Genomic DNA, 112502 nt, shown 5'->3' with positions numbered 1-112502 from the left:
CAACGGCGGCGCGCCCGGCAGGACCCGCCGTCAGGAACGGGCGAGATCCGCGTTGACCCGCGAGGGCCAGGCCGGGCCACCGTAGACGAACCCGGTGTAGGACTGCACGAGCGTCGCCCCGGCCTCGAGGCGCCACCGGGCCTCGGCGGCGTCGTCGATCCCGCCGACCGAGACGATCGTCAGGCGGCCGCCGACGCGGGCGACGAGGCGCGCCAGGACCCGCCGGGCCGGCTCGAGCAGCGGGGCACCCGACAGGCCCCCGGCGCCGCACGCGTCGACCACGGCCGGGTCGGACGCCAGGCCGGTGCGGGCCACGGTCGTGTTCGTGGCAACGATCCCGTCCAGGCCCGCGCCGACGGCGAGGTCGGCTACCGCGTCCACCCCGTCGTCGTCGAGGTCCGCGGTGATCTTCACCAGCAGCGGCGTCGTCCCGAGCTCGTCGCGGACGGCCGCGAGCAGCGGCTCCAGCGCGTCCACGCCCTGCAGGTCGCGGAGGCCGGGGGTGTTCGGGGAGGACACGTTGACCACGACGTAGTCGGCGAGCGGGCCGAGGACGCGGGCGGAGTACCGGTAGTCGGCCACCGTCTGCTCCGGCCCGGTCGCGGCCTTGGAGCGGCCGATGTTCACGCCCAGGACGGTGCCGAGCGGGCCTCCGCGTCGCAGGGTCGCGAGCCGCTCGCCCACCGCGTCCGCGCCGGCGTTGTTGAAGCCCATCCGGTTGACCAGCGCGCGGTCGTCGGGCAGGCGGAAGAGTCGGGGTCGCGGGTTGCCGGGCTGCGGGCGCGCGGTGACCGTGCCGATCTCCACGGCGCCGAACCCGAGCCGGGCCAGCCCCCGCACGCCCTCGGCGTCCTTGTCGTACCCGGCGGCGACGCCCAGCGGGGACGGGAAGGTCAGGCCCATCGCGTGGACCGCGAGCGACGGGTCGGGCGTGCGATCCGGGAGGACCGGGGTCGCGGCCGCGAGGGCCCGCAGCCCGATCCGGTGGGTGCGCTCGGCCGGGACGCGGACGGCGACGTGCCGGAAGAGGCTCTCGTAGGGCGTCATGCGTACTGCGCGTGCAGGTCCCGGAGCCGCTTCACGCCGGCCACGGCGTGCTCCTTGTCGACCGCCTGGATGGCCGCGACGACCAGGTACTCGTCGTCCGGGAGGTCCAGACGCGCGAACTGCGCGCCGTCGGGGAAGCTGATCGCGACGACGTCGGCCCAGGCCACCCGCCGCGTCAGGAGCGTCGCCCGGACCTCGACACCCCCGGAGCCCGCCCGCAGCCGCGGCCGGGTGAACAGCAGCGCCCCGCCCGCGAGCAGCAACCCGAGCACGACCATCGCGACCTGGTCGGCGGGCCGGAAGTTGAACCCGGCCGACTCGACGTACACCAGGAGCGCGCCGGAGGCGAAGAACGCGAACAGCAGGACCGCGATGATCCAGGCGACCCAGCGGATGCGCCGCGGGCGGACCTCCAGCTCCACCGGGCCCAGGTCGAGCCCCTCGGGCGGGACGACGACCGGGCTGTCGGCACTCATCGCGCGAACCCCACCGGCGCCCGGCGCCCGCCCTCGCGCAGCTCGGCGAGGGTGAGGGCGGCGTCCAGCGCGGCGACGACGGCCTCGAAGCCCTTGTCCTCCGTCGACTCCGGCGTCCCGGCGCGCTCCCAGGCCTGGTCGAGGTCCTCCGTCGTCAGGACCCCGTTGCCGACCGGCGTGCGCTCGTCGAGCCCGACGCGCAGCAGCCCGGCGGTGACCGCGTCGCAGACGTAGTCGAAGTGCGGCGTCGCCCCGCGGATCACCACACCGAGCCCGACGACGGCGTCGTGCCCGGCCGCCAGCCCCTGGCACACCACCGGCAGCTCCATCGCCCCGGCGACCCGGACGATGGTCGGGGACTCCACGTTGCCGCGCTCGGCCGCGAGCAGCGCCCGCTCGAGCATGGTCTCGACGATCTCGGCGTTCCAGCGGGTGGCCGCGATCCCGAGGCGCAGGCCCGTGGCGTCCGGTACCGCGATCTCGGGACGTCCCTGCGTGCTCATGCGCCCGACTCGCTGTTGACCAGGCCGTCCTCGTAGGCGTCCAGGCCCTCGAGGTCGTGCCCCATGCGGTCCCGCTTGGTGCGCAGGTAGCGCAGGTTCTCCGGCGTGGCGCGCAGCGGGAGGGCGACCCGGTCGAGGATCTCCAGGCCGTAGCCCTCCAGCCCGGCGCGCTTCTCCGGGTTGTTGGTCAGCAGCCGCATGCTCCGCACGCCCAGGTCGGCGAGGATCTGGGCCCCGGTGCCGTAGTCGCGGGCGTCGGCGGGCATGCCGAGCGCGAGGTTGGCGTCGACGGTGTCCGCGCCGGCGTCCTGGAGCTGGTAGGCCTGCAGCTTGTGGATCAGGCCGATCCCCCGGCCCTCGTGGCCGCGCACATAGAGCACCACCCCGCGGCCCTCCGCCGCGACCGCGGCCATGGCGGCGTCGAGCTGCGGGCCGCAGTCGCAGCGCCGGGAGCGCAGCACGTCGCCGGTGAGGCACTCGGAGTGCACGCGGACGAGCACGTCCTCGCCGTCGCCGATGTCGCCGTAGACCAGGGCGACGTGCTCGATGCCGTCGAGCAGCGAGTCGTAGCCGTAGGCGACGAAGTCGCCGTGGTCGGTGGGGATGTTGGCGTGCGCGACCTGGGCCACCTGCTTCTCCGAGCGGCGCCGGTAGGCGATCAGGTCCTTGATCGTGATGAGCGTCAGGTCGTGCTCGTCGGCGAAGACCGCGAGCTCGTCGTAGCGCGCCATCTCCCCGTCGTCCTTCTGGGACACGATCTCGCAGATCGCGCCGGCCGGGACCAGGCCGGCGAGGCGCGCGAGGTCGACGGCCGCCTCGGTGTGGCCCGGGCGGCGCAGCACCCCGCCCTCGCGGGCGCGCAGCGGGACGATGTGGCCGGGCCGGGAGAGGTCGGCGGCGGTGCTGGCGGGGTCGGCGAGCACCCGGATCGTGCGGGCGCGGTCGGTGCCCGAGATGCCGGTGCCGATGCCCTCGCGGGCGTCGACCGAGACCGTGTAGGCGGTGCCGTGGCGGTCCTGGTTGATCGAGTGGGCGGGCGGCAGGTCCAGGACGTCGCACGCCTCCGCGGTGAGCGGGACGCAGATGTAGCCCGAGGTGTAGCGGACCATGAACGACACCAGTTCCGGCGTCGCCTTCTCGGCCGCGAAGATCAGGTCGCCCTCGTTCTCGCGGTCCTCGTCGTCGACGACCACCACCGCCTTGCCGTCGGCGATGTCGGCGATGGCCCGTTCGATGTGCTCGAAGCCGTCCACGTGATTCATGCTCCCGACTCCCGCGTCGTCCCGCTCGCCCCGAGCAGGCGCTCCACGTACTTGGCGACCACGTCGACCTCCAGGTTCACCGTCTCCCCCACGGCGCGCGACCCGAGGGTCGTGTCCGCGAGGGTCGTCGGGATCAGGCCGACGGAGAACCCGTCGTCGTCGACCTCGGTCACGGTCAGGCTGACGCCGTCCACGGCGATCGAGCCCTTCTCGACGACGTAGCGGGCGATCCCGACCCCGCCGTCGGTCGTGCGCGGCGTGGTGAACCGCACCGCCGTCCAGTGCTCGGAGGCCTCGACCGCGGCGACCGTCGCGGTGCCGTCGACGTGCCCCTGCACGATGTGCCCGCCCAGCCGGGCGCCGGCGGCCAGCGCGCGCTCGAGGTTGACCGGCGTGCCCGCGGCCGCGTCGGCCAGGCTGGAGCGGCGCAGGGTCTCCCCCATGACGTCCACCGCGAACGAGTCCGGCGCCGGGTCGACCACGGTCAGGCACACCCCGTTGACGGCGATCGAGTCGCCCGGGCGGGCGTCGGAGACCACCAGCGGGCCCCGGATCCGCAGGCGGGCGGAGTCCGCCAGCGGGGTGACGTCGACGATCTCGCCGACCTCCTCCACGATCCCCGTGAACACTCGCCGCTCCCTGCCCTCGTCACTCCGGTGGCCGTCCCGGTGCACCGTCGTTGCCTGCATCATCCTCGCGTGGTCCGCCGTCGCCGGGGGCGTCCCCGGTGAGACCGGCCACTGCTGAGGTTACTCGCCGGTAGTGTCCCGGCGGTGCGGCGAGACGCCCGCCGCCTGCTCGCGCAGGGCCCGGACCGCACGGGAGGGGTCGTCCGCGCCGTAGACCGCGCTGCCGGCGACGAAGCAGTCGACGCCCGCCTCGGCGGCCTGCTCCACCGTGTCGGCGCTGATGCCGCCGTCGATCTCCACGAGCACCTGCAGGTGCCCGGTGTCGACCAGGCGCCGCGCGGTGCGGACCTTGTCCAGCACCTCGGGCATGAAGCTCTGGCCGCCGAAGCCGGGCTCGACGCTCATGACGAGCAGGGTGTCGTAGTCGCGCAGGACCTCCACCCAGTCCTCGAGCGGCGTGCCCGGCTTCACCGACAGCCCGGCGAGGGCGCCCGCGGCCCGCAGGTCCTTCGCGATCTTGCGCGGGTCGTGCGCGGCCTCGGCGTGCACCGTCACGTTGTGCGCGCCGGCCTCGGCGTACGGCGGGGCCCAGCGGTCCGGGTCCTCGATCATCAGGTGGCAGTCGAGCGGGATGTCGGTGGCCCGCAGCAGGCTCTCCACCACCGGCAGGCCGAGCGTCAGGTTGGGCACGAAGTGCGCGTCCATGACGTCCACGTGCAGCCAGTCCGAGCCGGTGACGGCGGCCGCCTCGTCGGCGAGGTGGGCGAAGTCCGCGGAGAGGATGCTGGGTGCGATGAGCGGGGCGGGCACGGCCCCAGTCTGTCGCACCCGCGATCAGGTGACCCGGCGCAGGGTCGCGCAGTACATCGCGTCGGTGCCGTGCCGGTGCGGCCACAGCTGGATCCCCGGCCCGTCCCCGACGGTGGCCGCGTCCAGCTCGGGGAGGGCGGCCGCGGTGTCGAGCACCTCGGCGCCGGTCGCCTCCACGACCGCGCGGACCACCTCGACGGTCTCGGCCGGGTGCGGCGAGCAGGTGGCGTACGTGACGACCCCGCCGGGACGGACGCGCTCGAGGGCGTGGGTGAGCAGGTCGCGCTGCAGCGCGGTGAGCTCGGCGACGTCCTCGGGGCGGCGCCGCCAGCGGGCCTCCGGGCGGCGGCGCAGGGCGCCGAGCCCGGTGCAGGGAGCATCGACGAGCACCCGGTCGTAGGCGGCCTCGGGCAGGGCGATCTCGCGGGCGTCGCCGGTGTGCACCCGGACCGGCAGCCCCGCGGTGGCCTTCTCGACGAGCGCCGCGCGGTGCGGGGCGCGGTCGACGGCGTCGAGGGTCGCGCCCTCGATCGCGCCGAGCGCACCGAGCATCGCGGCCTTCCCGCCGGGGCCCGCGCAGAGGTCGAGCCACAGCTCGTCGCGCCCGGTCAGCGGGGCGCGGGCCGCCGCGAGGGCCACCAGCTGGCTGCCCTCGTCCTGGACGACGGCCAGCCCCTCGCGCACCGGCTCGAGGTCGCCCGGGTCGCCGCCCTCGGTGAGCAGCACGCCGTAGGGCGACCACGGGGCCTCGTCGCCGCCGGTGACCGCCGCGAGCTCCTCGGCACTGATCTCGCCGGGGCGGGCGGCGAGGTGCACGGCGGGGCGGGCGTCGTCGGCGGCGAGGGCGGCGTCGAGCTCCGTCCCGGGCAGCGCCGCCGCGAACACCTCCGCGATCCACCGCGGGTGCGCGTGCACGAACGCGACGTGGCCCACCGGGTCGGTGGCCGCGTCGGGGGCGAGCTCGGCGACCCAGGCGTCCTCGTCGCGCTCGGCGACCCGCCGCAGCACGGCGTTGACGAAGCCGGTGGGCTTGGACCCAGCGCGGGAACGCACCAGCTCGACGGTGGCGCCCACCGCGGCGTGGGCCGGGATCCGGGTGCGCAGCAGCTGCTGGGCACCCAGGCGCAGGGCGTCCAGGACGACGCCGTCGAGCCGGTCCAGCGGCCGGTCGACGCAGGCGCCGAGCACCGCGTCGAGCAGACCCCGCGCGCGGCAGGCCCCGTAGGCCAGGTCGGTGGCCAGGGCCGCGTCCCGCCCGGACACCCGGCGCTCGCGCAGCAGCCGCGGGAGGGTCAGGTTGGCGTACGCGTCGTCCTCCCGGACCGCGCGCAGCGTGTCGAGCGCCGCCTCCCGGGCGGGGTCGCCCTGCGGCGGGCGGTTCGGGCCCGACCGCCCCCGCGGCGGCCCGGAGCGGTGCGGCTTCGCGCCGGTGCGGCGCGGGCCGCGCCCCGAGCGGTGGCCGCCCGGCGGCACGGAGCTGTCGGTCATCGCCCGCCCCCGTCGCTCCGCTCGCCCAGGTCGAACCGCTCCCCCGCCGCGGGCTGCGCCCCCCGGGTCCAGTCGACCGCGGGCATCGCGGGCCTGCCCGCCGGCTGCACCGTACCGAGGGCCACGGGGGCGGCGGCGGTGCCCACCAGCACCCGCCTGCGCTCGACGACGATCTCGCCCGGCGGCAGGTCGTCGAAACCCGTCGTCGTGACCGGTCCGATCTTGACCCGGGCGCCCCGGAACTCCGTCCACGCCCCGGGCGCCGGGGTGACCGAGCGGACGTGCCGGTCGATCGCGAGCGGGGGGTCGGTCCAGCGCACGCGGGCGTCGTCCACCGTGACCTTGGGGGCGAGGGAGACGCCCTCGCCGGGTTGCGGCACGGGGTGCAGGGACCCGTCGGCGATGCCGTCGAGGGTCGCCGCGAGCAGGCCCGCGCCGCTGTCGGCGAGCCGTCCGAGCAGGGACCCCGCGGTGTCGTCGTCGGCGATCGGCTCGGTGACGGTGCCGAACACCGGCCCGGTGTCCATGCCCTCCTCGAGCCGGAACGTGCTCGCCCCGGTGATCGCGTCGCCGGCGCGGATCGCGGCCTGCACCGGGGCGGCGCCCCGCCACGCGGGCAGCAGCGAGAAGTGCAGGTTCACCCAGCCGTGGGGCGGGATCGCGAGCGCCGCGGGCCGCAGCAGGTTGCCGTAGGCGACGACGGGCGCGCAGTCGGGCGCGAGCGCGGCGAGCCGGGCGAGGAACTCCGGGTCGGAGGCCTTCACGGGGGTGAGGACCTCGACGCCCGCCGCGTCGGCCAACTGCCCGACCGGGGAGCGCTGCAGGCGGCGCTTCCGCCCGGCCGGGGCGTCCGGGCGGGTGAGCACCGCGACGACCTCGTGCCGGCCGTCGTCGAGCAGGCGGCGCAGCGCGGGCACGGCGGGCTCCGGCGTCCCGGCGAAGACGAGCCGCATCTACCGGACGCCCCCGAACAGCGGGTTGGTGGGCCCGGCGGTGTGCGGGTTCTGCTTGATCCGCGGCGGGGCGGTCGGGTCGAACCAGTCGGCCTGCCGGATCGCCGCCATCGCCTCCTTGCGGGTGGCCGCGTCGAGGCGGTCGAGGAAGAGCACGCCGTCGAGGTGGTCGGTCTCGTGCTGGATCGCCCGGGCGAGCATCGCGGTGCCCTCGACCCGCAGCGGCTCGCCGTGCATGTCCCACCCGGTCGCCACGACGTGGTCCCAGCGGGTGCAGTCCCACCGGAACCCGGGGATCGACAGGCAGCCCTCCGGCCCGGTCTGCTCGTCCTCGCCGAGGACCGTCCAGGTCGGGTTGACCAGGTGGCCGTGCATGTCCTCGCCCGCGCGGTAGGTGAACACCCGCAGCCCGACGCCGATCTGCGGCGCCGCGAGCCCGGCGCCGCCCTGCTCGCGCATGGTCTCGTCGAGGTCGGCGACGAGCTGGCGGAGCTCCTTGTCGAACGTGGTCACCTCGGACGCGCGTTCCCGCAGGACGGGGTCCCCGAAGTAGCGGACGGGCTGGACGGTCACGGTCGTCCAGTCTAGGCCCGCGGCCGATCACGGGGTCGGTGCGGCGATCTACAGCGGGTCGTGCGGATCGAGCAGGATGCGGACGGCCTCGCGCTCCTTGCGCGCCGCCCGCACCGACCGCGCGGACTGCAGCGCCCGGGCGAGGTCGCGCCCGGCCGGTCGGGGCACCCGGACCAGGACGCGTTCGGCGCGCTCGGTGCGCTCGTCGGCGCCCGGCAGCCGCGTGCCGGACGGCAGCTCGACCGGGCCGAGCACCTCGGCGCCCTCGGGGAGGCGGGCGGTGTCCAGGAGGTCCCGCAGGGCGTCCGGGTCGCCGTCGAGGGCTGCCATCCGGACGGCGGGCGGCAGGCCCAGCTCGGAGCGCCCCGCCAGCTCCGCGCCCGCGTGCCCGGCCGGGTCCCAGCGCACCAGCGCCTGGACCGCCGGGAGGTTCGACTCCGCGACGACCACCACCCGCCCGCCCGCCGGCCCCGGCCGCACCAGGCCCGCGGCGGAGAACCAGCGGCGGACCGTGTCCTCGGCGGCCCGCAGCTCGGGGCGGGCGAGCAGGGCGGCGCCGTCGAGCAGCAGGGCCGCGCCGTACCCGCCGTCGGCGACCGGCTCCGCCCCCGGGGTGGCGACGACGATCGCGGGCTCGGCCTCCACCGTGTCCAGCATCGTCGCGCCGCCGCCCGAGCTGCGCACCACCGTCTGCGGGAACGCCCGGCCGAGCTCCTCGGCGGTGCGCCCGGAGCCGACGACCGTCGCGCGCACCCGCGGGGACGCGCAGGCCGGGCAGCGGTGGTTCGTCGCGGGCCGCCCGCACCAGCGGCAGGTCGGCGGGGCGGGCGTGTCGTCCGTCCCGGTCCGGCCCGCGGGGATGCCGAGCGGCCCGTGGCAATGCCGGCAGCGGGCCGGTTCCCGGCACTGCGCGCACGCGATCGCCGGGAGGTAGCCGCGCCGCGGGACCTGGACCAGCACGGGCCGGCCCGCCCCCAGCGCCGCGCGGGTGGCCTCGAAGGCGACGGCGGGGACCCGCGCGGCCCGGGCGGTGGGGTCGCGCAGCAGTTGCCGCTCGTCCTCGCCGATCGCGGTGACCCGCGGCGCGCGCTCGCGCACGAGGGTGCGCTCGGCGACGACGGGGTGCGCCCACCCACTGCGCACCAGCACCTCCGCCTCGGCCGTGCGGGTGGCGCCCGCGACCAGCAGCGCCGCCCCGGTGGCGTGGGCGCGGGCCACCAGCACGTCGCGGGTGTGCGGGTAGGGCGCGCGGGGGTCGGCGTGCGAGTCGTCCCCGTCGTCCCAGACGGCGAGCAGCCCCGGGTCCCGGACGGGCGCGAACGCGGCCGCGCGGGTCCCGATGGCCAGCCGCTTCTCCCCGCGCGCGACGGCGAGCCAGCGGCGGTAGCGCTCGGCCGGTCCGAGGTCGGCGGCGAGGGCGGCCACGTGGTCGGCGCCGACGACGGCGAGGCAGGCGGCGAGCAGCCGGTCCAGGTCGCGCCGGTCGGGCACCACGACGACGGCGCCGCGCCCGGCGGCGAGCGCCGCGTGGGCGGCCTCGGCGAGCCGCGTCGCCCAGTCCTCGCCGGGCAGGGCCTGCCACACCCCGTGCGCGGGACGGTGCCCGGCGAGCGCCTCCAGGAAGGCCGGACCGCGGGGGTACGCGGCCCAGCCCGACCCGTCGTCGGGAACGGGGGGCAGCGGCGTGTCCGGCGGTGCGTGCGGCTCCGCCTCGACGCGCGCGTGCCGGGGCGGGACCGCGAGGCGCAGGACGTCGGCCAGGGTGCCGGCGTAGCGGTCGGCGACGGTGCGGCACAGCGCCGCCAGCTCCCCCGAGAGCACCGGTTCGGGCGAGACCACCTTGTCCAGCCAGCCGAGCCGGCCGTCGTGGTCGGTGTGGTCGGAACGGTCGAGGACGAAGCCGTCGACCATCCGCCCGGCGAAGCGCACCCGGACCCGAGCGCCCACCACGGCGGACTCGTCGAGCTGGACGGGGACGCGGTAGTCGAAGGTGCGGTCGAGGTGCGGCAGGGGGACGTCGACCGTGACGGTGGCGATCGAGTCCTGCTCGGCGGGCAGCCGCTCGTTGTGCTTCGGCGGGGTGCGGGCGGGCTTCGCGGGCGGCGCCGAGGGCATGCCGGGCAGCGCCAGCAGCGCCTCGTCGCCCGGTGATCCGCTCACGGCCGCCGGTCTACCAGAGGCCGCCGACGCCGCGGGCGGGAACACGGCGACGGCCCGGCCACCCCGGGCGGGGCGACCGGGCCGTGGGTCGCGGGACGCGTCAGCTGACGATCGACTTCAGCTGGTCGGCGCGGTCGGTGCGCTCCCAGGGCAGGTCGAGGTCGTCACGGCCGAAGTGGCCGTACGCCGCGGTCGGCTGGTAGATGGGGCGCAGCAGCTCGAGGTCGCGCACGATCGCGCCGGGACGCAGGTCGAACACCTCGTGGATGGCCTTCTCGATCGCGGCCGGGTCCACGTTGGCGGTGCCGAACGTCTCGAGGAACACCCCGACGGGCTCGGCCTTGCCGATGGCGTAGGCGAGCTGGACCTCGGCGCGCTTGGCCAGGCCCGCGGCGACGACGTTCTTGGCGACCCAGCGGCCGGCGTACGCGGCCGAGCGGTCGACCTTCGACGGGTCCTTGCCGGAGAAGGCGCCGCCGCCGTGGCGGGCGTAGCCGCCGTAGGTGTCGACGATGATCTTGCGGCCGGTCAGGCCGGCGTCGCCCATGGGGCCGCCGAGCACGAAGCGGCCGGTCGGGTTGATCAGGACGCGCGTGTTCGACGAGTCCAGGTCGATGCCCTCGAGCACCGGCTGGATCACCTTGGAGCGGATGTCGGGGGCGAGCATCTCGTCGAGGTCGATGTCCGCGGCGTGCTGGGTGGACAGGACCACGGTGTCGACGGCGACCGGCTTGTCCCCGTCGTAGGCGATGGTGACCTGGGTCTTGCCGTCGGGACGCAGGTAGGGCAGGACGCCCTCGCGCCGGACGCTGGTCAGCTTGCGCGCGAGCCGGTGGGCGAGCCCGATCGGCAGCGGCATCAGCTCGGGGGTGTCGGCGTCGGCGTAGCCGAACATCAGGCCCTGGTCGCCGGCGCCCTGCTTGGCGATCGCGTCCTCGGAGCCCTCGACGCGGGACTCGTAGCCCTCGTCGACGCCCTGCGCGATGTCGGCGGACTGCGCGCCGATCGAGATGGACACGCCGCAGGTCTCGCCGTCGAAGCCCTTGGCGGACGAGTCGTAGCCGATGTCGAGGATCGTCTTGCGGACGACGTCGACGTAGTTGACCCACGCGTTGGTCGTCACCTCGCCGGCGACGTGCACCTGGCCGGTGGTGACCATCGACTCGACCGCGACGCGGCTCTTCGGGTCCTGCGCCAGCAAGGCGTCCAGAATCCCGTCGGAGATGGCGTCACAGATCTTGTCCGGGTGGCCCTCGGTGACGGACTCGGAAGTGAACAAACGCCTAGCGGGCACAATTTCTCCCTGCCTCGACAGTGGGACCCGGCAACACTAACGGCATCCGGGCGAGCGCACAGGGCCCTGACCGGGCCTCCTGCGCAGCGCGTCACAGTGCGGTTGTGATGTGTGACGAGGTGTGGGAAAGGCATTCGGCGCCATTTCCCGCCACGGTGCGTGACCGTTCGCTCACGCCAGGCGGTCGGCCACCGCGTCCCACACCCGCGCCGCCAGCGCGGCCTTGGAGCCCATGGGCAGCTGCACCGACGACCCGTCGGCGCCGAGGAGCCAGCCCTCGTTGTCCGCGCTCTCGAAGGCATTGTGCCCGGTCCGGCCGCCGACGGCGTTGACGACCAGGAAGTCCGACCCCTTGCGCTCGAGCTTCGCCCGGCCGAACGACAGCACGTCGTTCTCGGCGTCCCCGGTCTCCGCGGCGAACCCCACGACCAGCCGCCCGGGGACCCGCTCGGCCACGAGCTCGGCGAGGATGTCGGGATTGCGTGTGAGACGGATCGCGTCCGGCTCGGTGTCGCCCTTCTTGATCTTGAAACCGGCGACCGACTGCGGCCGGAAATCGGCCACGGCGGCGGCCATCACCACCACGTCGGCGCCCTTCCCGGCGTCCAGGACCGCGGTGCGCATCTCCTCGGTGGTGCCGACGCGGACCACCTCGACGGCGGCCGGCGGGTCGAGGGCCGCGGTGGAGCCGGCCACGAGCGTCACGTGCGCCCCGCGCTGCGCGGCGACGCGGGCGAGGGCGTAGCCCTGCCGCCCGGACGAGCGGTTGCCCAGCGTGCGCACCGGGTCGAGCGGCTCGGCGGTGCCGCCGGCGGACACGACGACGCGGCGACCCTGCAGGTCGCGCGGCAGGGCGTCCGGCGCCTCGAGCAGCAGGCGGGCGAACTCCGCGATCTCGGCGGGTTCGGGGAGGCGGCCGGGCCCGGAGTCGGCGCCGGTGAGCCGGCCGGAGGCAGGCTCGAGGACGACGGTGCCGCGGCGGCGGAGGGTGGCGACGTTGTCGGTCGTCGCCGGGTGGTCCCACATCTCGGTGTGCATCGCCGGGGCGGCGAGGACCGGACATCGGGCCGTCAGCAGCGTCGAGGTCAGCAGGTCGTCCGCGCGGCCGGCGGCCATCCGCGCCAGCAGGTCGGCGGTGGCGGGCGCGCAGACGACCAGGTCGGCGCGACGCCCGAGCGCGACGTGGGTGACGTCGGGGACGTGCTCGAAGACCCCGGAGAGCACCTCGCGCCCGGACAGCGCCTCGAAGGTGGCCGTCCCGACGAACTCCAGGGCGTTCGGGGTGGCCACCACCTGCACGGCGTGGCCGGCCTCGCGCAGCCGCCGGAGCAGCTCGCAGGCCTTGTAGGCGGCGATGCCGCCGGCCACCCCGAGGACGATCTCAGCCATGGCGGCCGGATGCCCGATCCGCGCCCGGGACTACTCGCCCTCGGTGTGCTCGAGCAGGTGCGAGTGGATCTCGCGCATCGCGATCGACAGCGGCTTCTCGCGCGGACCCGGCTCCACCAGCGGGCCGACGTACTCGAGCAGGCCCTCGCCCAGCTGGGCGTAGTAGTCGTTGATCTGCCGCGCGCGCTTGGCCGCGTAGATCACCAGCGCGTACTTCGAGCTGACCGTCTCCAGCAGCTCGTCGATCGGCGGGTTGGTGATGCCCTCGGGCACGTCGTGGAAGCCACCGGTGACGCGACTGGTGGTGATGCTCATTCACTGGCTCCTGCGGATCGAGGTCCGACGGCTCCCGCGCGGGTGTCTCCGCAGGCAGGGGCGTCGGAGGGATGGGCCAAGTCTACCAAGCGCCGTGCGGTCTCCCGGACGTCGTGGTTCACGAGCCCGACGTCGAACTCCCGGCGGGCGTCCAGCTCGATCCGCGCGGTGGCGAGCCGGCGGTCGATCACGTCCTGCGGTTCGGTGCCGCGGCCGGTGAGGCGGTCCACCAGGACCTCCCACGACGGCGGCTCGAGGAACACCAGCAGCGCGTCCGGCCGCCGCGCGCGCACCGCCCGCGCCCCGGCGAGGTCGAGCTCGAGCAGCACCGGTTCGCCGGCCGCGAGGTGCTCCTCGACCGGCCCGGCGGGGGTACCCGACCGGTGCAGGCCCCGGTGGATCGAGGCCCACTCCAGCAGGGCGCCGTCGGCGACCATGCGGTCGAAGTCGGCGTCGGTGACGAAGTGGTACTCGCGCCCGTCGACCTCGCCGGGACGGGCCGCCCGGGTGGTCGCCGAGACGCTGAACCACAGCGGGGCGTCCGCCCGGCGCAGCTCGGCCACGACCGTGCTCTTGCCGACCCCGGACGGCCCGGCGAGGACGAGCAGACGTCCCCGCCCGCCCGTCGCTCCCGCGTCCGGGTTCACTCCCCGTCGAACTCCGCGAGCAGCGCCTTGCGCTGCCGCTCGCCGAGGCCGCGCAGGCGCCGGCTCGGCGCGATCTCGAGCCGCTCCATGATCTGCTGCGCCCGGACCTTGCCGACGCCCGGGAGCGCCTCGAGCAACGCCGAGACCTTCATCTTGCCGAGCACCTCGTCGGAGTCGGCCTGCTCGAGCACGTCACCGAGGCTGGTGCCGCCGCGCTTGAGCCGCTCCTTGAGCTCCGCCCGGGCGCGGCGGGCAGCGGCGGCCTTCTCCAGCGCGGCCGCCCGCTGCTCCTCGGTCAGCTCGGGAAGTGCCACGGTCTCCTCCGATATCAGGTTCTGTGATGGTCGTCGGGGGTCCGCCCTGCACAGCGGACCCGCCGTCGCTGGCGAACGTACCGTCTGGGGTGCGAGTCCACAGTGCTCGGGTGTCCGGCGTGTGAACGGCGTCGCGCCCCGGCCGCCGGCGCGTGCGCGGCCCCGGTGGTGCCCGGTGCCCGCCGCCGGTGGCCGCTACGCGCCGATCGGTCCGGCGGGCAGCGCCAGGGCGCGCAGGGAGCCGTTCAGCGCCCGACACGCGTCGCGCAGCGCCTCCGGGTCGGGGCCCACGGACAGGACCTCCCGCGAACTGGACGGGACGACGGGTCCGGACCCGTCGCCGAACGCGCGGGCCAGGTCGTCCGGCGTGGCGCCCTGGGCGCCCAGGCCCGGGACGAGCACCGGGGCGCCGAGACCGGCGAGGTCGAGCCCGTGGGCCCGGCCGGTGGTGCCCGCGGTGGCCCCCACGACGACGCCGGCCACGCCGACGCCCCGGGCCCGGTTCGCCGCCGCGCACGCGTCGACGACGCCCTGGGCCACCTCGCGCATGCCGGGCGAGGCGGGGTCGGAGAGCGGGGTCCACGACTGGGCGGACTGCACCGCGGGCGCCTCGGGGTTGGAGGTGCGGGCGAGGACGAGGACCCCGCGGCCGGTCTCCGCCGCCAGGTCGATCGCCGGGACGAGCGATCCCACGCCGAGGTACGGCGAGAGCGTGACCGCGTCCGCGGCGAGCGGGGAGGTGTCGGCCAGCCACGCCCGGGCGTAGGCGGTCATCGTCGAGCCGATGTCGCCGCGCTTCGCGTCCGCCACCGTGAGCAGGCCCGCGTCCCGGGCGTCGGCGAGGACCCGCTCCAGGGCGCGCACCCCCCCGCTGCCGTGCACCTCGAACAGCGCCACCTGCGGCTTGACGAGCGCGACGTGCCCGGCCAGGGCGGCGACCGCCTCCCGGCCGAAGCGCTCCACCCCGGCCGCGTCGTCCTCGTGGCCCCACCGGGCGAGCAGGCCGGGGTGCGGGTCGATGCCCACGCACAGCGGGCCGTGGGCGGCGACGGCGGCGGTCAGGCGGTCGACGAAGGCGCCCCGGGCCGGGCCCGGGACGCTCATGTCCGCCCCGTCGCTGCGCTCGCCCCGCTCATGTCCGCCCCGTCGCTGCGCTCGCCCCGCTCACGCGGTCTCCGACGCGCGCGCCTTCGCCAGCCGCTCGTGCAGCACCTGCAGCGGGGTGACCGTGATCTCGCCGCGGATCACCGCCTCGATGCCCTGCACGGCCGCGGACGCGCCCTGCACCGTCGTCACGCACGGGATCCCGACGTTCAGGGCGGCCGCGCGGATCTCGTAGCCGTCGATGCGGGGACCGGAGTGCCCGACGGGGGTGTTGATGATCAGGTCGACCTCCCCCGCCGCGATCGTGTCGACGACGTTGTCCGGGCCCTCGAAGTGCTTGCGCACCACCTGGCAGGCGATGCCGTTGCGCTCCAGGACGCTGGCGGTGCCCGCGGTCGCGAGGATCTCGAAGCCGAGGTCGGCGAGCCGCTTGACCGGGAAGATCAGCGCCCGCTTGTCGCGGTTGGCCACCGACACGAACACCCGGCCCGACGTCGGCAGGGGGCCGGACGCGGCCGCCTGCGCCTTCGCGAACGCCGTCGAGAAGGCCACGTCGATGCCCATCACCTCGCCGGTGGACTTCATCTCCGGGCCGAGCAGCGAGTCCACCCCGCGGCCGTCCGGGCGGCGGAAGCGGTGGAAGGGCAGCACGGCCTCCTTGACCGCCACCGGGTGGTGCGCGGGCAGGTGGCCGCCGTCCCCGGCGGCGGGCAGGACGCCCTCGGCGCGCAGCTGGGAGATCGTCGACCCGAGCATCACCCGCGAGGCGGCGCTCGCGAGCGGCACGCCGGTCGCCTTGGAGACGAACGGCACCGTCCGGCTCGCGCGCGGGTTGGCCTCCAGGACGTAGAGGACCTCGTCCTTGAGCGCGTACTGGACGTTCATCAGCCCGAGGACGCCCAGCCGGCGGGCCAGCGCGACCGTCGAGGCCCGCACGACCTCGAGGTCGGAGAGGCCCAGCGTGATCGGCGGCAGCGTGCACGAGGAGTCCCCGGAGTGCACGCCGGCCTCCTCGATGTGCTCCATGACCCCGCCGAGGTAGACCTCGCCGGTGACGTCGCAGAGCGCGTCGACGTCGATCTCGATGGCGTCGTCGAGGAAGCGGTCGACCAGCACCGGGTGGTCCGGGGTCACCTCGGTCGCCCGGGCGATGTAGTCCGCGAGGGTCTCGTCGTCGTAGACGATCTCCATCCCGCGGCCGCCGAGCACGTACGAGGGCCGGACGAGGACCGGGTAGCCGATCTGGGCGGCGATCGCGCGGGCGCCGTCGAAGCTCGTCGCGGTGCCGTAGGGCGGGGCCGGCAGGCCCGCGTCGTCGAGCACGTGGCCGAACGCGCCGCGCTCCTCGGCGAGGTCGATCGCGGCGGGCGGGGTGCCCACGATCGGCACGCCCGCGGTCTCGAGGGCGGCCGCGAGCTTGAGCGGGGTCTGCCCGCCCAGCTGCACGACCACGCCGGCCAGGCCCGCGGTCCACCGGCCGTCGGGGAGCCGGCGGGCGTCGCCGCCGCCGGACGCGCGCTCGGAGTGCACCACCTCGAGCACGTCCTCCTCGGTGAGGGGCTCGAAGTAGAGGCGGTCGGCGGTGTCGTAGTCGGTGGAGACGGTCTCCGGGTTGCAGTTGAGCATGACCGTCTCGAACCCGGCGGCGCGCAGGCTGGTCGCCGCGTGCACGCACGAGTAGTCGAACTCGATGCCCTGTCCGATGCGGTTCGGCCCGGACCCCAGGATGACGACCTTGGGCCGCTCGGTCTGCGCGGTGACCTCGGACTCGGCCGCGGGGTCGGACTCGTAGGCCGAGTAGTGGTACGGCGTGCGGGCCTCGAACTCGGCCGCGCAGGTGTCCACGGTCTTGTAGACCGGGCGCACCCCGAGGCGGTGGCGCAGCGCGCGCACGCCCGCCTCGCCGGCGAGCTCGGGGCGGACCGTCGCGATCTGCAGGTCGGACAGGCCCGCGCGCTTGGCGCGGCGCAGCAGCCCGGCGTCGAGCACCGGGGCCTCCGCGATCTCGCGGCGCAGCGCGACGATGCCCTCGATCTGCTCGACGAACCACGGGTCGATCCCGGAGGCGTCGCTGACCTCGGCGACCGTCGCGCCGAGCCGGAGCGCGCGCTCGACGGCGTAGAGACGGCCGTCGCGGGGCAGTGCGGCCTGCTTGAGCGCGTCGTCCTTGGACAGGCCCAGCGGGTCGGGGCGCGTCCCGAAGCTCGCGTCCGAGGTCTCGGTGGAGCGCAGGGCCTTGTTCAGCGCCTCGGGGAAGCTCCGGCCGAGCGCCATCGCCTCGCCGACCGACTTCATCGTCGTGGTGAGCGTGGGGTCGGCGCCGGGGAACTTCTCGAAGGCGAACCGCGGCACCTTGACCACGACGTAGTCCAGCGTGGGCTCGAAGCTCGCCGGGGTCTCGCCGGTGATGTCGTTGGTGATCTCGTCCAGGGTGTAGCCGACCGCCAGGCGCGCCGCGATCTTCGCGATCGGGAACCCGGTGGCCTTGGAGGCCAGCGCGCTCGAGCGCGACACGCGCGGGTTCATCTCGATGACGACGAGGCGCCCGGTGGCGGGCTCGACCGCGAACTGGATGTTGCAGCCGCCGGTCTCGACGCCGACCTCGCGCAGCACCGCGATACCGGTGTCGCGCATGACCTGGTACTCGCGGTCGGTGAGCGTCATCGCCGGGGCGACGGTCACCGAGTCCCCGGTGTGCACGCCCATCGGGTCGACGTTCTCGATCGAGCAGATCACGACGACGTTGTCCCGGCCGTCGCGCATCAGCTCGAGCTCGTACTCCTTCCAGCCGAGCACCGACTCCTCGATGAGCACCTCGTGCACCGGGCTGGCGGCCAGCCCCGTGCCGGCCAGGCGCTCGAGCTCGTCGTCGGTGTAGGCCAGGCCCGAGCCGAGGCCGCCCATGGTGAAGCTCGGCCGGATCACCACGGGGAGGCCGACCTCGGCGACCGTGGCCCGGACCTCCGCCATCGAGTGGCAGACCTCGGAGCGCGGGACGTCGCCGCCGATCGAGCGGACGATCTCCTTGAACTTCAGGCGGTCCTCGCCGCGCTGGATGGCCTCGACGTCGGCGCCGATCAGCTCGACGCCGTAGCGCTCCAGCACCCCGGCGTCGTGGAGGGCGATCGCGGTGTTCAGCGCGGTCTGCCCGCCGAGGGTCGCGAGCAGTGCGTCCGGGCGCTCGGCCTCGATGACCTTCGTGACGTGCTCGACGTCGATCGGCTCGACGTAGGTGGCGTCGGCGTACTCCGGGTCGGTCATGATCGTCGCCGGGTTGGAGTTCACGAGCGAGACCCGGAGGCCCTCCTCGCGCAGCACCCGGCACGCCTGCGTGCCCGAGTAGTCGAACTCGCAGGCCTGGCCGATCACGATCGGGCCCGAGCCGATGACCAGGACGTGGTGGATGTCCTCACGGCGCGGCATCTGTCAGCGCCCTCCCATCAGTGCTGTTCCATGAGCGCTGCGAAGCGGTCGAACAGATCCGCGGCGTCGTGCGGGCCGGCGGCGGCCTCCGGGTGGTACTGCACGGAGAACGCGGGGACCGAGGCGCAGGTCACGCCCTCGACGACGTCGTCGTTCGGACAGCCGTGCGAGAGGTGGACCCGACCGAAGGGCGAGTCGACGTGCTCGCCGGGCGTGCCGGCCAGCGCGAACCCGTGGTTCTGGCTGGTGATGGCCACGGTCCCGGTCGTGTGGTCGACCACCGGGACGTTGATGCCGCGGTGGCCGTAGCGCAGCTTGAAGGTGCCCATCCCCAGTGCGCGCCCGAGGATCTGGTTGCCGAAGCAGATCCCGAACAGCGGCACGCCGCGCTCGAGCACCTGCCGGGTCAGCGCCACGGCGTGCTCGGCCGTCGCCGGGTCGCCGGGGCCGTTGGATAGGAACACCCCGTCGGGTGAGCCGTCCAGCAGCTCGTCCAGCGTGGTGGTGCTGGGCAGGACGCGGGTCTCGATGCCGCGCTGCGCCAGCATCCGCGGGGTGTTGGCCTTGATGCCGAGGTCCAGGGCGGCCACGGAGAACCGCCGGGTGCCCTCGGCGCCCACGACGTAGGGCTCGGCGGTGGTGACCGCGCCCGCGAGGTCGGCGCCGGCCATCGGCGGGCTGTCGCGGACCGCGTCCAGCATCTCGCGCTCCCCCGCGAGCGCGTCGCCGGAGAACAGCCCGGCGCGCATCGAGCCGTGCTCGCGCAGCCGCCGGGTCACCGCGCGGGTGTCCACGCCCGCCAGGCCGACGACGCCCTGGGCCTCGAGCTCCTCGGCCAAGCCGCGCCGCGAGCGCCAGTTCGACGGCGTCCGGGTCGGGTCGCGGACCACGTAGCCCGCGACGTGGATGCGCGCGGACTCGTCGTCCTCGTCGTTCCAGCCGGTGTTGCCGATGTGCGGCGCGGTCGCGACGACGATCTGGCGGTGGTAGCTGGGGTCGGTCAGGGTCTCCTGGTAGCCGGTCATCCCCGTGGTGAACACGGCCTCGCCCAGGGTGCGGCCCCGTGCCCCGAAGGACTCGCCGCGATGCACGGTGCCGTCCTCGAGGACCAGCAGCGCTTCAGTACTCACACTCCGACCTTTCCGTCCCGCGCGGTCCATCGTCCTCGCAGCATCGTGTGGATCACCGAGGCGGGTAGTTCCATGCCCTCGTACGGGGTGTTGTCGGCGATGCTCGCCAGCTCGGCCCCGCGCACCGTCCAGCGGGCGTCGGGGTCGACCAGGACGAGGTTGGCCGGTTCTCCCGCCGCGAGCGGGCGTCCCTGGTCGGCCAGCCCCGCGATCGCGGCCGGGACCTCGCTGCAGACCCGCGCCACGCCGCGCCAGTCGAGCAGCCCCGTCGCGACCATGGTGCTCGCGACCACCGACAGCGCCGTCTGGAGGCCCAGCATGCCCGGACGGGCCTGGGGCCACTCGCAATCCTTCGCCTCGACGGCGTGCGGCGCATGGTCGGTCGCGACACAGTCGACGACCCCGTCCGCGAGCGCCCGGCGCAGCGCCAGGGTGTCCGCCTCGGGGCGCAGCGGCGGGTTCACCTTGTGCACCGGGTCGTAGTCCTCGGCCGCGGTGTCGGTGAGCAGCAGGTGGTGGGGGGTCACCTCCGCGCTGACCCTCGCCCCGGTGCCCGGCAGCAGCGTCTCCCGGGCCCAGCGCAGGACCGCCACCGAACCCGCCGTCGAGAGGTGGCAGACGTGCAGCCGGGCCCCGGCCGCGGCGGCCAGCATGGCGTCGCGGGCGACGATCGACTCCTCCGCGCTCGCCGGCCAGCCGGTGAGGCCGAGCCGCGCCGCGACCGGGCCCTCGTGGGCCTGGGCGCCGACCGTGAGCCGGTGGTCCTCGGCGTGCTGCGCGACGACCGCGTCCAGCGACCGCGCGTACTCCAGGGCGCGGCGCATGATCAGCGGGTCGTTCACGCACCGGCCGTCGTCGGAGAACATCCGCACGCCGGCCGCGGAGGCCGCCATCATCCCCATCTCGGCGAGCCGCTCCCCGCCGAGCCCGACGGTGACCGCGCCGACCGGGTGCACGTCGACCAGCCCGACCTCGCGCCCACGACGCCACACGTGCTCGACGACGACGGGCGAGTCCTGGGTGGGGTTCGTGTTCGGCATCGCGAACACCGCGGTGTAGCCCCCGAGCGCGGCCGCGGCCGAGCCGGTGGCGACCGTCTCGGCCTCCTCCCCGCCCGGTTCGCGCAGGTGGGTGTGCAGGTCGACCAGGCCCGGCAGGGCGATCAGACCGTCGCCGTCGACGACCTCGTCGGGGTCGTCGAGCCGCGCGACCAGACGGCCGTCGTCGTCCACGGCCAGGTCCGTCGGGTCCTCGCCGTAGGGGCGCACGTTCCGGATCAGGGTGGTCATCGGGAGTCCTCCCCGGCCAGCAGGTGGTAGAGCACGGCCATCCGCACGTGCACCCCGGCGGTGACCTGTTCGGCGATCGCGGCACGGTCGGAGTCGGCCACCGAGCTCGCGATCTCCATGCCGCGCACGGCGGGCCCCGGGTGCAGCACGACCGTGTGGTCGGGCAGGGTGTCGGCGCGGCGCTGGGACAGCCCGAAGCGCACCGCGTACTCGCGGGCGCTCGGGAAGAACCCGCCGTGCATGCGCTCGGCCTGGACCCGCAGCATCATCACCGCGTCCGGGCCGGTCGCGAGGTGCGCGTCGAGGTCGTGGGTGACCGTGACCGGCCACGCCTCGACGCCGGTGGGCAGCAACGTCGGCGGCGCGACGAGCGTGACCTCGGCGCCCAGGGTCGCGAGCAGGTGGGCGTTGGAGCGGGCGACCCGGCTGTGCAGGACGTCCCCGACGACCGCCACCCGCCGCCCGGTCAGGTCGGCCCCGAGCCGGCGGCGCAGCGTGGCCGCGTCCAGCAGCGCCTGCGTCGGGTGCTCGTGGGTCCCGTCGCCGGCGTTCACCACGGCCACGTGGCCGTCGGTGTGGGAGTGGCCCACGCGGTCCAGCCACCCCGCGATGCGGTGCGGGGCCCCGGAGGCCGGGTGCCGCACGACGATCGCGTCCGCGCCGGCCGCGGCCAGGGTGGCGGCGGTGTCGCGCAGGGACTCGCCCTTGCCGACGCTGGACCCGCTCGCGGAGACGTTGATGGTGTCCGCGCTCATCCACTTGCCGGCGACCTCGAACGACACCCGGGTGCGGGTGGAGTTCTCGTAGAACAGGGTCACGACGGTGCGTCCGCGCAGCGTGGGCAGCTTGCGCACGGCGCGGCCGGTCAGCGCCTGCTCCATGCTCGCGGCCGTGTCCAGCAGCGCCTCCGCCTGCTCGCGGCGCAGCCCCTCCGTGGACAGCAGGTGGCGCAGGCCGATCGACTCGTCGTCGCTCATCGGATCGCCACCCCGTCGACGCCGTCGGACTCGACGAGGCTCACGACGACGTCCTCCGCGCGGTTGGTCGGGACGTTCTTGCCGACGTAGTCGGCGCGGATCGGCAGCTCGCGGTGGCCGCGGTCGACCAGGACGGCGAGCTGCACCGCGCGCGGCCGGCCGTGGTCGCGCAGGGCGTCGAGCGCCGCGCGGACGGTGCGCCCGGACATCAGGACGTCGTCGACCAGCACCACCGTGACGTCGTCGACGCCGTCCGCCGGGATGTCGGTCTCGGCGAGCGGCCGGGTGGGCTGGCGCCGGAGGTCGTCGCGGTAGAGCGTCGGGTCGAGGGTGCCGACCGCCACCGTGGTGTCCGGGTCGATCGCCGCGATGCGCCCGGCGAGCCGGTGCGCCAGGTGGATGCCGCGGGTGGGGAGTCCGAGGAGCACGACGGGTGCTCCGGAGTCCGCGGTCTTCTCGAGGATCTCGTGGGCGATCCGCGCGACGGTGCGGGCGATGTCGGCCGACGAGAGCAGCTCGCGCTCACCCTCGGCGTTCGACGCACCGTTCGGTACGGGACCGCCCCGGCGCCGCGTGGGCACTCGGGGACCTCCTTCTCCGCCTCGCGGGACGGCTCTTGAAGGACGTCGGTCGTGGTCGTGGACGACACTATCAGCCACGTTCTGCGACCGATCGCGTCGCCCGCGGTCCCGATGACCCCCGGCCGCAGGCGCTGCGTCGCCGGTCGATCACGGGCGGCGTTCGGTGGCGCGCGAGCGGAACCACCCGGTCGGAACGGCGTGCCGCGGGACACACCGGACGGACACTCCGAGCGCCCCGGCTTGACCTCGTGATCGCCGAGGGCGCATCATCACTCTCCGTATCGACTTCAGCATGGCGTCGTCGGGGCAGTGCGAAGCGCTCGGCGCGAGGGAACGGGGTGCCGCCACATGGGCGACTACGCGAAGGCGCTGGGCGCCAAGCTCCGGGGGATCCGGCAGCAGCAGGGCCTGTCGCTGCACGGGGTCGAGCAGAAGTCCGGCGGACGGTGGAAGGCCGTCGTCGTCGGTTCCTACGAGCGCGGTGACCGCGCGGTGACGGTGCAGAAGCTCGCCGAGCTGGCGGACTTCTACGGCGTCCCGGTGGCCGAGCTGCTGCCGGAGGGCCGGATCCCGTCGGGCTCCGAGCCGGCCGCCAAGATCGTCATCAACCTGGAGCGGCTGCAGCAGCTGCCGGCCGACAAGGCCGGGCCGCTCGCGCGCTACGCCGCGGCCATCCAGAGCCAGCGCGGCGACTACAACGGCAAGGTCCTCTCGATCCGCAACGAGGACCTCCGCTCGCTCGCGATCATCTACGACATGACGCCGGGCGACCTGTCCGAGCAGCTGGTCGAGTGGGGCGTGCTGCCGCCCGAGGCGCGGCTGTCCCGCGAGGACTGAGCCTCCGGACTCGAGCGAAGGGCCCCTCCGGTCGATCTACTCGACCGGAGGGGCCCTTCGCTCATTCCGGGGTCGGGTCGGAGTCCGCATCGGGCTCGGCCGGCTCCGCGTCCGGCGGGAGCTCGACGCGCTCGCGGGCCGGGGCCGCCACCGGCACCCGCTCCCCCGCGGCCAACGCGGCGAGGACGCCGTTGACGAAGCGCGGCGAGTCGTCGGTGGAGAGCTCGCGGGCCAGCTGGATCGCCTCGTCGATGGCCACGGCGTCGTCCACGTCGTCGGTGAACAGGATCTCGAACGCGCCGATCCGCAGCACCGCCCGGTCGACCGCCGCCATCCGCTCCACGGACCACCCGCGCGCCAGCTCGCCGAGCGCGGCGTCGATGTGGTCACGGTGCGACACGACGCCCTCGACCAGGGTCGCCGCGAAGTCGGACACCGGTGGCGCGTCCGACCCGGCGACGCGGCGACGCAGCACGTCGATCGGGTCCTCGGCGCGGGCCTCGGACTCGAAGAGGATGTCCAGCGCCCGTTTCCGCGCCTTCGACCGCGACCCGCGCCGGGCCAGTTGAGCCACTAGTTCGACACGCGGCCGAGGTAGCGGCCGTCCCGGGTGTCGACCTTGACGACGGTGCCGGTCTCCAGGAACAGCGGGACCTGGATCTCCGCGCCGGTGGACACCGTGGCGGGCTTGGTGCCGCCGGTGGAGCGGTCGCCCTGCAGGCCCGGGTCGGTGTGCGTGATCTCCAGCTCCACCGAGGAGGGCAGCTCGATGAACAGCGGCACGCCGTCGTTGAAGGAGACCTGCACCTCCTGGTTCTCCAGCAGGAAGCGCGAGCCGTCGCCGACCGTGCCGGACGGGACCGGGATCTGCTCGTAGTCGCTCGCGTCCATGAAGACGAAGTCGTCGCCGTCGCGGTAGAGGAACGTCATGTCGCGACGGTCCACGTTGGCGGTCTCCACCTTGGTGCCCGCGTTGAACGTCTTGTCGACGACCTTGCCGGTCATGACGTTCTTCAGCGTCGTCCGGACGAAGGCGCCGCCCTTGCCCGGCTTGACGTGCTGGAACTCGGTGACGGACCAGAGGTTGCCGTCGATCCGCAGCACCATGCCGTTCTTCAGGTCGTTCGTCGTCGCCACTGCCGCGTCGTCTCCTGCGCTCGTGATGGTCGGGTCCGGGGCACCCGGTGGTCGACCGTCAACCCAGGACCACGAGGTCCCGCGTCGAGGCGGTCAGCGGGTCGGCGCCGGATTCGGTGACGACCAGCGTGTCCTCGATCCGCACACCGCCGCGCCCGGGGAGGTAGACGCCCGGCTCGACGGTGACCGTCATGCCCGCGTCCAGGGTAGCGGTCGCCGTCGCGGACATCGCCGGAGCCTCGTGGATGACGAGGCCCACCCCGTGCCCGACCGGGTGCACGAAGTGCTCCCCGTAGCCGGCCTCGGTGATGACGGCCCGGGCGGCGGCGTCGATCTCGCTGGTCGCGACGCCGGGTCGCAGGGCCGCGCGCCCGGCGGCCGCGGCGGCGTCGACCAGGGCGTAGATCTCCTCCTGCCACGGCGACGGCGGGCCGAGCAGCACGGTGCGGGTCATGTCCGAGTGGTAGCCGTCGACGAGCGCGCCGAAGTCCATCGTCACCAGGTCGCCCGCGGCGAGCGGCGCGTCCGACGGCCGGTGGTGCGGGATCGCGGAGTTGGCGCCGGCCGCGACGATCGTCTCGAAGCTCGGGCCGGTGGCCCCGGCCGCGACCATGCGCTCCTCCAACTCGCGGGCGACCTCCCGCTCGGAGCGCCCGGGCGCGAGGACGCCGTCCGCGACGGCCCCGGCCAGCGCCGCGTCCGCCGCCGCGCAGGCCAGGCGCAGCGCGTCGATCTCGGCCGCGTCCTTGACCGCCCGCAGCCGTTCGACGAGCCCCGGGGCGCGCACGAGCTCGACCGCCCCGGCGGCCTGCGCCAGCGCGTCGTGCGCGTCCACGGTGACCTGGGCGGAGTCGAACCCGACCCGACCCGCCGTCGTGATCGCGAGCAGTTCCGGGGCGCACCGCCGCTCGACGAGCAGGCGGAGCTCCGGGGCCTCCGCCCCGGCCTGCGTGGTGTAGCGGCCGTCGGTCGCGAGCACCGTGCCCTCCTCGCCGCGGGCGTCGAGCAGCACCGCGGCGTTGGAGCCGGTGAACCCGGTCAGGTAGCGGACGTTCACCAGGTCGGTGACCAGCAGCGCGTCCAGCCCGGCCTCGGCCAGCAGCGCCCGCAGGGCCGCACGACGGCGGGCCCCGACCGGGTGCGGGCGGGGGCGGGGCACGGCGTGCGGCGCGGTCACCGACCCGAGGGTAGTGAAGGCGGGTGACCCAGGGCACCGTACGGTGACCGTCGTGCGACCGCTGAATCCCTGGGTGCTGCGCGCACTGGTCATGACGCTGCTCCACGGCGTGGCGCAGACGGCGTTCGTCGCGCTCTCGTCGCGGTTCGTGTCGCTGTCGCTGCTCTGGACGCTGCTGCTGCTGGGCGGGCTGCTGCTCCTCGGGCTCGTCTGGGGCGGCGCCGAGGTGATCGCCGACCGGATGCCGCCGGAGTGGACGTGGCTCAAGGCCTCCCTCGCCGCCGGACCGGCCGCGGGGCTGCTCTCCTGGATCCTGCTCGGCCTGTTCGTCGACGCCACCGGGGTCGAGGACCTCGGGGCGGCGCTGGTCGGGCGGGCGTCGTTCACGGTCCTGCTGATCCTCGGGTCGGTCTCGCTCGGTGCGCGCTTCGGTTGGATGTCGCTGCGCCGGGCCGACGACCCGCGGGCCGACCAGGACCCGGGCGCCGACGTCGACCTCCCGGCCGAGGACGCGCCCGACTCCCCGTCCACGGCCGCCGGCGAGGCCTCCGGGCCCCCGGTGCTGCCGGAGTCGACCACCGAGAAGGTGGCCTCGCGACGGGCCCAGCGTGCGCGCCGGCGAGGCGAGCCGGTACCGGCCGCGGCCGCCTCGGCCCCGTCGGCCCCGGACCGGCAGCAACGCGGTGCCGACGAGCCCACTCGGCTCCCGTTCGGGACCGGCCCGTTCGCCGAGCGCTCGGGGACCTACTCCCCCGTGGTCGCCGTGCTGCCGCCGGTGACGCCGCTGCCCGAGGGTGTCGGGTCGTCGGCCGCCGACGACGAGCCGGCCGAGGAGGCGGACCGCCGCCCGGGTCGGCGCCGGTTCGGGCTCAAGCGTCCCGACGGCGAGTGACCCGGCGGGTCACCGCAGGGCCCGCAGCACCGCCGCCAGCGGCGGCCAGGAGCTGCGTCCCCGGCGTGTGACCGGTCGGCAGCGCAGGCGCACGGGCGGGTCCGGCAGGTCCAGCACGCGGACCCCGGGGCGCACCGGCCGGTCGTGCGGGAGCAGCCCGACCCCGAGGCCCGCGACCACGAGGTCGTCCACCAGGTCCAGGCTGTCCGCCTCGTGGGTCAGGCGCGGCTCGAAGCCCGCGACCGAGCCCAGCAGTCGCAACACGTCCTCGTCCGCGCTGTTGCGGGAGTTTCCGATCCAGTCCCGGTCGGCGTAGGCGGCGAGCACCTCGGCCGAGGTGGACGCGGTCGCCGCCGCCGGCACCGGGCCGTCGTCGGGGACGCCCAGCCCCCAGCGGGCCTCCCAGAGCACCTCGCCGACGGCCGCGGACGGCGGGATCGGGACCGCGGAGGGCGCGAGGTCGAACGCGTAGACCAGGGCGAGATCGACGGCGTCCGCCTCGAGCAGGCCGAGGGCCTCGGTGGGCTCGTGCTCGCGGAAGGTCAGCCGGACCCCCGGGTGCGTGGTGGCGAACTCCGCGACGACCGGCATCAGGGACCGGCGGATCGCGGTGGCGAAGCCCGCCACCCGGACGGTCCCGGCGGGTTCGGCGGCGGGGTCCAGGTCGTCGACGGCGGCGTCGATCGCGGCGAGGAGGTCGATGCCGTGGTCGGCCAGGCGCCGCCCGGCGGGGGTGAGCCGGACCCGGCGGCCGTCGGGCTCGACGAGGGTGGCGCCGACCTCGCGGGCCAGCGCCGCGATCTGCTGCGAGACCACCGAGGTGGAGGTGCCGGTCACGTCCGCGACCGCGCGCATCGATCCGAGCCGGGCGAGATCGACGAGGTAGGGCAGCCGACGGGTGTCCACCGTCGTGATTCTACGAACGGATCGTCCGCGATTGTCACGTGGACGCGGACGGCTGCCGGGGCGTTCACTCCGGAGCCGTGACCACTCCCAGCGCCCGCAGCGGCGCCCTGCTCGCCCTCGGGGCCATGTCCTGCGTGCAGCTGGGGCTCGCGGCGTCCGTCGGCCTGCTCCAGGTCCTCCCGCCGGCCGGCGTCGCGGCGCTGCGCCTGGTGTGGGCCGGGCTGCTGCTGCTCGTGATCGTCCGGCCGCGGCCGTCGTCGTTCACGCGCTCCTCCTTCGGCGCGGCGGTCGGCCTCGGGGTGGTGACGGCGGGCCTGACGATGCTGTTCATGGCGGCGGTGGCCCGTATCCCGCTGGGGACGGCGTCGGCGATCGAGTTCCTGGGGCCGCTCGGGGTGGCGGTCCTGCGGGGCCGGCGCGGCGCGCTGGCGTGGCCGGTCCTCGCGGGCGCCGGGGTGGTCCTGCTGACCGAGCCGTGGCACGGCGGCGCGGACCTCGTCGGCGTCGGGTTCGCGCTGGCGGCCGCCGGGTGCTGGGCGGGTTACATCCTGCTGACCCAGCGGGTCGGCGACAGCGTCACCGGGCTGCAGGGCCTGGCGGTGTCGATGCCGGTGGCGGGCCTGGTCTCGGCGGCAGCGGCCGGGCTGCTCGTGCCCGACCTCACCGCCGTGCTGACGTGGCCGGTGGCGCTCACCGGGCTCGGCCTCGCCCTCCTGCTGCCGGTGGTGCCGTTCACGCTGGAGATGCTCGCACTCCGCAGGCTCGCCGCGGGGGCCTTCGGGACGCTGATGGCCCTGGAGCCGGCGATCGCCCTGCTCGTCGGCGCCGTGGTGCTGGGGCAGCTGCCGACGTGGGTCGCCGTCGTCGGGATCGTGCTCGTGGTGACGGCCGGGATCGGCGCGGCGCGGAGCGGGGACCGCGGTCCGGACCGGCCGGCCGAGGCCCGCGAGCCGTCCCCGGTCTGACGGGCCGGCCCGCCGGTCAGCCGTTCAGCCGCCCGAGCCCACGGCGGCGACGACGTCGTCGACGCGTTCGGCGAGGGCGATGTCGAGCTCGGTGACCACCTGCATGCTCTCGGTGCGGGCGCGCAGCGTCACCGACCCCGGCGTGCGGGCCACGACCCGGGTCCGGTGCGCCAGCTCGTGCTCCACGTCGCGGACCCGCGCCAGGACCAGGTCCAGCCGCTCGGAGGGCAGTTCGATGGTGCGCTCGATGCCGGTGACGTCGCCGCTCCAGTCGGTCAGCCGGGTGAGCGCCCGCGCGACGGCGTCCGCGTCGACCGGCTGCGGCCGGCCCTCGCTGCCGGCGTCGGCCGCGTCCGGCGGGAGGGCGGGACCACCGGTGGGTCGCAGGTCGTCGGGCAGGACCCCGGCCACGCGCCCGCCGAGGTCCGGGTCCTCGGCCGCGAGCTGCTCGACGACGGCGGAGAGCACGTAGCGGGCACGCTCGGGCGACCACCCGGTCCGCCGCGCCACGGTCTCGACGAGGGCGCCCGGCTCGCCCCGCCCGGGCTCCGCGTCGAGCCCGGCCTCGTGCGTCAGCAGCGTCGGGAGGGCGCCGGCGAGGGCGTCACGGTCGTCGGCGGGCAGCACCTCGGCCAGGGTCGCGAGGGTGGCCGTGGTGCCCTCGCGGGCGTCGTCGGTGCGCTCGAGCCCGGCCCGGGTGGCCACGCCGCTGAGGAACTCCTGGTGTCGCATGGGCCGACCTACCCGTTCGCGGGCCGCCGTCACGCCCCGGGATCGGCGTAGACGGCGCCGATCGCCCGCTCCGGTGCCGGCGTCCCGTCCGGGCCGAGGCGGAACCGCACCACCCGGGCTTCGTCGCGGAGCGGGACCACCAGCAGGCCGCCCGGCCGCACCGCCCCGACCCAGGGGGCCGGGACCTCCGCCGAGACCGAGACGAAGGCGACGAGCCGGTCGACGGGCTCCCCGGTCGGCACGGCCCGGAGCCCGTCGCCGACGCTCACCGCGACGTTCGTCCGGCCGTCACGGGCGAGCAGGTCGCGGGCCCGCTCGGCGGTGACCGGGTCGAGCTCGACGGAGTGCACGTGGCCGTCCGGGCCGACGGCGCGCGACAGCACCGCGGCCGCGAAGCCCGACCCGGTGCCGACCTCGAGGACCCGGCCGCCCTGCGGCACGTCGAGCAGCCGCAGCATCGCGAGCACCACGTCGGGTGGGGTGCACCGGTCGGCGCCCGCCCCGCGCTGGTAGTGCTGCGGGTCGGTGCGGGCGTGCGCGCCCGCGACGTCCGCGCGCGGGCGCACCGTCTCAGGCGGCGAGCGCCGCGTAGGCGCCGGCGAGCTCCTCGGGCGACGGCCCCTCGAGCCGGCCGGGGCGGGCGAGCCCGTCGAGCACGACGAACCGCAGGGTCGCCCCGCGGCTCTTCTTGTCGACCTTCATGTGCTCGACCAGCTCCGGCAGCGCGTCCGCCGCGTAGGTCGTCGGCAGGCCGACCGACCCCAGGACCGCGCGGTGACGCTCGGCGGTGGCGTCGTCGAGGCGCCCGGCGCGGCGCGCCAGCTCGGCGACGAACACCAGCCCGACGCTCACCGCCTCGCCGTGTCGCCACCGGTAGTCCTCCCGGCGCTCCACCGCGTGCCCGAGGGTGTGCCCGTAGTTGAGGATCTCCCGCAGGTGCGACTCGCGCAGGTCCGCGGCCACCACCTCGGCCTTCACGCGGACCGACCGGGTGACCAGCTCCGCGAGCACGTCGCCGCCGGGGTCGACGGCCGCCGCCGGGTCGGCCTCCACGAGCTCGAGGATGCGGGGGTCGGCGATGAACCCGGTCTTGACCACCTCGGCCATCCCGGCGGCGATCTCCCCCGCGCCCACGGTGCGCAGGCTGTCCAGGTCGGCGACGACGGCGGCCGGCTCGTGGAAGGCCCCGACGAGGTTCTTCCCGGCGCCGGTGTTGATGCCGGTCTTCCCGCCGACGGCCGCGTCGACCATCGCGAGCAGCGTCGTCGGGACGTGGAGGATCCGCACCCCGCGCATCCAGCCCGCGGCGACGAACCCGGCGAGGTCGGTGGCCGCCCCGCCGCCCACCGCGACGACGGCGTCCGAACGGGTCAGCCCGATCCGGCCGAGCACCTCCCAGCAGAACCCGGCGGTCGCGAGGTTCTTGCCGTCCTCCGAGCCGGGCAGCTCGACGCGGTGCACGTCGACACCCGCCGCCTCCAGCCCCGCCGCGACGTCGAGGGCGACGCGGTCCACGGCCGGTTGGTGCAGGACCGCGACCCGCGCGGCGCCGGCGAGCGCCCCGCCGTCGCGGACCATGCCGGCCACGGCGTCGGTAACCCCCCGACCGATGACGACGTCGTAGGGGCTCCCGGAGGCCACGTGGACGATCTCGGTCTCAGCCACGGCGGACCACCTCCGGGCCGACGAGCGCGTGGACGGCGTCGGCGACGGCCTCCGGCGCCAGGTCGTCGGTGGCCACCTCGTGGGTCGCGACGGCGCGGTAGACCGGCAGCCGCTCGGCGAGCAGCGCGGCGAACGTGGCCCGGGGGTTGACGCCCGCCAGGAGCGGCCGCGCGGTGGACAGGCCGGTGCGGCGGACCCCCGCGGCGAGCCCCACCGAGAGCAGCACCACGGGGTGGCCGGCGAGCGCCTGCTGCGTGGCCTCGGCCAGGACCGCTCCCCCGCCGAGGGCGAGCACGCCGTCGTGGGCGGCCAGGGCCTCCGCCACGGTCTCCTGCTCCAGCGCCCGGAACACCGGCTCGCCGTCGGTGGTGAAGATGTCCGCGATGACCCGGCCGGCGCGGGACTCGACGAGGGCGTCCGTGTCGGCGAACGCGACCCCCCACCGGTGCGCGAGCAGGTGACCGACGGTGGACTTGCCGGCGCCGGGCGGCCCGACCAGGACGACGGCGGGGCTCATGGCTCCACGACCCGCAGCGGGTCGATGCCGGCCCGGTAGGCGGCGGCGTTGCGGGCGGTCTCGGCCAGCGAGTCGCCGCCGAACTTCTCCAGGGCGGCGTCGGCGAGCACCAGGGCGACCAGGGCCTCGGCGACGACGCCGGCGGCCGGGACGGCGCACACGTCGGAGCGCTGGTGGTGCGCGGTCGCGGCCTCGCCGGTGGCCAGGTCGACGGTGCGCAGCGCCCGCGGCACGGTGGAGATCGGCTTCATCGCCACCCGCGCGCGCAACGGCTCGCCGTTGGTCATGCCGCCCTCGATGCCGCCCGCGCGGTTCGTCGCCCGGTCGATGCCGGCGGTGTCGGCCCGGTCGATCTCGTCGTGCGCGGCCGAGCCCCGGCGCCGGGCGGTGGTGAACCCGTCGCCGATCTCGACGCCCTTCATGGCCTGGATGCCCATGAGCGCGGCGGCCAGCCGGGCGTCCAGGCGGCGGTCGGCCTGCACGTAGGAGCCCAGGCCCACCGGCAGCCCGTGCGCGACGACCTCGACGACCCCGCCGAGGGTGTCGCCGTCCTCCTTGGCCGCGTCGACCTCGGCCACCATCCGCTCCGTGGATGCCTCGTCGACCGCCCGCGTCGGGGAGGCGTCGATGCGCTCGCCGTCGCCGGGGAGCGGGATCGTGTCCGGGGTCGCGTCCGCGGTGCCCAGCGACACCACGTGGGAGAGCACCTCCACGCCGAGCGCCTGCGCCAGGAAGGCCTTCGCGACCGCGCCGAGCGCGACCTTCGCCGCGGTCTCGCGCGCCGAGGCCCGCTCCAGCACCGGCCGGGCCTCGTCGAAGCCGTACTTCGTCATCCCCGCCAGGTCCGCGTGCCCGGGGCGGGGGCGCGTGAGCGGGGCGTTGCGGGCGCGACCCTCGATGAGCTCGGGGTCCACGGGGTCGGCGGCCATGACCGTCTCCCACTTGGGCCACTCGCTGTTGCCGATGCGCAGCGCCACCGGGCCGCCCTGGGTCAGCCCGTGCCGGACCCCGCCGAGGATCTCCAGCTCGTCCGCCTCGAAGTTCATGCGAGCCCCGCGGCCGTAGCCGAGGCGGCGCCGCGCGAGCTCCGCCGTGATCTCCTTCGACGACACCGACACCCCGGCGACCATGCCCTCGAGCACCGCCATCAGGGCCGGACCGTGCGACTCACCCGCCGTCAACCACCGCAACACGCGTGCCATCGTTCCATGCCTCCGGGTGGTCGCTCAGTGCACGGCCAGCAGGACGACCCAGGTCACCCCGAGCAGCGGCGGCCCCAGCGGCAGCGACCGCCGGCGCAGCAGCAGGGCGACCCCCGCCAGGACGACGGCGGCGGCCACGGGCACGAGCGCGACCGCCCACCAGCCGGCCGCCGCCAGCGGTGCCCCGAGGGCGGCCGCGAGCTTGACGTCGCCCCCGCCCGTCGACCCCGGCGCGAGCACCGCCACCGCCGCGTGCACGCCGCCCAGGGCCACCGTCCCCGCGACCCCGGCGAGCACCGCCGCGCCGCCGAGCGGCACCAGGGCCGCCCAGCCGAGCGGGATCGCGGGCAGGGTCACCACGTCGGGCAGGCGGCCCGCCACGAGGTCGGTCGCCACGCCCGCGACCGCCACGACCGACACCACGAGCAGCACGGGCACCGCGGCCGGCGCGAGCCGGCCGAGCACCCCCGCCGTCGCCACCGCCGCCCACGCCAGGCCCACCCCGGCCTCGCACCAGCCCGCGGCGACGGGCACCGCCCGCCGCCCGCCCTCGAGACCCCGGCGCACGCCCGCCCCGACCACGGCCCCGACACCGAGGGGCGCGAGGACCCCGAGCACCACGGCCAGCCACATCGTCACGGGACGAGCGTGGGCCGCGCCGGGCCCGCCGTCACGCCCGGGACGCGGGCCTGTGGACAACCGCCCCGGGCGGTGCCGGTGGGGACGGACGACTACGGCGGACGGACGTCGAACCCGGTCGCGCGGACCAGCGCGCGGTGCATCGCCCGGCGGGGAGCGCTGCGCCCGGTGAACTGCTCGACCTGGCCGAACGCCTGGTGCAGCAGCATGTCCAGGCCGGTGGCGACCGCGAGCCCCCGACGCGCGGCCGCGGCTGCCAGCGGGGTGGGCCACGGGTGGTAGACCGCGTCCAGCACGACCGCGTCCGCCGGGAGCCCGTCGACCAGGCGGGCCGCGAGCGCCTCGTCCACCGCCCCGGCCGGGGTCGTGTTCACCAGGGCCTTCGCCCGGGAGGTGTCGACCGCGGCGACCTCGTCGAAGGTCCGCACCAGCCCGCGCATCCCGTAGGCGTCCACCACGGCGGCGGTCTCCCGGGCGCGGTCGGGGTCGCGCACCACCAGCTGCACGTCCTCGTTCCCCACCTCGTACAGGGCCCCGACCGCGGCCGACGCGGTCGCGCCCGCACCCAGCAGCACCACGTCGCGCAACCCGGCGGCCAGCGGCGCCGGCTGCGGGATGCCCGCGCCCAGCAGCGCGCCCGCCACGCCGTCGACGTCGGTGCAGTCCGCGACCCAGCCCGCGTCGGTCCGCACCAGGGTGTTCGCGACCCCGAGGCGTCGGGCGCGGGCCGACGCGGTCGTCGCGACGGCGAGGGCGGCCTTCTTGCCCGGCATCGTCACCGAGCACCCGACCCAGGCCGCGTCCAGGGCGCCGACGAGTGCCGGGAGCTGCTCGGCGGTGCACTCCAGGCGCTCGTAGGTCCACCCGCGCAGGCCGAGGGCCTCGTAGGCGGCACCGTGGAGCACCGGGGAGAGCGAGTGCGCGACCGGCGACCCCAGGACGGCGGCGCGGCGGGCGCCCGCCATCAGTACACCCCGCGCGCCTGGGCCAGCCGCCGGTTCGCGTCGTGCTCCTCGGGGGACACCGCGAAGCAGGACGCCCCGGAGTTCTCGCACTTCACGAAGTAGACCCACCCGCCCGTCTCCGGGCCGAGCGCCGCGGTGAGGGCCGGGCCGGAGACCGCGCCGATCGGCGTCGGCGGCAGCCCGAAGTTCAGGTACGTGTTGTAGGGGCCCGGCGCGGCCCGGTCGACCGGCGTGGTCAGCAGCGTCTGCCGGTCGAGCGGGTAGTTGATCGTCGAGTCCATCTGCAGCCGCATCGGGATCGGCAGCCGGTTGTAGACGACCCGCGTGATCTTCCCGAAGTCGGCCTCGATGCCCTCGCGCTCGGCGATCGAGGCGACCACGAGCGCCTGGTAGGGCGTCACGTCGTTGGCCGCGGCCTTCGTCACCAGCCCGCTGGACTCCAGCTGCTCCGCCGAGGCCCGGGTCACCGCGGTGAGGGCCTGCGCGGCGTCGGCGCCGGGCTGCACGTCGTAGGTGCCCGGGGCCACGAGGCCCTCCAGGCGACGCTCGGGCAGCGCCCGCCGGGCCCCGTCGAGGGCCCAGTCCGGGACCCCGAGCTGCGCCGGGTCGGTGGTCGCCATGGTGCGGCGCAGGTCGTCGACCGAGGTGCACCGGCGCTCGCCGGACTCCTCGATCACGCAGGTCGCCTCGGAGATCATGCTCAACACCCCGGGCACGCGGGTGGCGCCGACCCCGGCGGTGTCGTCCAGCTGGATCCCTCCGCGCACCTCGAGGCGGCCGAGGCGGGCGGCGGGGTCGAGCATGCGGGTCACGGCCTGCGCGGCGGGCATGCCCCGGGCCATGTCGTAGAACCCGGGCTGGATGCCGCGCCCGCGCGGGTCGTCCTCGGCGGCCTGCCCGAACCCGCGGGCGGACGCGACGACGCCGTCGGCCGCGAGGCTCTCCCCGATGTCGCGGGTGGAGTCGCCGTCGGCGACCTGCACCACCACGTGGCCGGTGCCGGGGCCGGCGAAGTCGGGCGGGAAGACCACGCCCCACAGGTCCCGGGCGAAGAACGCCCCGCCGGCCAGCGCCAGGACGAGGACGCCGGCAACGAGCGGCCACACGAGCCGTCGACGCCGGTCGGGGCGCTCCTGCTCCGGTCCGGACGGCGGGTCGCCCAGCCCGCCGAGCAGGTCCAGGTCGTCCCCGCCGTCCCCGCCGTTCCCGACGTCCGGGGGGCCGCCGGTGCGGGTCGGGGTCGTCGGTGCCGCTGCCGGGGCCGCCGCACGCTCCGGCTGCGGGGGTCCCTGCCGGTCCGGGCCCTGCCGGCGCTGCTGCGGCCGGGACGGGGCGGGCCGGGGCTCGCGCTGCGGCTCGTGCGACGCGGACGGCGGGCGCTGCCGCGCGGGGCGCGGCGGCGGGCCGGGGAGCACCACCCGGGACGGCACCTCCGGCGCCGGCTCGTGGCGGGTGAGGGTGTCGGTGACCGCGTCCGGCTCCTCGTCCGCGGGGCCCGACCGGGCGGACAGCGTGGTGGTGGGCGGTTCCGGTTCCCGACGCCGGGTCGTGTCCCGGCCGTCGCTCGCCTCGCCTGGGCGCCGCATCCCGCGGCCGCGCCGCGGGACCCGGACCTCCCGCCCCGCCGCGACCGCCGTCGGGTCCGCGGGGCGGCGGTGCTCGGCGCCGGTGCTGCTCGACATCGGGACCAGCCGCGGCGGGCGCGAGGAGTCGCGGCTCACGGGGCCGCCCGGCGGGCGTCGAGCCAGGTCTGCAGGATCTCGACCGCCGCCGCCTGGTCGATCACCCGCCGCTGCGCGCGGCCCTTCACTCCCCGGTCGGAGAGCATGCGCCCCGCCGTCACCGTGGAGAGCCGCTCGTCGGCCATCGTCACCGGAACCCCCGACACCCCGCGTTCGTCGAACACCTCGCGGAGGTCGTCGGCGTAGCCCAGGGCCGCCTGCGCGGCCGGACCCTCACGCCCGGCCAGGGTGCGGGGCAGGCCCACGACCACCTCCACGACCTCGTGCTCGGCGACGAGATCGGTCAGCCGGTCCAGGTCGGACCACGTCGTCTCGTCGCGATCGAGGGTAACGAGCGGCGTCGCGAGCACTCCGGCGGGATCGGAGAGGGCGACGCCGACGCGCACCGCGCCGACGTCGACCCCCAGCACCCGACCGGTCACCGTCAGTGGCCCGCCGCCACCTGCGCGCGGAGGGCGTCGATGGCGGCCCCGATCCCGGCGTCCATCCCGGCCGGTCCGCCCGACGGCGAGCCCCCGCCCTGGGCCAGGTCGGCCTTGCCGCCACCCCGTCCCCCGACGGCGGGGGCGAAGGCCTTGACCAGGTCACCGGCGGCCAGGCCGCGGTCGCGGGCGGCCGCCGTCGTCGCGACGACGAAGGCGAGCTTGTCCCCGTCCGGGGCGAACAGCGCCACCACCCCGGGACGGTCGCCGAGGCGGCCCCGGACGTCGGCGGCGAGGGTGCGCAGGTCGTTGCCCCCGACACCGTCCGGCGTGCGGGCGGCCACGAGCGCCACGCCGCCCACGTCGTCGGCGCCGTCGGCCAGGGAGCCCGCCGAGGACAGGACCTCCTTGGCCCGGACGGCCTCGAGCTCCTTCTCCGCGGCCCGCAGCCGGTCCACGAGCCCGGAGACCCGCTCGGGGAGGTCCTCGCTCGGCGTCTTGAGCTGCTCGGCGAGCTGGCTGACGAGCACGTGCTCCCGGTTGAGGTAGCGGAAGGCGTCGAGACCGACGAGGGCCTCGACGCGTCGCACGCCCGAGCCGACCGAGCCCTCGGCGATGACCTTGACCATCCCCAGCTCGCCGGTGCGGGCGACGTGCGTGCCACCGCAGAGCTCGCGGGAGTACTCCCCCATGTCGACCACCCGCACCTGGTCGCCGTACTTCTCGCCGAACAGGGCCATCGCCCCGAGCTCGCGGGCCCGGTCCATCGTCGTGACGTACCAGTCGACCGGGCGGTCCTCCTGCAGGATCGTGTTGACCTCGTCCTCGACCTCGAGCAGGACCGACGGCGGGATGGCGCCGGTCGGCGAGGTGAAGTCGAACCGGAGCCGGCCCGGGGCGTTGAGCGACCCGGCCTGGGCGGCGGCACTGCCGAGGGCGTTGCGGACGCCGGCGTGGATCAGGTGGGTCCCGGTATGGGCGCGGGCGATCGCGGACCGTCGGGAGATGTCGACCTCGGCGTCGGCGGCGGTGTCGACGGCGATCTCGCCCCCGGTCACCACGCCCCGGTGCACCCGCAGCCCCGGCACCGGCAGCTGCACGTCGTCGACGTGCACGGTGCCGCTCGCGGTGCGGATCGTCCCCGAATCGGCCTGCTGGCCGCCGGACTCGGCGTAGAAGGGCGTGTTGTCCAGGACGACCTCGACGGAGGCACCCTCCCGGGCCACGGGCACCGCGACGCCGTCGACGAGCAGCCCGACGACGCGGGCGGCCGCCTGCAGGTCGGTGTAGCCGAGGAACTCACCGGGCGGGTGCTCCTCGAGCAGGGTCCGGTAGACCGAGTGGTCCGCGCTGCCCTGCTTGCGCGAGGCGGCGTCGGCCTTCGCCCGGGCGCGCTGCTGGTCCATGAGGGACCGGAAGGCGCCCTCGTCGACCTCGAGCCCGGCCTCGGCGGCCATCTCGAGGGTGAGGTCGATCGGGAAGCCGTACGTGTCGTGGAGCAGGAACGCGTTCTCGCCCGAGAGCCGGGAACTGCCGCCGGCACGGGTCTCCGACACCGCGGTGTCGAACAGCCGCGAGCCGGTGGCGAGGGTGGCGAGGAAGGCCTCCTCCTCGTTCGCGGCGACGGCGGCGATGCGCGGGAAGTCCGAGACCAGCTCGGGGTACGAGGGGCCCATGGCGTCGCGGACGACGCCGAGCAGGTCGACCAGGACCGGCTCGGTGATCCCCAGCAGCCGGGCGTTGCGGATCACGCGGCGCAGCAGGCGGCGCAGCACGTAGCCGCGGCCCTCGTTGCCGGGCACCACGCCGTCGCCGATGATCATGGCCCCGGTGCGCACGTGGTCGGCGATGACGCGGAAGCGCACGCCGTCCTCGGGGGACCCGTCGTCGTACGAGCGGCCGGAGAGCTCCTGCACCCGGTCGATCACCGGGCGCACGAGGTCGGTCTCGTAGACGTTGTCCACGCCCTGCAGCAGGAACGCCACGCGCTCGACACCGAGGCCGGTGTCGATGTTCTTCTGCGGCAGCTCGCCGACCGGGGCGGCGCCGTACTTCGGGCTCTGCTCCCCCCGGACGTCCTGCATGAAGACGAGGTTCCAGATCTCCAGGTAGCGGTCCTCGTCGGCCACCGGCCCGCCCTCGACGCCGTACTCGGGGCCGCGGTCGTAGTAGATCTCCGAGCAGGGGCCGCCGGGACCGGGGATGCCCATGTCCCAGTAGTTGTCGAGGCCGTCGCGACGCTGGATGCGCTCCGACGGCAGCCCGATGACCTCGTGCCAGATGCGCTCGGCCTCGTCGTCGTTCTCGTAGACCGTGACCCAGATGCGCTCCGGGTCGAAGCCGTACCCGCCGTCGTCCTGGGAGCCGGTGACCAGCGCCCAGGCGTGGCGGATCGCGCCTTCCTTGAAGTAGTCGCCGAATGAGAAGTTGCCCGCCATCTGGAAGAACGTGTTGTGGCGGGTGGTGTGCCCGACGTTCTCGATGTCGCCGGTGCGCACGCACTTCTGGATGGAGGTGGCGGTCCGGTACGGCGGCGGGGCCTCGCCGAGGAAGTACGGCTTGAACTGCACCATCCCGGCGTTGACGAACAGCAGGGTGGGGTCGTCGAGGATCAGCGAGGCGCTGGGGACGGGGGTGTGGCCGGCGTCCTCGAAGTGGGCGAGGAAGCGTCGGCGGATCTCGTGGGTCTGCACGTGTGGTCCTGCTCGTGGGTGCGTGGACCGACCGGCTCACCGATCGGTTCCGGGAGGAACGGGCGCGACGGGCGGGGGCGCCGCGGGACGGGCGCTCAGCGCCCGGCGGCCCCCCGCCGGGACGCTCGCGCGTGCCGTCCGCTCGGCGTCGTCTCCACGAAGGGCTGGGGCCGCACCGGGATCTCGGTGGTGTCCTCGACCAGCGAGTACAGCTCCTGCTCCCGCTCGGTCATCCCGGCGCGGACCTCGGCGCCGAACGCCCCGAGGCCGGCCCCGAGCTCGCGCAGCCCCTCGCCGAGGCTCGCGCCGACCCCGGCCGGGGTGGCGCGCTGGGTCACCTGGTTCACCTTGCGGGTGGCGCCGACGCCGATGGCGACGCCGACGCCGACCCAGAACAGTCGCTTCATGCGCGGGCGCTCCGCTTGCTCTTGGTGTTCCGCTTCGTGGGCGGTGCGTTCTTCAGCTTGCGCGCCTGGCTCGCCTTGCGCAGCCCATATGACAGGGCTGCGGCCTTCACGAGCGGCCCACCGAGGGTCGCGGTGAACAGCGAGCTCAGCGCGCGGGTGTTCGCCGCGACGGCCTGCGCGCTCGCCGTCACGCCGTCGACGCGCTCGAGCTGGGTGTTGACGGTGGTCAGCGTGACCTGCGCGTCGTCCAGCAGCGGGGCGGACCCCTCGTGCGCCTTGCGGATGGCGATGGTCGCCTCGTCCAGCGTGCGACCCAGCTTGATCAAGGGAACGGCCAGCAGCAGCACCAGGATCACGAACGCCACCGCGGCGATGATCGCCGCGATCTGCCCGACCGACACGGTCATACCCCTTCGGCTGGTGGTCGTGGACCGGGACGGACCTCGCGGGCCGTCGACGGTGGCGGCAGGTTACCGGGTGACCATGATCGGTGTGTGGTGCGCCCACGGCGTCACCGGCGGGGACCGCCCGTGCGCGACGACCCGGTACCCGTCGTCGGGCGGGCTTCCGCGGGAGACTCGAACTCGTGTGGCGTGTCGCCGCTCTGCTTGCGCGTGTCGCCACTTGAGTTCGGAGTCCGACCGCGAGGTGCGCGGAACGCCCTCGGGATCGGCTCGCTCGTCGTTACCGTGTCGCCATGACCGAGCACGACCTCGTGCCCCGCGTCGACCGCCTGGAGATCCGCGTCGACGGGCTGGAGGAGGACCTCCGTGCCCTCGCGGACACCGTCGACGACATCAGGGTGACCGTCGACGGGCACACCGCGACGCTCGCCGAGCACACCGCGACCCTCGACGGGCACACGGCCACGCTCGACGGGCACACGGAGATGCTGACCGAGATCCTCCGGCGGCTGCCCCCGGTGGCCTAACGCCCGCGAACGACCTCCCGGAGGCGCGCGAGCCGCTCGGAGATCGCCCGCTCCTCGCCGCGGCCGGAGGGCGTGTAGTAGTCCCGGCCGACCAGCTCGTCCGGCGGGTACTGCTGGGTGACGACGGCGGCGCGCTCGTCGTGCGGATAGCGGTACCCCACCGCGTTGCCCAGCTTCTGCGCACCGGCGTAGTGCCCGTCGCGCAGGTGTGGCGGCACCGGGCCGGCGGCGCCGGTCCGCACGTCGGACATCGCGGCGTCGATCGCGCCGATCACCGCGTTCGACTTCGGCGCCGTCGCCAGGTGGATCGTCGCCTGGGCGAGGGCTATCCGGCACTCCGGCAGCCCGATCAGCTGCACCGCCTGGGCGGCGGCGGTCGCGGCCTGCAGCGCCGTCGGGTCGGCCAGCCCGACGTCCTCGCTCGCGTGCACCACGAGCCGCCGCGCGATGAACCGCGGATCCTCCCCCGCGACGATCATGCGGGCCAGGTAGTGCAGGGCGGCGTCCGGGTCGGACCCGCGGATCGACTTGATGAACGCCGAGATGACGTCGTAGTGCTGGTCGCCCGCGCGGTCGTAGCGCACGGCGACCTCGTCGACGACCTGCTCGACGACGGCCAGGTCGAGGACCCCGCCCTCCCCCACCGCGTCGGCCGCGGCCTCCAGCGCGGTCAACGAGCGCCGGCCGTCGCCCGCGGCCAGGCGCACGAGGTGCGCGCGGGCCTCGTCGGTCAGCGTGACGGTGCCCGCCAGCCCGCGCGGGTCGGCGACCGCGCGGTCGAGCAGCGTGCCGACGGCCTCGTCGTCGAGCGCGTGCAGACCGAGCACCAGGGAGCGGGACAGCAGTGGCGCGACCACCGAGAAGCTCGGGTTCTCCGTGGTGGCCCCGACCAGCAGCACGACCCGGTCCTCGACCGCGCCGAGCAACGCGTCCTGCTGGGTGCGGCTGAAGCGGTGGATCTCGTCGATGAACAGCACCGTGCGGCGGGGGTCCGAGGCCGCCAGGCGACGGCGCGCGACCTCGATGACCCCGCGGACCTCCTTGACCCCGGCCGAGAGCGCCGACAACGCCTCGAACGCCCGCCCGGTCGCCTGCGAGATCAGACGGGCGAGTGTGGTCTTGCCGGTGCCCGGCGGGCCGTGCAGCAGCACCGACGCGGGTGCGGCGCCCTCCACGAGCCGGCGCAGCGGGGCCCCGGGCGCCAGCAGGTGGTCCTGGCCGACGACCTCGTCGAGCGAGGCGGGCCGCATCCGGGTGGCGAGCGGCGGGCGCACGTCGTTCCCGGCCGGCGAAGGACGGTCCTCCACGACCCCGCGGGTGACCGGCCGGAGGTCGTCGGCCGCCGGTCGCTCGGGCTCCGGCGGCGCCACGTCGAACAGGCCCTCCTCGCTCACGGGCCCGACGCTACTGCCCGCCCCCGACAGCCCGGCCTCGAGAGTCACATGGCGCAGGTTCCGGGGGCACGGAACCTGCTTGGTGTAGCACTCGGGCAAGTGGCGGGCGCAGCTCGGCGGCCGCCCATTCGCGAGAGTCACATGGCGCAGGTTCCGGGGGCGCAGATCCTGCCTGCTGTAGCACTCGCGCGAGTGGGGCTCCAGGACAGCGAGCCCCTCGCGACGACGGGAGCACGGAGCACCTGCCACCTGCCCGCGACCGCCACCCGCGACGACCCCGCCCGCCCGGCTAGGGTCGATGACCATGCGGGAGATCCTCACCGTGCTGGAGTCCGACGCCCACGCGAGCTCCGAACGCATCGCGACGCTGACCGGGATCGACGAGGCGACCGTGCGCGAGCAGGTCGCCGCGTGGGAGGCGTCCGGGGTGATCCGGCGCTACAAGGCGGTCGTCGACTGGGACCGGTTCGGCGACGAGCGCGTGACGGCCTTCGTCGACGTCACCGTCGCGCCGGAACGCGGGCGGGGCTTCGACGACGTGGCCGAGCGGATCGCCCGCTTCCGCGAGATCCGGGCGGTGCACCTGGTCAGCGGGGCGCAGGACCTCCGCGTCGAGGTGGAGGGCGCGTCGATGAAGGAGGTCGCGGACTTCGTCGCCCAGAAGCTCTCCGGGATCGACCGCGTCACCGCGACCAGCACGCACTTCCTGCTGCGCCGCTACAAGGACGACGGCCAGCTGCTGACCGACCCCGAGCCCGACCAGCGGCTGTCGGTGACGCCGTGAGCGCCCCGCAGAAGCCGTTCTCCCGCACGGTCGAGGCCATCCCGCCGTCGGGAATCCGCAAGTTCTTCGACCTCGCGCAAAGCATGCAGGGCGTGATCTCCCTCGGCGTCGGCGAGCCGGACTTCCCGACGCCGTGGAGCGCCCGCGAGGCCGCGATCCACGCCCTGGAGCACGGTGCGACCACCTACACCTCGAACAGCGGTCTGCTCGAGCTGCGCGAGGCGGTCACCGACGACCTCGCCGACCGCTACGGCGTGCGCTACCGCGCCGAGGACGAGTGCCTGGTCACCAGCGGGGTCTCCGAGGGCCTGGACCTGACGCTGCGGGCGCTGCTCAATCCCGTCGACGAGGTGATCGTCCCGGAGCCCTGCTACGTCGCCTACCAGCCGTGCGTGGCCTTCGCCGGAGGCGTGCCGGTGCCGGTCGCGCTCGACCCGGGGGACGCGTACCGGCTGGACCCGGCGATCATCGGCGCCGCGATCACGGAGAACACGAAGGCGATCCTGTTCGGCTCGCCGTCGAACCCGACCGGCAGCGCCCAGAGCGCGGCCGACCTCGAGGCTCTCGCGGCACTGGCCCGCGAGCACGACCTCTGGCTGGTCTCCGACGAGATCTACGACCGGCTGACCTATCACGGCACCCACACCCCGGCCGCCGTGGCCGCCCCCGAGCGGACGGTCCTGCTCGGCGGGTTCTCGAAGTCCTACGCGATGACCGGCTGGCGGGTCGGCTACGTCTGCGCGCCCGAACCGCTCGCGCGGCTCATGCACCGCATCCACCAGTACACGATGCTCTGCGCCCCGCACATGTCGCAGATCGCCGCGCTCGAGGCGATGCGGACCGCCCAGGACGAGGTGGACGAGATGGTCGCCGACTACGACCGCCGCCGGCGGCTGTTCTCGAAGGGTCTCGACGAGCTAGGGCTCACCTGCCCCGTCCCCGGCGGCGCGTTCTACGTGTTCCCGTCGATCACCTCGACCGGCATGTCCTCCGAGGAGTTCGCCGAGGGCCTGCTGACGCAGGAGAAGGTGGCCGTGGTGCCGGGCAACGTCTTCGGCCCCTCCGGAGAGGGGCACGTGCGCTGCTCCTACGCCACGGCCCTCCCCCAGCTCGAGCAGGCGCTCGAGCGGATCGCCCGGTTCATCGGTTCCTGACGGTTCAGGCGCGCGCGAAGGCCGGGAACGGCGGCAGCGGCACGTCGCCGCCGTACGGGGCGAGCGCGCGCACGACCGCGTCGGCGAGGTCGACGACGGCCTGCTCGCGCTGGCGGACGGCGTCGGTCCGCAGCCGCTGCCAGTAGCCGGAGAGCACCGCGGCCGCCCGGTCGCGCGGCCGGCCGACCACGACCTGCTCCGGCCCCGACGACGCCCCCACGACGACGGGGAGCAGCGAGCGGGTGGTGACCCAGACCCACAGCGTGGTCGCCGCGAGGTGCCGGGGCCCGGCGATCGCCGGGTCGGCGAGCTCGGGCCACACCCCGGCGACCTCGGACTGCCAGGACGCGGTCATCGCCTCGGCCATGCCCGTCGGGAGCGAGTACGGCGCGGCCCAGCCCGGGAACGGCAGCCGGACCGACGACGCCGTGAACGCCACGTCGCGGAAGCAGCCCCACTCGAAGTCCAGGAAGCGGGCTCCGGCCCCGGTGAACAGGCAGTTCTCCGGTGAGACCTCGGAGGGGCTGAAGGCGCGGTAGGGCGTGCCGCCGAGCAGTCCCGCCGCCGCGCGGGCGTGCGCGACCGCGGCCGGGGCCGCCTCGACCCGCAGGCGCCCCGCCAGCAGGTCCGGGATCTCGGCGAGGGCGCTGCGGGCGTCGTCGGCCAGCGGGTCGCGCCAGTGCCGCACCCCCGAGCGGCGCAGCAGGGCGCCGAAGTCGCCCTCGCGGGCGGCGGTCGCGGCCTGCAGCCGGCCGAGCGCGCGGGTGGCGCCGAGCAGCGCCCGCTCCGCCGCCTTCGCGTCGTCGGTGTGGAGCTTGTCGGCGAGGGTGGCTCCGCGGCCGAGGTCCTCGAGCACGAGCAGGCGGCGCTGCGGGTCGTTCGCGTACAGGGTCGGCGTGGCACGGTCGTCCGCGGGCATCGCGGTGAAGAGCTGGCAGCTCGCGGCCTCGTAGGGGAACGGGTCGGCGCGGCCCGTCGTCCCGCTGGGGTCGACCGGGCCAAGGTAGTGCTTGACCACCAGCGAGCGGGGCAGCGAGAAGGGGTTCTCGGCCACGCGGACCCGGACGACCCGCGAGCGGTGACTACCGCCGAGGTCCTCGGCGTCGGCCAGCCGGACCCGGGCCCCGGTGCGCCGCGTGAGCACCTCCTCGGCGAGCGCGACCGTGTCGCCGAGCGATCGTTCGGTGGGCTCGGCGGGGGTCCCGCGGGAGTCGAGCGAGGACGGAGCGTCGGAATCGTCGGCCGTGAGCGGGGTCATCAGACGATGGACCCTACGCCCCGGCGCGTCTACTACTCGCGAGTAACACGGACTGAACCTTCTCGGAATCGATGCACGTGGGTGTTCACAGCACCACGAAACGGTTGCGCGACGTCACCGTGTGTGGCAATGACGGCGCACAACCGAACGCGCGATCGGCTAGCGGGAGGGCTGGTCGCCGGGGTCGTCGACCGGGCGTTCCTGCGGCTTCACCGGGTTCGCGGGAACCGGCTTCGCGTCCACACCCGCCTCCTTGCGCTGCAGCGCCGTGATGGGCGCGGGCGCGGCGGTCAGCGGGTCGTAGCCGCCACCGGTCTTGGGGAACGCGATGACGTCGCGGATCGAGTCGACGCCGGCCAGGAGCGCGCAGATCCGGTCCCAGCCGAACGCGATCCCGCCGTGCGGGGGCGGGCCGAACGAGAAGGCGTCGAGCAGGAAGCCGAACTTCTCCCGCTGCTCCTCGGCGGTGAGGCCCATGAGCGCGAACACCCGCTCCTGGACGTCCTGCCGGTGGATACGGATGGACCCGCCGCCGATCTCGTTGCCGTTGCAGACGAGGTCGTAGGCGTAGGCCAGCGCGTTCGCCGGGTCCTCCTCGAACCGGTCGATCCACTCCGGGGTCGGCGAGGTGAAGGCGTGGTGCACCGCGGTCCACTGCCCGGAGCCGACGGCGACGTCGCCGGCCGCGGTGGCCTCGTCGGCCGCCTCGAACAGCGGGGCGTCGACGACCCACACGAAGGACCAGGAGCCCGGCTCGATGAGGTCCTGACGACGGGCGATCTCGCCGCGCGCGGCGCCGAGCAGGGCCCGCGACGACGAGCGCGGTCCGGCGGCGAAGAAGATGCAGTCGCCGGGGTTGGCGCCCACGGCCTTCGCGAGCCCCTCGCGCTCGGTGTCCGACAGGTTCTTGGCGACGGGGCCGCCCATGCCGACCGCGCCGTCGTCCCCGACCAGCACGTAGGCCAGGCCGCGCGCGCCGCGCTGCTTGGCCCACTCCTGCCAGCCGTCGAACGTGCGGCGGGCCTGCGACGCGCCGCCGGGCATCACGATCGCGCCCACGTACGGCGCCCGGAACACCCGGAACGGCGTCTCGGCGAAGTACTCCGTGAGCTCGGTGAGCTCGAGGCCGAAGCGCAGGTCGGGCTTGTCCGAGCCGTAGCGCGCCATGGCGTCCGCGTAGGTGATCCGTGGTACCGGCGACGGCAGCTCGAAGCCCGCGAGCTCCGACCACAGCGCACCGATGACCGCCTCACCGAGGGCGATGACGTCGTCCTGGTCGACGAAGCTCGCCTCGATGTCGAGCTGGGTGAACTCGGGCTGGCGGTCCGCGCGGAAGTCCTCGTCGCGGTAGCAGCGCGCGATCTGGAAGTACCGCTCGAGCCCGCCGACCTGCAGCAGCTGCTTGAACAGCTGCGGCGACTGCGGGAGCGCGTACCAGCTGCCCGGGCGCAGGCGGGCCGGCACGAGGAAGTCGCGGGCCCCCTCGGGGGTCGACCGCGTCAGGGTCGGCGTCTCGACCTCGACGAAGTCGCGGTCGGACAGCACGTCGCGGGCGATCTTGTTGGCGCGCGAGCGCATCCGGATGGCGTGCGCCGGACCCTCGCGGCGCAGGTCGAGGTAGCGGTAGCGCAGCCGGACGTCCTCGCCCGGGGTCTCGTCCATCTGGAAGGGCAGCGGCGCGGACTCGGAGAGCACGGTCAGCTCGGTCGCGCTGATCTCGACCGACCCGGTCGCGAGCTCGGAGTTCTCGCTGCCCGCGGGCCGCGCCTCCACCGCACCGACCACCTGCACGCAGTACTCCGAGCGCAGTCGGTGGCTCGCCTCGGCCACCTCGCCGGAGCGGAACACGACCTGGACGATGCCGGACGCGTCGCGCAGGTCGATGAACACCACGCCGCCGTGATCGCGGCGGCGGGCCACCCATCCGGCGAGGGTGACGGTGGCGCCGACGTGCTCGGCGCGCAGCGTGCCGGCGGGGTGCGTGCGCATCATCTGCGGTGAATCTCCTGGTCGCGTCGGGTGGGAGGCACCCAGGCTATCTAGCCGCTCACGCTCGGCCCCGCCCGGTCGAGGTGGATCCGTACGGCGACCCGACGCTCGCGGCGCATCGCCTCGTCGAACTCGTCCCAGTCGTCGTGCTCGCCCCCGGAGACCTGTCGGTAGAGGGTCCGCAGCGGCTCGTGCGCGGCGGGCAGGTCGACGATCTCCACGTCGCCCTCCACCTGCGCCCACTCGCCGAAGAACCCGTCCGGGAACACGCAGACCCAGGCCCGCGGCGTCCGCCGGAGGTTCTTCGCCTTCATGGCGGTCTCCCGCGTGCTGATCACGGCCGCGCCCTCGTCGTCGATCCCGACGACGACGGGCGAGAGCTGCGGGGCCCCGTCGGAGCGGGTGGTGGCGAGGACGGCGTGGTGGTGCTCGCGGAGGTAGGCGCGCGCCTGGTCGAGGTCCATGCCGTGCGAGTACCCCGCGGGCGGTCAGCCGTCGTCGAACGCGCCCCGCCGCGTCGCGTCGGCGGCCGCGGCGGCAGACCCGGCGAGCAGTCCGCCGGCGAGCCAGAGCGCTCCGGCGGCCCCGGTCGTCCCGGCGACGAGGCCCGCCCCGGCCGGCACCGCCACCTGCCCGACGCGGTGGGCGAGCAGGCGCAGCGCGAGCGCGGTCGACCGGGCCGAGACCGGGGCCGAGCGCACGGTCAGCGTCATCGTCAGCGGCTGGCCGATGCCGAGGAAGAACCCGCACAGCGGCAGCGCGACGGCCATGACCGGCACGCCCGCCCCCGGCCACGCGGCGACGACCAGCGACACGGCCGACCCGCCCGCACTCGCGACGACGAGGGTGGAGCGCGCCCACCGGGCGGCGAGCCGCCCCAGCAGCAGCCGGGAGGCCAGCGAGGCGCCGGCCCGGGCGCCGAGCAGCACCCCGACGACCGACGGGGCGATCCCCCGCTCCTCGGCGAGCAGCGGCAGGTAGGCGGTGACGAGGTCGACGGTCGCCAGCAGGGCGAGGCTCACCAGCAGGCCCGGCCGCATGCCCGGGCGGCGCAGCAGGGCCGGGATGCCGGTGCGCTCGCCCACCGGCACCGGCCCGGCGTCGGGAAGGGGAATCGCCCGGCGCAGCCGACGCCAGGTCATGACGGCCGCGACCGGCAGCGCCGGGAGCACGCACGTGCCGGCGACGAGCAGCGCCGTCCGACTGGCCGGGAGCAGGGCGGCGCCGCTCGCGTCGCCGAGCAGGGCGCCGGCGAGCAGCGGGCCGGCGAGCTGCCCCGCGGAGGTGACGGCGGTGAAGAGCCCGAAGGCGCGGTCCAGCTCGCCGCTCGGGCTGCGGGCCGCGACGAGGCCCTGCGCGGCGATCATGAAGGCGAGGTGGCCGAACCCCAGGGCGGTCGAGGCGAGGGCCACCGACCACAGTGCGTCCGCGCTCGCGAGCAGCAGCGGTGCGGAGCCGAGCAGGACGACGCCGAGCAGCAGGACCTCGGCCGATCGCCCGAGCCGGTCGGTCGCGCGCCCGAGCGGCACCGCCACGACGATCGGCAGGAGCGCGTAGGCGGCCGTGACCAGCCCGACCGCGCCGGCGTCCGCGCCCAGCCCGATCGCGCGGTAGGAGACCAGCGGGCGCGCGAGGTTGAGGGCGGTCTGGGTGGCGAGCACGCACACCAGCAGGCCCAGGAACCAGGAGGGGACGCGCCGCACGCCACCGATGCTGGCCGATCACGGGCGCGACCAGAACGGCCGCCGCCGTGACCACTACGACCACTACGCGGTTCGCTTCCCCAACGTCGACCTCACGACGCGGCGGCCCGCACGGTGTCCCCCATCACGCCGGAGCGGTCGTGGTCGCACACCTGTGGAGGCATCGCCGTGCTCGTCATCCTCGGCTTCGTGATGATCGGGGTCTTCATGACCCTGATCATGACGAGGACACTCACCCCGGTCGTCGCGCTCGTGCTGGTGCCGACGATCTTCGGGCTCTTCGCGGGCGCCGGGCTCGGCCTGGGCGACATGGTCATCGACTCGGTGCAGGACCTGGCCCCGACCGCGGCCCTGCTGATGTTCGCGATCATCTACTTCGGGACGATGATCGACGTCGGGCTGTTCGACCCGATCGTGCGCGGCATCCTGCGGGTGGTCGGGGACGACCCGGCCAAGGTCGTGGTCGGCACCGCGGTGCTCGCGGCGGTCGTCTCCCTCGACGGCGACGGCTCCACCACGTTCATCATCACGGTGGCCGCGATGCTCCCGGTGTACCGCCGGCTCGGGCTCTCCCCCGTGATCCTCACCGCCGTCGCCGGCGTGGCGAACGGCGTCATAAACATCGTCCCGTGGGGCGGCCCGACCGCCCGTGCCGCGAGCGCGCTGAAGCTCTCGCCCTCCGAGGTGTTCGTGCCGATGATCCCGTCGCTGCTCGGCGGCATCGCCACGGTGATCGTGCTCGCCTATGTGCTGGGTCGCCGGGAGCGCACCCGCCTGGGTGCGGACGCGTTCGCCGAGGTCCGGGCGTCGGTCGGGGGCGAGCGGGTCGCCACGGGGACCGGGAGGTCGACGGCGGTCCTCACCCCGCCGTCGGGAACGCCCGCGGTCGGCGCCGGCGGCACCGGTGCCGGCGACGACCAGGGCGTCGAGGGTGCGCTCGACCCGGACCGCCCGACCCTGCGGCCGCGTCTCTACTGGTTCAACGCCGCGCTGACCGTGGCCATGCTCGGGCTGCTGATCCTCGACGTGCTCCCGATCGCCGTGCTGTTCATGATCGGGTGCGGGATCGCGCTCGTCGTGAACTTCCGGTCGGTCGACGAGCAGGCCGCGGAGCTCAAGGCGCACGCCGGCAGCGTCGTCTCCGTCGTCTCGATGGTGCTCGCGGCCGCCGTCCTGATCGGCGTCCTCGACGGGACCGGCATGGTCGACGCGATGGCCCGGTGGATGGTCTCGGTCATCCCGGCCTCGTTCGGCCCGTTCATGGGCGTGGTCACCGCGCTGATCTCGATGCCGCTGACCTTCCTGATGTCCAACGACGCGTTCTACTTCGGCGTGCTGCCCGTGCTGGCCGAGACCGCCGCGAACTACGGCATCTCCCCCGCCGAGATGGCGCGGGCCTCGATCGTCGGGCAGCCGGTGCACATGCAGAGCCCGCTGGTGCCCGCGATCCTGCTGCTGGTGGCGCTCGCCAAGGTCGACCTGGGCGACCACCACCGCAAGGCCCTGTGGATCGCGGGCCTGGCCTCGCTCGCGATGCTCGTCGTCGGCGTGCTGGTCGGGGCGATCCCGTTCCTGGCGTGACGGCCCTCAGCGGGCCCGGTAGCGGCGCTCGGGCCGGCCGGCGGTCCCGTACCGCAGCCGGACCTCGGCCCGCCCGGCGTCGGTGAAGAACTCCAGGTAGCGCCGGGCGCTCACCCGCGAGATCCCCACCCGCTCCGCGGTCTCCGCCGCCGACAGGTCGCCCTCGGCGTCCCGCAGCGCGGCGGCGACGAGGTCCGCGGTCTCCCCGGACAGGCCCTTGGGCAGCGACGCCCGGGGGCCCGTCCGCGTCCCCGGGGCCGACGCCGGGCCGGTGGGCCGGGCCGGGCCGCCGCCGAAGAGCTGGTCGACGGCGGACTGGTCGGCGTCCTGCTCGGCGGGCAGCGCCCGGCGGCCCGCCGCGTAGTGCAGGAGCCGGTCGCGGAGGTCCTCGAACCCGAACGGCTTGATCAGGTAGTGGACGACGCCGCCGCGGACCGCCGCCCGCACCGTCTCGGCGTCGCGCGCCGCGGTCACCATGAGGACGTCCAGGTCGGGCAGCGCGGCCCGCAGGTCGGCGAGGACGTCGAGCCCGCCGCGATCGGGCAGGTAGAGGTCGAGCAGCACGAGGTCCGGGCGCAGCTCCACCGCCCGGGCCAGGGCCTCCGCCCCGGTGTGGGCCACCCCGACCGGACGGAACCCCGGCGTCCGGGCCACGAAGCCGCCGTGGACCTTCGCGACCATGAAGTCGTCGTCGACGACCAGCACGCGCAGGGCGCCCTCAGTGCCCGGCCCCGACCCGTCGGTCATCGGTCGTCTCCCTCCTCGGCAGCCACGCGGTGAACACGGCACCCTCCCCCGGCCGCGAGCGCACCGCGACCTCGCCGCCGCGGCGGACGCACACGGCCCGGACGAGGGCGAGCCCGATGCCGCGGCCGTCGCCCTTGGTGGACACCCCGCGCCCGAAGACCGCGTCCGGCGGGTCCGTGCTGACCCCCGGCCCGGTGTCGGTGACCTCGACCCGCACCGGGCCCGCCGTGTCGTCCGCGGCCGGATCGGCCAGGTCGACGGTGACCGTGCCCCCGGTGAGGACGTCGAGGGCGTTGTCGACCAGGTTGCCGACGATCGTCACGAGGTCGGCCGACAGGTCGTCGGACACCCGCCCGAGCGACCCCGTGACCTCCAGGACGACCCCGCGCTCGCGCGCCAGGCGGGCCTTGGCCACGAGCAGCGCCGCCAGCGACGGGTCGCCGACCCGGCCGGTCACGGCCGCGTCGTCCTCCGCCGACCCCTGCAGCGTGCCGACGTAGCGCACGACCTCGTCGTACTCGCCGATCTCGATCAGCCCCGAGATGGTGTGCAGCCGGTTGGAGAACTCGTGGGCCTGCGCGCGCAGGGTCTCGGTGGTGCCGCGGGTGGTGCCCAGCTCGCGCTGGAGCGCGGCGAGCTCGGTGCGGTCGCGCAGGGTGGTCACCCATCCCCGCACGGTCCCGTCCACCAGGAACGGCCGGCGGTTGGCGACCACGACGGCGTCGGCGCGCGGGATGACCGCGTCCTCCGCCCGCTCCGGCCCGCCGAGCACGGCCCGGACCTCCGGGTCGATCCCGAGCTCGGCCAGCGTCCGCCCGGCCGCGGAGTCCGGCAGGCCCAGCAGCGCGCGGGCGGTGTCGTTGACCAGGACGATCCGGCCGTCGGCGTCCACGCCGAGCACGCCCTCCCGGATGCCGAGCAGCATGGCCTCGCGCTGCTGGACCAGGGCGGTGATCTCCCGCGGCTCGAGCCCCAGCGTCTGGCGCTTCACCCGGCGAGCGAGCAGCAGCGAGCCCACGACGCCGAGGGCGGTCGCGAGCCCGAGGTAGGTCAGCAGGTCCGGGGCGGACGCGGCGAGGCGGGTCAGCACGCCCGGCAGGTTGCTGGTCACCGCGACCGCCCCGAGCCGACGGCCGTCGGCGGCGACCACCGGCACCTGGGCGGCGACCGCGAGCGGGCCGTCCGGGGTGAGCCGCAGCGCGCCGGTCCAGCTGCGGCCGTCGGCGACCCGGCTGGGCTCCCCGCCGTCGGCGTCCGCCGTCGGGAGCGGGGTCCCGACGAGGGCGAGGTCGGTGGCGGTCACGACGGTCAGGTCGGCGTCCGCGACCACCACGACGGACACGCCCGACACGGCCCGCGCCCCGTCGGCGACGGCGGTGACCGGGTTGCGGGGCGACACCGTGGACGCGGCCAGGGCCTGGCGCACGACGCCGTCGACCGCGACGTCCTCGGCCACGGCGAGCACCCGGCGGCTCTCCGTGCGGGTGAACGCGGCCAGGGACTGCGTCACGCTCACGGCCGCGACCGCCACCAGCACGAGCGCGACCACCCCGAGCTGCAGCACGAGGGCCTGCCCGGCCAGCGTGCTGCGGCGACCGGCCCACGACCACCACCGGGTCGCGCGGGGCTGGGTCACGCCGAGCAGTCTGGCGGCTCCGGCCGCCGGTTTCACCCGCGCGCGTGGGACGGTGACCGTCGTGCGGTGCACGGGCCTCGTCCTCGGCGTGCTGGTGGCGCTCCTCGCGGGCTGCGGCACCGGCACCGGCGACCTGCGGCTCCTCGTCCCGACGGAGGTCGGCGGCGGGTACGACCTCACCGCCCGCACCCTCGCGGCCGCCGTGAGCGAGCGGGAGGGCGAGCCGGGTCCTGCGGTCGTCGTCGTGCCGGGCGAGGGCGGCCGGGCGGCGCTGGCCCGCCTCGCGGCGGAGCGGACCCGGCCGGACCTGCTGATGGTCATGGGTCTGGGGCTGCTCGGGGCCGTTCCCGACGACGGGTCCGGCCCGGGCGGGCTGTCGGCCACCCCCGTCGCACGGCTCATCACCGAGCCGGAGCTGGTCGCCGTCCCCGCGGGCTCGCCGTACCGCACCGTCGCCGAGTTCGTCGCGGCGTGGCGGGCCAACCCCGCCGGTGTGGTGGTCGGCGGGATCTCCGCTCGCGGCGGGCCGGACTGGCTCGTGGCCTCGCGACTCGCCGCGGCGGCCGGTCTGCCGCCCGGTGCGCTGCGCTACGCGTCGCTGCCCGGCGACGCCCTCCTGCCGGCCGTCCTGCGCGGCGACGTGGCGGTGGCGGTCACGGGGCTGGCCGAGACGGCCCCGCAGGTCGACCTGGGCACGGTCCGGACGCTCGCGGTCACCTCGGCGGCGCGCTCGCCGCGGGTCGACGCACCGACGCTGCGCGAGGCGGGGATCGACGTGGTCGTGGAGAACTGGCGGGGCCTGCTGGGTCCGCCCGACCTCGCCCCGGACGACCTCGCCCGGTTGACCGCGCTCGCCGACGGTGTCCGGGGCACGGCGGCCTGGCGGGCCGCGGTCGCCCGCAACGGTTGGACCGACGCGCCGCTCGCCGGACCGGAGTTCGCGGCGTTCCTCGACGCCGAGCGCGCCCGGGTCGGCGCCGCTCTCGCGGCGACGCCCTGAGCCCGCCGTGCCGTCGCGAGATGTACGTGAGGCATGCCGGCGGGCGCTCGGACCTGCCTGATGTCCACCTCGCGGGAGTGCTCAGCTCCCCGTCGGGACCGGCTCGCGCTCCTCCTCCGGGCTGGAGCGGCCGCGGGTGCGGATGAGGCTGGCGATGGTGGTGAGGGCGAGGACGCCGATGATGACGGTGAGGGAGAGTTCGATGCCGATCAGTGGGACGGGGAGCGGTTGTCCGTTGTTGAGGAGGGGCAGGGTGTTGGAGTGCAGGGCTTCGAGGACGAGTTTGACGCCGATGAAGGCGAGGATGACTCCGAGGCCGTACTGGAGGTAGACCAGGCGGGAGAGCAGTCCGCCGAGCAGGAAGTAGAGCTGGCGTAGTCCGAGCAGGGCGAAGGCGTTGGCGGTGAAGACGATGTAGGGGTCCTTGGTGAGTCCGAAGATCGCCGGGATGGAGTCGAGGGCGAAGAGCAGGTCGGTGAGTCCGATGGCGATCATGACCATGAGCATCGGGGTGATCATCCGGCGGCCGTGCTCGCGGACGGCGAGGGCGCTGCCCCGGTAGGTGTCGGTGACCGGGACGACCCGCCGCACGAGGCGCAACAGCGCGTTCTCCTCGAAGACCTCGTCGTCGTCCTGTTTCTCGAGGCAGACCTTGATGGCGGTGATGATGAGGAAGGCGCCGAAGAGGTAGAAGACCCAGGAGAAGCGGGTGATGACCGCGGCGCCGGCGAGGATGAATCCGCCGCGCATGATCAGGGCGATGACGATGCCGACGAGCAGGACGCGGTGCTGGAAGGCCTTCGGGACGGCGAAGGCGGTCATGATCAGCAGGAACACGAACAGGTTGTCCACCGAGAGCGAGTACTCGGTGACGTACCCCGCCACGAACGCGGTGCCCTGCTCGCGGCCGCCGAACCAGAAGACGCCGGCCGCGAAGACCGCCGCGAGGCCGACGTAGATCGCCACCCCCCGGGCGGCGTCGCGCATGCGCACCTCGCGCGCGTGCCGGCCGGCCCACAGGTCGACCGCGAAGATCACCGCCAGGCCGGCGATCGTCACCGCCCACACCCAGAACGGCTCACCGCCGGTCGGTGCGAGCGCGGGTGGTGCTGCTGCTGGCGACATGCTTCCTCCGGTGACGACGCATCACGTGCTCACCGGAGGTCTCTCCCGCCGCGGGGCCGTCGTGGCCCGCGCGCCGGGCGCCCCGGACCGCGTTTCCGCTGTCGTGCTGACGAGGCGCCCGCAGGCGATCCGGGGATACTCCCCTCCGCGCTCCGGGATGCTCCCGGCCCGCGGGGCGACCTGTCGCCGTTCGGGAGATTGACCGCGTTGTGGTCGTTGTGGTCTCAGAGCAGGGACAGCTGCTCCGCGGGCGCGTCCTCGACGATCGCCGTCGGCACGTTCGGCAGCGCACCGTCGGGCCAGGGCTCCGGGTTGTCCGGCGCCGCACCCTTCCCGCCGTCCAACCGGGTCGAGCTCCGCTCCGCTGCGTCTCCCGCCAGCCGCCCGCCCATGCGGTGGCCCCCGCCGTCGAGACCGTGCCGACGCAGGAGCACCGCGACCCGCCGCGCGAGGTCGTCCCGGTAGGCCTGCTGCACGTAGGCGCCGCGGCGGTAGAGCGCGGCGTACCGGTCCAGCAGGTGCGGGTGCTCCCGCGCGAGCCAGCCGTGGAACCACTCCCGGGTGCCGGGACGCAGGTGCAGGGCGAGGACGCTCGCGCCCGCCGCGCCGGCCGCCGCGATCTCGCCGAGCAGGGCGTCGAGCGCGGCGTCGGAGTCGGTGAGGCCCGGCAGCACCGGCGCCACGAACACGCCCACCGGCAGGCCCGCGTCCGCGATCCGCCGGACGAGGTCGAGCCGGGCCCGCGGCGACGGCGTCCCCGGCTCCACCGAGCGGTGCAGCTCGGGGTCGAGCAGGGCCAGCGAGACCCCGACCCCGACCGGGACGTCGCGGCCGGCCGCCACGATATCCGGCAGGTCGCGGGCGAGCAACGTCCCCTTGGTGAGGATCGACAGCGGGGTCCCCGACCCCCCGAGCGCGCGAATGATGCCCGGCATCAGCCGGTAGCGGCCCTCCGCGCGCTGATAGGGGTCCGTGTTCGTCCCCATCGCGACGTGCTCGCGGGTCCAGCGCGACGAGCGCACCTCCCGCGCGAGCACCTCCGGCGCGTTCAGCTTGACCACGACCTGCCGGTCGAAGTCCGCGCCCGCGTCCAGGTCGAGGTAGGTGTGGGTGTTGCGGGCGAAGCAGTTGTGGTGCACGAGTCCCTCGGCGACGTAGTCGCCGGTGGTGGTCGTGACGTCGTAGACGGTCTCCTCCCCCGCCGGCTCCACCGCGACCAGCGTGCGGTCCGCGCCGCGGGACTCGTCCAGGACGTCGCGGACGCCAGCCAGACCCGGGGCGGGCAGGGTCTCCGCGCCGACGAGGGCGTCCCCGGGAACCAGCCACGCCCCGCCGTGGCCGTCGGCCCCCGCCCTGGCCACGTGTCGCCACCCGGTGCGGGCGAGCAGCCGGTGGTCGGTGCCCACCACGACCGCGGTGCCGTCGGCCAGCCGTACCCGCACCACGGGGCGGCGGCTGGACCAGTGGGCGAGCACGTGGGTCCGCACGAGCCGCCGCGCCCCTCCCTCCACCACTGTCCCGACGACCGTGTCGCCCACCTGCAGGTCGGCCATCGGCACCGTCCCGCCGTCGGCGCGCAGCACCGGCGTGGACCCGACGGTGCAGTACGTGCAGGCGTGCGAGCAGCCGCGGTAGGGATTGACGGTCCACGAGAAGGGCATCGGCGAGCCGCCGGGCACGCGGTTGAGCACCGAGCGGGCACGGACCTCGTGGAAGGTGATGCCGGCGAACTCCGGGGTCTGCACGCTGCGTACGAGCCCCTTGAGGGCCGGCATCCCCGGCAGGGGCTCAGGGCCCTCCCCGTCGTCGTCCAGCTGCTGACCCGCCCACCGCATACCTCCGATCGAACACGTGTTCGGCATCGAACGCAAGTTCGATCGAACGAGCCGAGGTTTCGGTACCGCGGGTACGCGGTACTGCAGATCACACCGTCAGCGCACCGGAGGATCCATGAGCTTCACCCTCGAACTCACCCCGGCTCACCACGAGCTCGTGCGGCGGGCGCACACGTTCGCCGAGGAGGTGATCCGGCCGGCCGCCGCCAAGTACGACCAGCTGCAGGAGTGCCCCTGGGACATCGTCGACGCGGCCTCCCGCGAGGGCTTCTACAGCGCCCTGTTCTACGCGGACCTGATCGCCGACCCCACCGGGCTGTCGCTCCCGTTGTTCCTCGAGGAGATCTTCTGGGGCTGCGCGGGCATCGGCCTGACGGTGGTCCTGCCCGCCCTCGCGCTCTCCGCGCTGAACCAGGCCGGCACGCCCGAGCAGCTCGCGAAGTGGGCCCCGGAGATGTTCGGCGAGCCCGGCGACATCAAGCTCGCCGCGCTCGCGGTGTCCGAGCCGCAGGGCGGCAGCGACGTCGCGAACCTGCAGACCCGGGCGGTCAAGGACGGCGACGAGTGGGTGTTGAACGGCACCAAGATCTGGATCGGGAACGGCGGCATCGCCGACGTCACGATCGTCAACGCCGTCGTCGACCCCGAGCTCGGCACCAAGGGCCAGGCGATGTTCCTGGTGCCCAAGGGCACGCCCGGCATGGAGCAGGTCCGGCGCCTGGACAAGCTCGGCCACCGTGCCTCCCACACTGCCGAGCTCTCCTTCAGCGACTGCCGGATCCCCGCCGACCAGCTGCTCGGCGAGGAGGGCAAGCTCGAGCACAAGCTGGAGAAGGCCCGCCGCGGCGAGGGTGACTCGGCCGCGCTCGGCACCTTCGAGCAGACCCGGCCGATGGTGGCCGCGATGGCGCTGGGTGTCGCCCGCGCCTCGTTCGAGTACGCCTGCGACTACGCCTCGCGCCGGGAGGCGTTCGGGGCGCCGGTGATCGAGAACCAGGGCGTCGCGTTCCCGCTGGTCGACATCGCCGCCGAGATCGACGCCGCCCGCCTGCTGTGCTGGCGCGCCTCGTGGATGGCCGCCAACGGGGTGCCCTTCCACCTCGGCGAGGGCTCCATGTCGAAGCTGAAGGCCTCGGAGGTCGCGGTGCGCGCGGCCGAGCAGGCGATCCAGGTGTGCGGTGGGTGGGGCTACGTCAGCGACCTGCCGGTCGAGAAGTGGTACCGCGACGCCAAGCTCTACACGATCTTCGAGGGCACCAGCGAGATCCAGCGCATGGTGATCGGGCGGACGCTCGCCACCGAGGCCTCCCAGAGCCCGCAGCACCACCAGCTGCCCGGGGACCACGGCGGCCTGTCGCGGAAGTTCGGGCACGGGTCGCTCGCCCGGGCGCGGGCCGGCGAGGCGTTCCTCAAGCTCGCCCAGAAGGCGCCCGACAAGCTGCTCGACCTCGGCGGTCGGCTCGCCTCGCCCGGGCGGTGATCAAGGCGCCCCGGGGCTCGACCCTCTAGGGTTCCGTTCCACCACCCCGTCCCCCGGATGCCGTAGCGAGGGCCACCGATGACGCAGTCGACGCCGCCGGCACGCCGACCGGAGCCGGCCCCCGGCGTGCTCGACACGGTGTACGCCCTCGCCGCGGCGTCCGCGCGCACGGCCGTGGAGCTGACCCTGCGTGGGCCGTCCATCGTGCGGGGGCTCGCGGCCGCGGCGCACACCGTGACCGTCGAGGTCAGCCCACTCATCGGGGACGCCCTGCGTGCCCTGCCGCGCGCCGTGGCCGTGCTCGAGCAGCTCCTGCCGCTGGCCCAGGACCTGCAGCGCTCCCTCGACCGGCTCTCGGCGGCCGCGCCCGACATCCACGCCCTGGCCGAGGCGGTCCCGGCGCTGCAGCAGCTGGGCGGCGCGGCCGACGACATCCGCGCCCTGCGTGAGGCGGTGCCGGCGCTGCAGCAGCTGGGCGGCGCGGCCGACGACATCCACGCCCTGACCGCGGCGGTCCCGGCCCTGCAACAGCTCGGCGGGGCTGCGGACGACATCCACGCCCTCACCGCTGCGGTGCCGGCGCTGCAGCAGCTGGGCGGCGCGGCCGACGACATCCACGCCCTGCGCGAGGCCGTGCCGGCCCTGCAGCAGATCGGTGGTGCGGCGGACGACATCCACGAGCTCACGGGCGCGGTCGACTCGCTCGCCCGGCTCAGCGCCGCCGTCGAGGACCTCCACCGCATCGCAGCGGCGACCGACGACGTGGCCACCATCGCGCGCAGCGTCGAGGTCATCGAGCGGATCGCCGCCGCGGTCCCCACCGTCGAGCGCATCGCGGACGCCGTCGGCACGGTGGAGGCGATCGCGGCGGCCGTGCCCACCATCGAACGGATCGCCGAGGCCGTCGGCACCCTCGACGCCATCGCGGGCGCGGTGCCGACCATCGAGCGGATCGCCGGCGCCGTGCCGACCATCGAGACCATCGCCAGCGCCGTGCCCACCGTCGAGACGATCGCGGCCGCGACCGGCACCGTCGAGCGGATCGCCGACGCGGTCCCGACGGTGCGCGCGATCGCCGACGCGGTGCCCACCGCGCAGCAGATCGCCGACGCGGCCCCCGCGCTGCGGGCGCTCGCGGAGGCGGTGCCCGAGGTCGAGAAGCTGACGGCGGCCATCGACCACGTCGAGGTGCTGGCCCGGCACGCCGACACCACGTTCCCCGAGCTGCCGCCCCGCCTGCAGACCCTCGACTCGTCGCTGTCGACGGCCGCGTCCGAGCTGGTCCGGGTCGCGCCGGACCTGCGGACGGTCGCCGGGCGGATCGAGGACCTCGACGGCCAGATCAAGGTCCTCGCGGACGCCCTCGCCCCGCTGCAGGGCACCACGGAGCGCCTCGGCCGGCTCGTCGACCGCCTCCCGGCCGGGCGGCGGGGCCAGAAGGCCGTCGAGGGCTGACGGCAGGGGCCTCAGGGCAGCACGGCCGTCGCCTCCACCTCGACGAGCAGGTCGGGCTCGCCCAGGGCGGAGACCCCGATCAGCGTGATCGGCGGCGTCGCCGTGATGCCGGTGCGGCCCACGCCCGCGCCGAGGGCGGACATCTTGTCCGGGGTCCAGTCGACGACGTAGACCCGCAGCCGGGCCACGTCGGAGAACCCGGCCCCGACGGCGTCGAGGGCCGCGGCGACGTTGCGGTACGCCTGTTCGACCTGGGCGGCGAGATCGCCCTCGCCGACCCGGCCGCCGTCGGCGGTCCGGGCCACCTGGCCGGCGACGTGGACGGTGCGCGTCCCGGTCGCGACGGCCACCTGCCGGTAGACGTCGGCGGCGGGGAGGGTGGACGGGTTGTGCAGTTCGACGGGCACGGCGGCCTCCGGAGGATGAGATAGCATTGCTATGTCTCGTCATGTATAGCAGCGTTATATATCCTCGTCCAGTGCCGAAACCCGCCGATGTCGCCGTCCGAGCCGCCCTCATCGAGCAGGCGGCCGCGATGCTCGCCGCCCGGGAGCCGGTGACGCTGCGCGGGCTCGCCGGTCGGGCCGGGACGTCGACGATGGCCGTCTACACGCACTTCGGCGGCATGCCGGGCCTGTGGGGTGCGGTGCGCCAGGAGGGCTTCGTCCACCTGGCGGCACGGCTGGCGAGGGTGCAGCCGACCGACGACCCGGTGCACGACCTGGCCGCGCTCGGCGCCGCGTACGCCGACAACGCCGTCGCCCACCCCCTGCTCTACCGGGCCATGTTCGACACCGCCGTGGACCTGCCCGACCCGGAGGTCGCCGACGGCGGGTTCGCCCCGCTGGTCGGGGCCGCCGCCCGGGCGTGCGCCGACGGCCGGTTCGGCGCGGTCGACCCGGCGGACGTCGCGACGCGGCTGTGGGCCGCCGGGCACGGCCTGCTGCTGCTCGTCCTGACCGACGTCCTGCCGGCGGAGGCGCTGGGGAGCCAGGGCCCGGCTCTCGCCGAGGCGGTCTGCCTGGGCGCCGGGGACGACCCGGCGCGGTGCGCGGCGTCGGTCCGGTCGGGCTGGTCGGCGGGGTGGGACGGCTAGTAGCCCGGGGTCCAGCGGGTCGCCGCGATCGCGTCCCGGAGCTCGTCGTCGGAGGCCTCGGGGGCGACACCGTCGTCGACGGCCTGCCGGGCGACGGCGAGCGCGATCGCGTCCGCGGCGGCGCGGACGTCGGCCCAGGCGGGCAGCAGCGGGGCGCGCGCGTCGCGCAGGGCCGGGGACGCCGCGCCGAGGGCGCGGGCGGCGGCCCGCATCATGGCGTCGGTGACCCGGGAGGCCCGGGCGGCGGTCACGGCGAGCCCGACGGCGGGGAAGACGTAGACGTTGTTGCACTGGGCCACGGGCACGTCCTCGCCCTGCTCGCGGTGCAGAGGCGGGAACGGCGATCCCGTGGCCACCAGGGCGCGCCCGCCGGTCCAGGCGTCCAGGTCCGCGGGGCGGGCCTCGGCGTTCGTCGTCGGGTTCGAGAGCGGGAAGACGATCGGGCGATCGACCTTCCCGGCCATCGTCCGGACGATCTCCTCGGTGAAGGCGCCCTGCGCGGTCGAGAGCCCGAGCAGGACCCCGACGGGGAGGTGGTCGACGACGTCGGCGAGCTGCGGCAGGCCGTCGACGGCCCAGTCGGCGACGTCGGCGGGGTCGTGGGCGAACGCGCGCTGGTCGGCCGAGAGGTCGTCGCGGTCGGCGGTGAGCAGCCCGCGGACGTCGACGACCCAGCAGCGGGCCCGCGCCTGCGCGTCGGTGAGGCCCTGGTCGACCATCTCCTGGCGCACCATGTCCATCACGCCGACGCCGGCCGAACCGGCGCCGAGCATGACCACCTGCTGGTCGGCGAGCCGGGTCCCGGCCACGGCGGTGGCTCCCTGCAGCGCGCCGAGGGCGACCGCGGCGGTGCCCTGGATGTCGTCGTTGAAGGTGAGCAGCCGGTCGCGGTAGCGGGCCAGGATCGGGGCGGCGTGCGGGGTGGCGAAGTCCTCCCACTGGAGCAGGACGTCGGGCATCTCGGCCTCGACCGCGGCGACGAAGTCCTCGACGAAGGCGTCGTAGGCCTCGTCGTCGATGCGACGGTGCCGCCAGCCCAGGTAGTAGGGGTCGTCGAGCAGGTCGGCGTTGTCGGTGCCGACGTCGAGCAGGATCGGCAGCGTGCGGGACGGGTCGATCCCGCCGATCAGCGTGTAGAGCGAGAGCTTCCCGACGGGGATCCCCATCCCGCCCACACCCTGGTCGCCGATGCCCAGGATCCGCTGCCCGTCGGTCACCACGATGACGTCGACGCCGTCGTGCGGGCGGTTGCGGAGCATCTCGGCCAGGTACGCCCGGTCGGGCCAGGCCAGGTAGAGCCCCCGGGGTCGGCGCCAGAGCGCGGAGAACCGTCGACACCCCTCGGCGACGGTCGGGGTGTAGACCAGCGGCAGCGCCGTCGGGACGTCGGCGGCGAGGACCGAGTAGAACAGGTGCTCGTTGCGGTCCTGCAGCCCGCGCAGGTAGACGTAGCGCTGGATGTCGGTCGCCTGCCGGTGCACCTCGCCCCAGCAGCGCCCCACCTGCTCCTCGAGGGTCGTCACCCCGTGCGGGAGCAGCCCGAGAAGTCCGTGTTCCCGCCGCTCCGCCGCGGTGAAGGCGGTGCCCTTCGTCCGCATCGGATCGTCGAGGATGCCGCCCCCGCGTGCCGTCCCGGTCGGCTCCATCGCCCGTGCCTCCCACGCTCGCCCGTACCCGCGCGGACCACCCTGCCGCAGTCCGCTCCCCGCAGGACCCGGTCCGGTGGGCGATCTGAGCAAGTACTGAGCCTGGGGCGTGCATCACTCGTCCGAGAACCGGGGTTACTCTCCCGTTCACCTGATCGTCGTGATCATGACGGGACCCGTTCAGGCGGAGCGGTGTCCCCGGCGGGACGGAGACGACCGATGACGCACCCCGCGGGCCCGGTGCCGGCCCCCCGCTCCGACCTGGCCGAGGCCGCCCGGATGCTCCTGCGCACCGTGCTGCCGGTCGGCGTGGTCCTGGTCCTCGCCCTCGCCGTGTACGGCGGCACGGGCCACGACCTGACGATCGTCCTGCAGGACCGCTTCCCGGAGGACTCCGAGTACTCCGGCCTGTTCACGATCCTGTTCTCGAGTGCCCTCATGGTGTGCGCGGGCGTCGCGCTGGGATCGCTCGTCGTCGCGCGGGCCTGGGCCCGGGCCACCGGCGCGGCGGGCGCCGCCTCCCCCGCCCTGCGCGCCGGCCTCGCGGTGGCCGTGCTGTGCATCTTCTTGGGCTTCGACGACATGATGATGGTCCACGACGCGGTACTGCCCGGGGCGGGCATCCCGGAGGACGTCGGGCTCGCGGCCTACGCGGTGCTCGGGCTCGTGCTGGTCGCCTGGGCCTTCCGCCCGCTGCTCGCCGAGAAGCTGGGGCTGACGTTCCTCGTCGGCCTCGCCCTGCTCGGCGGCTCCCTCGGCGGGGACGTCCTGGAGTCGTGGTTCGAGGACCGGGACCCGGCGATCGCCGCCGCGCTCGGGCACGCCGAGGACGTCGTCAAGTTCCTCGCCTACACCGCGCTCTGCCACCTGTGCGTGCTCCTGGCGCGGCGGGTCATGGCCCGGACGCTCGCGGCCGCGACCGAGAAGGCGGCCCGCGAGGCGGTCGAGCGGGCCGGGTCGGCGTCCGGCTCGGGCCGCGTCCCGCTGCGGGTGTCGTCGGGTCGGCACGCCGCCCGGACCGGTGCACTGCCGACCGCCGCCGGGCGCCCGCCGACGGTCGGCAGCCCGGCGGACGCCGACCTCACGGCCCCGATCCCGGTGCCGCCACCGCTCTCCCGGACCTGACCCCGTCCCGACGGCGGGGTCGTCCGCTCAGCCGTGCAGGGCCCGGTCGACCGCCGCCGCGGCGTCGGCGAGGGCGACCTCGGTCTGGCTGCCGTCGGCGAGGTCCTTGAGCTGGATCGTCCCGGCCTCGAGGTCACGGTCGCCCAGCACGAGCGCGTAGCGGGCGCCGGAACGGTCCGCCGCCTTCATCGCCCCCTTGAGCCCGCGGCCGCCGTAGGCGAGGTCAGACCGGATCCCGGCACGGCGCAGCGCGCCGATCAGCCCGACCAGGTGGTCGCGGGCCGACTCCCCCAGCGGGACCCCGAAGACCTCGACCCGTCGCGCGGGCGCGACCTCCAGGCCCTCGGCCCGGCACGCCAGGAGGGTGCGGTCCACGCCGAGGCCGAAGCCGACCCCGGACAGGGCCTGGCCGCCGAGCTCGGCCATCAGCCCGTCGTAGCGCCCGCCGCCGCCGATCCCGGACTGCGACCCGAGCCCGTCGTGGACGAACTCGAACGTCGTCTTCGTGTAGTAGTCCAGGCCGCGCACCATGCGGGGGTTCTCGACGTAGGCCACCCCCAGCTCGTCCAGGTACTGCTTCACCGTCGCGTGGTGGGCCGCGGCCGCGTCCGACAGGTGGTCGACCATCAGCGGCGCGTCGGCGAGCTGCTCGCGGACCTCCGGGCGCTTGTCGTCGAGCACGCGCAGCGGGTTGATCCGCGCGCGCTCGCGGGTGGCCTCGTCGAGGTCGCACTTCTCCAGGAACGCCTGCAGCTCGGCGCGGTAGGCCGGCCGGGTCTCCGCGTCGCCCAGCGAGGTCAGCTCCAGCCGGTAGCCGGTCAGCCCGAGGGCCCGGAACCCGGCGTCGGCCACCGCGAGGACCTCGGCGTCCAGCGCCGGGTCGTCCACCCCGATCGCCTCGATGCCGACCTGCTGGAGCTGCCGGTAGCGGCCCGCCTGGGGGCGCTCGTAGCGGAAGAACGGCCCGGCGTAGCGCAGCTTGACCGGCAGCGTGCCCCGGTCCAGGCCGTGCTCGACGACGCTGCGGACGACGCCCGCCGTGCCCTCGGGGCGCAGCGTCACGCTCCGGCCGCCCCGGTCGGCGAAGGAGTACATCTCCTTGGAGACGACGTCGGTGGACTCGCCGACCCCGCGGGCGTAGAGCGCGGTGTCTTCGAAGACGGGGAGCTCGAGGTGGGCGTAGCCGGCGCGGTCGGCCTCGCGGAGGAGGGTGTCGCGGACCGCGACGAACTCCGGTCCGACGTACTCGGGGATGCCCTTGGGCGCGGCGAAGCCGCCCGGGGGGATGTCAGCCAAGGTCCTGTCTTCTCTAGAGGTTCCGGCCGGGTGCGTTCTGCGCGCCCTGCAGGAAGGGGTTCGTGTGCCGCTCGTCGCCCACCGTCGTGGGCTGACCGTGGCCGGGCAGGATCGCCGTCTCGTCGGGGAGCGTGAGCAGCTTCGTCCGCAGGCTCGTCATCATCTCCTCGAGCGAGCCGCCGGGGAGGTCGGTCCGGCCGATGCTGCCCTGGAAGAGGGTGTCCCCCGCGAGCACGAACGGTGCCCCGTCCTCGGTCGCGCTGCGGAAGACCACCGACCCGCGGGTGTGGCCGGGCGTGTGGTCGACGGTGAGGGAGATCCCTGCCAGGTCGAGGGTGGCGCCGTCGGCGAGCGTCTCGACCTGCTTCGGCTCGCGGAACTCCAGCCCCGGGTACATCGCCGCGAGCTGCGCCCCCATCGGCCCCACGCCGGCGAGCGGGTCGTCCAGCATGTAGCGGTCCTCGGGGTGGATGTAGGCCGGGATGTCGTCGCCGTCGCACACGGGGGTGACCGACCACATGTGGTCGAGGTGTCCGTGCGTCAGCAGGACGGCGACCGGCGACAGGCGCCGCTCGGCGAGGACCTTGCGCAACGGCTCCTCGGCGTCCTGCCCCGGGTCGACGACCACGCACGGTCCGCCCTCGTCGGGGGCGACCACGAAGCAGTTGGTCTGGAAACTCCCGGCCGGGAACCCGGCGACCAGCACGGAATCCTCCTCGCGACGACTGGACCCCACTCTAGTCGGCGGTCGTGACCTGCCCGGACTCACGCCGATCCGACTTCCTAGGATGCCCGCCGTGCCGACGAACGAGCAGCGCCGCAGAGCCGCCAAGCGCAAGCTGGAGCGACAGATCGAGCGGCGCGCCGAGCGCGCCCGCCGTCGCCGCCAGCGGCTGACGATCATCGCGATCGGTGCGGTGGTGGCCCTGGTCGCGGCCGGCATCGCGATCTACGTGGCCACCCGGCCGTCCTCGACGGAGACCGTCGCCGCGCCCGCCGCCGGCGCGTGCACGTACACGCCGGACGGGCAGGCGGCCAAGCCGGTGCAGGCGCCGAACCCGGACCCGGAGCGCACCGGCGTCGTCGGGCTGACGCTGCAGACCACCCAGGGCCCCGTCCCGATGACCCTCGACCGCGCGCAGGCCCCCTGCGCGGTGAACGCGGTGACCTCGCTCGCGCAGCAGGGCTTCTACGACGACACCCCATGCCCCCGCCTGGTCACCGGCCAGGGTCTGCAGGTGCTGCAGTGCGGCGACCCGACCGGCACCGGCTCCGGCGGCCCCGGCTACCGCTACGCCGAGGAGCCGCCGACGAACCTCGCGCCGTCGCCGCTGGGGCAGGGCGCCGCCAACTACAGCCGCGGGCTCGTCGCGATGGCCAAGGCGTCCCAGCCCGCCAGCACCGGCAGCCAGTTCTTCCTGGTCTACGGCGACTCGGCGCTGCCCCCCGAGTACACCGTCATCGGGCGGATCGCCCCCGAGGGCCTCGCGACCCTGGACAAGGTCGCCGCGGGCGGCGACGACGGCTCGAACTCCGCCGGCGGCGGCAGGCCGACCATCCCGGTGCAGATCACCGCCGCGCAGGTGCAGCTGTAGGTCAGCCGGCCGCCGGCGGCAGGGCCGCGCCGGTGTCCTTGAGCTCCACCCCGGTCAGTTCCCGACGGCGGGCCTCGTCCATCAGGGCGGCGAGGATCTCGGCGGCACGAGAGTGGGAGAGCCCGTCGGGCGGGCGGATGTTGGAGACGCAGTTGCGCTCCGAGTCCACCCGGCCCGGGCGGGGGTCCCACGTCAGGTAGGCCCCGAGCGAGTCCGGGGACGACATCCCCGGCCGCTCCCCCACCAGCACCAGGACCATGCGGGAGCCGAGCGCCGCGGCGATCCCGTCGCCCAGCGCCACCCGGGCCTGCTCGGCGACGACCACCGGGGACACCGACCACCCGTCGAGGCGCGCGGTCAGCGCGTCGAGTACCGCGACGGCGTGGTCGTGCACCGCACGGGGCGACAGCCCGTCGGCGATCACCGCCGTGAGGTCGGCGGGCTCGGTCGGGGCGGCCTCGCGCAGGCGGGCGGCCGAGTCCTCGTCGAGCCGTCGCCCGAGGTCCGGGCGCTGCAGGTACTCCGCCCGGTCCGCGGCGGCCGAGTGCACCACGACCGAGGGTCGTTCCCCCAGCGCGGCCACCACCGCGTCCGCGTCGAGGGGCAGGTGCACGGCGTCCCGCGCCGCGGCGTGGGCGGCGGCGAGCCGGAGGTTCTCCGCGGTCGGCAGCCCGTCGCCGGCCCGCCCGAGCCCGACCCGGGCCCGGGTCGCCGTCCGGAACACCACCCAGGGATCGCTCATGCCAACCCGCTCGTCAGCGCCGGCAGCGCGTCCGGACCGAGCTGCGGCACCCGCCCGGCGTCGTCGAGCAGGCCCACCGTCTCCAGCCACGCCTCGAATTCCGGCGCGGGGCGCAGCCCGAGGGTGCTGCGGACCTGCAGGACGTCCTGGAACGACAGCGACTGGTAGTTCAGCATGATGTCGTCGCCGCCCGGCACAGTGATGACGAACGAGCAGCCCGCCGCCCCCAGGGTCAGCAGCAGCGTGTCCGTGTCGTCGCTGTCGGCCTCCGCGTGGTTGGTGTAGCAGACGTCCACGCCCATGGGGACGCCGAGCAGCTTGCCGCAGAGGTGGTCCTCCAGGCCCGCCCGCAGGATCTGCTTGCCGTCGTACAGGTACTCCGGCCCGATGAACCCGACGACGGTGTTGACCAGCAGCGGGTCGAACGCCCGGCACACCGCGTACGCCCGGGCCTCCAGGGTCTGCTGGTCGCAGCCGTGGTGGGCGTCCGCGGACAGGGCGGATCCCTGGCCGGTCTCGAAGTAGGTCACGTTCGACCCGACCGTTCCCCGCCGCAGCGCCAGCGCGGCCTCGTGGGCCTCGCGCAGCTGGTCGAGGGTCACCCCGAAGCCGCGGTTCGCCGCCTGGGTCCCGGCCACGGACTGGAACACCAGGTCCACCGGTGCGCCCTGCTCGAGCAGCTCCAGGGTGGTCGTGACGTGGGTCAGCACGCACGACTGGATCGGCGCCGCGAGGCGCTGCCGGGCGTCGTCGAGCAGGTCGAGCAGGGCACGCACCGTCGAGGGGCGGTCGGTCGCGGGGTTGATCCCGATCACGGCGTCCCCGGACCCGTGCAGGAGCCCGTCGACCAGGGACGCGGTGATCCCCACCGCGTCGTCGGTCGGGTGGTTGGGCTGCAGCCGGGTGGCCAGCCGTCCGGGCAGCCCCAGCGTGGTCCGCAACCCCGTCACGACGCGGGTCTTCGCGGCGATCGCGACGAGGTCGCCGACGCGGCACAGCTTGCTGACCGCGGCGACCATCTCCGGGGTCAGCCCGGGCGCGAGCGCGGTGAGCGCGGCCGTGTCGGCCTGCCAGGACAGCAGCCGGTCGCGGAAGCCGCCGACCGTGAGCGACCGTACCGGGGCGAACGCGTCGGGGTCGTGCGAGTCGAGGATCAGGCGGGTGACGTCGTCGTCCTCGTAGGGCACGACCGCCTCGTCGAGGAAGTGCGCGAGCGGGAGGTCCGCCAGCACCGTCTGCGCCGCGACCCGCTCCGCGGCCGACTCCGCCGCGACCCCGGCGAGCACGTCGCCGGAGCGCGCCGGGGTGGCCTTGGCCATCAGCTCGCGCAGGTCGGAGAACGTGTACGAGTGTCCGGCGAGACTGCTGGTCCAGCTCATCGCACCTCCTCCTCGGCCGCGGCCAGCGCGGCGAACTCCTCGTCCGGCGCGGCCGCGACGAGGTGGTGCCGCGAGTAGAACCCGAACCACGCCATGAGCACGGCGAACACGCCGAGCGCGCACAGCGCGGCGACCACGTCGACGAGGAAGGTCGCGACGACGGCGGCCAGCGCGAGCACCAGCGCGATGCCGGAGGTGATCCGCCCGCCCGGGGTGCGGTAGGGCCGGACCAGCTCCGGGTTCCGCACCCGCAGCACCTGGTGCGCGACCATCATCAGCACGTAGGACAGCGTCGCCCCGAACACCGCGAGGTTGATCAGGATGTCGCCGTCGCCGGTCGCGGCCAGTACGAAGCCGATGAGGCCGGGCACGACGAGCGCCAGCACCGGGGCCCGGCGGCCGTTCACCCGCGACAGCGCCCGCGGGAGGTAGCCCGCCCGCGACAGCGCGAAGGTCTGGCGCGAGTAGGCGTAGATGATCGAGAAGAAGCTGGCGACGAGGCCGAGCAGGCCCACGTAGTTGATCGTCGTCGACAGCCACCCCTGGCCGGTGCCGTCGGCGGCGGTGACCAGCGGGTTGTCGCTGGTGGACATCGCGGCGCTGCCGGCCGCGCCCGGCCCGAGCACCAGCACCACCGCGGCGAAGCCGATCAGGGCGATCATCGCGACGACGATGCCGCGCGGGACCGACCGCACCGGGTCGCGGGCCTCCTCCGCCGCGAGCGGCACGCCCTCGACCGCGAGGAAGAACCAGATCGCGAACGGGAAGCTCGCCCAGATGCCGACCAGCCCGAACGGCAGGAACGACGACGCCCCGGCGGCGTCCGTCACCGGGATGTCGAGCAGCTTCGCGGGATCGAACGAGCCGACCGCCCCGAGCGCGAACACGATCAGGGCGACCGCGGCGATCGCGGTGACGACGAACGTCGCCTTGAGCGCCTCCCCGGCCCCGAGCAGGTGCACCCCGACGAAGAGCACGTAGCAGGCCAGGTAGACCCACCAGCCGTCGGTGATGCCGAACAGGCCCAGCGACTCGACGTAGCCGCCGATGAAGGTGGCGATCGCCGCGGGCGCGACGGCGTACTCGAGCAGGATCGCCGCCCCGGTCGCGAAGCCGCCCCACGGCCCGAGGGCGACGCGGGCGAAGGTGTAGCCGCCGCCGGCGGCCGGCAGCGCCGAGGACATCTCGGCGAGCGAGAGCACCATGGCCGTGTACATGACCGCCATGAGCACCGCGGCGACCGCCAGCCCGCCCCAGCCGCCCTGCGCCAGCCCGAAGTGCCACCCGGCGTAGTCGCCGGAGATCACGTACGCGACGCCCAACCCGGCCAGCAGCACCCAGCTGGCCGACCCCGCCCGGAGCTTGCGCGCCGCGAGGTAGTCGGCACTGGCCGTGTGCTCGCTGCGCCCGGTACCCACCTGTTCCGCCATCGGCGTCCCTCTCTGCTCGCCCCCGGGTGCACGAGGGTGTCCCGGGGGCGGGCCGTGTGGGTGACGGCGAGGTTGCGATCGCCCAGCGGACGACCGCGGTCAGGCGCTGAGCGGGAGCGCGCCGGGGTGCACCGGCGACGGCAGGTCGGTGCGACCGTCGGCGGCGAGGTGGGCGTCGACCGCGGCGGCGGCCGAGCGCCCCTCCGCGATGGCCCAGACGATCAGCGACGCGCCCCGGTGCGCGTCGCCGCAGACGAACACGTCCGGGACGTCGGTCTGCCAGTCCGACCCGCAGCCGATCGTGCCCTTCGGCGTCCGCTCGATGCCGAGGCCGGGGATCATCGCCCCGTCGTCGGGCCCGGTGAAGCCGATGGAGAACAGCACCAGGTCGGCCGGCACGGTGTGGATCTCCTCCGTGGTCGGCACCACCTCGCGGCGGCCGTCCTCGGTGCGGCGGACCTCGACCGAGGACAGCTCGACCGCGCGGACGTGTCCGCGCTCGTCGCCCACGAAGCGGCGCACCGCCGTGGCGAACAGGCGCTCGCCGCCCTCCTCGAGCGCCGGTGGGGTACGGAACATGAGCGGCCACGTCGGCCAGGGCGAGCGGGCCTCGTCGCGGGTCTGCGGCGGGGCCGGGTACTGGTCGAGCTGGTGCACGCCGATGGCGCCCTGCCGGGTGGCGGTGCCGTAGCAGTCCGCCCCGGTGTCGCCGCCGCCGATGACGATGACGTTCTTGCCCCGGGCGTTGATCGAGGACGGGCCGTCGCCCTCGCACTCGCGGTTCGCCGGAACCAGGTAGTCCATCGCGAGGTGGATGCCGTCCAGGTCGCGGCCCTCGATCGTCCGGTCGTCCCGGCTCTCGAGCGCCCCGACCGCCAGGACCACCGCGTCGTACTCGGCGCGGAGCCGCTCGACGGGCAGGCCGTCCCCGCCGACCTCGCAGTTCACGACGAACCGCGTGCCCTCGGCCCGCATCTGCTCGAGCCGGCGGTCGAGCTCCCACTTCTCGAACTTGAACTCCGGGATGCCGTAGCGCATCAGCCCGCCGAGGCGGTCGTCGCGCTCGTAGACGGTGACGTCGTGGCCGGCCCGGGTCAGCTGCTGTGCGGCGGCCAGTCCGGCGGGCCCGGAGCCGACGACCGCGACGCGCTTCCCCGAGGACTCGGCGGCGGGCTGCGGCGCGACGTGGCCGTCCCGCCACGCCACCTCCGCGATCGACCACTCGACCCGCTTGATCGCCACCGAGCCCGGCTGGGCGGTGATCGACAGGACGCACGCCTCCTGGCACGGCGCCGGGCACAGCGCCCCGGTGAACTCCGGGAAGTTGTTCGTGGCGTGCAGCCGGTCACTCGCCCGGCCCCACTCGTCACGGCGGACGAAGTCGTTCCACTCCGGGATCAGGTTGCCCAGCGGGCACCCGGCCGTGCCGGAGTGACAGAACGGGATCCCGCAGTCCATGCACCGCGCCGCCTGGACGCGGGTGCCGGCCTCCACGTCGGGGTCGGTGACCGGGGCGTAGAGCTCGTGCCAGTCGGTCCGCCGCTCCTCGACCGGGCGCTTGGGGTTGTCCTCCCGGGAGTAGGTGAGGAACCCGCGGGGGTCAGCCACCCGCCACCTCCATGATGACCTCGTTCGGGTCGCGGCCCTCGGTCGCGGCGCGCTGCTCGGCGTCGAGGACCCGCTGGTAGTCGGTCGGCATGACCTTGGTGATGTGCCCGACCTGGGTGTCCCAGTCGTCGAGCAGGCGGGCCGCCTTCGGCGACCCGGTGAGGTCGAGGTGCCGCTCGACCACCCACCGCAGCCACTCGGCGTCGTCGCCGGTGACCTCGAGCAGGTCCACCATCTCCTGGTTGACCCGGACCTCCGGCAGGTCGTGGACGAAGGCGATCCCCCCGGACATCCCGGCTCCGAGGTTGCGGCCGGTGCTGCCCAGCACGACCACCCGGCCGCCGGTCATGTACTCGCACGCGTGGTCGCCGACCCCCTCGACGACGGCGAGCGCGCCGGAGTTGCGCACGCAGAACCGCTCCCCCACCTGGCCGCGCAGGAACACCTCGCCGGAGGTCGCGCCGTAGGCGATGACGTTGCCGGCGATCGTGTGCCGCTCCTCCCGGTCGGAGTCCAGCGGCTCGGTGAACTGCGCGCCCTCGGGAGGTCGCACGATCACGCGGCCCCCGGAGAGCCCCTTGGCGACGTAGTCGTTGGCGTCGCCGACGAGGTCGAGAGTGATCCCGCGCGGCAGGAACGCACCGAACGACTGCCCGGCCGACCCGGCGAGCTCGACGTGGATCGTGTCGTCGGCGAGCCCGTGCTTGCCGTACCGGCGGGTGACCTCCGCGCCGAGCAGCGTGCCGACGGTGCGGTTGACGTTGCGCACCGGCACGTCGATCCGCACCGGCACGGCGTCGTCGAGGGCGCCCTCGGCGAGCTGGATGAGCGTGCGGTCGAGCGCCCGGTCCAGGCCGTGGTCCTGGCTCCTGGTCCGGCGCCGGTCCGTCGGGGCGCCCTCGGGGACGTCGGGGACGGTGAACAGCGGCGTCAGGTCGACGCCCTGCGCCTTCCAGTTGTCCACCGCCTCCGCGGCGTCGATCACCTCGGAGTGCCCGACGGCCTCGTCGATCGTGCGGAACCCGAGCTTCGCGAGGTACTCGCGGACCTCCTCGGCGATGAACCAGAAGAAGTTCTCGACGAACTCCGGGCGCCCGGTGTAGCGCTTGCGCAGCTCCGGGTTCTGGGTCGCGACGCCGACGGGACAGGTGTCGAGGTGGCAGACCCGCATCATGACGCAGCCGTTGACCACCAGCGGCGCCGTGGAGAACCCGTACTCCTCCCCGCCGAGGAGCATGCCGACGATGACGTCGTAGCCGGTCTTCATCCCGCCGTCGACCTGCACCGAGATGCGGTCGCGCAGCCCGTTGAGCATGAGGGTCTGCTGGGTGTCGGCGAGCCCGACCTCCCACGGTGCCCCGGCGTGCTTGAGGCTCGTCAGCGGGGCCGCGCCGGTCCCGCCGTCCCACCCGGAGATCAGCACGACGTCCGCGTGCGCCTTCGACACGCCCGCGGCGACCGTCCCGACCCCGACCGAGGCGACCAGCTTGACGTGGATGCGCGCCCGGTCGTTCGCGTTCTTGAGGTCGTGGATGAGCTGCTTGAGGTCCTCGATGGAGTAGATGTCGTGGTGCGGGGGCGGGCTGATCAGGCCCACGCCCGGGGTGGAGTAGCGCACCTCGGCGATCCACGGGTAGACCTTCTTGCCCGCGAGCTGCCCGCCCTCGCCGGGCTTCGCGCCCTGCGCCATCTTGATCTGGATGTCGTCGGCGTGGACGAGGTACTCGCTGGTCACGCCGAAGCGGCCGGAGGCGACCTGCTTGATCGCGGACCGCTTCGACGGGTCGACGAGGCGGACCGGGTCCTCCCCGCCCTCCCCGGTGTTCGACTTGCCGCCGATGTTGTTCATCGCGATCGCGAGGTCGGTGTGGGCCTCGCCGGAGATCGAGCCGTAGCTCATCGCCCCGGTGGCGAACCGCTTGACGATCTCCGTGGCCGGCTCGACCTCGTCGAGGTCGATCGGGGTCCGGTCCTCGTAGCGCAGGCGGAACATCCCGCGCAGCTGACCGCCCTCGCGCGTGATGCGGTCGACCTCGGCGGTGTAGCGCCGGAACACGTCGCGCTGCTTCGTCCGGGTCGCGTGCTGGAGCAGGAACACCGTCTCCGGGGTGAAGAGGTGGACCTCGCCCTCGCGCCGGTAGGCGTACTCGCCGCCGACGTCGAGCCGCCGGTGCGCCCGTTCGGTCGGGTTGGACGGGTAGGCCGTCCGGTGCCGGACGGCCACCTCGGTGGCCAGCTGGTCGAGCCCGCCGCCGCCGAGCTTGGACGACGTGCCCGAGAAGTACTCGTCGACGAGCTCCTGGGACAGGCCGACCGCCTCGAAGACCTGCGCGGCGGTGTAGCCGCTCACGGTCGAGATGCCCATCTTCGACATCACCTTGAGGACGCCCTTGACGGCGGCCTTCACGTAGTTGCGGACGGCCTGCCCGGTCTCCAGGTGCTCCAGCCAGCCCGAGGTGATCATGTCCTCGATCGACTCGAACGCGAGGTACGGGTTGATCGCGGCGGCGCCGTAGGAGAGCAGCAACGCCATGTGGTGGACCTCGCGGGCGTCGCCGGACTCCGCGACCAGGGCGACCTGGGTCCGCTCCCGGGTGGCCACGAGGTGGTGGTGCACCGCCGAGACGAGCAGCAGGGACGGGATCGGGGCCCACCGGGCGTCGGAGTCGCGGTCGGAGAGCACGAGGATGCGCTTGCCGTCCGCGATGGCCTCGCTCGCCCGGCGGCGCACGCGGTCGAGGGCGTCGCGCAGCGCCGCCTCGCCGCCGTCCACCTCGTAGAGCCCCGAGATCACGGTCGCGGCGAAGCCGGGCATGTCGCCGTCGTCGTTGATGTGGATCAGCTTGGCGAGCTCGTCGTTGTCGATCACCGGCACGGGCAGCACGACCTGGCGGCAGCTGGCCGGCCCGGGGTGGAACAGGTTCTGCTCCGGCCCGATCGCCCGCGCCATGCAGGTGACCAGCTCCTCGCGGATCGCGTCCAGCGGCGGGTTCGTCACCTGCGCGAAGAGCTGCACGAAGTAGTCGTAGAGCAGCCGCGCCCGCCGCGAGAGAGCCGCGGTGGGGGTGTCGGTGCCCATCGAGCCCAACGGCTCGGCGCCCGTGGTCGCCATCGGCGCGAGGAGGATCCGCAGCTCCTCCTCGGTGTAGCCGAACGTCTGCTGGCGGCGCACCACCGACTCGTGGGTGTGCACCACGTGCTCGCGGGCGGGCAGCTCCTCGAGCCGCACCAGCCCGGCGTGCAGCCACTCGGCGTACGGCTCGGCCGCGGCCAGCTCGGACTTGTAGGCGTCGTCGTCGATCAGCGCCGCGGACCCGTCGGACCCATTGCCGTCGCGCCCGGCGCGCGTGTCGACCAGGAACATCCGCCCGGGCCGCAACCGCCCCTTCGCGACGACGTCGGCGGCGGGCACGTCGAGCACGCCGGACTCGCTCGCGAGCACCACCCGCCCGTCCGCGAGGTGCCACCAGCGGCACGGCCGGAGACCGTTGCGGTCGAGCGTCGCGCCGAGCAGGGTGCCGTCGCTGAACACGACCGCCGCGGGCCCGTCCCACGGCTCCATCAGGCTCGCGTGGAACTGGTAGAAGGCACGCTGGTCGGCCGGCATCTCGGCGTGGTTCTCCCACGCCTCCGGCATCATCATCATCACCGCGTGCGGCAGCGGGCGGCCGCCGAGCGTGAGCATCTCCAGAACCTCGTCGAAGCTGGCGGAGTCCGACGTGCCCTCCGGGCACACCGGCATCGCGCGCTGCAGGTCGCCGGGGAAGAGGTCCGTGCCGAGCAGCGACTCGCGGGCCCGGATCCGGTTGCGGTTGCCGCGGATCGTGTTGATCTCGCCGTTGTGCGCCATCGTGCGGTACGGGTGGGCCAGCGGCCAGCTCGGGAAGGTGTTCGTCGAGAACCGGCTGTGGACCACCGCGACCGCGCTGCGCAGGCGCTCGTCGCGCAGGTCGGGGAAGAACAGCGGCAGCTGGTCGGTGGTCAGCATGCCCTTGTAGGTCACCGTGCGGCTCGACAGCGAGGTCACGTACAGACCGCAGCCCTGCTCGAGCGACTCGCGCTCCGCGCGCTTGCGCACGATCCACGCGACCCGGTCCAGCGCGATCCCGGCCAGGGTGCGGTCCGGGTGGGCGACGAGCACCTGGGCGAAGCGGGGCATGACCGACCGCGCGACCGACCCGACGTCGGCACCCTCCGGATCGGTCGGGGTGTCGCGCCAGGCGAGGACCTCGAGGCCCTCCTCGGCGGTGATCCGCTCCAGCAGCGAGACCGCCTTGGCCGACCCGTCGTCGTCCGCGGGCAGGAACACCAGGCCGCACGCATAGGCGTACTCGTCCTGGCCGCCGTCCGCGGACGGGCGGGGGGCGGGCAGCGGGACGTCGACGGTGGCGCGGAGCAGCTCGTCGGGGACGCCCAGCAGGATGCCGGCGCCGTCACCGCTGGTGGGCTCGCTGCCAGCGGCGCCGCGATGGTCGAGGTTGTGCAGCACCTGCAGCGCGTCCGCGACGATGCGGTGGCTGCGACGCCCGCGGGTGTCGACGACGGCCCCGACGCCGCAGGCGTCGTGCTCGTTCGCCGGGTCGTACAGACCCTGCGGGCCCGGATTGGTCGAGAACAGCACGGGCGGGCCTCCTCATCGCCGCCGAGGACGGCCCGCGGCCGGCGTCGTCGGACGCCGGTGCGGGCCCTCGGTCGCGCGAGCCGGACGGTGGTGATCCGGGACGGCGATGGCCCGGGGCGAGTCTAGCCCGCGGCGGCGGGCCGGGGGCGGTGCGGCGAACGCCCGGTGGAGCAGATCGGTCAGGAACCGTGGGCCGAGGACGGCGGGGCGGCGGAGGCGTCCTCCTCCTCGGGCTGGACACCCTCGGGCTCGGCGTCCACCCCGGAGGGCTCGGCCGCGCCGTGGCTGGGGTCGCGGTCGGGGGCCGACACGGCGTGCCGCTTCTCGCGGGCCAGGTTCGCGTCGTCGATGCGCTCGTCCTGTTCGTCCTTCGAAGTCACAGGCCCGGGCGTACCCGCGCCGTCGGCGGGCGAACCGGTCGGGTCCGGCGGCATCGAGCCCGACAGATCCTCGCGCGACCCGCGGGCGAGGGCCAGGTAGAGCAGGGCGGCCACGCAGAGGACCGCGGCGACGATGACGTTCACCCGCACCCCCTCGACCCGGGTGAGCGCCGGATCGGTCCGCAGCATCTCGATGAAGAAGCGGCCCAGCGTGTACCCGGCGACGTACAGGGCGAACGCGCGGCCGCGGGCCAGGGTGAAGCGGCGGTCCGCCCAGATCACCAGCAGCGCCACCAGGACGTTCCACACGAGCTCGTAGAGGAAGGTCGGCTGGACGATCTCGATCGGCGTGCGGTCGAGGGCGACCCCGCCCAGGTTGTCGACCGCCCCCGTCGTCGGATCGACCCGGCGGTAGATCTCCAGGCCCCACGGCAGCGTGGTCGGCGCGCCGTAGAGCTCCTGGTTGAACCAGTTGCCGAGCCGGCCGATCGCCTGGGCCAGGACGATGCCGGGGGCCGCGGCGTCGGCGAACGCGGTGAGCGGGACGCCGCGGCGGCGGCACGCGATCCACGCGCCCACCGCGCCCAGCGCGATCGCGCCCCAGATGCCCAGGCCGCCGTTCCACACGTACAGCGCGGCCACCGGGTCGCCGCCCGGGCCGAAGTAGGTCCGCCAGTCGGTGGCCAGGTGGTAGAGCCGGCCGCCGATCAGGCCGAACGGCACGGCCCAGACCGCCACGTCGATGACGAACCCGGGCGCCCCGCCGCGGGCGACGAAGCGGCGCTCGGTCAGCCAGACCGCGACGACGATGCCCGCGATGATGCACAGCGCGTACGCGCGCAGCGGGACCGGGCCGAGCTCCCAGACGCCCTGGGGCGGGCTGGGGATGGTCATCGGCAGCGACGCGAGCACGGCGCTCACGCTATCGGTCACCCCCGACACCGTCGGTGAGGTGGGGGCGCCCACGGCCGGACTCAGCGTCCGGTGTGCTGGCCCCGCACGCCCGCGGCGAGCTCGGTGGTCAGACGCGCGACGGCGGCCCGGCCGTGCTCGGCGGCGGACACCATCGCCGAGCCGACGATCACGCCGTCGGCGTACGTGGCGATCTCCCCGGCCTGGGCGCCGTTGCGCACGCCCAGCCCGACCCCGACGGGCAGGTCGGTGTGCCGGCGGGTGCGCGCGACGAGCTCGGGGGCGCTCGTGGCGACGGTGTCCCGGGCGCCGGTGACGCCCATGGTGGAGGCCGCGTAGACGAAGCCGCGGGTCGCGGTGGTCGTCGAGGCGATGCGGTCCTCGGTGGACGACGGCGCGACGAGGAAGATCGGCGCGATGCCGTGCCGGTCCGCCGCGGCGAGCCACTCCCCCGCCTCGTCGGGCACCAGGTCGGGGGTGATCAGGCCGAGCCCGCCCGCCGCGGCGAGGTCCCGCGCGAAGGCCTCGACCCCGTACCGCAGCACCGGGTTCCAGTAGGTCATGACGACGGCGCGCCCCCCGCGGGCGGCCAGCGCCTCGACGAGGTCGAGGGTGTCGCGGGTCCGCACCCCGCCACGCAGGGCGGTCTCCACGGCGTGCGCGACCACGGGGCCGTCGAGCACCGGGTCGGAGTAGGGCAGCCCGACCTCGACCAGGTCGGCGCCCGCGTCGAGGGTCTGGGTGAGCAGCCCGCGGGACCCGGGGATCGTCGGGTAGCCGGTGGGCAGGTAGGAGATCAGGGCGGCCCGCGACTCGGCGCGGGCGGTCGAGAAGACCTCGTCCAGCACGGCGAGTCCGGTCCGGGTGGTGGGCCCCGTCGAGGTCACAGCTCCCGCTCCCCGGCGGCCGCGTCGTCCGGGTCGGGCTCGGTGGTCGGCAGGGACGCCGGGTCGACCACGTCGAACCACCGCGCGGCGGTCTCGACGTCCTTGTCGCCCCGGCCGGACAGGTTGACCAGCAGCGTCGCGTCGGGGCCGAGCTCCCGGCCGAGGCGCAGCGCGCCGGCGATCCCGTGCGCCGACTCGATCGCCGGGATGATGCCCTCGGTGCGGCACAGCAACCGGAACGCGTCCATCGCCTCCGCGTCGGTGACCGGGACGTACTCGGCGCGGCCGATCTCGGCCAGGTACGAGTGCTCCGGGCCGACCCCCGGATAGTCCAGACCGGCCGAGATGGAGTGCGACTCGACCGTCTGCCCGTCGTCGTCCTGCAGCACGTAGGTCAGCGCCCCGTGCAGCGCGCCGACGCTGCCGCCGGTGATGGAGGCGGCGTGACGGCCGCTCTCGACCCCGTCGCCCGCGGCCTCGCAGCCGATCAGCCGCACCGCGGCGTCGTCGAGGAACGGGTGGAAGATGCCGATGGCGTTGGACCCGCCGCCCACGCACGCGAGGACGGCGTCCGGCAGGCGCCCGTACTGGTCGAGCACCTGGGCGCGGGCCTCCAGGCCGATCACGCGGTGGAAGTCGCGCACCATCATCGGGAACGGGTGCGGCCCGGCGGCGGTGCCCAGGACGTAGTGGGTGTGCCCGACGGTCGAGACCCAGTCGCGGTAGGCCTCGTTGAGCGCGTCCTTGAGCGTCCGCGAGCCCGTGGTCACCGGGATCACCTCGGCGCCCAGCAGCCGCATGCGAGCGACGTTGAGCGCCTGGCGCTCGGTGTCGACCTCGCCCATGTAGACGACGCAGTCGAGCCCGAGCAGCGCCGCGGCCGTGGCGGTGGCGACGCCGTGCTGCCCCGCGCCGGTCTCCGCGATCACCCGCGTCTTGCCCATGCGCTGGGTCAGCAGCGCCTGGCCGAGCACGTTGTTGATCTTGTGCGAACCGGTGTGGTTCAGGTCCTCGCGCTTGAGCAGGATCCGGGCGCCGCCCGCGTGCTCGGAGAGCCGGCGGGCGTCCGTCACGGGGCTGGGACGACCGGCGTAGTCGCGCTGGAGCCGGTCGAGCTCGGCCAGGAACTCGGGGTCGTGCCGGGCCTTGTCGTACTCCGCGGCGACCTCGTCGACGGCGGCGATCAGGGCCTCGGGCATGAACCGGCCGCCGTAGCGCCCGAAGTGGCCGCCGGCGTCGGGGTCGTGCCCGTGCTCGGCGAGGCCGTCACCCGCCGTCGGGAGCGCGGTCTTCCCCGCCGTCATCGCGCGGGCTTCGGGCACGCCGGGTGCGACCCGGCGGTGACCAGCTGGCGGACGGCCGCGCGCGGGTCCTCGGCGGTGGCCATCGACTCGCCCACGAGGACGGCGTCGGCCCCGAGCCCGGCGTAGGTCATCAGGTCGCCCGGGCCGCGCACGCCGGACTCGGCGACGCGCAGGACCTCGCCGGGCAGCCCGGGCGCGAGCCGGCTGAAGACGTCGCGGTCGACGTCCAGGGTCTTCAGGTCGCGGGCGTTGATCCCGACCAGCTTGGCGCCGGCCTGCAGCGCCATGTCGGCCTCGACCTCGTCGTGGATCTCCACCAGGGCGGTCATCCCGAGCGAGTGCACCCGGTCCACCAGGGCGTCGAGCGCGTTCTGCTCCAGCACCGAGCACATCAGCAGCACGAGGTCCGCGCCGTGCGCCCGGGCCTCGTGGACCTGGTAGGTGCCGACCACGAAGTCCTTGCGCAGCACCGGGATGTCGACCGCGGCCCGGACCTCGTCCAGGTCGGTCAGCGACCCCTCGAACCAGCGCTGCTCGGTCAGCACGCTGATCACCCGCGCGCCGCCCTCGACGTACTGCCTGGCGAGCTTCGCCGGGTCGGGGATGTCGACCATGTGGCCGCGGGACGGCGAGGCCCGCTTGACCTCGGCGATGACCCCGATCCCCTGCCCCTGGAGCGCCGCGAGCGCGTCCTTGGCCGGCGGTGCGGCCGCGGCTGCCGCCTTCACCTGGTCGAAGGGAACGGCGGCCTCGCGGGCGGCGAGGTCGGCCCGGACCCCCTCGAGGATCTGCTCCAGGACGCTCACGCGGGTGCTGCCCCCATCCTTCGGGCTCGGTCGATCCGTGGCGCCGCGTGTGTCCGGGGCCACCGGGATCTGGTCCCTGGCCAGTACACCGGAAGTTTAACTCCCGGTCCCGTCGCCCCGGTCCGGCGCCCTCGGTGTCGACCCCTCGGGGGCCGCCGTGGGATCCTCCCCGGCGTCCAGTGCCTCCCACAGCGAGCGGTCCTCGTCGGCGGGGCGCGGGCGGGCCGCCCCCGGGGCGTCGTAGCGCGCCCCGAGTCGTGGCATCACCGCGCCGCGGAGGGCGACCAGCACCCCCACGCCGACGAGCAGCAGCCCGCCCAGTCCGCCGAGCAGCGGCCACACCACCGAGGCGCTGACGTCCACGACCCGGCCGGCCCGGCGGGCGGCGGCCGGGAGGGCGTCCGCGGGCGGCGCGGCCAGCCCGGACAGCGCGCGCAGCAGCGCCCACAGCCCGGCCAGCCCGACCACGACGCCCACGGCGCGCCGTCCGCGGCCGGAGGTGGCGAGGAGCCCGCCGATCGCCGCCAGCGCGAGCAGCGCCCACGGGACCAGGACGGGTTCGGTGTCCGCGCCCGTCGCGGTGACCACCAGCCGCCCGCGCAGCGGCACGTCCCACGTCGCGCTCAGCCAGGTCCCGCGCGACGCGCCCCACAGGGCCACCGCGGCCAGGAGCAGGCCGGCCACCGCGAGCCCGAGCAGCCGCGGGCCGCCGGGCGCCGGGCGGCTCACGCGTCCGGCCCGGGCGGGCGCAGGGTCGCGGCGGTCGCGACGGCGGCGAGCACGGCGCGGGCCTTGTTGGTCGCCTCGGTGTCCTCGGCGACCGGGTCCGAGTCCGCGACCACACCTCCGCCGGCCTGGACGTGGGCCACCCCGTCGCGCAGCAGCCCGGTGCGGATCGCGATCGCGGTGTCGGCGTCGCCGGCGAAGTCCAGGTAGCCGACGATGCCGCCGTAGAGGCCCCGGCGGGTGGGTTCGAGCTCCTCGATGATCTCCATGGCCTTCGGCTTCGGGGCGCCGGAGAGGGTGCCCGCGGGGAAGCAGGCGGTGACGGCGTCGACGGCGCTGCAGCCCTCCGCGAGCCGGCCGGACACGGTCGAGACCAGGTGCATGACGTGGCTGTAGCGCTCGATGTCGAAGAACCGGTGGACCTTGACGGTGCCGGGCACGCACACCCGGCCGAGGTCGTTGCGCCCGAGGTCGACGAGCATGAGGTGCTCGGCGCGCTCCTTCTCGTCGGCCAGGAGGTCCTTCTCGAGCAGGATGTCCTCCTCGGCGTCCGTACCGCGCCACCGCGTGCCGGCGATCGGGTGCGTGGTGGCGACGCCGTCCCGCACGGTCACCAGGGCCTCCGGGCTCGACCCGACGATCTCGAACGGCCGGTCGGCGGCGTCGGTGAGTCGCAGCAGGTACATGTACGGGCTCGGGTTCGTGGCCCGCAGCACCCGGTAGACGTCGAGGGCCTCCGCGCTCGTCGGGGTCTCGAAGCGCTGGCTGACCACCACCTGGAAGGCGTCGCCCGCCCGGATGCGCTCCTTCGCCGCCTCCACCGCGGCCAGGTAGGCGTCCCGGGGGAACCGGCGGCTCACCTGCGGGGAGCGACCCGCCTCGGGGTCGTAGCGGGCGACCGTCGACGGCGACGGGGCGCCGAGCTCGGCGGTCATCCGGTCCAGGCGGGCGACCGCGTCGTCGTAGGCCTCGTCGACGCGCTCCGGGCTGTCGTCCCAGTTGACCGCGTTCGCGATCAGCCAGACGGTGCCCTCGTGGTGGTCGAGTGCGGCCAGGTCGGTGGCCAGCAGCATCACCAGCTCGGGGATCTCGAGGTCGTCGTCCGCGAGCTCGGGCAGCCGCTCGAGGCGGCGCACGGCGTCGTAGCCGACGTAGCCGACCAGGCCGCCGGTCAGCGGGGGCAGTCCCGGCAGCGGCTCGGTGCGCAGCCGCTCGAGGGTCTCCCGCAGGGCCTCCAGGGGGTCCTCGAGTCCGTCGGTGTCGTCGCCGGGGAGCCCCACCGGCGGCGTGCCGGTCCAGTGCGCCCGGCCGCCGCGCTCGGTGAGCGCGGCGGCGCTGCGCGCCCCGACGAACGACCAGCGCGACCACGACTCGCCGTGCGCCGCCGACTCCAGCAGGAACGTCCCGCTGTGCTCCCCCGCGAGCTTGCGGTACACCCCCAGCGGCGTCTCGTCGTCGGCGAGCAGGCGGCGCACCACCGGGATGACGCGGTGGTGCGCGGCCAGGGCGTGGAACTGCTCGCGCTCCGGCGTCACGGCCCCGAGCGAGGTCGGGTGGTCGGTCACGGACACGGGCCCATTGTCCAACCCGACGCGGCTCAGGACGCGACGGCGTCCTCCGGGGAGGGTTCGACGCGGCGGCGGGCCGCGAAGGCGACCGCGCCGATCACCACGACGCAGCCGGCGAGCTGCCAGGCGGTGGGGAACTGGCCGAGGACCAGCATGCCGAGCACCACGGCGCCGACCGGCTGGAGCAGCAGGATCGACGCGCCGGTCGAGGACGGCAGCCGGGCCATGCCGCCCGCGATCAGCACCCAACCCATGCACTGGCCGATCAGGGCCAGCACCGCGAGCCAGCCGATCGCGGTCCAGCCCGGCGTGAGGTCGACGCCCTCCCACAGGCTCCCGAGGACGAAGGAGCTGACCGCGGCCGCGGCGGTCGCGAGGGTGACCGGGCCGGACTTCTCGCCGGGCGCGGAGCCGACGCGCAGGAGGAGCAGGTAGCCCGCGTACGCGACCGCGGCCAGCAGCGCGAGCACGGTGCCGAGCACCGGGTCGGCCGCGTCGCCGCCACCGTCCGCGAGGCCGCCGGCGAGGGCGACGCCGCCCAGCATCACCGGCACCGCCAGCAGGAACGACGGCCGCACGCGCTCGCCCAGGACGAGGAACGCGAGCAGCGGCAGGATCACCACCTGGACGTTGACCAGCACGGTCGAGACGCCGGCGCCGACGGCGTGGATCGCACCGGTCCACAGCGTCATGTCCAGCCCCAGCAGCAGGCCGCCGACGACCACCAGCCACGGACGCCCGCGCGGGGCGTCCACCGCGGCCCGGGTGCGCCGCCGCTCCAGCAGGGCCATCGGCACGAGCACCGGCAGGGCGAGCAGGCAGCGGAACACGGTCGCGGTGCCCGGCGAGGTGCCCGACAGCGCGATCAGGATCGGCGAGAGCGCGATGCACAGGCTGCCGGCGACGGCGAGGAGGCGGGGGTCGAGCGGACGGCGGGTCGTGGCAGCGGTCCCGGAGGCGGCCGGGGAGGCGGACAGCGTCACGGGTCCAGCCTGCTGGGCCGGACCGTTCAGGACCAGCGAGGACTTCTCACCGCGAACCGTTAGGTTCGCTGACGTGTTCGCGACCACGCGCCTGCAGGCGCTGCACGCCGTCGCCACCCACGGCACCGTCGGGAGGGCGGCCGCGAGCCTGCACCTCACCTCCTCGGCGGTCTCCCAGCAGCTCGCGGCGCTGGAGCGCGAGGCGGGCGCACCCCTGACCGAGCCCGCCGGCCGCGGCATCCGGCTGACCCCGGCGGGCCTGGTGCTCGCCGACCACGCCGCGGCCCTCCTGGACCGGCTCGCGCTCGCCCGGCGGGACCTGGACCGTCTCGACGACGACGTGGTCGGGCCCCTGCGCATCGGGGCGATCCCGACGACGGTGCACGCGCTGGCCCCGGCCAGCCTCGCCCGGCTGCGGGCGGCCCACCCGGACCTGACCGTCCTGCTCTCCGACGGCGAGGCCGAGCAGACCCTCCCCGCGCTGGTCGCCGGCGACCTGGACCTGGCCGTCGTCGAGAACTGGGACGGCCTGCCCGCGCCGGTGCCGGCCCGCACGAGCCGCACCCAGCTGTGCGACGACGTCATGGACCTCGCGCTCCCCCGTGAGCACCCGCTCGCCTCGTCCGGGACGGTGGCGCTGGCCGACCTCGCGGGCGCCGACCTGACGTGGGTCGCCGACACCAGCAGCACGCGGGCCCACGACTGGCTCGTCGAGCGCCTCCGCCGGGAGGGCCTGGAGCCGCGCGTCACGTGCACGGTCTGCGGGTTCGCCATCCACCTGGAGCTCGTCGCGGGGGCCGGTCTCGCGGCGATGATCCCGCGGCTCGCCCGGCCGGCCATCCCGTCGGGGGTGCGGATGGTCGAGACGGTCCCAGTGCTCTCCCGGACGGTGGACGCGGTGTGGCGCACGGACCGGGAGACGCCCGCGGTGCGGGCCGCCGTCCGCGCGTTCCGGGTGACCGCGGAGGCGCGCATCCCCGGCTAGGTCCGGCGCCGAGTGTGACGTGGCGCAGGTTCTCGGGCCCCCGTACCTGCCCTCTGTCGCACTCGGCATCGCGCGTCCCCGGCTAGGGTCCGGTCGTGCGATCCCTTGGCGCGCGCCTGCCTGCGGACCACCGCGGCCGGCCGGATCGTCGCCGCGCTGGCGAACGTCCGTTGAACTCCTCCACATCGCGCGGACGGGGCGGCCGGGCTTCTCCTAGGGTCCGCGCGTGGACGTCCGCGAGCTCCTCGACGATCACGTGTTCGCCTGCGTCGACCGGCAGATGGCGTTCCAGGAGGTGATCGGGGACTCCGGCAGCTACCAGGTCGACCTGCACGAGGGCCGGGTGCGGTTCACGACGGGGCTGGACCTCGGCGTCGGCCTCCTCGGCTCGGCCGCACCCGGACCGCGGTCGTGGCTGTGGGCGTGGGCCAACCCGACGGCGTACTCCCCCGAGGTCCTCGCGGTCGCCGAGCAGGTCCGGGCCTTCGGCGAGCAGCACGGCGTGCGCGAGCTGGTCACCGCCGAGGTCCCGCTGGACGACGCCTGGGACGCCACCCGGGCCGGGATCGCCTCGGTGGCGGCGAGCGACGTGGACGTGTGGCTGCCGGTGGAGGCCGGTGGCGGCACCCAGGTGATGCTGGCGGTGACCGAGCACCCGCCGCTGCCCGCGCCGTCCCCGGAGCCGACCCGCCTCGGACCGGTGCTGAACCAGGTCATCACGCTCGGCGTCGTCACCGACTGGCGCCGCGCGCTGCGCGCCTACGCCGCGTTCCGCGGGGGCGAGCTCACCGAGGACGGCGACCACCTGGAGCTGACGCCGGCGGGCGGCGACTCCGGGGCCCGCCTCGAGCTCGGCGCGGACGGCCGCCCGGCCTCGCTGGAGATGACGCGGGCCGCGGGCCCGCACCGGCTGCCGGACGAGCAGCCGACCGCCCCGGCGAAGAAGAGGCTGTTCGGGCGCCTGTTCGGCCGCTGATCAGCCCGGCGCGGGCAGCAGGACGTCCGCGTCGAAGCAGGTGTGGTCGCCGGTGTGGCAGGCCGCACCCTGCTGGTCGACGAGGACCAGCAGGGTGTCGCCGTCGCAGTCCAGCCGGACCTCGTGCACGGCCTGGGTGTGACCCGAGGTCGCGCCCTTGATCCACAGCTCCTGCCGCGAGCGGGACCAGTACGTCGCCTCGCGCGTCTCCAGGGTCCGGGCCAGGGCCTCGTCGGACATCCACGCGACCATGAGGACCTCGCGGGTGTCGTACTGCTGCACCACCGCGCACACCAGGCCGTCGGCGTTCCAGCGCACCCGGCCCGTCAGCTCCGGCATGACACTCATCGGACCTCCGCTCCGGACCCCCGCAGGGCGTCCTTGACCTCGCCGATCCGCAGGATGCCGAAGTGGAACACGCTGGCCGCGAGCACGGCGTCCGCCCCCGCCTCGACCGCGGGCGCGAAGTGCTCCACCGCGCCGGCGCCGCCACTGGCGATCACGGGGACGTCGACCAGGGAACGCACCTTCCGCAGCATCTCCAGGTCGAAGCCGTCCTTGGTGCCGTCGGCGTCCATCGAGTTCAGCAGGATCTCCCCGACGCCGAGCTCGGCGCCGCGCTGCGCCCACTCCAGCGCGTCGATCCCGGTGCCGCGGCGCCCGCCGTGGGTGGTCACCTCGAACCCGCTCGGGGTGGGCTGCCCGTCCGCCGGCACCCGCCGCGCGTCGACGGAGAGCACGATGCACTGCGAGCCGTAGCGGCGGCTCGCCTCGCCCAGGAACTCCGGGCGGGCGATCGCGGCGGTGTTGATCCCTACCTTGTCCGCGCCCGCGCGCAGCAGCCGGTCGATGTCCTCGTTGGTGCGCACGCCGCCGCCGACGGTCAGCGGGATGAAGACCTGCTCCGCGGTGCGCCGGACGACGTCGTAGGTGGTCTCCCGCTCGCCGGAGGACGCGCTGACGTCGAGGAAGGTGAGCTCGTCGGCGCCCTCGGCGTCGTAGAGCCGCGCCATCTCCACCGGATCGCCCGCGTCGCGCAGGTCGACGAAGTTGACGCCCTTGACCACCCGCCCGGCGTCGACGTCCAGGCAGGGGATCACGCGGACGGCCACACCCATGACGATCAGCCTACTGACGTTGCTCAGGCGACCGCGGCGAGCGCCTCGGGCAGCGTGAACGCCCCGGCGTAGAGCGCCTTCCCGATGATCGCGCCCTCGACGCCGACCGACGCCAGACCCGCCAGCGCCCGCACGTCGTCCAGGCTCGCCACGCCCCCGCTCGCGACGACGGGCGCCGACGTCCGCTCGCACACCGCGGCCAGCAGGTCGGTGTTCGGTCCGGTCAGCGTGCCGTCCCGGCCCACGTCGGTGACGACGTAGCGCGAGCAGCCCTCGGCGTCGAGCCGGGCCAGGACGTCCCACAGGTCCCCGCCGTCGGAGACCCAGCCGCGCGCGGCCAGCCGGTGCTCGCCGTCGCGGATCTTGACGTCGAGCCCGACGGCCACCCGGTCGCCGAACTCGGCGATGGCCTTCGCGCACCACGCGGGGTCCTCGAGCGCGGCGGTGCCGATGTTCACCCGCGCGCAGCCGGTCGCGAGGGCCCGGCGCAGCGACTCGTCGTCGCGGATCCCCCCGGACAGCTCCACGTTCACCGGCACGCTCGCGACGAGGGAGGCGAGCAGATCCGCGTTCGACCCGCGCCGGAACGCGGCGTCGAGGTCGACGAGGTGGATCCAGCGGGCGCCGTCGTCGACCCAGCCGCGGGCCGCGTCGAGCGGGTCGCCGTAACCGGTCTCGGTGCCGGCCTCGCCCTGGACGAGACGGACGGCCTGGCCGTCGACGACGTCGACGGCGGGCAGCAGGTCGAAGCTCACGACGACGATCGTAGGGATGCGGTGATCAGCGACCGCCCAGGGCCGCCTCGCGGAGGTCCTCGAGCCGGCGACGCAGCAGGGCGCGCTCCGCGTCGTTCGCGGCGAGGTCCGCGGCCCGGTCGAGCTCGGCGGCGGCCTCGTCGGTGCGGCCCAGCGCGATCAACAGGTCCGCGCGCACGGCCGGGAGCAGGTGGTACCGGGCCAGGGCCGGCTCGCCACGCAGCCCGTCGACGATCGCGAGGGCGGCCTCGGGCCCGGACGCCCTCCCGACGACGACGGCGCGGTTCAGTTCGACCACGGGCGAGGGCGCCGCCGCGGCGAGCTCGCCGTAGAGCTCCGCGAGCCGCCCCCAGTCGGTCGTGTCGACCCTCGCCGCCCGGGCGTGCTCGGCGGCGATCGCGGCCTGCAGGGTGTACGGGCCGGCGCCGCCGAGCGCCCGCGCCCGCTCCAGGCCCTCGAGGCCGCGGCGGATGAGCAGCCGGTCCCAGCGCCCGCGGTCCTGGTCGGCGAGCAGCACCGGCTCGCCGTCGGGACCGGTCCGCGCCCGCAGCCGGGAGGCCTGCAGTTCCATGAGCGCGAGCAGGCCGTGGACCTCGGCGCGGTCGGCCATCAGCGCGGCGAGGCGCCGGCCGAGCCGCATCGCCTCGTCGCACAGGTCGTGGCGGACCCAGTCCGCGCCCGCGGTCGCGGTGTAGCCCTCGTTGAAGGTCAGGTAGACGACCTCGAGGACCGCACCGAGGCGTGCCGTGAGCTCCTCCCCCGCGGGGATCTCCAGCTCGACGCCCTCGGCCGAGAGCCGCTTCTTGGCCCGGCTGATCCGCTGCCCGACCGTCGTGGACGCGACCAGCAGCCCGCGGGCGATCTCGTCGGTGGTCAGGCCGCCGAAGAGCCGGAGCGTCAGCGCGACCCGCGCCTCCCGGGCGAGCACCGGGTGGCAGGCGGCGAAGAGCAGGGCGAGCACGTCGTCGCCGACGGCCCGGGCCGGGTCGGCCACGACGTCCGCCGCGTCGGGCTCCACGCGGAGCGACTCCGCCCGCCCCACCTCCTCGGCCTTGCGGGCGAAGGTCTGCTCGCGCCGGATCGTGTCGATCGCCCGCCGCCGCGCCGTCGACGCGAGCCAGGCGCCCGGGTTGTCGGGCACGCCCTCGGCCGGCCACTGCTCCAGCGCCTGCACCAGGGCGTCGTGCGCCAGCTCCTCCGCCAGGCCGACGTCGCGCACCACGCGCGCGACGCCGGCCACGATCCGCGCGGACTCCGCTCGCCACACCGCGTCGAGGGCGGCGAACGGGTCGCGGCTCACGACCCGCTCTGCTGCTCGATCCGGGAGCGCATCTCCGACTCGGCCTCCATCACCTCGTCGGGCGCGACGCCCTCGAAGTCCTCCGGGTCGAGGACGCGGCGGATCTGGACCCGCTCGCCGTCGCGGAACGGCGCCCGGCGGGCCCAGGACACTGCGTCGGCCAGCGAGTCCACCCGCAGGATCCAGAAGCCGCCGATCAGCTCCTTGATCTCGGTGAACGGCCCGTCGGTGACGGTCGGCTCCTCGGCGGCACCGCCCTCGGCGTCCCCGTAGGCGACGATCGCGCCCTGGGCGCTCGGGGCGAGGCCCTCGCCCGCGAGCAGGACGCCCGCGTCGACCATCGCCTGGTTGAACCGTCCCATCTCCTCGAAGATCGCCGGGTCCGGCGTCTTCGCCGCGGCGGCGGCCTCGTCGTAGGTCAGGACCAGCATGAAGCGCATGGCGGTGATCCTCCCAGTCCCGTCAGGCCTGCTCGGCGGCGCGCTCGGAGATCCGCGCCCGCAGCGACGCCTCCGCGTCCAGGACCTCCGCCGGGGCGAGGCCCTCGAACTCGCGCATGTCCGGGACCCGGCGGACCTCCAGCGTCACCCCCGGCCCGATCGGGCACCGCCGCGCCCACTGCTCGGCCTCGGCCCGGGTGGCCACGTCGAGGATCCAGAACCCGGCGACGAGCTCCTTGGCCTCGGTGAACGGGCCGTCGGTGATCGTGGCGCCCTCGTCGTCGTGCGTGACCCGGAAGCCCTCCGCACTCGGGGCGAGCCCCTCCGCGGCGAGCAGCACGCCGGCCTCGACCAGCGCGGTGTTGTAGCGGCCCATCATCTCGAAGGCCTCGGTCATGTCGACCGGGGCGTCCGGTCCTCCGACGGCCATCGACTCCGGGGCCGACATGATCAGCATGTAGCGCATCGGGTGCTCCTCGGTGCTCGGCGGCCGGGTCCCTCCCGGCCCGCACCGACGCGTCGAACGAGCGGACCGGCCTTCGACACCGGCCGTCGAGAACATTCTCAGAGGGTCGCGAGCCAGTTCTCGAGCAGGCGGCGGCCCGCGTCGCCGGACTTCTCGGGGTGGAACTGGGTCGCCCACAGCGGGCCGTTCTCCACGGCCGCCACGAAGTCCTCCCCGTGGTGCGCCCACGTCACCGTCGGCGGCGTGAACGGCTCCACCGGTTCCATCTCCCAGTGCCGCGCGGCGAAGGAGTGCACGAAGTAGAAGCGCTCGTCGGGTGCCATGCCCGCGAAGAGCTGCGAGTCCGCCGGCGCCCGGACGGTGTTCCAGCCCATGTGCGGCAGGACGTCGGCCTGCAGCTTCTCCACGGTGCCCGGCCACTGCCCCGCGCCGGCGGCCTCCTCACCGAACTCCACGCCGCGCTCGAAGAGCACCTGCATGCCCACGCAGATCCCCAGCACGGGGCGTCCGCCGGCGAGGCGCTGCTCGAGGATCCGCTCGCCGCCGACCGCCCGCAGCCCCGCGGCGCAGGCGGCGAAGGCCCCGACCCCGGGCACGACGAGCCCGTCGGAGTCGATCGCGGTCCGCGAGTCGTCGGTCACCTCGACCTTCGCGCCCGCGCGCTCCAGTGCGCGCTCGGCCGAGCGGAGGTTGCCCGAGCCGTAGTCGAGGACGACGACGTGGGGAGTTGCCGACATGCCCCCGACTCTAGTCACCAGCCGGGGGTGCCGACCGGCGCCGAGGAGGCCACGACCTCGAGCACGGCGACCACGTGCGCCGCGTCCGACGACGGGTGCAGCGGCGCCTCGACGACCTCCACCACCCGCGCGATCCGCCGCGCGGCGAGGCGCCGCAGGTGGGCGTCGACCTCCGGCCACGCGTCCGTGGAGGCGGTGAGCACCAGGTGCCCGCCGCGGTGCACGACCCGCGCGAACTCGACGATCGCCGACGTCGGCAGGTGGCCGGGCTCCAGGGCGTTGACACAGGTGACGACGCCGAACTTGTCCGGGGCACCGGGCAGGCGCTGGGAGAGGTCGGCGGGCCCGAGGTCGTGGTACACGCGCCTCTTCCGCGCCCGGGCGATCATCCGCGGGGAGACGTCGAGGCCGTCGACCGAGGTGAAGCCGTGCCGGGCGAGCGCGGCGCCGACGAGTCCGGTGCCGCAGGCGGCGTCGAGCACGTCGGCCCGCGGGTCGTCGAGCCGGGCGACGACGTCCGCGACGACGCCGGGGAGCGGGTAGTCGTCGCCACCCGGGCCGGCCAGGTCGTCGTCGTAGGTCGCGGCCCACTCGTCGTACACCGCGCGGGTCTCGGCCGGGGTCGCCGAGGCGCGGGCCCGCTCCTCGAACGCCGTGCCGTCGCGCCGCGTCTCCATCACCCACCACCCCGTCCCGTCCCGGGGTCGTGGTTCCCCGGGCGGCGGGATTCAACCGTGCGCCACCGATCGGCCGGGCGGCGGCCGTCCGGCCGGTGTCAGACCAGCCGGAGGACGGCCGCGACGGCGGCCAGGACGGCGAGGACCGCCAGCACGCCGGCCGGGAGGAAGCGGCGGTCGCGGCCGAAGCTCACCACGCCTCCGACGAGGAAGCCCGCGACCAGCAGGAGTCCGAGAGCGAGCAGCTGGTCGCCGCTCACGTCTCGAGAACACCCTTCGTGGAGGCCGTCCCGCCGTTCAGGCGGGCGTCGGGCTCGGTCGCCGCCCGCAGGGCCCGGGCGATCGCCTTGTACTCGGCCTCGGTGATGTGGTGCGGATCGCGCCCACCCGTGACCCGCACGTGCAGGGCGATCCCCGCGTGGAAGGCGATCGACTCGAACACGTGCCGGTTGAGCACCGTCGGGTAGTTGTTGCCGACCACGAACCCGGTCATGACCTCCGGCTCGCCCGTGTGCACGCAGTACGGGCGGCCGGAGACGTCCACGACGGCCTGGGCCAGGGCCTCGTCCATCGGGATCCAGGCGTCGCCGAAGCGGCGGATGCCGGACTTGTCGCCGAGCGCCTGCCGCAGCGCCTGACCGAGCACGATGGCGACGTCCTCCACGGTGTGGTGGGCGTCGATCTCCACGTCCCCGGTGGCCCGGACCACCAGGTCGAAGCTCGCGTGCTTGCCGAGCGCGTCGAGCATGTGGTCGTAGAACGGCACCCCGGTGGCGACCTCGGTGCGCCCGGTCCCGTCCAGGTCGATCTCGACGAGGACGCTCGACTCCTTGGTCACGCGCTCGACGCGTCCGGTACGGCTCATGGCTCCAGTGTGACGCACCGCCTCAGGGCCGTCGGCGCACCTGCACGATCTCGTCGGTGACCGTGGCCTCCTGCCCGTCCGGGCCGGTCGCCACGCGCTCCGGGGACACGCACCGCACGACCTCCCAGTCGGGCCCGAGCCCGAGCGAGGCCAGGACCTCGTCGGCGGTCGGCAGCCGCAGCGACGGGTCCCACGACCACGGCGCGAGCCGCCCGTGCCCGATCACCAGCAGCGTGCCTCCAGGGGCGACCGCGGCCGCCGCGCGGCGCAGGATCGCCGTCCGCGGGAAGTCCGCGTTCGGCGAGTGCAGGAACGAGGCGGTCACCAGGTCGAAGGTGCCGTCGGGGAAGGTCTCGGCGAGGTCGTGGCGCTCGGCGCGCACCGGCAGGGTGCCGGCCATCTCCAGGATCCGGTCGCACGCGGTCTGCGAGACGTCCACCGCGGTGACCGTCCAGCCGCGGCCGGCGAGCCACAGCGCGTCCCCGCCCTCACCGGCGCCCAGGTCGAGCGCGGTGCCCGGTGCGAGGTCGGTGACGGCGTCGGACAGGGCCGCGTTGACCCGCCCGCTCCACACCTGCCCGCGCTCGGCGTAGAAGCGCTCCCAGAACTCCGGGCTGCCGTCCCGGCTCGCCGTCAGGGCCAGCCGGACGTCCTCGGCGACGAGGTCCGCGTTGACCATCGTGGCCACCGTCATCCCCTGCGCGGACGCGGCGATCACCGAGGCGCGCAGGTCGGTGACGTTGCCCGCGGCCCACACCCCCGGCACCGCGGTGGCGCCGTTCGCGTCGGCCTCGACGTACTCGCCGATCACGACGTCGCCCATCCGCTGCTCGGTCAGGGCCAGCCCCAGCATCGCGGCCACGTCCCCGCGGGCCCGCATGACGGTGGCGACGGCGAGCGCGTCCAGGGCCACGGTGGTCCCGTCGGCGAGCTCCACCCCCTCGAGCGGTCCGGACCCGACGAGCCGGGTCACCTTGCCCCCGACCACCTCGATCCCGCGGGCGTCCAGCTCGCTGCGCACGTGGTGGTGCAGGTCCAGCGCGTCGTTGGCGAGGAGCACGACGTCGGCGCTCCACTGGCGCAGCAGCTGCACCTGGTGGAGGGCGACCGGGCTGGTCGCGAGCACCCCGATGCGCCGGTCGCGCACCTCCCAGCCGTGGCAGTACGGGCAGTGCAGGACGTCGGCGCCCCAGTGCTCCCGCACGCCCTCGACGTCCGGCAGGTCGTCCACCAGCCCGGTCGCGAGCACGACCCGGCGCGCGTGGTGCCGGCTCCCGTCCGCGAGGGTCAGGTCGAACCCGCCTGCGTCCGACGGCGCGGCGGCGGCCACCGCGCCCGTCCGGATCACCCCGCCGTACGACTCGACCTCGGCCCGACCGTCGCGCAGCAGGTCCGCCGGCGACGCGCCCTCGCGCCCGAGGTAGTTGTGCATGTGTGCCGCCGGGGCGTTGCGGGGCTCCCCCGCGTCCACCAGCAGCACCCGCCGTCGGGAACGGGCCAGCGTCAACCCCGCGGACAGGCCTGCCGCCCCGCCTCCGACCACCACGACGTCCCAGTTCTCGTCCATGCCGACGAGGATGGAGTCGCCACTGGCGGACTGGCAAACATTGTTGCTACAACGGCAAAGTGGACGACTTCACGACCGTGCTCGACGGCGTCGGCCCCCGCCTGCGCGCGCTGCGGACGGCCCGGAGCATCACGCTGACCGACCTCGCCGAGTCGACCGGGATCTCGCTGTCGACGCTCTCCCGGCTGGAGTCCGGCGGGCGCAAGCCGACCCTCGAGCTGCTGCTCCCGCTGGCCCGGGCGTTCGGGGTCGCGCTCGACGAGCTCGTGGACGCGCCGGAGACCGGGGATCCGCGGGTCCGGATGCCGTCGTTCCGGCGGGGCGGGGCCACCTTCGTGCCGCTCACCCGGCGGCCGGGCGGCGTGCAGGCGTTCAAGCAGATCCTGCCGCCCGGCTATCCGAACCGGGAGTTCGAGCCGCAGTCCCACGAGGGCTACGAGTGGATGTACGTGCTCTCCGGGCGGGTCCGGCTGTTCCTCGGCGACCAGCAGACCGACCTGCGTCCCGGGGAGGTGGTCGAGTTCGACACCCACCTCCCGCACGCCGTGACGAACCCGTTCGACCAGCCCGCCGAGATCCTCAACCTGTTCGGACCCCAGGGGGAACGCGCCCACGTCCGCACCCGTCAGGCCTGACGCAGTGCGGCGCTGACCTCCAGGAAGCGGTCGTTCTCCGCGGGGGTGCCGACGGTGACCCGCAGGTGGCCGGGGATGCCCACGTCGCGGATCAGCACGCCCGCGTCCAGGTAGGCCTGCCACGTCGCGTGTGCGTCGGGGTGCGGCAGGCCGCCGAAGAGCAGGAAGTTCGCGGTCGAGGGGACCACGGCGTAGCCCAGGTCGGTCAGCGCGGCGGCGATGCGGTCGCGCTCGCGGGCGAGGGTGTCGACGAGCGCCAGCGTCTCGTCCGCGTGCCGGAGCGCAGCGAGGGCGGCGGCCTGGGTCAGCGACGAGAGGTGGTAGGGCAGCCGGACCAGCATGAGGGCGTCGACGACGGCGGGCGCGGCCGCCAGGTAGCCCAGGCGACCGCCGGCGAAGGCGAACGCCTTGGACATCGTGCGGCTGACGACGAGGCGGTGCGGGTGCGTCGCGAGCAGCTCGACCGCGCTGGGCCCGGAGGAGAACTCCACGTAGGCCTCGTCGACCACCACGATCCCGGGGGCCGCGTCGGCGATCGCCGCGAGTTCGTCCAGCTCGATGGACTGGCCCGTGGGGTTGTTCGGCGTCGTGACGAACAGGACGTCGGGCCGACGCTCGCGGACCACGTCGACCGCCGCCGCCGCGTCCAGGGAGAAGTCGTCGCGGCGGGGCGCCGGGAGCCAGTCGGTCCGCGTGCCGGCCGCGAGGATCGGGTGCATGGAGTAGCTCGGTTCGAAGCCGAGCGCGAGCCGGCCGGGCCCGCCGAAGGCCTGCAGCAGCTGCTGGAGGACCTCGTTCGACCCGTTGGCCGCCCACAGGTTCTCCGGGGCGAGCGCGACGCCCGTGGCCTTCGTCAGGTACTCGGCGAGGGCCGTGCGCAGGGCGACGTGGTCGCGGTCGGGGTAGCGGTGCAGGCTCGCCGCGGCCTCGCGGGTCGCCGTGGCGACGTCGTCGACCAGCGCCGCCGGCGGCGGGAACGGGTTCTCGTTCGTGTTCAGGGCGACCGGGACCTGCAGCTGCGGCGCGCCGTAGGGGCTGCGGCCGCGCAGGTCGTCGCGCAGCGGCAGATCGTCCAGTCCGACCTGGCCTCCGATCACGTCGCTCATCGGGACAGGTCCTTGCGGGTGCCGAACCGGGCGGCGACCGCCTGGCCGTGCGCCGGGAGGTCCTCGGCCTCGGCGAGCGCGACGACCTGGTCGGCCACCCCGCGCAGGGCGTCCTCCGAGTAGTCCACGACGTGGATGCCGCGCAGGAACGTCTGCACGGACAGCCCGCTGGAGTGCCGCGCGCAGCCCCCGGTGGGCAGGACGTGGTTCGAGCCCGCGCAGTAGTCGCCGAGCGAGACGGGGCTGTGCGGCCCGACGAACACGGCCCCGGCGTTGCGGACCCGGGCCGCCACCTCCCGCGCACCCTCGGTCTGGATCTCGAGGTGCTCCGCGGCGTAGGCGTCGACCACCCGCACCCCGTCGTCCAGGTCGGCCACCAGGATCGTCCCGGACTGCGGGCCGGACAGCGCGGTGCGGATCCGCTCGTCGTGCTTGGTGGTGCCGACCTGCGTGACGAGCTCCGCGTCCACCGCGTCGGCGAGCTGCGGGCTGGTGGTCACCAGCACCGAGGCGGCCGACGGGTCGTGTTCGGCCTGGCTGATCAGGTCCGCCGCGACGTGCGCCGGGTCGGCGGTGGCGTCGGCCAGGATCGCGATCTCGGTGGTGCCGGCCTCGGAGTCGATGCCGATCCGCCCGCGCAGCACCCGCTTGGCCGCGGTGACGAAGACGTTGCCGGGCCCGGTGACCATGTCGACCGGCTCGAGCGCCGCCCCGTCGGTGTCGGTGCCGCCGTGGGCGAGCAGCGCCACTGCCTGGGCCCCGCCGACCGCCCACACCTCGTCCACGCCCAGCAGCGCGGCCGCGGCCAGGATCAGCGGGTGCGGCCGGCCGCCGAACTCGCGCTGCGGCGGCGAGCACACGACCAGGCCCTCGACCCCGGCCGCCTGCGCCGGCACCACGTTCATGACGACGCTGGAGGGGTAGACCGCGAGCCCGCCCGGCGCGTACAGCCCGACCCGGGCGACCGGCACCCAGCGCTCGGTGACCGTGCCGCCCGGCACCACCTGCGTGGTGGTGTCGGTCCGGCGCTGGTCGGCGTGCACCGCCCGTGCCCGCTCGATGCTGGTCTCCAGCGCGGCGCGGACCTGCGGGTCGGTGGCCTCCAGGGCCTCGCGCAGCGCCGTCGTCGGGACGCGGACCGACTCCGAGCGCACCCGGTCGAACCGCTCGCCGTACTCCAGGACGGCCTCGACCCCGCGGGCCCGCACGTCGTCGATGATCGGACGGACCTTCTCCACCACGGCGTCCACGTTCATCTCCGCGCGCGGCAGCATCGCGCGCAGCGCGCCGGGCGCGGGGACGCCGCCGCGGAGGTCAGACCGGGTCAGGAGCGTGGTCACATCGGCCAGCCTAACGAGGCCCACCGACATCATCGGGTGCAGGATGGTTGTCGGCGCAACTGTTAGTCGTACGAAGGAGAACCCATGACCGGCGACGCCGGACGGCCGCTGCTGCAGATCATCGTCGCGAGCACGCGGCCCGGGCGCATCGGCGAGCCCATCGCGCGGTGGTTCGCCGGGTACGCGGCCGAGCACGGCAGCTTCGAGGTCGAGATCGTCGACCTCGCCGAGGTGGGCCTGCCGATGTTCGCCGAGCCCGAGCACCCGCGCCTCGGCCGCTACACGCTGGACAGCACGAGGTCCTGGAGCGCGACCGTCGACCGCGCGGACGCCTTCGTCTTCGTCACCCCGGAGTACAACCACAGCTTCACCGCGCCGCTGAAGAACGCGCTGGACCACCTCAACCGCGAGTGGGCCGGCAAGCCCGCGACGATCGTCAGCTACGGCGGCGTGGCGGCCGGGACGCGGGCCGCCGAGGCGCTCTGGCCGGTCCTGGTGGGGCTGAACATGGTGCCGGTGTCGGCCGCGGTGCCGATCCCGTTCGCGATGAAGAACGTCTCCGGCGAGGGCGACGACCGCCTGTTCACCCCCGCGGCCGAGACCGAGGCGGGCGCGAAGGGGGCCCTGGACGGGCTGTCGGCCTGGGTCGAGCGGCTCGGCCGGTCCGGCGCGCAGGCCTGACACGCCGAACGCGCCGCGACCCGCCCCGGAGGGCGGGCCGCGGCGCGCGGGACTCACAGCCCGTTGCGCGTCACCGAGAAGTTGGTGACCTTGAGGCCCTGGCCGCCGGTCCACGGCTCGAAGCCCGCCTGCACGCTCGTCATGAACCAGGTCGGCTTGACGACGCCGCGGGCGGTCGCGTCACGGACGAACGCGTCGATGGGCAGGTTGGACACCGAGGTCGTCGGCGTCTTGCGCACGTAGGAGATGACCGGCAGGTCGATCTTGCCGTACCAGACCGTGTAGACCGCGCCGCCGATGACCACGTCGTAGTACGGCTTGCCGATTGGCTGCACCCACGAGGTGCGGTTGAGCCAGATCATCATCTCGGCGCCGGTGTTGCGGCCCTTGTTGGTCGCGGTCGGGTCGAACCAGATGTCGTAGGCGGTGTTGTACTGGCTGGTGGCCTTGTTCGTCGGGCCCGTGGTCGCGAAGTTCGAGCGGACCGTCCCGAGGGTGCGCACCGGCGCCGGGAACAGGTTCGTCGAGCCCGGGGTGCAGTAGCCGTAGACGCAGCCGCGGTAGAGCGACGGGTAGGACGACGGGCCGGCGTTGTTCGTGCCCTGCGCGACGTCGAGGGTGAAGCCGGTGTCGAACGGGGTGATGCACTGCTGCTTGTCGGTGCCCCAGCGGTTGTTCTGCGCGACGTACTTGCCGCCGACCCCGCGCGAACCGAACTGCTCGCACACCTGCGGGTAGGTCGCGGCGGACCCGACCGCGTTCCCGACGAGGAGCGACCCGCCGGCGACCACGAGGGTCAGCACCGCGGCGAGCAGGAAACGGGTGCGCCGGGTGGCCCGGGCCGCGGCGCGACGTACCGCAGCGCGACCGCCACGGACCTCCGTTGCGCCGACCGATGTCCGATCCGTCATCGTCTGTCCTACTCCCCCGTGACCGTCCGCAGCAGCGGGTACGCCGCGCGGTACGACCGCTTCCTCGTCGACCGTGACGGAACTGTTAGCGGGTCATCGGAAAGTCACCCTGACGAGCGTGTCCGGACCCCGTTCTCGGGCATGCTGCACCCGTGAGTCAGACAGCGGAGATCGGCGTCAGCGGCCTCGCCACGATGGGCCGGAACCTCGCACGCAACCTCGCGCGGCACGGGCACTCCGTGGCGTTGCACAACCGGACCGAGAAGCGCACGCGCGATCTCGCGGAGAACTTCGGCGACGAGGGCACGTTCGTCCCGGCGGCGTCCGCCGAGGAGTTCGTGCGGTCCCTGGAACGGCCGCGCCGGATCATCCTCATGGTGCCGGCGGGAGGGGCCACGGACGCCGTCATCGACGAGTTCACGCCCCTGCTCGAGCAGGGCGACGTCATCATCGACGCCGGCAACGCCCACTACGCCGACACCCGTCGCCGGGAGAAGGCCCTCTCCGAGCAGGGCCTGAACTTCGTCGGGATGGGCGTGTCCGGCGGCGAGGAGGGCGCCCTCAACGGGCCCTCGATCATGCCCGGCGGGCCGAAGGAGGCCTACGACAGCCTGGGCCCGCTGCTCGAGGACATCTCGGCGAAGGTCGACGGCGAACCGTGCTGCACGCACATCGGCGCGGACGGCGCGGGCCACTTCGTCAAGATGGTGCACAACGGCATCGAGTACGCCGACATGCAGCTGATCGCGGAGGCCTACGACCTCCTGCGGCAGGGACTGGGCATGGACCCCGCCGCGATCTCCGAGACCTTCACGTCCTGGAACTCCGGGCGCCTGGACTCCTACCTGATCGAGATCACCTCGGAGGTCCTCGCCCACGTCGACGCGTCGTCGGGCAAGCCGTTCGTCGACGTGGTGGCCGACGAGGCCGAGCAGAAGGGCACCGGGCGCTGGACGGTGCAGGCGGCCCTCGACCTCGGGGTCCCGGTCACCGGCATCGCCGAGGCCACCTTCGCCCGCTCCCTGTCGGGCAACCGCACCCTGCGCGACGCGGCCCGCGGGCTGCCCGGCGTCTCCGGGGCCCGCCTGGAGGGCGCGGCGGCCGAGGGCTTCGCCGCCGACATCGAGCAGGCCCTGTACGCCTCGAAGATCGTCGCCTACGCGCAGGGCTTCAACGAGATCCAGGCCGGCGCGCAGGAGTACGGTTGGGACATCGACCTCGGCCGGGTCGCGAGCATCTGGCGCGGCGGCTGCATCATCCGCGCGAAGTTCCTCGAGGAGATCACCGCGGCCTACTCGCGCGAGCCGAACCTGACCACGCTGCTCACCGACACCTCGTTCGCCGACGCGATCGGCGGCGCGCAGGACTCGTGGCGCCGCGTGGTGGCCAGCTCCGCCCAGCTCGGCATCCCGACCCCGGGCTTCTCCAGCGCGCTGGCCTACTACGACGGCATCCGCGCCGACCGGCTCCCGGCTGCGCTCGTGCAGGGCCAGCGGGACTTCTTCGGCGCCCACACCTACCGCCGGGTCGACCGCGAGGGGACCTTCCACACCGCGTGGGCGACGACCGACCGGGCGGAGTCCGAGGCATAGATCTCACCGTCGGCGGGAGAGAACCGGGCGATCCGGACGTTGGTGGGTCATGCTCCCGCTGCAGGCCCCTGCGCCCGATGACGGCGGTCTCGCCGGCTGGGCCACCGACCTGATGGCCACCTTCGGCGCCCCCGGCGCCGGACTGATCGTCGCCCTCGAAAACGTGTTCCCCCCGATCCCGTCGGAGATCGTCCTGCCGCTGGCGGGCTTCGCGGCGGGTCGGGGGGAGTTCTCGGTCTGGGCGGCGATCATCTGGACGACGGCGGGATCCGTCGTCGGGGCCTTCGCGCTCTACCTGGTCGGGATGCTCTGCAGCGACTCCTGGGTCCGCCGCACCCTCGCGCGGATGCCGCTGGTCGGCGAGGACGACGTCGCGAAGGCCGAGGCGTGGTTCGACCGCCACGGCCGCGCCTCGGTGTTCTGGGGCCGCATGATCCCGGGCGTCCGGTCGTTCGTGTCCATCCCCGCCGGCCAGCGCCGCATGCCGTGGTGGGAGTTCCTCGGGTTCACCGCGGTCGGCAGCCTGATCTGGAACGCGGTCTTCGTCGGCGGCGGCTACGCCCTGGGCTCGCAGTGGCAGCTGGTCGAGCAGTACGCCGGCGTGTTCCAGACGGTGGTCCTGGTGCTGTTGGTCGGGCTGGTCGTGTTCATGCTGGTCAAGCGGTACCGCAGGCACCGGCGGGTCAAGAAGATGGAGGCCAACACCCAGGTCCTCCGGATTCCCGACGACGGGTCCTAGCGGGTCCTCGACACGCCCCCCAGCAGGTCGACGACGCGGTCCCAGGGGTTGCGGGCGCCCTCCGGGTAGCGTGCCCGCGAGCGCACGTCCCGGCGGGACCCGGGGGTGTACCGGCGGCGCGCCCAGGGTGAGGTCGGCCGGGCGAGGCGGAGGGCCCCGAGCAGGGCGACCGGCGGGACGAGGATCCCGACGATCGCGGTGACGATCTTGCCCTTGAAGGCCGCGGTGATCGCCGCGCCCGACGTCACGACGATCGAGACCGCCACCCCGAGCGCCCCGTCCTCGCCCGTCGTCCCGAACGGGTTGGCGCCGAGGATCAGCAGCGTCCCCACGACCGCGACCATCAGCACCGCGTCCACCGACAGTCGGCCCTCGTCGGACCAGTACACGTCGGCCAGACGCAGCCACAGGGCGAACTCGTCGAGCGCGAGGGCCGCGCCGGCGCCGAAGGCGACCGCCAGCACCGTCCGCCACGCGCCGTCCGGCCGGTAGACGAACTCCCCCGCGCCGGCCAGCAGCATCAGCGCGATCCCGTACACCAGGTGGTGGACGTGCACGCCGCCGACCGAGGTGTCGCGGAACGGTCCGCGCCCCGCCCGGATCAGCCGCGTGATGCCCCGGGTCACGAGGAACACCACGAGGAACGCCCCGAGCATCCAGATCGCGGTGATGCGGCCGGGCACCAGGCCGACGTCGACGGTCAGGGTCATCGCCGGCCTCCTCGCTGCGTCGCCGATCACCAGCCTGACCGATCACCGGCGCGCGCACGAGATCGGGACCGGTCACGAGGGGCCGGGCCCGCGGGGCACACCCCCGACCGTGTCGACCAGCGCGTCCCACCGGGTCCGCCGGCCCTCCGGGAAACGGGCCCGGGCGCGCACGTCCTTCGACGACCCGGGGCGGTAGCGCCGGCGGGCCCAGACCGACCTCGGCCGGGCGAGCCGGACGGCACCCACCACCGCCACGACCGGCAGGACGACCCCCACGATCGCGGTGGCCACCTTCCCCTTGAGCGCGGCGACCACCGCGAAGGCGACCGTCCCGACGACGGTCAGCACGACCGCGACGGTGTCCCCGGCCTCGTCGAATCCGAACGGGTCGGCGCCGAGGGCGACCAGCAGGCCCACCACGGCCACGACGAGCACCGTCTCGACCGAGAGCCGGCCCTCGGGCGACCAGTAGACGTCGGCCAGGCGGAGCCACAGCGCGAACTCGTCGAGGGTGAGCGCGGCCCCCGCCCCGAACGCGACGGCGAGCACGATCTGCCACGCGCCGTCGGGCCGGTAGACGAACTCGCCCGCCCCGGCGAGCAGCATCAGGGCGATGCCGTAGACGAGGTGGTGGACGTGGACCCCGCCGACCGACGTGTCGCGGAACGGTCCGCGCCCGGACCGGATCAGCCGCGTGACGACCCGGGTCGCCACGAACACGACGAGGAACGACCCCAGCATCACGAGCGCGACGAGCCGCTCCGGGGCCAGGTCGATGACGACGTCCATCCGGGTGTCCCTCCGTGCAACGGAACACCCACCGTGACGTATCGACGCGAACGACGCGAGGTTGCCGCAGGTCACGGATCGGCCACTCTCGACCGGAGCGCGGCGAGACGTCACGATGACCCGTATGACGGAGACCGTCGACACCGGGCGTGACCAGCGGCTGCTGCTCCTGTCCGTGTGGGCCTCGGCCGCGTTCGCCGTCGTCTCGTGCGTGTGGGGAGCGCTGGTCGGGTCGTCGATGATCGTCTTCGACGGGCTCTACTCGTTCGCCTCGATCGGGCTCTCGCTGCTCGCGGTCGCGGCCCTGCGGACCTCGCGGCGCGGCCCGGACGAGACGCACCCGTGGGGGCGCGAGGAGTGGGAACCGGTCGCCGTCGTCGTGAAGGCGCTCGCGCTGGGGGCACTGTCGGTCTACGCGATCGCCGGCGGCGTCACCGACCTGCTCGACGGGGGACGGGACGTGGCGACCGGCTGGGCCCTCGCCTACGCCGTGCTCGCGACGGCCGGCGGGGTCGCCGTGACCCTCGCCATGCGGCGCGGCCGGGGCGGGCTGGTGCGCGCGGAGGCCGCGGAGTGGCAGGGCGACACCCTGCTCTCGGTCGGGGTCCTCGTCGGGTTCGGCATCGCCGCGGCGCTGGTCGGCGCCGGACGCCCGGACCTCGCGGCCTACGTCGACCCGGGCATGGTCGTCGTGGTCTCGCTGGCCTTCCTGCGCGTGCCCGCCGGGCTGGTCGCCCGGGGCATGCGGGAGCTGCTGGCCATGGCTCCTCCCGAGGAGACGATGCGCGCCCTGCACGACACCGTCGAGGCCGTCCGCGACCGCTACCGGATGCGCGAGGGGCTCGTCCGGGCCTCGCAGGTCGGCTCGCGGGTCGACGTCGAGATCGACTTCGTCGTCGACGACGGCTCGACCGTGCGCACCGTCGCCGACTGCGACGACGTCCGCGCCGACCTGCACGACCGACTCGTCGCCCTCGGCCACGAGCGGTCCGTGGTCGTCGCCTTCACGACCGACCCGAGGTGGGCCCGATGAGCACGACCGACACGAGGAGCACGACCAGGCCGCGTGAGGAGATCGTCGTGCACCTCGGTGCCCCCGCCGAGCTCCTCGCCGTCGACCCGCTGGGCGCGCTGCGCGCGCCCGTCGGGGAGCGGGTCCGCCTGTCGCCCGGGGTCGACGAGCTGCTCGGCGAGCTCCTCGGCCGGTCCGGCGTCCGGCGCTCGCGCCGGGTGGTCCTCACGCTCCCCGCGACCGAGCTGGCCGACGCCGGGGTCGCCGAGCAGCTGGAGGCCGCCCTGCGGCGGTGGTGCACCGCGCGGACCGAACGCGTCGAGCGGGAGAGCCGCGCGCTGTGGCGTCAGGGCCTGTGGTCGTTGCGCAGCGGCCTGGTGCTCTTCGCGATCGGGCTGCTGCTGTCGTCGGGCTTCCTCGAGCCGGACGTGCCCGAGGTCCTCCAGAACCTGCTCGGCAACGGCGTCTTCTCCGTCATCGCCTGGATCGGGCTGTGGTACCCGCTCGACCTGCTCTTCTTCGCCCGCTCCCCCGCGAGGCGGGAGATGCGGGCGCTGGACGTGCTGGCGACGATGCCCGTGGAGGTGCGGCCGCGTCCCTGAAGCGCTACGCGCGACCCTGGCGGGCGCGGTTGCGCTGCCGGTTGCGCAGGTGCGAGTCCAGCTCGACCTTCCGGATCCGGACGGCCGACGGGGTGACCTCGACGCACTCGTCCTCGGAGCAGAACTCCAGGGCCTGCTCGAGGGAGAGGATGCGCGGCGGGGTGAGACGCTCGAGGACGTCCTGGCTCGACTGGCGCATGTTGGTCAACTTCTTCTCGCGGACGATGTTGACCTCCATGTCCTCCGAGCGGGAGTTCTCCCCGATGACCATGCCGGTGTAGACCGTCGTGGTCGGTGCGACGAACAGGTCGCCGCGGTCGGCCAGCAGCCCCACGGCGTGCCCGGTCACCGCACCACCGCGATCGGCGATCAACGAGCCGGACAGCCGTGCCCGCAGCTCGCCGACCCACGGGCCGTAGCCGTCGAACAGCTGGTTCGCGATGCCGGTGCCGCGGGTCTCGGTGAGGAACTCGGTCCGGAAGCCGATCAGGCCGCGCGAGGGGACCCGGTACTCCAGGCGGACGTGGTCCGACGACGCCGAGTGCGTCATCTCCAGCATCTCGCCCTTGCGGGCCGCGAGGAGCTGCGTCACCGCGCCCAGGTGCTCGTCGGGAACGTCCACCGAGAGCCGCTCGAACGGCTCGTGCAGCTTCCCGTCGATCTCGCGCGTGACGACCTCGGGCTTGCCGACGGTCAGCTCGAAGCCCTCGCGGCGCATCGTCTCGACGAGGATGGCCAGCGCCAGCTCGCCGCGACCCTGCACCTCCCACGCGTCCGGGCGCTCGGTGGGCAGGACGCGCATCGACACGTTGCCGACGAGCTCGGCGTCGAGCCGGTTCTTCAGCAGGCGGGCGGTGAGCTTCGTGCCCGGCTTGGGGTCACGGCCCGCCAGCGGGGAGGTGTTGATCCCGATCGTCATCGCGATCGCCGGCTCGTCGACGGTGATCCGCGGGAGCGGGCGCGGGTCGTCCGGGTCCGCGAGCGTGTCGCCGATGGTGACCTCGGCGATGCCGGCCACCGCGACGATGTCGCCGGCGTCGGCGTGCTCGGCCGACACCCGCTCCAGACCCTCGGTGCGCAGCAGCTCGGTGACCTTGACGCGGGTGACGCTGCCGTCCTCGCGGCACCAGCCGACCTGCTGGCCGCGGCGGATCCGACCGGAGCGCACGCGGCACAGCGCGATGCGGCCCAGGTACGACGAGGCGTCGAGGTTGGTGACGTGGGCCTGGAGCGGCCCCTCCGGGTCGTCGGCCGGGGCCGGGACCTCGGAGAGCAGCAGCTCGAACAGCGGGTCCAGGTTCTCCGAGTCCGGCACGGTGCCGTCGGCGGGGCGCTCCAGCGAGGCCTTCCCGGCGCGCGCGGAAGCGTAGACGACCGGGAGCTCCAGCAGCTGCGCGACGACGTCGTCGTCCATCTCGAGGTCGGTGGCGAGCTCGAGCAGGAGCTCCAGCGACTCGTCCACGACCTCCGCGCAGCGGGCGTCGGCGCGGTCGGTCTTGTTCACCGCCAGGATCACCGGCAGGCGCGCGGCCAGCGCCTTGCGCAGCACGAAGCGCGTCTGCGGCAGGGGGCCCTCGGAGGCGTCGACCAGCAGCACCACGCCGTCCACCATCGACAGCCCGCGCTCGACCTCGCCGCCGAAGTCGGCGTGGCCGGGGGTGTCGATGATGTTGAAGGTGACGTCCCCGCGGCGCACGGCCGTGTTCTTCGCGAGGATCGTGATGCCCTTCTCGCGCTCGAGGTCGCCGGAGTCCATGACCCGGTCGACGAGCTCGGCACGCGCGGAGAAGGCCCCCGACTGGCGGAGCATGGCGTCGACGAGGGTGGTCTTGCCGTGGTCGACGTGGGCGACGATCGCGATGTTGCGCAGGTCGTCGCGCAGTCCGTGATCGGCGGACCCGGTCCGCTCAGGTGCGGTCGTGGTCACGAGGAGAGGCTTCCTGATGGAGGGCGGTTACCGTCCCAGGTTACCGACCGTGATCCGTCGCATCGTCGGGTGGACCGATGGCGTGCGCCACGTGGTCTCCCGCGACCGCTTCTGCGAGCCGTTCCCCCAGCAGCGGGGCGAACTTCGCGAGGTTGCCGCCCCAGAGCGCGTGCACGTTCCCGACGCGCGCCGTGCGGACCCCGTCGCCCTCCCCCGCCGTCGGGGTGCAGGTCACCTCGTCGACCGGGTCGGGCTCGAGCTCGGGGAGCCGGTCGGCGACGTGCGCGGTGAGCGCCTCGCGGGACCGGTGGCGGACCTCGTCGAGGGTGTTCGCCGCCGTCGTCGTGACGGCGTCGGGCAGGTGGCCGCCGATCGCCCAGTGCCCCTCGGGCGTGCGGTGCTGGTAGGTCGCATCGTCGATGTGGGCGGGTGGGACGGAGGACCGGGCCGTGCGGAACCGGAAGGCGAACCGCACGTGGTGACACAGCTCGTCCGGCACCGTGACGCCGACCTGCGCGGCCAGCTCGGCCGTCCCCGCGCCCGCCGTCAGGACGATCGCGTCGGCCTCCAGCTCGTCGAGGTCGACGACGCGGCCGGGGCGCAGGTGGTCGCGCAGCGCCTCCTGCAGCAGGCGGCCGGCGCCGGCGAGGTCGAGGGCTCCCCCGGCCGGGTCATGCAGCACCGACCCGTCGGTCCGTCCCAGCGTTCCCGACGGCGGGGCTCCCACCTCGTGAGCCGCGCCCGCGGCCGCCATCGCGGCGGCCCAGTCGTCGACCCGCGGCCCGGAGACGATCGCGCCCTCGTCCCCGACGAGCGGCCGGCCGGCGCGCTCCGACCAGGCGTCCCAGAGCCCGCGGGCCTCGACCGCCGCGGCCACGAGCTCCGGGTCGCCGTGGGCCAGGCGGAAGATCCGGGAGGCTCCGGCGCTGCGCGCGCCCATCGGCCGGTGCGCCTCGAGCACCAGCACGTCGTGCCCGCGCCGGACGAGCGCGTCCGCCGTCGCGAGCCCCACGATCCCGGCGCCGACCACGGTGACCCGCACGAAACTCAGGGTCGCACCCCGATCCCGCGGTCCGCATCCGCGCGCAGGATCGTCGTCATGAAGATCGTGGTGTGGATCCTGGTCGGTATCGGCACGCTCGTGCTGCTCGGTGGGGTCGTCCTGCCCCTCGTGCACTGGCTGCTCGGCGCGCTCGGCTGGCTGATCGCGGGCGCGCTCGTGATCGGCGGCGGCCTGTGGCTCGCGAAGCGGGCGCAGTCGCGCGGGGAGGTGGCACCCCCGCAGGACGCGCAGCGCCTGCCGTGAGCGCCCACGCTCAGCGCGGGAGCTTCACCACCGACACGAAGAAGTCGTCGATCTGGCGGATGATGTCGATGAAGCGCTCGAAGTCGACGGGCTTCGCGACGTAGGCGTTCGCGTGCAGGTCGTAGCTGCGCAGGATGTCCTCCTCGGCCTGCGACGTGGTCAGCACGACCACGGGGATGGCCCGCAGGGTCTCGTCGGACTTGATCTCCTCGAGGACCTGCCGGCCGTCCTTCCGCGGGAGGTTGAGGTCCAGCAGGATCAGTCCGGGCCGAGGGGCGTCGGTGTAGGAGCCCTCGCGGCGCAGGAACTCCAGGGCCTCCACGCCGTCGGACACGACGTGCAGGGTGTTGCGCAGCTTGTGGTGCTCGAACGCCTCGCGGGTCATGAGGACGTCGCCCTCGTCGTCCTCGACCAGCAGCACGTCGATCTCGTCAGGCGCCATCTCGGGTGTCCTCCAGGGGAGCTGGGTCGGGAACGAGCGCGGGCAGGGCGACGACGAACGTGCTGCCGGGGTCCGGGGTGTCCTCCAGCCAGATGGTCCCGCCGTGGTGCTCGACGATCTTGCGGCACATCGCGAGGCCGATCCCCGTGCCGGGGTAGGCGGACTTGCCGTGCAGGCGCTGGAAGATCGCGAAGATCTGGTCACCGTACTCCGGCTCGATCCCGATCCCGTTGTCGGTGAAGCGCAGGAGCCAGCGGTCGTCGTCGCGCCGCGCCTCGACGTGCACCTGCGGCGGTGCCTCGCCCCGGAACTTCAGCGCGTTGCCCAGCAGGTTCTGGAACACGGTGGCCAGCAGTGCCGGGTCGGCGTGCACCCGGGGCAGCTCGCCGCGGGTGATCTCGCCCCCGGACTCCTCGAGGGCACCGCCGAGGTTGCGGGCAGCCCGGTCGACGAGCTCGCCGCTGTCGACCTCCTCGGCCGGCCCGTCGGCCCGCCCGACCCGGGAGAACGCCAGCAGGTCGTTGATGAGCACCTGCATGCGCTTCGCGCCGTCGACGGCGAACTCGATGTACTGGTCGGCCTTCTCGTCGAGCTGCCCGCCGTAGCGGCGCTGCAGGAGCTGGCAGAAGCTGGTCACCTTGCGCAGCGGCTCCTGCAGGTCGTGCGAGGCGACGTAGGCGAACTGCTCCAGGTCGGCGTTGGACCGCTCGAGCTCCCGCCCGCGCTCGTCGAGCTCACCGCGGGCCTTCTCGATGGTGTCCATCTCGGTCAGCAGCGCCTGGCGCATCGCGTCGACGTCGCGGCTGAGCGAGGTGATCTCCTTCGGCCCGCGGACTCCCACCGGGTGCTGCAGGTCGCCCGAGGCCACATCCCGCACGGCCGCGGCGAGCTCCTCGGTCGGCCGGACGACGGCCCGGCGGAGCCAGACGAGCAGCCAGACGAGTCCCGCGGCGAGGACCACCAGGGCCGCGAGGCCCACCAGGTCGACGGTGCGCGCGGCCGCGTTCGCCCGCTCGAGGGCGACCGGACCGAGCTGCGGCAGCAGGGCGTTGCGCTCCCGGGCGAGGGCCGCGAGGGCCAGCCCGACGACGACGCCCGCCGCGACGAGCAGGACGGCGCCGGCGATGCCCGCCGTGACCAGCAGGCGGTGCAGCGAGCGGCGGGCGAGCGGGTCGCGTCCCACCGGGGGCGACGCGGTCGGGGCGCTCACCGGCCGGACACCACGAGGACCGCGGCCACGTCGTCGGTCCGCTCGACGGTCCGCTCCTGCACGCGGGTCATCACCCGGTCCAGCATCCGCTCCGCGGAGAACCCGTCGTCGGCCTCCTCCCCCAGGCACTGCTCCAGGACCGCGAGCAGGCCCTCGGTGCCGAGGACGTCGTCGCCCTCGGACACCGCCGACGGCACGGGCCGTCCCTCGACGAGCCCGTCGGTGTACAGCAGCATCGCCCAGCCCTCCGGCAACGGGATCTCCAGGTCCTCCCACCGGTCGTCGGGAACGACCCCGATCGGCCGGCCCAGCCGGGTCACCGGCAGCGGGCTCGCCCCGCCGCCGGTCGGCAGCAGGACGGGCGGCGGGTGCCCGGCGAGCCGCAGGCGGGCCCGACGGCGGTCGGGGTCGACGGTCAGGACGGCGAGCGTCGCGAAGATCCCGGTCCGCGCCCGCTCGTGGACGAGCAGGCGCCCGAGGGTGGGCAGCATCTGCGTGTCGGAGGTCTCGGCGAGCACCACCGTCCGCCACGCGATCCGCAGGTTCACGCCGAGCGCGGCCTCGTCGGGACCGTGCCCGCAGACGTCGCCGATCACCACGTGCAGGGTGCCGTCCGGCCCCTCGACCGCGTCGTAGAAGTCCCCGCCGAGCAGCCGGCGCCCGCCGCCGGGTTCGTAGCGCACGGCGATCGCGACGTCGGGGTCGGTCACCAGGGGCGTCGGCAGCAGACCGCGCTCCAGGCGGACGTTCTCCTCCGCCCGGGCGTTCGCGTCCCAGAGCTGCTGGCGGACCCGCTCGCCGCGGACGCGCTCGACGGCGTACCGCAGCGCGCGCGAGAGCGAGGCCCCGTCGACGTGGTTCTTGAGCAGGTAGTCCTGGGCCCCGGCGGCGACCGCCCGGGTCCCGAGCTCGTGGTCGTGGCGGCCGGTCAGGACGACGACGGCCGGTCCTCCGTACCCGCCCAGCATCCGCTGCAGGGCGTCGAGACCGTGCGCGTCGGGCAGGGCCAGGTCGAGCAGCACGCACTCGATGCCGGCCAGCTGCCCGAGCGCCTCGGTGAGGGTCCGGGCCCGGTGGAGCATGACGCGGAAGCCGCCCGCCACCTCGGCGTCGGCGAGGTGCTCGGCGACCAGCATCGCATCCGCGTCGTCGTCCTCGACGAGGAGCAGCGAGAGGGGCGCGGAGGCCTCGCCGACCGTGTCCAAGCACCCTCCTGCGCAGCACCGCGGCACGCCGCGGAGTCGAGCGTCGCCGTGATCGTAGTGCTCGCCCCGCGGGGCCCCGGCGACTGCCCCGGTCAGCCCTTCGCGGACCGGTCCGAGCCGGGCGCGAACACGCCGTCGGGGAACGCCCCGGCCGCGAGGACCCGCTTGGCCAGGCCGCCGGCCAGCTCGGCGAGCTCGGCCGCGTCGTCCCCGAGGGACTCCATCGGGGCGGCCGACAGGCGCGAGGTCTCCGCCTCGACGTCCTCGCGCAGCGCCGCGCCGGCGGTCGAGAGCGCGAGTGCCCCGTCGTCGAGCAGGCCCCGCTCCCGCAGCCCCGCCGCGGCGTCGCCCCACTGCTCCACGGACCAGCCGCGGGTCTTCTGGGCCACCTCGGGGACGAAGCCCCGGCCGGTCGCGGTGTGCAGGACCAGGGCCTCCAGCCCGGACAGGCCCGCCCCGAGCAGGGCGTGGAGGTGCCCGTCGCCGCGGTACTCGCGCAGCAGCGTCACCGCGTGCCACAGGAGCAGGTGCGGCTCGTCGGGCCAGGGCAGGTCGGCGTGGGCGGCGTAGAGCGTGCGGTCCTCCGGGGTGCACGCCTCGGAGGCGCGGCGGGCGAGGACGCCGGCCCGCTCCACCTCGCGGGACGACACGGCGTCGGTGAGCAGGCGGCGCAGGGCCGAGTCCGCGGCGCGCAGGCGGGCGTTGAGGACGTCCGCCGGAGCGGCCGACGACCAGATGCCGGGCACGAAGCGGGCGATCAGGGCCGGGTTGAAGTTGAAGTAGGTCGCGGTGACGACGCCCGGACCCACCGCTCCCATCGCGGCCGACCGGTGCGCGAAGTACTGCGCCCGCGGGTGCTCGATGCCCAGCGGCGCGAGCTCCTCGCCGACCTCGGGTGCGAAGTAGATCATCGAGTGCAGGGGTTCGAGCCGGCGGTACAGGCGGGCGACGTCGGTGTGCTCCACGGCCGCACGGTAACGCGATCACACCCGGGCGTGGGCACACTGGAGGCCGTGACCCGGTGGCCGGAACGCGCTCCCCTCGGCGGCCTGGCGCCCCGGCGCCGCCTGTTCGTCCTCGTCATGGTGGCGATCGTGCTGGCCGTCGGGGTGCTGGTCGGGGTGTCGGTCGCGCGGGAGTACGCCGTCCCGGACCGCGCCGACCCCGCCGTCATGGGCCCGGTCGTCCTCGTCCCCGGCTACGGCGGGAACACCGCGGCGCTGCAGGCGCTGGCGCTGCGCCTGCAGGTGGTGGGCCGCCCCGCCGTCGTCGTGGATCTTCCCGACGGCGGGACGGGGGACTTCGCCGCGCAGGCCGCAGCCATCGACGACACCGTCCGCGACCTCCTCCGCCACGACGACGCGACCAGCGTCGACCTGATCGGCTACTCCGCGGGCGGCGTCGCCTCGTGGCTCTACCTGCAGACGGGGACGACCGCGCCCGCGATCCGCCGTCTCGTCACCCTGGGATCACCGCTGCAGGGCGCGGAACTCGCCGCGGCGGGCGGGGCGCTCGTGCCGGGTGCGTGCCCGCGGGCGTGCCAGCAGCTCGCCCCCGGCAGCTCGCTGCTCAACCGCCTGCAGGCCGGCGAGCGGCCGGACATCCCGTGGCTCTCGCTCTGGACCGACCAGGACCGCACCGTCACCCCACCGGAGTCCTCCGCCCTCCCGGGGGTGCGCTCGATCCGGCTGCAGGGCGTCTGCGGCGGCATCCTGATCGGCCACGGCCAGCTCCCGACGGCGGGTCTCGCGATCGGGCTGACGCTGCGGGCGCTGGGGACCGGGCCGCTCCCGGGCACGGTGCCGGGTGAGTGCTCGCGGCTGCAGGCCGAGGGGGTCGGCCGCCCGGTGCTGGTCGGGACGCGGTGAGTCAGCCCGCGGACGCCGGGGCGAGCGCGGCCAGGGCGTCGGCGGCGGGGACGACGTAGTAGGCGCCGGTGAGCGGCGTCGTCCAGCGGGTGAGGGCGTCGCGCGGGCCGTCCGTGCCGACCATCGCGTCCAGCATCGTCGCGAGCGGCCGCTGCTCGGCGCAGAACCCGACGAACATCGTGCCGTGGCGCTCGGTGGAGCCCCAGGCGGTGTTGCGGCGGAAGATGTGCCCGTAGGTGTCCTGGTCGGTCCGCCCGGCGTGCGCGTCGCCGGCCTTCGGGTCCTGCTCGACGCTGTCGGCCTTGCTGCGCCCGATGACGGCCTCCTGAGCCGCGGTGTCCAGGGCCAGCCACGCCAGGTCGTGCACCCACTTCTGCAGCAGCAGCACCGAACCCCCCGCGCCCGCGGCGCCGTCGGGGATCGTCACGACCCCCGGGGCCTCCAGCGCGGGCGGGTTCTCCGTGCCGTCCTCGAAGCCGGTGAGGTCGCGGTCGGCGTGGTGGGACCAGGCGGGCAGTTCCTCGGCGAGGTGCGCCACCGGGCCGAGGGCGGCGACCACCGCGGCGGCCTCGTCGAACACCGTGGACCGGTCGCCCCCGGCCACCCAGACCACCGCGTCGTGCTGCGTCGCCGGCATCGTGAACCCGTCCGGACCCACGACCGGCTCGTCGAACCCGTGCGCGTCGGGTGCCCGGTCGGGTGCCACGCGTGCCCAGAGTTCGGGGCGGATCCCGACGACGACGCTCGTGGCCCCGGTCGTCTTCACCGAGGCCGCGAGACCGGCGGCGGCCCTGACCAGCGCGGTCGGATCGTCGCCGGCGTCGAACTCGAGGTAGGCGTGCGACGCGGTCCCCAGCGCCAGGATGCCGTTCTGCGGTACGGGCACGGCGCGGACCGTACTCCTCGGATTGCTCCGAACGGCTCTTGATCTTCTCGAACACGTGTTCGATCATGGGTGCATGACGGCGGCGGTGTGGTTCCTGGACCCGAACGGGTCCTGGCGTCCCCGCGCCGAACGCACCCCGATGCCGCCGTCGGGCGAGCCGGGTGAGCGGTTGGCGCGGCTCCTGCCGCTCCGGCCGCCGGAACCGGAGCCCGACGCT

The 112502-nt window shown here is 74.9% G+C and carries 108 protein-coding genes; 23 read left to right on the top strand and 85 right to left on the bottom strand.

Going from position 1 to position 112502, the window contains the following annotated elements:
• Positions 1–30: 30 nt before the first annotated feature.
• The 21 genes from WCD74_RS20745 to pyrR form a co-directional block, all read right to left on the bottom strand.
• Positions 31–1047 carry a quinone-dependent dihydroorotate dehydrogenase gene (locus WCD74_RS20745; RefSeq protein ID WP_337696772.1) on the bottom strand — a complete coding sequence of 339 codons (1017 nt, stop codon included), beginning with the start codon at positions 1045–1047 and terminating at the stop codon, positions 31–33.
• Complete coding sequence (locus tag WCD74_RS20740) at positions 1044–1523, bottom strand: PH domain-containing protein (RefSeq protein ID WP_337696771.1); 480 nt, start codon at positions 1521–1523, stop codon at positions 1044–1046. Before WCD74_RS20740 ends, WCD74_RS20745 begins: the two co-directional genes overlap by 4 nt.
• Positions 1520–2026 (bottom strand): 6,7-dimethyl-8-ribityllumazine synthase, encoded by a 507-nt coding sequence (gene ribH / locus WCD74_RS20735; RefSeq protein ID WP_337696770.1) that lies wholly within the window; start codon positions 2024–2026, stop codon positions 1520–1522. The genes WCD74_RS20740 and ribH overlap by 4 nt, the downstream gene beginning before the upstream one ends.
• Positions 2023–3288, bottom strand: coding sequence for a bifunctional 3,4-dihydroxy-2-butanone-4-phosphate synthase/GTP cyclohydrolase II (locus tag WCD74_RS20730; protein WP_337696769.1), 1266 nt, complete (start codon positions 3286–3288; stop codon positions 2023–2025). The genes ribH and WCD74_RS20730 overlap by 4 nt, the downstream gene beginning before the upstream one ends.
• Positions 3285–3917 carry a riboflavin synthase gene (locus WCD74_RS20725; protein ID WP_337696768.1) on the bottom strand — a complete coding sequence of 211 codons (633 nt, stop codon included), beginning with the start codon at positions 3915–3917 and terminating at the stop codon, positions 3285–3287. The genes WCD74_RS20730 and WCD74_RS20725 overlap by 4 nt, the downstream gene beginning before the upstream one ends.
• A gap of 120 nt (positions 3918–4037) precedes the next feature.
• The gene (gene rpe, locus WCD74_RS20720) at positions 4038–4727 is read right to left on the bottom strand and encodes a ribulose-phosphate 3-epimerase (RefSeq protein WP_337696767.1); all 690 of its coding nucleotides are present in this window, start codon (positions 4725–4727) and stop codon (positions 4038–4040) included.
• Between the two features lie 24 nt (positions 4728–4751).
• Positions 4752–6215: an RsmB/NOP family class I SAM-dependent RNA methyltransferase gene (locus WCD74_RS20715; RefSeq protein WP_337696766.1), complete on the bottom strand. Its 1464-nt coding sequence runs from the start codon at positions 6213–6215 to the stop codon at positions 4752–4754.
• Entirely contained in the window at positions 6212–7168 is a 957-nt protein-coding gene (gene fmt, locus WCD74_RS20710; RefSeq protein ID WP_337696765.1) for a methionyl-tRNA formyltransferase, read from the bottom strand. Before fmt ends, WCD74_RS20715 begins: the two co-directional genes overlap by 4 nt.
• A complete protein-coding gene (gene def / locus WCD74_RS20705; RefSeq protein ID WP_337696764.1) occupies positions 7169–7741 on the bottom strand; it encodes a peptide deformylase in 573 nt (190 codons plus the stop codon).
• Positions 7742–7789: 48 nt separating this feature from the next.
• Positions 7790–9901, bottom strand: coding sequence for a primosomal protein N' (locus tag WCD74_RS20700; RefSeq protein WP_444876347.1), 2112 nt, complete (start codon positions 9899–9901; stop codon positions 7790–7792).
• A gap of 100 nt (positions 9902–10001) precedes the next feature.
• Positions 10002–11180 (bottom strand): methionine adenosyltransferase, encoded by a 1179-nt coding sequence (metK, locus tag WCD74_RS20695; protein WP_337696763.1) that lies wholly within the window; start codon positions 11178–11180, stop codon positions 10002–10004.
• A gap of 186 nt (positions 11181–11366) precedes the next feature.
• On the bottom strand, positions 11367–12584 hold the full coding sequence (gene coaBC, locus WCD74_RS20690) for a bifunctional phosphopantothenoylcysteine decarboxylase/phosphopantothenate--cysteine ligase CoaBC (RefSeq protein WP_337696762.1): 1218 nt from the start codon (positions 12582–12584) through the stop codon (positions 11367–11369).
• Positions 12585–12614: 30 nt separating this feature from the next.
• Positions 12615–12899 carry a DNA-directed RNA polymerase subunit omega gene (gene rpoZ / locus WCD74_RS20685; protein WP_179793234.1) on the bottom strand — a complete coding sequence of 95 codons (285 nt, stop codon included), beginning with the start codon at positions 12897–12899 and terminating at the stop codon, positions 12615–12617.
• Positions 12896–13546 (bottom strand): guanylate kinase, encoded by a 651-nt coding sequence (gmk, locus tag WCD74_RS20680; RefSeq protein WP_337696761.1) that lies wholly within the window; start codon positions 13544–13546, stop codon positions 12896–12898. The genes rpoZ and gmk overlap by 4 nt, the downstream gene beginning before the upstream one ends.
• On the bottom strand, positions 13543–13860 hold the full coding sequence (gene mihF, locus WCD74_RS20675; protein WP_337696760.1) for an integration host factor, actinobacterial type: 318 nt from the start codon (positions 13858–13860) through the stop codon (positions 13543–13545). Before mihF ends, gmk begins: the two co-directional genes overlap by 4 nt.
• A 195-nt stretch (positions 13861–14055) precedes the next feature.
• The gene (pyrF, locus tag WCD74_RS20670; protein ID WP_337696759.1) at positions 14056–14964 is read right to left on the bottom strand and encodes an orotidine-5'-phosphate decarboxylase; all 909 of its coding nucleotides are present in this window, start codon (positions 14962–14964) and stop codon (positions 14056–14058) included.
• A gap of 60 nt (positions 14965–15024) precedes the next feature.
• Positions 15025–18387 (bottom strand): carbamoyl-phosphate synthase large subunit, encoded by a 3363-nt coding sequence (gene carB, locus WCD74_RS20665; protein ID WP_337696758.1) that lies wholly within the window; start codon positions 18385–18387, stop codon positions 15025–15027.
• Positions 18388–18404: 17 nt separating this feature from the next.
• Complete coding sequence (gene carA / locus WCD74_RS20660) at positions 18405–19547, bottom strand: glutamine-hydrolyzing carbamoyl-phosphate synthase small subunit (RefSeq protein WP_337696757.1); 1143 nt, start codon at positions 19545–19547, stop codon at positions 18405–18407.
• Complete coding sequence (locus WCD74_RS20655) at positions 19514–20806, bottom strand: dihydroorotase (protein ID WP_337696756.1); 1293 nt, start codon at positions 20804–20806, stop codon at positions 19514–19516. Before WCD74_RS20655 ends, carA begins: the two co-directional genes overlap by 34 nt.
• Positions 20803–21759, bottom strand: a complete 957-nt coding sequence (locus WCD74_RS20650) for an aspartate carbamoyltransferase catalytic subunit (protein WP_337696826.1) — start codon at positions 21757–21759, stop codon at positions 20803–20805. The genes WCD74_RS20655 and WCD74_RS20650 overlap by 4 nt, the downstream gene beginning before the upstream one ends.
• A gap of 20 nt (positions 21760–21779) precedes the next feature.
• Positions 21780–22364 carry a bifunctional pyr operon transcriptional regulator/uracil phosphoribosyltransferase PyrR gene (pyrR, locus tag WCD74_RS20645; protein ID WP_337696755.1) on the bottom strand — a complete coding sequence of 195 codons (585 nt, stop codon included), beginning with the start codon at positions 22362–22364 and terminating at the stop codon, positions 21780–21782.
• A gap of 348 nt (positions 22365–22712) precedes the next feature.
• Here pyrR and bldD point away from each other — a divergent pair, with 348 nt between their 5' ends.
• Positions 22713–23201, top strand: coding sequence for a transcriptional regulator BldD (bldD, locus tag WCD74_RS20640; protein ID WP_230752171.1), 489 nt, complete (start codon positions 22713–22715; stop codon positions 23199–23201).
• Between the two features lie 61 nt (positions 23202–23262).
• On the opposite strand, the gene nusB is transcribed toward bldD, so the two are convergent.
• Genes nusB through WCD74_RS20625 form a run of 3 tightly spaced genes read right to left on the bottom strand, consistent with a single transcriptional unit; the run spans position 23263 to position 25515 of the window.
• Entirely contained in the window at positions 23263–23766 is a 504-nt protein-coding gene (gene nusB / locus WCD74_RS20635; RefSeq protein ID WP_337696825.1) for a transcription antitermination factor NusB, read from the bottom strand.
• A gap of 8 nt (positions 23767–23774) precedes the next feature.
• Positions 23775–24338, bottom strand: coding sequence for an elongation factor P (gene efp / locus WCD74_RS20630; protein ID WP_337696754.1), 564 nt, complete (start codon positions 24336–24338; stop codon positions 23775–23777).
• Positions 24339–24396: 58 nt separating this feature from the next.
• Positions 24397–25515, bottom strand: a complete 1119-nt coding sequence (locus WCD74_RS20625; RefSeq protein WP_337696753.1) for an aminopeptidase P family protein — start codon at positions 25513–25515, stop codon at positions 24397–24399.
• 52 nt (positions 25516–25567) lie between these two features.
• Here WCD74_RS20625 and WCD74_RS20620 point away from each other — a divergent pair, with 52 nt between their 5' ends.
• Complete coding sequence (locus WCD74_RS20620; protein ID WP_337696752.1) at positions 25568–26407, top strand: hypothetical protein; 840 nt, start codon at positions 25568–25570, stop codon at positions 26405–26407.
• Positions 26408–26416: 9 nt separating this feature from the next.
• On the opposite strand, the gene WCD74_RS20615 is transcribed toward WCD74_RS20620, so the two are convergent.
• The gene (locus WCD74_RS20615) at positions 26417–27313 is read right to left on the bottom strand and encodes a LysR family transcriptional regulator (protein ID WP_337696751.1); all 897 of its coding nucleotides are present in this window, start codon (positions 27311–27313) and stop codon (positions 26417–26419) included.
• A 77-nt stretch (positions 27314–27390) separates the two neighbouring features.
• Here WCD74_RS20615 and WCD74_RS20610 point away from each other — a divergent pair, with 77 nt between their 5' ends.
• Complete coding sequence (locus WCD74_RS20610) at positions 27391–28278, top strand: EamA family transporter (protein ID WP_337696750.1); 888 nt, start codon at positions 27391–27393, stop codon at positions 28276–28278.
• 24 nt (positions 28279–28302) lie between these two features.
• Here the strand turns inward: WCD74_RS20610 and WCD74_RS20605 are convergent, their stop codons facing one another.
• The 12 genes from WCD74_RS20605 to WCD74_RS20550 all read right to left on the bottom strand — a co-directional run bounded on the left by WCD74_RS20605 (position 28303) and on the right by WCD74_RS20550 (position 39663).
• Complete coding sequence (locus WCD74_RS20605) at positions 28303–29010, bottom strand: DUF2267 domain-containing protein (RefSeq protein ID WP_337696749.1); 708 nt, start codon at positions 29008–29010, stop codon at positions 28303–28305.
• Between the two features lie 29 nt (positions 29011–29039).
• Positions 29040–29576, bottom strand: coding sequence for a protein-L-isoaspartate O-methyltransferase family protein (locus WCD74_RS20600; RefSeq protein WP_337696748.1), 537 nt, complete (start codon positions 29574–29576; stop codon positions 29040–29042).
• Positions 29577–29580: 4 nt separating this feature from the next.
• Complete coding sequence (gene aroB / locus WCD74_RS20595; protein WP_337696747.1) at positions 29581–30675, bottom strand: 3-dehydroquinate synthase; 1095 nt, start codon at positions 30673–30675, stop codon at positions 29581–29583.
• Positions 30668–31192, bottom strand: a complete 525-nt coding sequence (locus WCD74_RS20590) for a shikimate kinase (protein ID WP_337696746.1) — start codon at positions 31190–31192, stop codon at positions 30668–30670. The genes aroB and WCD74_RS20590 overlap by 8 nt, the downstream gene beginning before the upstream one ends.
• Positions 31189–32394, bottom strand: coding sequence for a chorismate synthase (aroC, locus tag WCD74_RS20585; RefSeq protein WP_337696745.1), 1206 nt, complete (start codon positions 32392–32394; stop codon positions 31189–31191). The genes WCD74_RS20590 and aroC overlap by 4 nt, the downstream gene beginning before the upstream one ends.
• A gap of 24 nt (positions 32395–32418) precedes the next feature.
• Positions 32419–33027 (bottom strand): prepilin peptidase, encoded by a 609-nt coding sequence (locus tag WCD74_RS20580; RefSeq protein WP_337696824.1) that lies wholly within the window; start codon positions 33025–33027, stop codon positions 32419–32421.
• A gap of 98 nt (positions 33028–33125) precedes the next feature.
• On the bottom strand, positions 33126–33998 hold the full coding sequence (locus WCD74_RS20575; RefSeq protein WP_337696744.1) for a shikimate dehydrogenase: 873 nt from the start codon (positions 33996–33998) through the stop codon (positions 33126–33128).
• Positions 33998–35680: an endolytic transglycosylase MltG gene (locus tag WCD74_RS20570; RefSeq protein WP_337696743.1), complete on the bottom strand. Its 1683-nt coding sequence runs from the start codon at positions 35678–35680 to the stop codon at positions 33998–34000. The genes WCD74_RS20575 and WCD74_RS20570 overlap by 1 nt, the downstream gene beginning before the upstream one ends.
• Positions 35681–35715: 35 nt before the next feature.
• Positions 35716–36150, bottom strand: a complete 435-nt coding sequence (gene ruvX, locus WCD74_RS20565) for a Holliday junction resolvase RuvX (protein WP_373696105.1) — start codon at positions 36148–36150, stop codon at positions 35716–35718.
• 14 nt (positions 36151–36164) lie between these two features.
• On the bottom strand, positions 36165–38855 hold the full coding sequence (alaS, locus tag WCD74_RS20560; protein WP_337696741.1) for an alanine--tRNA ligase: 2691 nt from the start codon (positions 38853–38855) through the stop codon (positions 36165–36167).
• Positions 38856–38950: 95 nt separating this feature from the next.
• Positions 38951–39262, bottom strand: coding sequence for a hypothetical protein (locus WCD74_RS20555; protein ID WP_337696740.1), 312 nt, complete (start codon positions 39260–39262; stop codon positions 38951–38953).
• A complete protein-coding gene (locus tag WCD74_RS20550; protein WP_337696823.1) occupies positions 39259–39663 on the bottom strand; it encodes a DUF948 domain-containing protein in 405 nt (134 codons plus the stop codon). The genes WCD74_RS20555 and WCD74_RS20550 overlap by 4 nt, the downstream gene beginning before the upstream one ends.
• Positions 39664–39959: 296 nt before the next feature.
• Here WCD74_RS20550 and WCD74_RS20545 point away from each other — a divergent pair, with 296 nt between their 5' ends.
• The gene (locus WCD74_RS20545) at positions 39960–40193 is read left to right on the top strand and encodes a hypothetical protein (RefSeq protein WP_337696739.1); all 234 of its coding nucleotides are present in this window, start codon (positions 39960–39962) and stop codon (positions 40191–40193) included.
• Here the strand turns inward: WCD74_RS20545 and WCD74_RS20540 are convergent.
• Positions 40190–41587: a replication-associated recombination protein A gene (locus tag WCD74_RS20540; RefSeq protein WP_337696738.1), complete on the bottom strand. Its 1398-nt coding sequence runs from the start codon at positions 41585–41587 to the stop codon at positions 40190–40192. The two genes, WCD74_RS20545 and WCD74_RS20540, sit on opposite strands and share 4 nt — an antisense overlap.
• A gap of 304 nt (positions 41588–41891) precedes the next feature.
• On the opposite strand from WCD74_RS20540, the gene WCD74_RS20535 reads away from it, so the two are divergent.
• Together WCD74_RS20535 and WCD74_RS20530 are read left to right on the top strand one after the other, a co-directional pair.
• Complete coding sequence (locus WCD74_RS20535; RefSeq protein ID WP_286054461.1) at positions 41892–42371, top strand: Lrp/AsnC family transcriptional regulator; 480 nt, start codon at positions 41892–41894, stop codon at positions 42369–42371.
• A complete protein-coding gene (locus WCD74_RS20530; protein ID WP_337696737.1) occupies positions 42368–43525 on the top strand; it encodes an aminotransferase class I/II-fold pyridoxal phosphate-dependent enzyme in 1158 nt (385 codons plus the stop codon). Before WCD74_RS20535 ends, WCD74_RS20530 begins: the two co-directional genes overlap by 4 nt.
• A gap of 4 nt (positions 43526–43529) precedes the next feature.
• Here WCD74_RS20530 and WCD74_RS20525 read toward each other — a convergent pair whose 3' ends face one another.
• The 4 genes from WCD74_RS20525 to WCD74_RS20510 all read right to left on the bottom strand — a co-directional run bounded on the left by WCD74_RS20525 (position 43530) and on the right by WCD74_RS20510 (position 48475).
• The gene (locus WCD74_RS20525) at positions 43530–44783 is read right to left on the bottom strand and encodes a hypothetical protein (protein ID WP_337696736.1); all 1254 of its coding nucleotides are present in this window, start codon (positions 44781–44783) and stop codon (positions 43530–43532) included.
• Positions 44784–44942: 159 nt separating this feature from the next.
• On the bottom strand, positions 44943–46775 hold the full coding sequence (gene aspS, locus WCD74_RS20520; RefSeq protein ID WP_337696735.1) for an aspartate--tRNA ligase: 1833 nt from the start codon (positions 46773–46775) through the stop codon (positions 44943–44945).
• 47 nt (positions 46776–46822) lie between these two features.
• Positions 46823–47236 carry a PPOX class F420-dependent oxidoreductase gene (locus WCD74_RS20515; RefSeq protein WP_337696734.1) on the bottom strand — a complete coding sequence of 138 codons (414 nt, stop codon included), beginning with the start codon at positions 47234–47236 and terminating at the stop codon, positions 46823–46825.
• A 24-nt stretch (positions 47237–47260) separates the two neighbouring features.
• Entirely contained in the window at positions 47261–48475 is a 1215-nt protein-coding gene (locus WCD74_RS20510; protein ID WP_337696733.1) for an MFS transporter, read from the bottom strand.
• A 168-nt stretch (positions 48476–48643) separates the two neighbouring features.
• Between WCD74_RS20510 and WCD74_RS20505 the strand changes: the two genes are divergently transcribed.
• A complete protein-coding gene (locus WCD74_RS20505; protein WP_337696732.1) occupies positions 48644–50056 on the top strand; it encodes a CitMHS family transporter in 1413 nt (470 codons plus the stop codon).
• Positions 50057–50062: 6 nt separating this feature from the next.
• Here the strand turns inward: WCD74_RS20505 and WCD74_RS20500 are convergent, their stop codons facing one another.
• Together WCD74_RS20500 and WCD74_RS20495 are read right to left on the bottom strand one after the other, a co-directional pair.
• Entirely contained in the window at positions 50063–50803 is a 741-nt protein-coding gene (locus WCD74_RS20500; protein ID WP_337696731.1) for a response regulator, read from the bottom strand.
• Positions 50775–52439 (bottom strand): sensor histidine kinase, encoded by a 1665-nt coding sequence (locus WCD74_RS20495; RefSeq protein WP_337696730.1) that lies wholly within the window; start codon positions 52437–52439, stop codon positions 50775–50777. Before WCD74_RS20495 ends, WCD74_RS20500 begins: the two co-directional genes overlap by 29 nt.
• A 52-nt stretch (positions 52440–52491) precedes the next feature.
• On the opposite strand from WCD74_RS20495, the gene WCD74_RS20490 reads away from it, so the two are divergent.
• Positions 52492–53439 carry a tripartite tricarboxylate transporter substrate-binding protein gene (locus tag WCD74_RS20490; RefSeq protein ID WP_337696729.1) on the top strand — a complete coding sequence of 316 codons (948 nt, stop codon included), beginning with the start codon at positions 52492–52494 and terminating at the stop codon, positions 53437–53439.
• An 81-nt stretch (positions 53440–53520) separates the two neighbouring features.
• Here the strand turns inward: WCD74_RS20490 and WCD74_RS20485 are convergent, their stop codons facing one another.
• Together WCD74_RS20485 and WCD74_RS20480 are read right to left on the bottom strand one after the other, a co-directional pair.
• Positions 53521–54564 (bottom strand): TerC family protein, encoded by a 1044-nt coding sequence (locus WCD74_RS20485; protein ID WP_337696728.1) that lies wholly within the window; start codon positions 54562–54564, stop codon positions 53521–53523.
• A 224-nt stretch (positions 54565–54788) separates the two neighbouring features.
• Positions 54789–56399 carry an Rv2578c family radical SAM protein gene (locus WCD74_RS20480; RefSeq protein ID WP_337696727.1) on the bottom strand — a complete coding sequence of 537 codons (1611 nt, stop codon included), beginning with the start codon at positions 56397–56399 and terminating at the stop codon, positions 54789–54791.
• A 115-nt stretch (positions 56400–56514) separates the two neighbouring features.
• Between WCD74_RS20480 and WCD74_RS20475 the strand changes: the two genes are divergently transcribed.
• The gene (locus tag WCD74_RS20475; RefSeq protein ID WP_337696726.1) at positions 56515–57879 is read left to right on the top strand and encodes an acyl-CoA dehydrogenase family protein; all 1365 of its coding nucleotides are present in this window, start codon (positions 56515–56517) and stop codon (positions 57877–57879) included.
• A gap of 78 nt (positions 57880–57957) precedes the next feature.
• A complete protein-coding gene (locus WCD74_RS20470; RefSeq protein WP_337696725.1) occupies positions 57958–59334 on the top strand; it encodes a hypothetical protein in 1377 nt (458 codons plus the stop codon).
• Positions 59335–59345: 11 nt separating this feature from the next.
• Here WCD74_RS20470 and WCD74_RS20465 read toward each other — a convergent pair whose 3' ends face one another.
• Entirely contained in the window at positions 59346–59741 is a 396-nt protein-coding gene (locus tag WCD74_RS20465) for a RidA family protein (RefSeq protein WP_337696724.1), read from the bottom strand.
• A gap of 71 nt (positions 59742–59812) precedes the next feature.
• On the opposite strand from WCD74_RS20465, the gene WCD74_RS20460 reads away from it, so the two are divergent.
• The gene (locus tag WCD74_RS20460; RefSeq protein WP_337696723.1) at positions 59813–60430 is read left to right on the top strand and encodes a TetR/AcrR family transcriptional regulator; all 618 of its coding nucleotides are present in this window, start codon (positions 59813–59815) and stop codon (positions 60428–60430) included.
• On the opposite strand, the gene WCD74_RS20455 is transcribed toward WCD74_RS20460, so the two are convergent.
• Positions 60427–62076, bottom strand: a complete 1650-nt coding sequence (locus WCD74_RS20455) for an NAD-dependent malic enzyme (protein WP_337696722.1) — start codon at positions 62074–62076, stop codon at positions 60427–60429. The genes WCD74_RS20460 and WCD74_RS20455 overlap by 4 nt on opposite strands.
• 219 nt (positions 62077–62295) lie before the next feature.
• Here WCD74_RS20455 and WCD74_RS20450 point away from each other — a divergent pair, with 219 nt between their 5' ends.
• Positions 62296–63201, top strand: a complete 906-nt coding sequence (locus tag WCD74_RS20450; RefSeq protein WP_337696721.1) for a DUF8692 domain-containing protein — start codon at positions 62296–62298, stop codon at positions 63199–63201.
• A gap of 27 nt (positions 63202–63228) precedes the next feature.
• Here the strand turns inward: WCD74_RS20450 and hisS are convergent, their stop codons facing one another.
• The gene (hisS, locus tag WCD74_RS20445; RefSeq protein WP_337696720.1) at positions 63229–64497 is read right to left on the bottom strand and encodes a histidine--tRNA ligase; all 1269 of its coding nucleotides are present in this window, start codon (positions 64495–64497) and stop codon (positions 63229–63231) included.
• Positions 64498–64510: 13 nt separating this feature from the next.
• Entirely contained in the window at positions 64511–65203 is a 693-nt protein-coding gene (locus WCD74_RS20440) for an MBL fold metallo-hydrolase (protein WP_337696719.1), read from the bottom strand.
• Between the two features lie 91 nt (positions 65204–65294).
• Here WCD74_RS20440 and WCD74_RS20435 point away from each other — a divergent pair, with 91 nt between their 5' ends.
• Complete coding sequence (locus WCD74_RS20435; RefSeq protein WP_337696718.1) at positions 65295–66092, top strand: peptidylprolyl isomerase; 798 nt, start codon at positions 65295–65297, stop codon at positions 66090–66092.
• Position 66093: 1 nt separating this feature from the next.
• Here the strand turns inward: WCD74_RS20435 and eutC are convergent, their stop codons facing one another.
• The 12 genes from eutC to WCD74_RS20375 all read right to left on the bottom strand — a co-directional run bounded on the left by eutC (position 66094) and on the right by WCD74_RS20375 (position 83438).
• The gene (gene eutC / locus WCD74_RS20430) at positions 66094–66834 is read right to left on the bottom strand and encodes an ethanolamine ammonia-lyase subunit EutC (protein WP_337696717.1); all 741 of its coding nucleotides are present in this window, start codon (positions 66832–66834) and stop codon (positions 66094–66096) included.
• Positions 66831–68213: an ethanolamine ammonia-lyase subunit EutB gene (locus WCD74_RS20425; protein WP_337696716.1), complete on the bottom strand. Its 1383-nt coding sequence runs from the start codon at positions 68211–68213 to the stop codon at positions 66831–66833. Before WCD74_RS20425 ends, eutC begins: the two co-directional genes overlap by 4 nt.
• On the bottom strand, positions 68210–69643 hold the full coding sequence (gene eat, locus WCD74_RS20420; protein ID WP_337696715.1) for an ethanolamine permease: 1434 nt from the start codon (positions 69641–69643) through the stop codon (positions 68210–68212). The genes WCD74_RS20425 and eat overlap by 4 nt, the downstream gene beginning before the upstream one ends.
• Before the next feature lie 99 nt (positions 69644–69742).
• On the bottom strand, positions 69743–71251 hold the full coding sequence (locus WCD74_RS20415) for a glutamate synthase subunit beta (RefSeq protein WP_337696714.1): 1509 nt from the start codon (positions 71249–71251) through the stop codon (positions 69743–69745).
• Positions 71244–75872: a glutamate synthase large subunit gene (gene gltB / locus WCD74_RS20410; RefSeq protein WP_337696713.1), complete on the bottom strand. Its 4629-nt coding sequence runs from the start codon at positions 75870–75872 to the stop codon at positions 71244–71246. The genes WCD74_RS20415 and gltB overlap by 8 nt, the downstream gene beginning before the upstream one ends.
• 179 nt (positions 75873–76051) lie before the next feature.
• Complete coding sequence (gene lgt, locus WCD74_RS20405) at positions 76052–77146, bottom strand: prolipoprotein diacylglyceryl transferase (protein ID WP_337696822.1); 1095 nt, start codon at positions 77144–77146, stop codon at positions 76052–76054.
• Positions 77147–77226: 80 nt separating this feature from the next.
• A complete protein-coding gene (trpA, locus tag WCD74_RS20400) occupies positions 77227–78051 on the bottom strand; it encodes a tryptophan synthase subunit alpha (protein ID WP_337696712.1) in 825 nt (274 codons plus the stop codon).
• Positions 78048–79355, bottom strand: coding sequence for a tryptophan synthase subunit beta (trpB, locus tag WCD74_RS20395; RefSeq protein ID WP_337696821.1), 1308 nt, complete (start codon positions 79353–79355; stop codon positions 78048–78050). The genes trpA and trpB overlap by 4 nt, the downstream gene beginning before the upstream one ends.
• The gene (trpC, locus tag WCD74_RS20390; protein WP_337696711.1) at positions 79352–80161 is read right to left on the bottom strand and encodes an indole-3-glycerol phosphate synthase TrpC; all 810 of its coding nucleotides are present in this window, start codon (positions 80159–80161) and stop codon (positions 79352–79354) included. The genes trpB and trpC overlap by 4 nt, the downstream gene beginning before the upstream one ends.
• Before the next feature lie 96 nt (positions 80162–80257).
• Complete coding sequence (locus WCD74_RS20385; protein ID WP_337696710.1) at positions 80258–80890, bottom strand: Trp biosynthesis-associated membrane protein; 633 nt, start codon at positions 80888–80890, stop codon at positions 80258–80260.
• Positions 80887–82458: an anthranilate synthase component I gene (locus tag WCD74_RS20380; protein ID WP_337696709.1), complete on the bottom strand. Its 1572-nt coding sequence runs from the start codon at positions 82456–82458 to the stop codon at positions 80887–80889. Before WCD74_RS20380 ends, WCD74_RS20385 begins: the two co-directional genes overlap by 4 nt.
• Before the next feature lie 26 nt (positions 82459–82484).
• Positions 82485–83438, bottom strand: a complete 954-nt coding sequence (locus tag WCD74_RS20375) for a DMT family transporter (RefSeq protein ID WP_337696708.1) — start codon at positions 83436–83438, stop codon at positions 82485–82487.
• A gap of 73 nt (positions 83439–83511) precedes the next feature.
• Here WCD74_RS20375 and WCD74_RS20370 point away from each other — a divergent pair, with 73 nt between their 5' ends.
• Positions 83512–84423, top strand: a complete 912-nt coding sequence (locus WCD74_RS20370) for a LysR family transcriptional regulator (RefSeq protein ID WP_337696707.1) — start codon at positions 83512–83514, stop codon at positions 84421–84423.
• A gap of 226 nt (positions 84424–84649) precedes the next feature.
• Positions 84650–85399 (top strand): DUF6882 domain-containing protein, encoded by a 750-nt coding sequence (locus WCD74_RS20365; protein ID WP_337696706.1) that lies wholly within the window; start codon positions 84650–84652, stop codon positions 85397–85399.
• Here the strand turns inward: WCD74_RS20365 and hisI are convergent, their stop codons facing one another.
• The 11 genes from hisI to WCD74_RS20310 all read right to left on the bottom strand — a co-directional run bounded on the left by hisI (position 85400) and on the right by WCD74_RS20310 (position 93324).
• Positions 85400–85747, bottom strand: coding sequence for a phosphoribosyl-AMP cyclohydrolase (hisI, locus tag WCD74_RS20360; RefSeq protein ID WP_337696705.1), 348 nt, complete (start codon positions 85745–85747; stop codon positions 85400–85402).
• Complete coding sequence (gene hisF / locus WCD74_RS20355) at positions 85744–86517, bottom strand: imidazole glycerol phosphate synthase subunit HisF (protein WP_337696704.1); 774 nt, start codon at positions 86515–86517, stop codon at positions 85744–85746. Before hisF ends, hisI begins: the two co-directional genes overlap by 4 nt.
• 23 nt (positions 86518–86540) lie before the next feature.
• Entirely contained in the window at positions 86541–87272 is a 732-nt protein-coding gene (gene priA, locus WCD74_RS20350) for a bifunctional 1-(5-phosphoribosyl)-5-((5-phosphoribosylamino)methylideneamino)imidazole-4-carboxamide isomerase/phosphoribosylanthranilate isomerase PriA (protein WP_337696703.1), read from the bottom strand.
• A gap of 25 nt (positions 87273–87297) precedes the next feature.
• A complete protein-coding gene (locus WCD74_RS20345; protein WP_337696702.1) occupies positions 87298–88572 on the bottom strand; it encodes an RNA polymerase sigma factor in 1275 nt (424 codons plus the stop codon).
• Complete coding sequence (locus tag WCD74_RS20340) at positions 88569–89012, bottom strand: YciI family protein (protein ID WP_337696701.1); 444 nt, start codon at positions 89010–89012, stop codon at positions 88569–88571. The genes WCD74_RS20345 and WCD74_RS20340 overlap by 4 nt, the downstream gene beginning before the upstream one ends.
• Positions 89013–89034: 22 nt before the next feature.
• The gene (locus tag WCD74_RS20335; RefSeq protein ID WP_337696700.1) at positions 89035–89478 is read right to left on the bottom strand and encodes a YciI family protein; all 444 of its coding nucleotides are present in this window, start codon (positions 89476–89478) and stop codon (positions 89035–89037) included.
• A 98-nt stretch (positions 89479–89576) separates the two neighbouring features.
• Positions 89577–90215: an imidazole glycerol phosphate synthase subunit HisH gene (gene hisH / locus WCD74_RS20330; protein ID WP_337696699.1), complete on the bottom strand. Its 639-nt coding sequence runs from the start codon at positions 90213–90215 to the stop codon at positions 89577–89579.
• 14 nt (positions 90216–90229) lie between these two features.
• The gene (locus WCD74_RS20325; RefSeq protein WP_337696698.1) at positions 90230–90892 is read right to left on the bottom strand and encodes a class I SAM-dependent DNA methyltransferase; all 663 of its coding nucleotides are present in this window, start codon (positions 90890–90892) and stop codon (positions 90230–90232) included.
• Positions 90893–90990: 98 nt separating this feature from the next.
• Positions 90991–91152, bottom strand: a complete 162-nt coding sequence (locus tag WCD74_RS20320) for a CG2302 family histidine operon protein (protein ID WP_337696697.1) — start codon at positions 91150–91152, stop codon at positions 90991–90993.
• A complete protein-coding gene (gene hisB, locus WCD74_RS20315; RefSeq protein ID WP_337696696.1) occupies positions 91149–91757 on the bottom strand; it encodes an imidazoleglycerol-phosphate dehydratase HisB in 609 nt (202 codons plus the stop codon). Before hisB ends, WCD74_RS20320 begins: the two co-directional genes overlap by 4 nt.
• A 22-nt stretch (positions 91758–91779) precedes the next feature.
• Positions 91780–93324, bottom strand: a complete 1545-nt coding sequence (locus WCD74_RS20310) for an FAD-dependent oxidoreductase (RefSeq protein WP_337696695.1) — start codon at positions 93322–93324, stop codon at positions 91780–91782.
• Between the two features lie 59 nt (positions 93325–93383).
• Between WCD74_RS20310 and WCD74_RS20305 the strand changes: the two genes are divergently transcribed.
• Entirely contained in the window at positions 93384–93959 is a 576-nt protein-coding gene (locus WCD74_RS20305; protein WP_337696694.1) for a helix-turn-helix domain-containing protein, read from the top strand.
• Here the strand turns inward: WCD74_RS20305 and WCD74_RS20300 are convergent.
• Both WCD74_RS20300 and hisD read right to left on the bottom strand, forming a co-directional pair.
• Complete coding sequence (locus WCD74_RS20300) at positions 93950–95065, bottom strand: histidinol-phosphate transaminase (RefSeq protein WP_337696693.1); 1116 nt, start codon at positions 95063–95065, stop codon at positions 93950–93952. The genes WCD74_RS20305 and WCD74_RS20300 overlap by 10 nt on opposite strands.
• Positions 95062–96339 carry a histidinol dehydrogenase gene (hisD, locus tag WCD74_RS20295; protein ID WP_337696820.1) on the bottom strand — a complete coding sequence of 426 codons (1278 nt, stop codon included), beginning with the start codon at positions 96337–96339 and terminating at the stop codon, positions 95062–95064. Before hisD ends, WCD74_RS20300 begins: the two co-directional genes overlap by 4 nt.
• Positions 96340–96489: 150 nt before the next feature.
• Between hisD and WCD74_RS20290 the strand changes: the two genes are divergently transcribed.
• Entirely contained in the window at positions 96490–97086 is a 597-nt protein-coding gene (locus WCD74_RS20290; RefSeq protein WP_337696692.1) for an NADPH-dependent FMN reductase, read from the top strand.
• A 53-nt stretch (positions 97087–97139) separates the two neighbouring features.
• Here WCD74_RS20290 and WCD74_RS20285 read toward each other — a convergent pair whose 3' ends face one another.
• Positions 97140–97997 (bottom strand): GH12 family glycosyl hydrolase domain-containing protein, encoded by an 858-nt coding sequence (locus WCD74_RS20285; RefSeq protein WP_337696691.1) that lies wholly within the window; start codon positions 97995–97997, stop codon positions 97140–97142.
• A gap of 152 nt (positions 97998–98149) precedes the next feature.
• Here WCD74_RS20285 and gnd point away from each other — a divergent pair, with 152 nt between their 5' ends.
• Both gnd and WCD74_RS20275 read left to right on the top strand, forming a co-directional pair.
• Positions 98150–99589, top strand: a complete 1440-nt coding sequence (gene gnd / locus WCD74_RS20280; RefSeq protein ID WP_337696690.1) for an NADP-dependent phosphogluconate dehydrogenase — start codon at positions 98150–98152, stop codon at positions 99587–99589.
• A gap of 49 nt (positions 99590–99638) precedes the next feature.
• On the top strand, positions 99639–100328 hold the full coding sequence (locus WCD74_RS20275; RefSeq protein WP_337696689.1) for a DedA family protein: 690 nt from the start codon (positions 99639–99641) through the stop codon (positions 100326–100328).
• Here the strand turns inward: WCD74_RS20275 and WCD74_RS20270 are convergent.
• Positions 100325–101038 carry a hypothetical protein gene (locus tag WCD74_RS20270; RefSeq protein ID WP_337696688.1) on the bottom strand — a complete coding sequence of 238 codons (714 nt, stop codon included), beginning with the start codon at positions 101036–101038 and terminating at the stop codon, positions 100325–100327. The two genes, WCD74_RS20275 and WCD74_RS20270, sit on opposite strands and share 4 nt — an antisense overlap.
• Before the next feature lie 72 nt (positions 101039–101110).
• A complete protein-coding gene (locus WCD74_RS20265; protein ID WP_337696687.1) occupies positions 101111–101827 on the bottom strand; it encodes a hypothetical protein in 717 nt (238 codons plus the stop codon).
• Between the two features lie 124 nt (positions 101828–101951).
• Between WCD74_RS20265 and WCD74_RS20260 the strand changes: the two genes are divergently transcribed.
• Together WCD74_RS20260 and WCD74_RS20255 are read left to right on the top strand one after the other, a co-directional pair.
• Positions 101952–102860 carry a cation diffusion facilitator family transporter gene (locus WCD74_RS20260; protein WP_337696686.1) on the top strand — a complete coding sequence of 303 codons (909 nt, stop codon included), beginning with the start codon at positions 101952–101954 and terminating at the stop codon, positions 102858–102860.
• Entirely contained in the window at positions 102857–103441 is a 585-nt protein-coding gene (locus tag WCD74_RS20255; protein WP_337696685.1) for a hypothetical protein, read from the top strand. Before WCD74_RS20260 ends, WCD74_RS20255 begins: the two co-directional genes overlap by 4 nt.
• Positions 103442–103445: 4 nt before the next feature.
• Here WCD74_RS20255 and typA read toward each other — a convergent pair whose 3' ends face one another.
• Together typA and WCD74_RS20245 are read right to left on the bottom strand one after the other, a co-directional pair.
• Positions 103446–105368 carry a translational GTPase TypA gene (gene typA / locus WCD74_RS20250; protein ID WP_337696684.1) on the bottom strand — a complete coding sequence of 641 codons (1923 nt, stop codon included), beginning with the start codon at positions 105366–105368 and terminating at the stop codon, positions 103446–103448.
• 40 nt (positions 105369–105408) lie between these two features.
• Positions 105409–106410, bottom strand: coding sequence for an NAD(P)/FAD-dependent oxidoreductase (locus tag WCD74_RS20245; protein WP_337696683.1), 1002 nt, complete (start codon positions 106408–106410; stop codon positions 105409–105411).
• 57 nt (positions 106411–106467) lie between these two features.
• Between WCD74_RS20245 and WCD74_RS20240 the strand changes: the two genes are divergently transcribed.
• Complete coding sequence (locus WCD74_RS20240; protein ID WP_337696682.1) at positions 106468–106674, top strand: hypothetical protein; 207 nt, start codon at positions 106468–106470, stop codon at positions 106672–106674.
• Positions 106675–106684: 10 nt separating this feature from the next.
• On the opposite strand, the gene WCD74_RS20235 is transcribed toward WCD74_RS20240, so the two are convergent.
• The 4 genes from WCD74_RS20235 to WCD74_RS20220 all read right to left on the bottom strand — a co-directional run bounded on the left by WCD74_RS20235 (position 106685) and on the right by WCD74_RS20220 (position 110496).
• Positions 106685–107116 carry a response regulator gene (locus tag WCD74_RS20235; protein ID WP_337696681.1) on the bottom strand — a complete coding sequence of 144 codons (432 nt, stop codon included), beginning with the start codon at positions 107114–107116 and terminating at the stop codon, positions 106685–106687.
• Positions 107106–108326 carry a sensor histidine kinase gene (locus WCD74_RS20230; RefSeq protein ID WP_337696680.1) on the bottom strand — a complete coding sequence of 407 codons (1221 nt, stop codon included), beginning with the start codon at positions 108324–108326 and terminating at the stop codon, positions 107106–107108. The genes WCD74_RS20235 and WCD74_RS20230 overlap by 11 nt, the downstream gene beginning before the upstream one ends.
• Complete coding sequence (locus tag WCD74_RS20225; protein ID WP_337696679.1) at positions 108323–109531, bottom strand: PP2C family protein-serine/threonine phosphatase; 1209 nt, start codon at positions 109529–109531, stop codon at positions 108323–108325. Before WCD74_RS20225 ends, WCD74_RS20230 begins: the two co-directional genes overlap by 4 nt.
• A gap of 92 nt (positions 109532–109623) precedes the next feature.
• Positions 109624–110496, bottom strand: a complete 873-nt coding sequence (locus WCD74_RS20220; RefSeq protein WP_337696678.1) for an SCO6745 family protein — start codon at positions 110494–110496, stop codon at positions 109624–109626.
• Between the two features lie 117 nt (positions 110497–110613).
• Between WCD74_RS20220 and WCD74_RS20215 the strand changes: the two genes are divergently transcribed.
• Positions 110614–111399 (top strand): esterase/lipase family protein, encoded by a 786-nt coding sequence (locus WCD74_RS20215; protein ID WP_373696108.1) that lies wholly within the window; start codon positions 110614–110616, stop codon positions 111397–111399.
• A gap of 1 nt (position 111400) precedes the next feature.
• Here the strand turns inward: WCD74_RS20215 and WCD74_RS20210 are convergent, their stop codons facing one another.
• Entirely contained in the window at positions 111401–112285 is an 885-nt protein-coding gene (locus tag WCD74_RS20210) for a Dyp-type peroxidase (RefSeq protein ID WP_337696676.1), read from the bottom strand.
• Positions 112286–112502: the final 217 nt, after the last annotated feature.

This window comes from Actinomycetospora aurantiaca, assembly GCF_037401875.1.
Lineage (GTDB): Bacteria > Actinomycetota > Actinomycetes > Mycobacteriales > Pseudonocardiaceae > Actinomycetospora > Actinomycetospora aurantiaca.
Note: the sequence above shows the minus strand (reverse complement) of the source record. Positions and strands in the feature narration are given on the sequence as shown.

Excerpts from the sequence above, each read along its gene's own strand:
- WCD74_RS20575 (WP_337696744.1), bottom strand. The coding sequence starts at position 33,998 with ATGGCGGGCGCCCGCCGCGCCGCCGTCCTGGGGTCGCCGGTCGCGCAC.
- WCD74_RS20235 (WP_337696681.1), bottom strand. The coding sequence starts at position 107,116 with ATGGCGCCTGACGAGATCGACGTGCTGCTGGTCGAGGACGACGAGGGC.
- WCD74_RS20310 (WP_337696695.1), bottom strand. The coding sequence starts at position 93,324 with ATGGACGAGAACTGGGACGTCGTGGTGGTCGGAGGCGGGGCGGCAGGC.
- WCD74_RS20590 (WP_337696746.1), bottom strand. The coding sequence starts at position 31,192 with ATGAGCCCCGCCGTCGTCCTGGTCGGGCCGCCCGGCGCCGGCAAGTCC.
- WCD74_RS20255 (WP_337696685.1), top strand. The coding sequence starts at position 102,857 with ATGAGCACGACCGACACGAGGAGCACGACCAGGCCGCGTGAGGAGATC.
- trpB (WP_337696821.1), bottom strand. The coding sequence starts at position 79,355 with ATGACGGCGGGGAAGACCGCGCTCCCGACGGCGGGTGACGGCCTCGCC.
- WCD74_RS20475 (WP_337696726.1), top strand. The coding sequence starts at position 56,515 with ATGAGCTTCACCCTCGAACTCACCCCGGCTCACCACGAGCTCGTGCGG.
- eutC (WP_337696717.1), bottom strand. The coding sequence starts at position 66,834 with ATGAGCGATCCCTGGGTGGTGTTCCGGACGGCGACCCGGGCCCGGGTC.
- WCD74_RS20545 (WP_337696739.1), top strand. The coding sequence starts at position 39,960 with ATGACCGAGCACGACCTCGTGCCCCGCGTCGACCGCCTGGAGATCCGC.
- WCD74_RS20455 (WP_337696722.1), bottom strand. The coding sequence starts at position 62,076 with ATGGAGCCGACCGGGACGGCACGCGGGGGCGGCATCCTCGACGATCCG.
- WCD74_RS20340 (WP_337696701.1), bottom strand. The coding sequence starts at position 89,012 with ATGCGCTTCATGCTGGTCCTGACCTACGACGAGGCCGCCGCCGCGGCG.
- WCD74_RS20570 (WP_337696743.1), bottom strand. The coding sequence starts at position 35,680 with ATGTCGAGCAGCACCGGCGCCGAGCACCGCCGCCCCGCGGACCCGACG.
- lgt (WP_337696822.1), bottom strand. The coding sequence starts at position 77,146 with ATGACCATCCCCAGCCCGCCCCAGGGCGTCTGGGAGCTCGGCCCGGTC.
- hisI (WP_337696705.1), bottom strand. The coding sequence starts at position 85,747 with ATGAGTGTCATGCCGGAGCTGACGGGCCGGGTGCGCTGGAACGCCGAC.
- bldD (WP_230752171.1), top strand. The coding sequence starts at position 22,713 with ATGGGCGACTACGCGAAGGCGCTGGGCGCCAAGCTCCGGGGGATCCGG.
- aroC (WP_337696745.1), bottom strand. The coding sequence starts at position 32,394 with ATGGCACGCGTGTTGCGGTGGTTGACGGCGGGTGAGTCGCACGGTCCG.
- WCD74_RS20740 (WP_337696771.1), bottom strand. The coding sequence starts at position 1,523 with ATGAGTGCCGACAGCCCGGTCGTCGTCCCGCCCGAGGGGCTCGACCTG.
- WCD74_RS20515 (WP_337696734.1), bottom strand. The coding sequence starts at position 47,236 with ATGGACCTCGACCAGGCGCGCGCCTACCTCCGCGAGCACCACCACGCC.
- coaBC (WP_337696762.1), bottom strand. The coding sequence starts at position 12,584 with ATGGCTGAGATCGTCCTCGGGGTGGCCGGCGGCATCGCCGCCTACAAG.
- WCD74_RS20525 (WP_337696736.1), bottom strand. The coding sequence starts at position 44,783 with ATGACCCCGCTCACGGCCGACGATTCCGACGCTCCGTCCTCGCTCGAC.
- WCD74_RS20215 (WP_373696108.1), top strand. The coding sequence starts at position 110,614 with ATGGTGGCGATCGTGCTGGCCGTCGGGGTGCTGGTCGGGGTGTCGGTC.
- hisB (WP_337696696.1), bottom strand. The coding sequence starts at position 91,757 with ATGAGCCGTACCGGACGCGTCGAGCGCGTGACCAAGGAGTCGAGCGTC.
- WCD74_RS20335 (WP_337696700.1), bottom strand. The coding sequence starts at position 89,478 with ATGCGCTACATGCTGATCATGTCGGCCCCGGAGTCGATGGCCGTCGGA.
- WCD74_RS20450 (WP_337696721.1), top strand. The coding sequence starts at position 62,296 with ATGACGCACCCCGCGGGCCCGGTGCCGGCCCCCCGCTCCGACCTGGCC.
- WCD74_RS20655 (WP_337696756.1), bottom strand. The coding sequence starts at position 20,806 with ATGACCACCCTGATCCGGAACGTGCGCCCCTACGGCGAGGACCCGACG.
- WCD74_RS20275 (WP_337696689.1), top strand. The coding sequence starts at position 99,639 with ATGCTCCCGCTGCAGGCCCCTGCGCCCGATGACGGCGGTCTCGCCGGC.
- WCD74_RS20425 (WP_337696716.1), bottom strand. The coding sequence starts at position 68,213 with ATGAGCTGGACCAGCAGTCTCGCCGGACACTCGTACACGTTCTCCGAC.
- hisD (WP_337696820.1), bottom strand. The coding sequence starts at position 96,339 with ATGCTGCCGCGCGCGGAGATGAACGTGGACGCCGTGGTGGAGAAGGTC.
- WCD74_RS20500 (WP_337696731.1), bottom strand. The coding sequence starts at position 50,803 with ATGACCGACGGGTCGGGGCCGGGCACTGAGGGCGCCCTGCGCGTGCTG.
- WCD74_RS20300 (WP_337696693.1), bottom strand. The coding sequence starts at position 95,065 with ATGAGCGACGTGATCGGAGGCCAGGTCGGACTGGACGATCTGCCGCTG.
- WCD74_RS20265 (WP_337696687.1), bottom strand. The coding sequence starts at position 101,827 with ATGGACGTCGTCATCGACCTGGCCCCGGAGCGGCTCGTCGCGCTCGTG.
- hisF (WP_337696704.1), bottom strand. The coding sequence starts at position 86,517 with ATGGGTGTGGCCGTCCGCGTGATCCCCTGCCTGGACGTCGACGCCGGG.
- hisH (WP_337696699.1), bottom strand. The coding sequence starts at position 90,215 with ATGTCGGCAACTCCCCACGTCGTCGTCCTCGACTACGGCTCGGGCAAC.
- fmt (WP_337696765.1), bottom strand. The coding sequence starts at position 7,168 with ATGCGGCTCGTCTTCGCCGGGACGCCGGAGCCCGCCGTGCCCGCGCTG.
- WCD74_RS20480 (WP_337696727.1), bottom strand. The coding sequence starts at position 56,399 with ATGCGGTGGGCGGGTCAGCAGCTGGACGACGACGGGGAGGGCCCTGAG.
- eat (WP_337696715.1), bottom strand. The coding sequence starts at position 69,643 with ATGGCGGAACAGGTGGGTACCGGGCGCAGCGAGCACACGGCCAGTGCC.
- pyrF (WP_337696759.1), bottom strand. The coding sequence starts at position 14,964 with ATGAGCGTCCCGGGCCCGGCCCGGGGCGCCTTCGTCGACCGCCTGACC.
- ribH (WP_337696770.1), bottom strand. The coding sequence starts at position 2,026 with ATGAGCACGCAGGGACGTCCCGAGATCGCGGTACCGGACGCCACGGGC.
- WCD74_RS20470 (WP_337696725.1), top strand. The coding sequence starts at position 57,958 with ATGACGCAGTCGACGCCGCCGGCACGCCGACCGGAGCCGGCCCCCGGC.
- WCD74_RS20285 (WP_337696691.1), bottom strand. The coding sequence starts at position 97,997 with ATGACGGATCGGACATCGGTCGGCGCAACGGAGGTCCGTGGCGGTCGC.
- WCD74_RS20485 (WP_337696728.1), bottom strand. The coding sequence starts at position 54,564 with ATGTCGCCAGCAGCAGCACCACCCGCGCTCGCACCGACCGGCGGTGAG.
- WCD74_RS20745 (WP_337696772.1), bottom strand. The coding sequence starts at position 1,047 with ATGACGCCCTACGAGAGCCTCTTCCGGCACGTCGCCGTCCGCGTCCCG.
- WCD74_RS20730 (WP_337696769.1), bottom strand. The coding sequence starts at position 3,288 with ATGAATCACGTGGACGGCTTCGAGCACATCGAACGGGCCATCGCCGAC.
- WCD74_RS20270 (WP_337696688.1), bottom strand. The coding sequence starts at position 101,038 with ATGACCCTGACCGTCGACGTCGGCCTGGTGCCCGGCCGCATCACCGCG.
- WCD74_RS20260 (WP_337696686.1), top strand. The coding sequence starts at position 101,952 with ATGACGGAGACCGTCGACACCGGGCGTGACCAGCGGCTGCTGCTCCTG.
- WCD74_RS20555 (WP_337696740.1), bottom strand. The coding sequence starts at position 39,262 with ATGAAGCGACTGTTCTGGGTCGGCGTCGGCGTCGCCATCGGCGTCGGC.
- carA (WP_337696757.1), bottom strand. The coding sequence starts at position 19,547 with ATGGACCGCGCGGGACGGAAAGGTCGGAGTGTGAGTACTGAAGCGCTG.
- aspS (WP_337696735.1), bottom strand. The coding sequence starts at position 46,775 with ATGATGCGCACGCACCCCGCCGGCACGCTGCGCGCCGAGCACGTCGGC.
- rpoZ (WP_179793234.1), bottom strand. The coding sequence starts at position 12,899 with ATGAGCATCACCACCAGTCGCGTCACCGGTGGCTTCCACGACGTGCCC.
- WCD74_RS20240 (WP_337696682.1), top strand. The coding sequence starts at position 106,468 with ATGAAGATCGTGGTGTGGATCCTGGTCGGTATCGGCACGCTCGTGCTG.
- WCD74_RS20580 (WP_337696824.1), bottom strand. The coding sequence starts at position 33,027 with ATGTGGCTGGCCGTGGTGCTCGGGGTCCTCGCGCCCCTCGGTGTCGGG.
- WCD74_RS20535 (WP_286054461.1), top strand. The coding sequence starts at position 41,892 with ATGCGGGAGATCCTCACCGTGCTGGAGTCCGACGCCCACGCGAGCTCC.
- WCD74_RS20715 (WP_337696766.1), bottom strand. The coding sequence starts at position 6,215 with ATGACCGACAGCTCCGTGCCGCCGGGCGGCCACCGCTCGGGGCGCGGC.
- WCD74_RS20325 (WP_337696698.1), bottom strand. The coding sequence starts at position 90,892 with ATGGAGACGCGGCGCGACGGCACGGCGTTCGAGGAGCGGGCCCGCGCC.
- WCD74_RS20290 (WP_337696692.1), top strand. The coding sequence starts at position 96,490 with ATGACCGGCGACGCCGGACGGCCGCTGCTGCAGATCATCGTCGCGAGC.
- WCD74_RS20605 (WP_337696749.1), bottom strand. The coding sequence starts at position 29,010 with ATGCGACACCAGGAGTTCCTCAGCGGCGTGGCCACCCGGGCCGGGCTC.
- carB (WP_337696758.1), bottom strand. The coding sequence starts at position 18,387 with ATGCCGCGCCGTGAGGACATCCACCACGTCCTGGTCATCGGCTCGGGC.